Raw genomic sequence first — 113070 nt, 5'->3', positions numbered from 1 at the left:
CCCGCGCGGCGAGGGCTGCTGTTCGCCGCCCGCCGGTCCGCCATTCGTCTCGAGACGCGCCATTCTGTTCAGTCTCCCGAGCGCCGAAACTTCTCGAAGTTGAGCGAAATCATTTTAACAATTCTTTAAAGATTTCGCCCCGCGCTCTTTTTTCGGGGGACGCGCCGGCGATTCGCCGACGCGCATTGTCGCCGAACCTCAGCGGCTCAGCGTTTCGACCAAAGTCTTGCCGAGCCGAGCCGGCGACGGCGAGACGACGATCCCGGCCGATTCCATCGCCGCGATCTTGCTCTCGGCGTCGCCTTTGCCGCCGGAGACGATCGCGCCGGCGTGACCCATGCGGCGACCGGGAGGGGCAGTGCGGCCCGCGATGAAGCCGACCATCGGCTTCTTGCGGCCCCGCTTGGCCTCGTCGATCAAGAATTGGGCCGAGTCCTCTTCCGCGGAGCCGCCGATCTCGCCGATCATGATGATGGATTTGGTGGCGTCGTCGGCCAGAAACAACTCCAAGATCTCGATGAAGTCGGTTCCCTTGACCGGATCGCCGCCGATGCCGACGGCGCTGGTCTGGCCCAATCCCTCGCGAGTCGTCTGGAACACGGCCTCATAGGTCAGCGTGCCGGAGCGCGAGACGACGCCGACGGAGCCCTGGCTGAAAATATTGCCGGGCATGATGCCGATCTTGCTCTGGCCCGCGGTGACGACGCCCGGGCAATTGGGGCCGATGAGGCGGGACTTGGAGCCCGACAGCGCGCGCTTGACGCGAATCATGTCATGGACCGGAACGCCCTCGGTGATGGCGACGATGAGCGGAATCTCGGCGTCGATCGCCTCGCAAATGGCGTCGGCCGCGCCCGGCGGCGGCACATAGATGACCGAAGCCTCGGCGCCGGTCTTCTCCCGCGCTTGCGCCACAGTGTCGAAGACGGGAAGATCGAGATGCGTCGAGCCGCCCTTGCCGGGCGAAACGCCGCCGACCATGAGCGTGCCGTAACGCACCGCCTGCTCGGAGTGGAAAGTGCCGGTCTTGCCGGTAAAGCCTTGACAGATGACCTTGGTGTTCTTGTCGATGAGGACGGACATTCGAGCCCCTGGGGCGTCGGGGCGCAATAGCGCCGCCAGTCATATTCGGGAAGCGCGCCCGCTCGAAACACGGGCGGCGCGACGATCTGCTCGCTCGGAACGCGCTATTTGCCGTTTCGAAGAGCGGTAAACGCAAATTATTGAGAAATGGCGCGCGCATCAAGGCTGACTGGCGCGGAAGCGGGCTCGGCTCCTGCGCGAAATAGCGGCAGAATGCGCAACTGCCGCGAAGGTCGGAGAATTTCTAGGCGCCGCCCGGGCGGGGGAAGACATTCCGGCGCCGCGGCGCCTATATCCGCGAAAGGCCGGCCGCGCCGGCGAGAGGCCGAAACAGAGGACGCGGATGGCGGAGCAGAGCGTGCGGCGCGAAAGCCGATATCTCACTGCGGGCGACGGGCTGCGGCTCCACTATGTCGATTACCTTCCGGCGGGCGGCGGCGCGGCCATTCCAGTCGTCTGCCTCGCCGGACTGACGCGCACGGCGTTGGATTTCGACGCGCTGGCGCGAGCGCTGGCGAAGCGCGGACGCCGCGTGCTGGCGCTCGACTATCGCGGTCGCGGCCTCTCGGACTGGGACGCGGACTGGACGCATTACAGCCTCGATGTCGAGGAGGCCGATATTCTGGCCACGCTCGCGGCGGCCGGCGTCGAAAAGGCGGTTTTCGTCGGCACCTCGCGCGGCGGCATTCATGTCATGCGCTTTTCGGCGCGAAGGCCCGAGATTTTGCAGGCCGCGGTCGTCAACGACATCGGCCCGGTGATCGACGCCGGCGGGTTGCGCCGCATAAAAGGCTATGTCGGCCGCCAGCCGGGCTCGGCGACGATGGCCATCGCTCTCGCCGCGCTGAAGCTCATCGCCGGACCGCAATTCACCAGCCTCGGCCAGGCGGAATGGGAGGAATGGGCGCGCACGACCTTCGTCGAGACCGACGGACATCTGCAGCTGCGCTATGATCCCGCGCTCTCGCATACGCTCGACGAGGTGGGGCCGGAAAGCGGGCCGATTCTTCTCCACGACGAATGGAAGGCCATGGCCGCCATTCCGACGCTGGTGATCCGCGGCGGCAATTCCGATCTGCTCTCGGAGGAGACCTTCGCGGCCATGGCCGACGGCCATCCGCTGCTCGAGCGCCTCACCGTGCCGGGCCAAGGCCATGCGCCGCTGCTGCTGGATGAGGGGACGATCCGGGCGATAGGGGATTTCGTGGAGAGAGTGGGGTGAGCGAATAGCGAGTAGCGAATAGTCGCCCACAGGCGACCGCCCCTACTCGCTACTCGCTACTCGCTATTCGCCATGTTCAACGGATGCAGGTCGCGCACCATGGCGCGGATGCGCTCGTCCAGCACATGCGTGTAGATCTGCGTCGTCGAAATATCGGCATGGCCGAGCAATTCCTGCACGACGCGCAAATCCGCGCCATTTTGCAGAAGATGGCTGGCGAAGGCGTGGCGCAGCCCATGCGGGCTGATGTCGCGCGACGGAAGCCCCGCGGCGGCGGCGGCGCTTTTGAGATCGCGCGCGAAGGCCTGGCGCGTGAGATGCCCTTCCGCTGCATCGGACGGAAACAGAAAAGGCGAGGCCGCGAGCCCCGGCGAATGCTTGGCGAGCAACGCGCGATAGGCGTGAAGCGCCGCGCGCGCCTGCTCGGAGAGCGGCACGAGACGCTCTTTCGCGCCCTTGCCGCGCACGGTGACGAAAGGCTCGCGCGCGCGCGCCGCGCTCGCCGGCAGAGAAACCAGCTCCGACACGCGCAGGCCGCTGGCGTAGAGAGTCTCGAGCGCGGCGTGGAGGCGCGCGGCGCGCATGCGCTCGCCGAGAGGACGCGACTCGTCGTCTATCCCCTCCCGCGCGGTGTCCAGAAGGCGCGTCACCTCGTCCACCGAGAGAATATCCGGCGCGCTGCGATGGCGACGCGGCCCCTCGAGCGCCGCCGCCGGATCATCGGCGCGATAGCGGTCGACATAAAGGAATTTATGAAACTGCTTCAGCGCCGAGAGCCGCCGCGCGGCCGTCGCGCCGGTCATGCCGCGCGCCTCCAGCGCCGCGAGATAGGCGCGCAGGCCGTCCGTGTCGGCGCGCAGCGGATCGGCGCCGGATGTCTTCAAAAATTCGAAATAATCTTTAAGGTCGCGGCGATAGGCGTCGAGCGTGTTGCGCGCGGCGCCGCGCTCGGCGGCCAGCATGTCGAGAAAGGCGGCGATCAGCGGATGGCGCTTGCCGTCGCCCATTCTGAAGGTCTCACTTGTTGAGGCGCTGCGGCGCGATCGTCTGCGTCATCTCGCGCGGCTGCGGCGAGACATAGGCCACGATCGCCAGCATCCCCGCATAGGCGAGGGCGACGAGCACGCCGACAATGACCAAAAAGCGGATGAGGCTGGGCAAGAATCGGCCCCTTTCGAAGAAAACGAATGGCAGCTATCGCCCGAAGCCGGCTGTTTTGCAACCGTCTGCGCGCCTCGTGAGATAGGCGCGCGACGGCTGTTCCGCCATGGGCAATCGCTCGCCAGAGTCAACGAACCACAACCTTGGTTCCGACATGGACGCGATCATAGAGATCGGCCACGTCGTCGTTCATCATGCGGATGCAGCCGGAGGAGACGTTCTGGCCGATCGTGTAGGGCTCGTTGGTGCCGTGGATGCGGTAGAGCGAGGAGCCGAGATACATTGCGCGCGCGCCGAGCGGATTGGCCGGCCCGCCGTCCATATGGCGCGGCAGATCGGGGCGACGGGCCAGCATCTCGCCGGGGGGCGTCCAATCCGGCCACTCCGCCTTGCGGGAGATGGTCTTGACGCCGGCCCAGGTGAAGCCCGGGCGGCCGACGCCTATGCCATAGCGCAGCGCGCGCCCGCCTCCCTGCACGAGATAGAGAAACTTGTTCTCTGAATCGATCACGATCGTGCCGGGACGCTCGGCGCCGGCGTAATCGACCTCGGTGCGGAGGAAGACCGGATCGATCTGGCGCTGGACAATGGCCTCGCCCGCGCCGAGGGCCGCGACGCGACGACCCGCTTGCGGCTGCGGCGTCTGGCCGGTGACGAGCAGCTCGATGAAGCCGCCGCCATAGGCGCCGGGAGCCGCGGGCGGCTCGGCGCGCGCCATCGCCACGCGCGGCTGCGGCGCGACATAGGCGGGAGCCGGCGGCGCGATCGGAGCGACCGGCTGCGGCGCGACATAGGCCGGCTCGGGCGCCGGCTCCTCGACCGGAAAGAGCCGGCCGGCCTCGCGCTCGCCGATTCCGGTGATGACGCGCGGAGCCGCGGCGGCTGCGCCGACCGAAGACGAAAGAAGAATGGCGAGGAGACAGGAGACTCTTTTGGACATGAAACGCACCGCCCGTCGCGCCGCCCGAGGGCCGGCGCGCTCATCTTGCTCTAGCTGAACCGGGCGAAGAATAAACCCTGAATTTTAATCGTAAATCTGAAGCATTTTTTATGGTTGACGAATAGAAAACGCCCGCGTTCACGCTGGGCGGGGGCGAGGCGGCGCCCATTCGCCGTCCGGCGCGCTTCTTTTCGCCGGCCGGCGCGGTTCTTGCCGGGGAATTCCGACGCGACAGTCTGTAGCAAGCTCGAGACAGCGCTCGGACGCCGAAAAAGAAAAAGAGAGAGCCCCGCCCATGCCGCAAGCGATGGCGCAGCGCGCCTATTCCCTCGCCGCCGATCCCCTGCCTCTCGTCGAGGCGCTCCGCCGCTTGCGTGAGCAGGGCTGGAGCCCGCAACTCCAGCTCGCCGTCCTCGCGGCCGGCGATCCAGAATTCGCCTATCGGCTCGCCCATGAGGCGCCGGAAGCCGAGCTGGAAAGCCTGGAGGCGATCATATTGCGCTCGGACGATCTGCGGATCGTCTTCGATTTCGCCGTGGTCAAAGGGGAGCGCGGCGGCGATGTCTCACGGCTCGAGGATGCGATCGTCGAAAGCGGCGACGGCGGCCTGATGGTGCTGTTCGCGGCCGATGTCGAAGGCGCCGACATAGATCGCATCGAAGCGGCGCTGCGCGCGCTGCCGGATGCGAAATTCCTGCGCCATCTCGAATTGGAGCTGCATCAGCGCGAGTGGAACAGATAGGCTGTCGGGCTGCGAAGGGGCGAGCCTGAAGGCTCGCTTCCCGAGAGCAGACCACTAGACGTCGATCTCGGCGAAGATCGCCGCATGATCCGAGGCCGCCTCCGAGGCTTTGGTGATCTCGGGGTAATGCGGAAAGAGCGTCCCGTTCTTGCCGCCCCACACGCCCTTGCGGAAAATGCCGCCGCCCTTCGTCGCGGCGAATAGCGCGGGCGAGAGAAGAATATAGTCGATCTTGTTGGACGCCGCGCCGGCGGCGAAAGTGCCGGGCCGTCCGCCGTCGTCGAAACGCGCGTGCTCGCTGATATCCTTCAAATCGGTCTGGAGCAGCAGCGGCGCCAGCGGCGCGCTGTCCGGCGTGTCGTTGAAATCGCCGATGACGGCGACATGCTCCGCGCTCTTGCGCAGCGCGTCGTAAATCTCCTTCACCCGCGCCGCCTGCCGCTCGCGCTTGGCGTTGGAGGTCGTCTGCGAGCCGAAGCCCTTGCTCTTGAAATGATTGATAAGGAGATGCAGCAAATTGCCCTTGGGCGTGCGGATTTCATAATGCGCGCAATCGCGGCTGAAGATGCGGCCGGTGTTGTCGGCGTCGTCGACATGGCTGTGAATGGCGACGATCTCATAGCCCGCGCGCGCATAGAGGCCGACATCTATGCCGCGATCGTCATTGCCGTCGATCAGCATGGCGTGGGCGTAGGGCTTGCCGCCCTCCCCTTTGACGATATTGTCGTTGAAGCGCACCAGCGCCGGCCGGCTCTCCGCCTCGATGACGCCGAGCACATCGGCGTCGACATCGATGATGACGCGCGCCGTATTGCGCGTCGCCTCCTCATTCACTTCCTCGCGTTTCAGCTCGACCCAGCCGATCCAATCATTGCGGCCGCCGGCGACGACCTCGATTCCGGTCTTGGCGCGCTTGACGAGATGGCCGCGATTTTGGCGCAGGATCGCGAAAGGCCCGCCATCGTCGGATTTCTCGAGCTTCAGCTCGCCGAGCAGCTTGATGATCTTCTTCTTATCGGCGGCCGTATAGACCGGCTTGCCGAGAATGGCGGAGAGCTCGGCCTGCGCCTCCAGCGCCTTCTTGCCCTCGGACCAGCTTTCGCCGTTCAGCGCATGCGCGCGCAGGAAGAGATTTTCGAGATTATAGGATGCGAGCTTCATGGGTGCGCCCGGAAGAAGGCGAAAAAGCCGTTTCACGCAATGGCCGGCGGCGCCGGCGTCGTGAAGTATAATCACTGCACGACGTTTGTTTCAATGATGCGACAGCGCTTCGCGCGGACGAATGGGGGGCTTCCTATGCCGCCGAACCGAATTCTGATCGTCGGAACCATTCGCATCCCGCCGGGCTCGCTCGAGCGGGCGCGCCCGGCGATGGCGACGATGATCCATGCGAGCCGCGCGGAGCCCGGCTGCCTCGCCTATTCCTATGCAGAAGACGTGCTGGAGCCCGGGCTCGTCCGCGTGACGGAGATATGGGAGAACCGCACGGCGCTCGCGGCGCATTTCGCGTCCGACCATTTGCGCCGATGGCGCGACGGCTGGGAGGCGCTCGGCGTCGGCGATCGCCGGCTCGTCTCCTATGAGATCGGCGCCGAGGAGCCGATATGACCCGACGCCCTCAATGGGACGCGTCGATGATGAGAATATCGAGGTCGCGCATCGGCTTGAAATCGGTCTTATGGACATCGAAACGCGTCGGGCCGGTCTTCGTCACGCCGGTCTCGCAAAAGCTGACCAGAGCGGCGGGGTCGCCCTTGTCGATGGCGAGGTGAAAATCGCCGATCGGCCCGGCCCAATTGGCGCCCGTCTTCAGCACATAGGCGATGCGTTGCTCCGGCGGCGGCGCGCCATTCTTCTTGGTCATGGCGACGACGGCGGCGATGAAGGATTTGTCGGGGCAATAGCGCGTCCGATAAGCCTCGATTTCGGCGGGCGTGCGGGATTTGTCCGCGACGCCCGTCTGCACCGAGCCGCCGACGCTCGGCGCGTAAGCGTGCTCGACGATGATCTCGCGGCCGGCCGGAAAGGTCTGCTCCCAATAAAAGCTGGTCCGCAGGCTCCATTCCGGCGCGACATGATGCTCCATGCCCTTGCCCTGGTCGTAGTCGTCCTCGCGGACGAGCTTTTCCTTCAGCAGCTTTTGCCGAATCTCCTTCGGCAGCGCGTCCAGCGTCGCCAGCGTCTTCTTGGCGCGCGGCTGCAGCGGAACGCCGAGCGCCCTCAGCCGCTCGCCCACCTCGCCCCCGTCGAGAAAAGCCTTCTGCTCCATATGCGCGACGATTTCTCGCCCGTCGACGAGGGTGCGAAACTTGAGGAAATTGTCCGAATCCTCGTCCGGCACGGAGACATTGACCGACTCTCGAAATTCGATCTCCGGCATTGGAAAGGCCACCGTCACCGTGCGATCGACGGCGGAATGGTTGAAGAAGCGGTAGCGGACCGCGATCCGCTCGCGCGAGATCGACAAATCTTCCGAGCGCATCTCTATGTCGGCGTCGGCGCGCAGGACGAGACCGCCGGTCGTCAGCGCCGCCGTCGAATCATTGGCCCGCGCCGCTGCGGCGCCGAGACAGAGCGTGACGAGAAAAACTCCGGTCGTTCCGCGCATCGCATCCTCCGCCGGGCTCAGCGGGCGACAGGCTGCGCCAGCGAGAGCTGATAGCCGCTGTCGTCCAGCAGGCCGAACTCGCGCACGCCATAATCCATGGTCGCGATCGGATAGACGATGCGCGCGCGATCCTTCAGCCGTTCCCATAATTCGTCGATATTGTCGACGCCGAGATAGACGGCGCCGGTGAGCTGCGGCCCTCGCCATTCGCGATGCGCATTGGGGGAGACGAGCATTATGTCCGCCGCGCCCGAGCGCACGCGCGCGAATTCCTCCAATTTGAGCAGGCAGACGAAGCCGAGCTCCTCGACATAGAATTTGACGGAACGGGAAATGTCTTCGGTGACGAGAGAAATGGAAATGGTGCGAATGGTCATGGGAATGTCTCGGCTGGAACGGAGCCGCAATCTGCGAGAGATCGCCCGCAAAGTCGAGAGCGGCGCCGCGGGCTCAGCCGCAGGCGGGCGCATCGCATTTGCGGCTGGCGGCGATCATCCGCGCGATCGACTTGGCGCCGGGATAGCCGAGAACGCCCACAGAGCTGATGACGAAGGACGGCGAGGCCGCGAAGCCGAGATCGGCGGCGAGCTGGACATGGCGCTTCACCACGCCGCCGATCATGTCCGAATTCGCCGATTCCTCGATCTTGGCGGCGTCGAGCCCCATGGCTTTGGCGACCGAGAGAGCGGAGATCCCGTCAATGGCGCCGCGATGCGCGAATAATTGCTTGTGGAGCTGATAGGCCTTCTCCGGCCCGTAGAGGCGCAGAACCGCCTGCTTCACCCGCGCCGCCAGAAAGGAGCCGAGGCCGAGGACGGCGTTGTCGGCGAGGCCGAGCCGGACATTCTTGTCCTTGCCGAGGAGCGCATCGAGATCGCCTGCGGCCTTGCGGCAATAGGGGCAATTATAGTCGAAGAACTCGAACACGACCACATCGGCGGTGGCCGGCCCATGCCAGAGCAGGCCGGGAAGATCGGCCGGCGAGAGTTCCGACGGCAGGCGGTAATTGGCGATCGGCTGACCGTCGTCGGCCATGATCGGAAAGAGATTATTCTCCTGCGCCCGAGCCGGGCGGAAGGCGGCGGCCCCCGCCATTGCGGCGAGCGAGCCGAGCAGGACACGGCGGCTGAGCGACGAAAGCAATTCATATTCGGCCATGAGAATGCGCTCCTCATCGAGATCGCATCCCGGCTAGCACAGAAAGAAGCGATTTTGGGGTGCGCTTTCAGCCGCACCAGCCGCCGCCGCAGATCACCGAATGAACGGCGCCGGCCGGCGCAGAGGCGATGGCGGCCTCGGCGTTGAAGAGCGAGAAAACGGCGCCGATGACGATCGCGGCCAGAAGAGCGGCGAAGAGCTGGACGAACTCGGTCATGGCGGGCTTCCTTCTCGTCGGAAAAGCCGCATCGGCGGCGAACGCCATGAGAATTAGCGCCGCCGTCCGCGGGCGCCTGTGCGAGACCGCACAAGGCGCGCCGGACGAGAAAGAGCCGGAAATCAGCAGGCCGAGATTACGTCAGAAATGGCTGTCCGGCTCCTCGACCGCCTCTTCCTTCAGCTCATGGCGCATCATCAGCGGGATTTGCGACAGAGCGTAGAGCAGCGTCAGCGGCAAAATGCCGAAGACCTTGAAATTCACCCAGACGTCGGTCGGAAAGCCGCGGCGCACGAATTCGTTGAGCGCGGCGAGGAAGAAGAAGAAGAGCGCCCAGCGCCAGGTGAGCTTGCGCCAGCCGGCGTCGTCCAGCCGAAAGGCGGATTCGAACACCGCCGGCAGCAGCAGCTTGTCGAACCACAGCGCGCCGAGCAGCGCCGAGCCGAAGAGAGCGTAGAGGATCGTGACCTTCAGCTTGATGAAATTCTCATCCTGCAGAAAAAAGGTCAGCGAGCCGAAGACGAGCACGAAGATCGCCGTGACCATCGGCATGGTCGGCAGATGGCGCGTGATGGAATAAGAGACGGCGAGCGTCGCCACCACGGCGACCATCAGCGCCGCCGTCGCCTGGAAGATGCCGAACTTCTGATTGACGATGAAGAACAGGACCAGCGGCCCCATCTCCAGCGCGAATTTCAGTCCCGGGTGAAGGCGCCTCTTGGCGGGCGCTGCGGTCTCTTGTGTCATGATTGCTGCTCGCCCGCCTCGGCGTCGGAGTCGAGCCCGGCGATGGCGCGGGCGAAATCGCGTGCGGTGAAGGGCTCGAGATCCTCCGAGCCTTCGCCGACGCCGATGAAGTGAATGGGCAGGCCGTATTTCTCGGCGATGGCCACGAGAATGCCGCCGCGCGCCGTGCCGTCGAGCTTGGTCATCACCAGGCCGGTGACGCCGGCGGTCCGCTCGAAGGCGTCGACCTGGGCGATGGCGTTCTGGCCGACGGTCGCGTCCAGCACCAGAAGAACGGCGTGCGGCGCCTCGGGCTCGGCCTTTTTCATCACGCGGACGATCTTGGCCAGCTCCGCCATCAGCTCGGCGCGGTTCTGCAGCCGGCCGGCCGTGTCCATCAGCAGAATGTCGGAATCGCGCTCGCGCGCGGATTTGATGGCGTCGAAGGCGAGGCCCGCGGCGTCGGCGCCCTCCGGCGCGTAACAGACGGGCGAGTTGAGCCTTTCGCCCCAGATGCGGAGCTGCTCCACGGCCGCGGCGCGGAAAGTGTCGCCGGCGGCGAGCATCACCTTCTTGCCCTCGCCGGTCCATTTGGCGGCGAGCTTGGCGATGGTCGTCGTCTTGCCGGAGCCGTTGACGCCGACGACGAGCACGATGAACGGCTTCTTCGTCTGGTCCATCTCGAAGGGGAGCGCGACGGGCTCGAGCACGCGCTCGACCTCCTCCGCCAGAATGGCGCGCACCTCGTCCGGGCCTATGTCCTTCTCATAGCGCGCGGCGCCGACCTTGCCGGCGATGCGCTGCGCGGCGGCGACGCCCAAATCGGCGCGGATCAGCACATCCTCGAGCTCCTCGAGGGTGAGCGCGTCGAGCTTGCGCTTGCTGAAAAGATCGGAAATGCCCTGGACGATGGCCTGCGAGGAGCGCGACAGCCCCCCGGTCAGCCGCTCCCACCAGGAACGCTTTTTCGGACGATCTGCGCCGGCTTCTTCGGCGGGCGTTCCTCCACGGCCGAACAGCCGCGCGAAGAGTCCCTTTTTTTCTTCGGCTTCGCTCATGGTACCTCGCGGTCGCGGCCGATTGCTACACCAGGGCGCGACGAAGGGCCAGCGGCGCGTTTCGCCGCCGCGGGGTTGAAGCGGCCGAATGGCGGCTCGATATGACACGCGGGGGGCTGGCCTCGAACGACCCGGGGTCGTCGCAGTGACAGCCGGCGCAGCCTGGATCGACGTCTCGGAGAGGCGATCCGGCCGATTTTTCTTCGGAGACGGCGAAACCGCAGCGGCCATCGCCGCCGCCAATTGGGCGCGGTCGCCGCTCGGCCTGCCGCAGACTTGGCCGAAGCGCCTGCGGGTCGCGCTGGAGATTTGCCTCAACAGCGCCTTTCCCATCGCCATCTTCTGGGGCGCCGATCTCTGCCTCCTCTATAACGACGCCTATCACGGCCTGCTCGCCGACAAGCATCCGCGCGCGCTCGGCCGGCCGGCCCGCGAGGTGTGGCCGGAGATTTGGGACGTCATCGGCCCCATGCTGGAGGGCGCGCTCACCAATGGCGCGCCGACGCGCTCGGAAGATCTGCAGCTGCACATGATCCGCAACGGCCGCCGGGACGAGGGCTATTTCACCTTCTCCTACAGCCCGATTCCCGATGACGATGGCGGGATAGGCGGCGTCTTCTGTCCGGTGGTGGAGACGACGGACCGCGTCATCGGCGAGCGGCGGCTGCGCACATTGCGCGACCTCGCCGCGCTGAGCCGCGCCGAGGACGAGGGCGAAGCCTGCCGACTCGCCGCCAGCGTGCTCGCCGTCAATGGCTACGACCTGCCCTTCTCCGCCATCTATCGCTTCGATCACGAGCGCGGCGAGGCCGAGCTGATGGCCGCGACCGGCGCGCGGCCGGGCGGCCGCGTCGCGCCGCTGCGCATCCCGCTCGGCGATCCCGATCCCGTCCGCGGCGACATATGGGGCCTCGCCGAGGTCGCGCGGCTGACGCCGGGCCGCGTCGCGATACGCGCGATCGACGCGCGTTTCGGCGAGCCGCCCTGCGGCCCCTGGGCGGCCGCGCCGGACGAGGCCGTGCTCTTTCCCATCGTGCTGCTCGGCCAGGACCGCGCGGCCGCGGCGCTGATCGCCGCCATAAATCCGTTCAAGCGGCTCGACGCCGCCTACGCCTATTTCCTCGATCGCGTCGCCGCCAAGATCGCCTCCTCCATGACCGACGCCCGCGCCTATGCGGCCGAGCGCGAGCGCGCGGAGGAAATCCGCGTGCGCGAGCTGGCGCTGCAGCGAACCGAGGCGGAGCTGCGCGAGGCGCAGAGGCTCGGCCGCATCGGCAGCTGGCGCTGGAGCGGCCGCCATGACGATCGCGGCGGCGCCTCGCCCTATATCGCGCATATTTTCGGCCTCGATCCCGATACGCCGCCGCCGAGCTTCGCCGAGCAGAAGGGCCTGCTCTACGCGCCCGCCGATTGGGATCGGCTCGACGCCGCGACCCGCGAGACCTTGCGCACCGGCGAAGGCTTCGAGCTCGATCTGCCCGCGCATCGCGCCGATGGCGTCGCCATTCATGTCACCATTCGCGGCGAGGCGGTGCGCGACGAGCGCGGCGCCATCGTCGGATTGCGCAGCACGATTCAGGACATCACCGAGCGCAAGCATGCGCAGGAGCGCGTCGAGCTGCTGCTGCGCGAGGTGACGCATCGCGCCAAGAATCTCCTCACGGTCGTGCGCGCGGTGGCGCGGCAGACGGCGCGGCGCGACTCTCCGCTCGCTTTCTCGCAACGCTTCGACCAGCGCATAGCGGCGCTCGGCGCGAGCCATGATCTCTTGGTGCAGAACGAATGGCGCGGCGTCGAGCTGCATGCGCTGACGCGCTCGCAGCTCGCCCATTTCCGCGATCTCTTCGGCTCGCGCATCTGCATCGAGGGGCCGACGACGGTGGTGAGGCCGGCGGCGAGCCAGGCCATCGGCATGGCGCTGCACGAGCTCGCCACCAACGCCGGCAAATATGGCGCGCTCTCCAATGACACGGGCGTGGTGCGCATCGCCTTCGGCGTCGTCGGCGACGGCGATGCGCCGCATTTCGAGATGGAATGGCGCGAGAGCGGCGGCCCGCCCGTCGTCGCGCCCAAGCGCCACGGCTTCGGCCACATGGTGATTCTGCAAATGGCCAAACACGCGCTCGGCGGACAGGTGACGCTCGATTATGCGCCGAGCGGCGTCGTCTGGAAGGTGAGCGCGCCGCTCGACAATGTCATCGAGCCCGCGCAAGGAGAGGATTAGATGAAGGGTAACGAGCCCATCCGCATTCTCGTCGTCGAGGACGAGCCGGCCATCGCCGCCGATCTCTGCTTCGTCGTCGAGGAGGTCGGATATGAGATCGGAGGGACGGCGAGCTCGGTGGACGAAGCCTTGAAGCTGCTCGAGGACGCGGACATAGACGGCGTGATCCTCGACGCCAATCTACGCGGCGCCAGCAGCGCCGCCATCGCCGACGCACTGAATGCGCGCAATCTGCCCTTCTTCGTGCTGTCGGGCTATCTGCAGCGGCAATTGCCGGAGCCGCTCTGCGGCGCGCCCTTCCTCGCCAAGCCCTATGATCAGGACGAGCTGACCTCGCGCATACGCGCCCTCGGGCAGTAGAGCGAAGATGAGCCCGGGCGCGGCCGAGGCGCCCGAAACCGAGCGCCTCGCGCCATGATCGTCAATGATGATGATGGTGGTGGTGGTGGTGATGATGGTGGTGGTGACGGGGACCCGGATGGGCCGAGGCGGCGAGCGGAGCCATGGCCACGGCGAAACCCAGTGCCAGCACGGCGATCAGCTTCTTCGTCATAATCGATCTCCTCTATGAGGGGCGTCCACGGCGCGGGACGGCCCCATGACAATGCCGCGGCCAAGATGAATAAATGCCGAACGAACCGCCGCGGCGCCCAACATACCGGCGCCGAGCCCGAAACCAAAGCTTGTCGCAGCGCCGGCCGCCGTCCCAAAATACGCAGGCCGATCCCCTATCGCGCACAATCGGGAGCTTCTATGACGAGCGGAGCTCCAATGCCGCGCCCCAAGGATTTATCGATGCCGATCTGGAAGCCCGACCTCGATCGCCAGAAAAACGCCATTCTCACCCGCTTCGCGCAATCCATCGAGGCGACGCGGCCCTTCGCCGAGAGCTTCGACTATGACGGGCTCTATCGCTGGAGCCTCGCCCATTCGCCCGAATTCTGGTCTGCGATCTGGGACTTCTGCGGCGTCGTCGGCGAGAAGGGCGAGCGCGTGCTCATCGACGCCGACAAAATGCCCGGCGCGCGCTGGTTCCCCGACGCGCGGCTGAATTTCGCGGAAAATCTGCTGCGCCCGCGCCCGGCGGAGACAGAGGCCATCGTCTTCTGGGGCGAGGACAAGGTCGAGCGGCGTCTCGCCTTCGGCGAGATCGTCGCAAAGGCGGGCGCGCTCGCCGCCTTCTTCCGCGCTCAGGGGGTCGAGCCCGGCGACCGCATCGCCGCCTATATTCACAATGGGCCGCAGGCGATCATCGGCATGCTGGCCGCCGCCTCGCTCGGCGCGGTGTGGTCCTCCTGCGCGCCGGAATTCGGCGTGCAGAGCGTGCTCGACCGCTTCGGCCAGATCGCGCCGCGCATTCTCATCGCGGTGGACGGCTATTTCTACAAGGGCAAGACACTCGATCGCGCCGATAATATTCGCGAGATCGCCAGCAAGCTGCCGACCGTGCAGAAAATCCTCGTCGTTCCCTATACGAGCGAGTCGCCCTCGCTCGACGGCCTCGCCGATGCGCTGCTGCTGCCGCAGGCGATCGCCGCGCATGAAGGCGCGGCGCTGCGCTATGAGCGCCTGCCCTTCGACCATCCGCTCTACATCATGTTCTCCTCCGGCACGACGGGCGCGCCCAAATGCATCGTGCACGGCGCCGGCGGCACGTTGCTGCAGCATTTGAAGGAGCATCGGCTGCAGAGCGACATAAAGCCCGGCGATCGTTTCTTCTACGCCACCTCCACCGGCTGGATGATGTGGAACTGGCTGGCGAGCGGCCTCGCCAGCGAGGCGACGCTGCTGCTCTATGACGGCTTCTTCAACGCCGGCAAGGATGGCGCGATATTGCTCGACTTCGCCGCCAAGGAGAAGGCGACCTTCTTCGGCACCTCGGCCGGCTATTTGAAGCAGATCGAGAAGCAAGGGCTGAAGCCGCGCGAGAGCCACGATCTCTCCGCCGTGCGCAGCATCGCCTCCACCGGCTCGCCGCTGCTGCCGGACAGCTTCGATTATGTCTATCGCGACTTCAAAACGGATGTGCAGCTCGCCTCGATCAGCGGCGGCACCGACATCGTCTCCTGCTTCGTCGGCGGCAATCCATGGAGCCCGGTCTATCGCGGCGAGATTCAATGCGCCGGCCTCGGCATGGCGGTGCAAGTGTGGGACGATGAGGGCAAGCGCGTCGCCAACCATGAGGGCGAGCTCGTCTGCACGCAGCCCTTTCCTTCGATGCCGATCTATTTCTGGAACGACGCCGACGGCGAGAAATATCGCAAGGCTTACTTTTCGGAACATCCGGGCATTTGGCGCCATGGCGATTTCGCCACCGAGACCGAGCACAAGGGATTCCTCATCCATGGCCGTTCGGACGCGACGCTCAATCCGCAGGGCGTTCGCATCGGCACGGCGGATATCTACAATATCGTCGAGCGCCTGCCGGAGATTCTCGAATCTCTCGCCATCGATCAGGAATGGGAAGGCACGACGCGCATCGTGCTGTTCGTGAAGACGCGCGAGGGCGCGGAGCTGGACGACGCGCTCGCCGCGCGCATCAAGCGCGAATTGTTCGAGAAGGCCTCGCCGCGCCATGTGCCTTCGGTCATCATCGAGGCGCCCGATCTGCCGCATACGCGCTCCGGCAAGCTCGTCGAGCTCGCGGTGAAGGAGATCGTGCATGGGCGGCCAGTGAAGAATGTCGGCGCGCTCTCCAATCCCGAAGCGCTCGAATTTTTCGCGAATTTGCCGCAGCTCGCGGACAAGGGCCGATAGGACCGTGATGCAGACATTGGGACGCATCGTCATTCTGGTGAACGACTATGACGAGGCCGCGAATTTCTATCGGGACAAGCTCGGCCTCGACACGCTCTTCGATGCAGGCGAAGGCGCCCAGCGCTTCCTGCATCTTGGTTTCGGTCAGGGCGGCGTCTGGCTGCTGCTCGCCGATAGCGCCGAAGCGCGCGCGAGAGTCGGAAACCAGACTGGCGGTCAGCCCGTCGGAGTGGTCTACACCGACGACATTCATGGCGATTTCGCACGTCTTGCCGACAAGGGCGTGAAGATCGCGGAAACGGTCCAGAGCGACGAAGGATCGTTCCATTTTCGTTTCCACGACCTCTACGGCAATCAATGGGTGCTCGTGCAATTGGACGCCTCGGCGCGTTGATCGACGGCGCGCGAGCGTCGGATCGTCACGAAAGCGCGCTATCTACGCCTCATTGCCTCGAATACGATGGCCTCGAATCTGATGGACAGGAGCCGCGAAGATGAAGATCGACGAAGTGCTCGAGACCGCCTATGCGATGCCGCTGACCAATCCCGCCTATCCGCGCGGACCCTATCGTTTCTATAATCGCGAATTCATCGTCATCGCCTATCGCACCGACATCGACGCGCTGCGCGCGGTGGTGCCGGAGCCGCTCGAGGTGGACGAGCCCATCGTCAAATATGAGTTCATCCGCATGCCGGATTCGACCGGCTTCGGCGACTATACCGAGAGCGGCCAGGTGATACCGGTGCGCTTCAACGGTCAGAAGGGCGCCTATGTCCACGCCATGTATCTCGACGATGACGCGCCCATCGCCGGCGGCCGCGAGCTATGGGGCTTTCCCAAAAAGCTCGCCTCGCCCAAGATCGAGCATGACGGCGACGTCATTCTCTGCACGCTGAAATACGGCCCCGCCCTCTGCGTCGAGGCTTCGGTCGGCTACAAGCATCGCATATTGGAGACGGCGCCCATCGCCGAGGCGATCCAGCAGCCGAATTTTCTTTTGAAGATCATTCCCCATGTCGACGGCTCGCCGCGCGTGCTGGAGCTGGTGCGCTATCACATGACCGATGTGGTGGTGAAAGGCGCCTGGGCCTCGCCGGCGGCGCTCGCGCTGCATCCGCATGTCGCCTGCGACGTCGCCCGCCTGCCGGTGCGCGAGATTATTTCGGCGACGCATTTCACCGCCGATCTCACGCTCGCGCTGGGCGAGGTCGTGTTCGATTATCTCGATCAGAAATAGCCGCGCTCAGGCGTCTTTGCGCTCGGACGCGCGCGCCAGCAGAATTTTGTAGGCGATATCGAAATAATCGGGGAGCGGGCAGCGCGCGACGCTCTCCCCGCGCAGGAGGATCGCCGGAATCCAGGCGGCGCCGAGGCCGGCCTCGACCTGCGCCAGCAGCGCTTCCGCCGAAGCGCTCTCGCAGATCGGCGGATCGCGCAATCCTATTCCATGCGCGGCGAGCATTGCGGCGATGCGCGCGCCATAATGCGTGCCCGGCGCATAGACCATGAGCCGCCCAATAAGCGAGTCGCCCTCCAGCGCTACGAAGCTCTCGCCGCCGCGGCGCTGCGCGAGGATCAGGCGATCCTCGCCGATCGCCTCGAGCGCGAGCCCGGCAAGATGATCGGCGTCGCCGAAATCGGGAACCATCGCGAGATCGCCATGGCCGCGCTTGACCGCCTCTATGCAGCCGGAGACGGAGGCGACGACGACGGAGTAATTGCGCAGTTCATGTTTTATCAACCAAGGCGACAGAAAGGTCGCCGCCAACGTGTTGGTCGCGTAGATGCGCAGCGCCTTCTCCAAATGGCTGGACACGGAGAGCACGGCGCGGCGCGCATCATAGATTTCGTCGCGCAGACGATGCGCGCGCGCCAAAAACTCCTCGCCCGCCGGCGTCAGCGTCACCGGGCGACGCTCGCGATCGAACAGCGGCGCGCCGAGCCAATCCTCCAGCCGCTGCATGCGACGGCTATAGGCGGATTGCGTCGTGCCGCGCGCCTGCGCCGCGCGGGTGAAATTGCGCGTCTGGCAGAGCGCCAGGAAATCGTCGATCCACTGCAGCTCCATGATGCGAGAAATGCATCATCGGATCGAAATTGACAATTGGACCGTCCCACAGCTCCGCGCCATATGCTCGGCATGGCGAAGCAGGGGCGGAACATGGAAGCGCTGCTGACGATATTGGAGAAGGACGATGGCGCGGGCTTCGCGCTGCTGCCGCGCAGCGTGCGCCTGCTGGCCGCGCCACAGGAAGCGCGCGCCTTCTGCGAGTTCGAGGTGGTGAGCGGAAACGCGGCCTATCGTGAGGGCGAGCGCTTCTATCTCACGCAAGCGAAAGCGCGGCGCGCCTATCCTTCGGCTCCGCTGCTGGAGCAAGGCCGTGATGCCGCTCCCGCGACAATTGAGCGCTCGCGATAGCGCCCGGCGCAACTGGACATGCGCGGATCAAATTACAATTATCTCTGTCGATGAGACAAGTTCACCGCCTCGGGCGCGCTCAATGACGAGCTTTCGCTTCACGCTGCAAGCCCAATTGACGCTGTTCATCGGCGCGTTTCTGGCGATCGTTCTGGGACTGGCGCTGCTGTCGGTGCTGAGCCTGCGCGCAGTCGACGCCAAGACGGACGCGCTCGCCTCGAAATGGGTCGACGGAACGCGCATTCTCGGCGAATTGTCGGATCGCGTGTCGGAGTTCAGGATCGCCGAAGCCTATCGCGCGCTGGCGGAAACGGAAGAGGACCGCGTCGCCGCAGAGCGACGCGGCGCCGAGCATCGCCGCGTCATCGACGCGCTTCGGCGCGAGTATCTCGATCTGTTCGGCGCGGAGCCGCGTCCCGACCTCGCCAAATTCGAGGCTGCGCTTTCCGCCTATCTCATCGCCCATGACGCCTGGATGGCGCGCGCGCCGGACGCCGCCTCGATCCGCGACGCGAGCGACGTCATGGCTCTGCACGAGCTCTACAGGACGACGGACGAAGCCGCCGACGCCACGATCGACGAGCTTCGATGGTCTGCGCATGCGGAGGCGGAGACCGCGGCGCGCGTGACCGAAGGCGCGCTGAAGGTCACGATGCTCGCCTCTGCGCTCGCCTTCGCTCTGGCGATCTGGCTGCTGTTTCGCATCAAGGAGCGGATCACGCGCCCGCTCGCCGCGATCACCGCCGCGCTCACCGAGCTGGCGGAGGGGAAGCGCTATGTCGAGGTTCCCGAGATCGGCCGCGACGACGAGATCGGCGTGATGGCGAAATCGCTCGACGTGTTCCGCGCCAATGCGCAGGCGCTGGAGCGCGCGCATGAGGCGACGCGCGCCGCGCAGGAGCATGCGCAAATTCTCGCGCGGCAGGATTCGCTCACCGGCCTGCCCAATCGACGCATGCTGGTCGCCGATCTTCACGCCGCCATAGAGCGCGTCGAGGACGGCGCCACCTCTTGCGCTCTGCTCTTCGTCGATCTCGATCGCTTCAAGCCGATCAATGATCTCGAGGGCCATCGCTTCGGCGACGCCGTGCTCTGCGAGGTGGCGCGACGCCTGCGCCAGGCCTCACGCAAGAACGACGTCGTCGCGCGTCTGGGTGGCGACGAATTCGCGATTTTGATGGAGATGACTCCGGCGACTCATGTCGATCAGGCGATGCGCGTCGCCGGCCGCGCGCTCGCCGCCATAGCGGAGCCGATCGAGATCGGCGAGCGGCGCGTGGAGCTGAGCGCCAGCGTCGGCGTCTCGCTCTGCCCGGAGAACGGCCTCGACGTCAGCACTCTGCTGCGCGCCGCGGATATTGCGATGTATCACGCCAAGCGCGACGGACACGGCCTGTTCCGCTTCTTCGAGCAGAGCATGGACGAGGATCTGCGCCGGCGCGCAGAGCTCGAATCCGCCTTGAAGAAAGCCGTGGCCGCCGGCGACATCCGCCCCTTCTATCAGCCGCTCGTCGATCTGCGTGACAATCGCGTCTATGGCTTCGAGGTGCTGGCGCGCTGGACGCACGACAAGCTCGGCGCCATCCCGCCGGACGTCTTCATTCCGCTGGCCGAGCAGATCGGCGTCATCGCCGATCTCACCTGGTCGGTGGTGCGGCGCGCCTGCCGCGAGGCGCTGCAATGGGGCGAGGCCGTGCGGCTATCCGTCAATGTCTCGCCCATGCAGCTGAAAGATCCGCTGCTCGCCTCGCGCCTGCTGTCGACGCTGGAGGAGGAGATGTTTCCGCCGTCGCGTCTCGACGTCGAGATCACCGAGAGCGCGCTCGTCGACGATGTCGACACGGCGCGCGCGACGCTCGCGGCGCTGCAGGCGGAAGGCGTCCGCATCTCGCTCGACGATTTCGGCTCGGGCTATTCGAGCCTCTATCATCTGCGCGCCTTCCATTTCGACAAGGTGAAGATCGATCGCTCCTTCGTGCTGGCCATGCAGCACGACGAGGAGGCCGGACGAATCGTCGACGCGATTTTGAGCCTGCTGAAGCATCTCGGCGTGACGACGGTGGCCGAAGGCGTCGAGACGGCGGATGTGCTGCGGCGCCTCGCCGAGAATGGCTGCGAGATCGGCCAGGGATTTTATTTCGGCAAGGCGATGCCGATCGGCGACGCCAGCAAGCTGCTGCGCCGCCGACGCTCCGACCGCCGCGTGGCCTGACGCCCTTCCTTTTTTTTAGTCTCGCGGAATGACGCCGGTCGCCATGCGGCCGAGATCGCCGACCGCGCCCGTGACCGTATCGACCGCGCGCTCCATGAAGCCGGGCTGCTCTCTCGGAGGGGCGGGCGGCGGCGGAGCGGCGGCCGGCGCTTCCGCCACGGGAGCGGGCGCGACGATGGGAGCGGCGGCGGCGGGAGCAACGCTGGGCTTGGTCTCGGGCTTGGCCTTGGCGGGCTTCGCCTGAGCAACCGGCTTGACGGGCCCCGCGGCGGGCGGCTTGGCCTGAGCGGCGGGCTTGGCCGGCGGCGGCGCAGGCTGCGCGGTATGGGACGGCTTGGGCTGCGGCGCCGGCTTGGCGGCATGGGCCTTGGCCGCCGGCGGCGGCGCGGCGACGACAGGCTCGGGAGCCGGCGGCTCGGCGACCGGCGGTTCGGCGACCACAGGCTCGACGGCGACGGGCGCGGCCGGCGGCGGCGCCTTGGGCGTCGGAATGACGCGAATCGGCGCAGCATTCGGAGCGGCGAGCGGAACGGCGTTGGCGGCCGGCGGGCTCAACGCCCCCTCCGGCAGAGCCGATGGCGCACGCGCCGGGGCGGGCGCGGCGGCGGCCGGCTCCTCGGCGGCGGCGGGCGCCTCTGTCTCCGGCGCGGCTTCCGCGGCGGCGGGGGCCGGCTCGGCGGTCATGGCGCCCTCGGCCTTGTCCGTGGCGGCGGGCTCGGCGGGATCGATGGAGTCGCGCTGGGTCGCCGAAACGAGAGGTTCGTCCTCTACATCGCCGGGCATGAAGACCATGGCGATGGCGCCCAAGCCGACCACGAGAATGACGACGGCGACGGCGATCAGCCAACCGCGCCCACTTCGGCGAACCTCGCCGCGCGCGCTCTGCGAATCCTCCGCCTTCGGCCGGCGCCGCGCGCGCATCTGCCGATCGACCTCGCTCGGCGCCCTCACGGCCTCCGGCTGGGCGGCGGCGGCCGGCGGCGGGTCGGCGGGATGATCCAGCCGAAGATGAGCCGGCGGCTCCTCCTCCGGCTGCGGGCCGGTGTGACGCAACAGCTCCTTGAACTCCTCGAACTCGGCGATGAGCTTCTCGTCGGCGGGCGCGTTCATCTTCCAGTCCTCCGATTGCATCGGCGCGTCGGTCCAAAGCCCGCGACGCTCGACGCCATCATTCGCGATTTTCGTCGATCGCGGCCTTCACGAATATTCGCGAAACACCCCTCTCGGCATGAAATTTCCATTGCGGCCTTCGCCGCGCTCCACCAGGAATAGAGAAAAATGTGGCCGATCTTTGCCACGAGCCGTCGATCGCCGCGGCGCCCGCGGGCGGCACGGAGCAATTTCCTGCGAAAAACAGCGCGGGGGCCGGTCCGCTCAGACGAGCTGCTCCTTCAATTGCGCCGTTCCCGTGACGCCGATCGCATCATAATGCTCGTCGAGAAACGCCTTGCCGGCCTCGCGGCCGATATCGAACAGCGAGCGCAGGAAGTCATAATCGGCGTCGAGCTTGGTGTCCGCGCCGAAGCGCTTCATCGCCGCGCCGCCCTCGACCAGATGCAGCAGCACCTTCTTATAATGCGTGCCCTTCAGCCGTCCGGCGTCGATGAGGCGGGCCACGAAGTCGATGGCGCGAAACTCGTGCAGGAGCGAGGCGTTGAAGGTGATCTCGTTCAGCCGGTCCATGATCTCCTGCGAGGTGCGCGGAATCTCGTCGCGCTCGACCGGATTGATCTGCACCAGAATAATGTCGCAGCAATCGGTCTCCGTGTAGAGCGGAAACAGCGCCGGATTGCCCATATAGCCGCCGTCCCAATAGGCCTCGCCCTCCACCTCCACTGCCTGGAACAGAGTGGGCAGGCAGGCGGAGGCCATCAGCATGTCTATGGTGAGCTCCGGCCGGCGGAAGATGCGCACCTTGCCGGTGCGCACATTGGTGGCCGAGATGAACAGCTTCAGATTGTCGGTGGCGCGCAGCGCCGGAAAATCGACGAGCCCCTCGATGAGATCGCGCAGCGGGTTTATGTCGAGCGGATTGAACTCATAGGGCGAGAAATAATTGGCGGCGTTGTGGGCGATCGTCTTGCGCAGCTTCAACGGATCCCAGAAGCCGAACACCATGTCGCAGAGATCGCGCTGCGCCTTGCTGAGATCGCCGCCGACGCTGACCGTCCGCCAGAACTCCTGGAGCTGCGCGCGGGCGCGCTCCGGCCCGCCCTCGCGCAAACCATCCGCATAGACGACCGCGTTCATCGCGCCGGCGCTGGCGCCGCTGATGCCGACGACGTCCAGCCGCCCATCCTCGAGAAAGGCGTCGAGCGCGCCCCAGGTGAAGGCGCCATGGGCGCCCCCGCCCTGCAAGGCCAGAGTGACCTTCTTCTTCTCCGTCATCCCGCGGTCCAGCCGCCGTCTATGGAGATATTGGAGCCGGTGATCTGCGCCGCGGCGTCCGAGCACAGGAACAGGACCAGCGCCGCGATCTGATCGACGGTCACGAATTCCTTGGTCGGCTGCGCCTGCAGCAGCACATCATTGATGACCTGCTCGCGGGTGAGGTTGCGGGCCTTCATCGTGTCGGGAATCTGCTTCTCGACCAAAGGCGTCCACACATAGCCGGGCGAGATGCAATTGGCGGTGACGCCATAAGTGGCGAGCTCCAGAGCGACCACCTTGTTGAGCCCGGCTATGCCGTGCTTGGCGGCGACATAGGCCGCCTTGAAGGGCGAGGCGACCAGCGAATGCGCCGAGGCGGTGTTGATGATGCGGCCCCAGCGACGCTTCTTCATGCCCGGCGTCGCCGCGCGAATGGTATGGAAGGCCGAGGAGAGATCGATCGCGATGATCTGATTCCATTTCTCGATCGGAAAATCCTCGATCGGCGAGACAAATTGTATCCCGGCGTTGTTGACGAGAATATCCACCGAGCCGAGCTTCGCCTCGGCGTTCTGGATCATAGCCTCGATTTCCTCGGGCTTGGTCATGTCGGCGCCGTCGTAAATGGCGGTGACGCCGAACTCCGTCTCTATGGCGGCGCGCTCCTTCTCGATCTCGGCGGCGTCGCCGAAGCCGTTGAGGACGACATTGGCCCCCTCCTTGGCGAGGGCGCGGACGACGGCGAGGCCGATGCCGCTGGTGGAGCCGGTGACGACGGCGTTGCGTTTGGCGAGAGACATTCGCGCTCCTTGGTGAAAACGCGCCGACCAATGGCGCCGGAACTCATGCGTCGGGACGCAATCTAGCGTCTCGACGTCGATGGAACATGACGCCGCGCGCCGCTCACTGGCTCGCCCATAATATGCGGGCGATCCAGCTCACCTCCTCCTTGGGCAGCACGCGGTCCGGGTAGGCGGGGTTGAAGGATTTCAGCTCCACCGTGCGGGCGGTCTGGCGCTTCAGCTCCTTGGCGAGCACTTCGCCGGCAGTGGTCTTCACCACCACGCGGTCGCCGCGGCGCACCGGCGCGGCCGGCGAGACGATGACAATGTCGCCGTCGCGATAGAGCGGGGCCATGGAGTCGCCGGAAATCTCGAGCGCGTAGGAATGCTCGTCGGCGTCGGCGAAGACGTCGATCTCCTCCCAGCCCGTGCCGGTGGCGAAGCCGGCGTCGTCGAAATAGCCGCCGACCCCGGCCTGAGCGAGGCCGATGAGCGGGCGGGCGCTGCGCGTCGGCCGCTGCCCCTTGGCCATGACCAGAGACATGAACTCGTCCAGGCTCGCGCCGGTCGCCTGCAGAACCTTGGCGATCGATTCGGTCGAGGGCCAGCGCAGCCGCCCATCGGCGGTCTGCCGCTTGGAGCGGTTGAAAGTGGTCGGGTCCAGCCCGGCCTTGCGGGCGAGGCCGGAGGCGGTGAGGCCGTAGCGCTCGCCGAGCGCGTCCAGCGCCGCCCAGATTTGCGCATGCGTCAGGATCTCAGCCATTGGCGGACCTCATTCCTAGAACTAGGAATAGAACAGTCGCCCGCGCTCCGCAATTCGAGATTTGCCCGGGAGCCAAATCTCCCTCGCTGCGCGCTGCGGACTTTTTTTCGCCGGAAACTCTCGCATTTTCAGCAAATTCCATGAGCCGCCCAGCGAGGCTCCATTGACCATGTCGCGAGGCCCGCCTATCTTGGAGCGATCGTGACCCAGCAGAGCGACAAAACACGGCAGTATGGACAGACGGCGGCCACGCTGCTCGTCGCCTATCTGCTCGTTCTGCAGGGACTGGCCGCGGGCCTCGTCGTCGGCGCCCGCGCCGGACAGAGCGCCCTCGGCAGCGCGATCTGCGTCACCGCCAAGGTGGATGAGCGCTCGCAAGGACCGCGCGCGCCCGCGCATGGAATGGACGCCTGCTGCGTCCAGCATTGCACGGGGCTCGACGGCGGCGTCATCGGCGGCTTCGCCGAGCTAGAGCCGCCGCGCTCGCCCGAGGTGGGAATTCTCCTGCCTCTGCGCGAGTCCGGCGGTCATAAACGTCTCGCCCAACTTCCTGTCGGAGCGCGCGCTCCGCCCGTCCTCGCCGTCTGATCGCAGCCGAGAGGCTGCGCCGCTGGCGCGCACTCTCGCTCCCGTCCCCTGGGCGGAGCGAAGGCGCATCCCCCAGAAGACAATAGCGAATTCGGATCGATTCCACATGCGCCGCGATGCGCGGGGATCGGCTCGAAAATCGCTCGAGAGGCCGAGTCGAGACAATGGATTACGATATTGCCCCCCGTGAGGGACGACGCGCCGCGCGAGCCGCGCCCACGCCCGTCCAGGACCAGCCCAATACGCCGGCGCGCCGCCGGATCGAGGTGCTGGAGACTTATTTCGGCGCCGATGGCCGCCCGGTGAAGCGCAAGAGCATTGGCGCGGCGCGCGTCGCCCGCCGCTATGACGAGCGCGGCAATAAGGTCGAGGAGGCCTATTTCAACGCCGACGGCAAGCCGACCCTGCGCAAGGGCCTCGGCGTCGCCAAGATCGCCTGGCGCTATGACGAGAGAGGCCGCCAGATCGACGCCTCCTTCTTCGACGCGGCCGGCGAGCCGGTCCAAAAGGGCGCCGCGGCGCGCGACCGCGCGCTCGCCGACGCCTGAGAACCGATCCCAAAACTAGGGTGGACCCGAGACGCAGGGCGGCCGAAAGGCCGCCCTCGGCGTTTTATTTCAGCGCTTTGGCGCGGGCGCGCAAAGCGCGGGGCGCGATGATGGGCGCGCAGTCGAGTATCGCCAGAAGATCGGGCTTGCGGATTTTTCCGGCGATATCTTCCGAATAAAAGGCCTCGCCCTGCGGTAGATTCGACGCGAAGCGCGCGCCGACGCCGATCGAGGCGGCGAAATCGTCCCATTTGAACGGAACATCGATATAGCCGCTGTCGAAATAGCCGAAAGGAAGATCATAGGCGCAGCGCAGGATAGCGGCGTGCAGAGCGCCGCAGAGAACGAAGCGCGCGCTCGCGATCTGGTCGATCGCCCGCCGAATGGAGTCGAAGCTCGCGGCGATATTCGGCCGAACGACGAGATCGACGCCGGTTTCCTCGATCAGCCGCCGATCGCTTTTCGGCTCGAGAAAATGCGGCACGCAGATCGCCTTGTCGGCGAGGCCCGGATCGATGCGCGGCGCATAGAGCAAGGGTAGCAGCAATGCGGGATCGCCGAGCGGCGTCTCCGCCGGCAGGCCCAAGGCGTCGCGCGTGAGCGGTCCGCGCGCGCCCAGAAAGACGCAATGCCGCTGCAGCTCCTCGCTCAGCGGATGCGGATCGCGCTTGCCGCAGCACCAAAAGGCGATCTTCGGCGCACGATCGGCGCGAGAATGAGTGAGATCGATCTCGATCTGATGGTCGGAAATGACGCTGCCGATCAAGCGAACGACGTCGAAGTCGCGTTTGTAGCGTCCGGCGCGGCGGTCGCGCATGCTGCGCTTGGTCAGCTCTCGATACAGCAGCTCGGACAGCGCATCGCCGAAATTCAGCTCGCGCATCCCCTTCCGCCAATAGCCGACCCTCTGGTCGCTGTAGAGGCGCGCCGCCTGCATCCGTCGGGAACGCCGCGTCAGCCGTTCACGATCGCGATGGCGAAGCCGTCCCAGCCCTTGGAGCCGACCGTCTGAATGGCGGTCGCCGTGACGCGAGGCTCGGCGGCGATCGCCTCGAACAAAGCGCGCGCGCCGGCGGCGTTGGCGTCCGTCCCGGCGAGCACAGAGCCCTCCCGCACGACATTGTCGACGATGATGAGGCTCCCCGGCCGCGCGAGCGTCAGCGCCCAGGCGAAGTAATTGGCGTTATTGGGCTTGTCGGCGTCGATGAAGGCGAGGTCGAAGGGATCGGCCGCCTCGGCCGCGAGCTTGGGCAGCGTGTCCAGCGCCGCGCCGACGCGAATCTCGACGCGGCTCGCGAGACCGGCCTTCGCCAGATTGGCGGCGGCGACATCGGCGTGTTTTTGCTCGAGCTCCAGCGTCACCAGCCGGCCGCCCTCGGGAAGAGCGCGCGCCAGCCATATGGTGCTGTAGCCGCCGAGCGCGCCCACCTCGAGAATGCGCTTCGCCCCGATGGAGCGCGCCAGCAGATTCAGCAGCTTGCCCTGCGGCGGCGAGACGTCGATCGCCGGCAGGCCGGCGGCGGCGTTGGCGGAAAGGGCCGCATCGAGAGCGGCGTCGGCGCCGATCAGCCGATCGGCGATATAGGCGTCGACCTCACCCCAGGCTTGCGATGACATTCGCCCCTCCTCCGCGCGCGACCAAAGGACGAGGCTCGGGCGTCAGACGCCGAGCTTCTTCTGCAGATTGGTCGAGGACGTCGTGTATTGGAACAGCAGCTTCTTGTCCGGGAAGATGTAGCGATGCGCCTTCTGCGCCGCCAGCGCCGCCTCGTGGAAGCCGCACAGAATGAGCTTCAGCTTGCCCGGATAGGTGTTGATGTCGCCGATGGCGAAAATGCCGGGGTGATTGGTCTCGAATTTCTCCGTGTCCACGGGAACGAGATTCTCGTGGAGGTTGAGACCCCAATCCGCCACCGGGCCGAGCTTCATCGTCAGGCCGAAGAAGGGCATCAGGCGATGCGCGGACACCACCGTGTCGACATTGTCATTGCCGCGGATCGTCACCGAGGAGAGCTCGCCGTCGGCGCCTTCGATCGCCGTGACCTGGCCGAGACGGAAGTCGACCCGCTTGGCGGCGATATGCTCCTGCAGCGCATTGACGGAATGCGGCGCGGCGCGGAACTGGTCGCGGCGATGGACGAGCGTCAGGCTCTTGGCGATGGGCTGCAGATTGAGCGTCCAATCCAGCGCCGAATCGCCGCCGCCGACGATGACGACGTCGCGGTCGCGGAAATCCTCCATGCGGCGCACCGCATAGAAGACGGATTTGTTCTCATAAGCGTCGATGCCGGCGATCGGCGGCTTTTTCGGCTGGAAGGAGCCGCCGCCCGCCGCGACGAAGACCACTTTGGCCTTGAACTTCGTTCCCGCGTCGGTCGTCACCTCGAAAGAGGGCTGCTCGGGCGTGCCGGTGGGCGTCAGCGTCTCGACCATCTCATTGAAATGGAAGGTTGGATTGAAGGGCTTGATCTGCTCCAGCAGATTGTCGGTGAGGCCCTGGCCGGTGACGAGCGGATGGCCCGGAATGTCGTAGATCGGCTTCTCGGGATAGAGCTCGGAGCATTGGCCGCCAGCGCGCGGCAGAATATCGATGACATGGGCTCGAATATCGAGAAGGCCCAATTCGAAAACCGCGAACAGACCGGCCGGGCCGGCCCCGACGATCAGCGCGTCGGTCTCGATTGTCTCAGTCATTGTCCATCCTTCGCCGCGTTCGAAACGAAATTTCGCGAGGGCGGGGCGACTCTCGTCGGATCGAAACGCGCCGAGCGCGCTTCGATCGACCATGGCCGCCGCCATCGAAACGGGCCGTCCGGCAGCCTGCCCCGTTCGAAGCCCGATCCCTTCACGGCCATGGTCTATAGCATCCGCGCCGTCATGCAAATGTCTTCGGGAGATCGAAACCGACGCAAAAAAACGCCGCGGCGAGGCGGCGCTTTCATTCGTCGAATATCAGCGCCCCCGCGGAGCCCTCAGCCCTGCTGCGAGGGCGTCGTCACCACGAGGCCGTCGAGCTCCGGCCGTACGGTGATCTGGCAGCTGAGGCGCGAATTGGGCTTCACGTCGAAGGCGAAGTCCAGCATGTCCTCTTCCATCTGCGAAGGCTTGCCGGCCTTCTCGACCCAGGCCTCGTCCACATAGACATGGCAGGTGGCGCAGGCGCAGGCGCCGCCGCATTCGGCCGGAATCTCGGGGATATCGTTGCGGCGCGCCGTCTCCATGACGGTGGAGCCCGTCTCGCCCTCGACCGTGCGGGCCTGACCATGCGAATCGACGAAAGTGATCTTCGCCTTGGTCGGAGCGCCGCCGCCGGGCTCGGCGCCATAGCGGGTCGCTTGGTCGTAGAGGCTGGTCTTCACCATGGTGCTCTGTCTCTTCCGTTGACGTGTCGGCGCGCCTGCCGCTGGCGCAAGTTTCGGCGGGCCGCCGAAGTCCCTCGCCCGAAGCTTCGGCCCGACGCTCGTCCTGTCGCGCGATCAGTTATCATCGGCAGAGCGGGCGCGCTAGTGTTTCCTCGAGCCTGCGACCGGGTGATGTCAAACCTGCGCCGCGGCCCAGCGCACGATCTGCCCGACGGTCGCGGTCAGCGCCTCGTCCAGCGCCTGCGTCGCCGCCGCGCCAGTGGAATGGGGCGCCGGCGCGCGGCTCGAGAAGACGCGGCCCTGGCCTACCGGCGCGCCGCGCGAATCGAGCATTCTGGCGGCGATCTCGACCACCGCCTCGGAGGTCGTCACATCGATCTCGAAGCGGCGAATCTCGGTCGAGAGCACATGGTCCGCGATCATTCCGGCGCGCACGACAGAGCCGGCGCGACGGCCGATGTCGAAGCCGGCGATGAGCCGCGCCTGCACGAGCCGCGGCAACCGATCCACCCATTGCGCCTCGGCGAGATTGGCGACCTCGTTCGGCCCGGTGCGCACGACGATGCGATCGGAGTCGATGGGCTGCACCGCCTGCGGCTCTGCGACGGCGAGCGTGCCGCGCAAGGGCCGCGCCAGCGCGCGCGCCACATCGCCGGGACCGCCGAGATCGAAGCTCTCGCGCTGCGGCGCGCCGCCGCAAGCCGCGAGCGCCAGAGCGGCGAGCAGAATGAGGGAGAGCGACGCTCTCGACGGCGTCATGGACCGATCCTTCCCGCTGATCGCGCGCGACGCCGCGGCGTTCTCGCAGTGATTCTGAAGATTACTCGAACGTCGCCACCCATCAAAGAGCAACGCCTCTTATTGCCGCGCAATGCGTGACCGCGAAAGGAGCGCGCTCACCCTCCCCTTCAGGGGGAGGGTCGGCCGGCGATAGCCGGACGGGGTGGGGTTCAACTGCGAAGACTCGGGGCGTCACCCCCTCCCGAGCGCCTGCGGCGCTCGACCTCCCCCCTCGAGGGGGAGGTGGAAAACGCCTTTTCTGGCTCGTCCTCTCGTTCACCTGATCGCGCATTCTCACCCGAGCGCTCGCTCACTTGCCGCGATATTCCGGCAGAGCTGGGCTCGCGCCGAAAATCACCTGCTGCGGATTTTTCTCCAGCGAGCGGACGGCGCGCTCCACCGTCTCCAGCGTCTTGCGGGCGTCGACGGCGAGCTGCTCATATTGCTTCAGGCCGACGCCGGAGAAGTTCTTCAGATTGGCCGAAGCGCCAGCGATGTCGGTCGCTATGCTGTTGAGCTTCTTGGGGTCGATCGCCACGAGAAGCTTGTCGATGCGCGCCGGCAGCGGCTTCATCGAGGCGCTGATCTCCGACATATCGTGAATGAAGGAGTCGATTCCGCCGGAATTATCGGCGAGCGCCTTGGTGAATTTCTCGGTGTTCCTCAGCGTGTCCGAAATGGTCTGCGAATTGGCGTCGAGCAGCTTGCCCACCCTCTCGAGAACTTCCGTGGCGGTGGACGAGAGCTTCTGCACATTCTCGAGAATATTCTGAAACTCGGAGCGCTCGCCCTCTATGACGGGATAGGTCTCCCCCGTCCTCGCGCGCAGCTCCTCCGCGCCCGGCGTGCCGCCGGTGAGCGACACATAGGAGACGCCGGTGAAGCCGGCCTGCTCGAGACGCGCGCGCGTGTTGGTTTTGACCGGCGTCTTGCGGTCTACGCTGACGAGCACGTCGACGCGGCTCGGATCCTGTTCGGAAATGGCGAGCTGCGTCACCTCGCCCACCTTCAGCCCGTTGAAGCGCACGTCGCCGCCGCGCAGCAGGCCGCTGACCGAGCCGTTGAAATGCACCTCATAGGTCTTGTATTGCGCCGTCTGGCTCGCTCCCGAGAACCAGAAGACGAAGCCGAAGGCCGCGAACACCACGGCGAGGGCGAAAGCGCCGATGAGGGCGAAATTGGCGCGGGTTTCCATGGGGCCTACTCTCGTCCTCGCAGTTCTTTCGTCTTGCGCTCCTCGAGCGCGCCGGAGAGGCGCGATCCGCGCACGCCGTGGAAATAAGCCTTCAGCCAGGGATGCTCGCAGGCGAGCATCTCCTCCATCGGCCCCGCGGCGATCACCTTTCCCTCGGCGAGCGCGGCGATGCGGTCGCAGATGGAATAAAGGCTGTCGAGATCATGCGTCACCATGAAGACGGTCAATCCGAGCGTATGTTGCAGAGTGGCGATCAGCTCGTCGAATTCCGCCGCGCCTATGGGATCGAGACCGGAGGTCGGCTCGTCGAGAAAGACCAGCTCCGGGTCGAGCGCGAGCGCGCGGGCGAGCGCCGCGCGCTTGATCATGCCGCCCGATAATTCGGCCGGAAATTTGTCCGCGGCGCTCGCGGGCAGGCCGACCAGCTCGAGCTTCAGCATCGCCAGCTCGTCCATCAGCCGCGCCGAAATATGCCCGGTCTCGCGCATGGGCATTTGGATATTCTGCCGCACGGTGAGGCTGGAGAACAGCGCGCCATTCTGAAACAGCACGCCCCAGCGCCGCTCGACGCGACGGCGCTCGGCGGCGGAGAGCTTGTCGCGATCCTGCCCGAACAGCTCTATGAGACCGGAGCGCTTGTCGACGAGGCCGAGAATGGTGCGCATCAGCACCGATTTGCCCTGTCCCGAGCCGCCGACGAAGCCCAGCACCTCGCCGCGATAGACATCGAGATCGAGGCCGCGCATCACCAAAGTCTGCCCGAAGGCGACGAAGAGATCGCGCACGCGAATCACCGTCTCGCGCGTCGCGGCGGGCTTTTCGATCGTCGGCGAGGCGAGGTCGGTCATCGGGCTAATATTTGATCGAGGCGAAGAAGATGGCGAAGAAGCCGTCGAGCACGATGACCATGAAGATCGCCTTCACCACAGAAGCCGTGACGTGGCGGCCGAGCGATTCGGCCGAGCCTCTGGTCGCCATGCCCTCCATGGCGGCCACCATGCCGATGACCAGCGCCATGAATGGCGCCTTTATGAGGCCGACGATGAAAGTGTTGCGGCCGATCGCCGCCTGCAGCAGCGAGAGATAGGCCGCCGGGCTGATGCCCTCATAGACCCAGCACACCAGAAGGCCGCCGAACAGCGCCGACATATCGGCGATGAAGGTGAGCAGCGGCAGCGACAGAACCAGCGCCAAGACGCGCGGCGTCACCAGCACCTCCACCGGCGAGAGGCCCATGACGCGCAGCGCATCGACCTCCTCGCGCATTTTCATCGAGCCGAGCTCGGCGGTGATGGCGGAGCCGGAGCGGCCGGCGATCATGATGGAGGTGAGCAGCACGCCGAGCTCGCGCAGCACCAATATGCCGATGAGATCGACCGCATAGGCGCCCGCGCCGAAGCGTCGCAGCTGGAATATGCCCTGCTGCGCGACAATGGCGCCGACGAGCAGATTGATGAGCGCGATGATGGGCAGGCTGCGAAAGCCGAAGCTCTCCATATGATAGACGAGCGAGGTGAAGCGGAAGCGTCCCGCCGCCATGAGCGAGACGCCCGAGGCGACGACGAACTCGCCGAGAAAGCCCACGCCGCTATAGGCGTCCTGCGCCGCCGCGACGACGGAACGGCCGAGATCGGCGAGAATATCGACGACGAGCAGGCGACGGCAGCGCGACGGCGCCTCGAAGGGACGAAACTTCGTCTCCTGCAGCAAGATGACATGCTCCGGCCGCGCGCCCTCCAGCGAGACGGCGACCCCGGCATGGGCGAGCTCGTCCATGGCGCGGCCGATGATCCAGGCGCCGGCGGTGTCGAGCCGGACGATTTGCGCGAGATCGACGATAGCGCGAGCGGCGCCGCGGGCGGCGGCGGCCATGCCGGCGGCGTCCTTCTCCAGGGCGGCGGAATCGGCGAGCACCCATTCGCCGCCCAGCGCGAAGCGCGCGGTCTCGCCCTCGCGTCGCGACGAGAGGCGGGCCGTATGGTCGAGGTCCGTGGACATGCCTATTTTCGGCCCTATGGGCCGGCGGCTCCCTTTCTCCGCGCCCCGCAGCGTCTTAACTTCCGCCGCAGCCAGAGTCGAGCGTGAGCCTGGCTGCGGCGCGCCTAGTCTCTCTGTTTCAACTGGAAAAATCGCTATGGGCGTCCAACTGACCATTTCCGTCGAACGTTTCCCCATCGCCGGGCGATTCGTCATCTCCCGCGGCGCCAAGACCGAGGCCGTCGTCGTCGTGGCGCGACTCGCCGACGGCGAGGCCCTGGGCCAGGGCGAATGCGTGCCCTACGCCCGCTATGGCGAGAGCGTGGAGAGCGTCGTCGATCAGCTGGAGAGCGTGCGCGATCTCCTCGAGGCCGGCGCCGACCGCGCGGCCCTCGCCGCTCTGCTGCCGCCGGGCGCCGCCCGCAACGCCGCCGATTGCGCGCTCTGGGATTTGGAGGCCAAGCGCACCGGCGTCGCCGCCTATCGGCTCGCCGGGCTCGAGCGAATGGAGCCGCTCGTCACCGCCTACACGATCTCGGTCGGAACGCCGGAGGAAATGCGCGAGGCCGCGGCCAAGGCCGCGCACCGCCCGCTGCTGAAGGTGAAGCTCGCCGGAGATGGCGACGCCGAGCGCATTGCGGCCGTGCGCGCAGGAGCGAGCGATTCGGCGCTGATCGTCGACGCCAACGAGGCGTGGCGCGAAGAAAATTTCGTCGCCAATAGCGAAGCCTGCGCAAAAGCCGGCGTGAGGCTGATCGAGCAGCCCCTGCCGGCGGGCGAGGACGAAGCGCTCACGCGCCTCCCCCGCCTCGTGCCGATCTGCGCCGACGAGAGCGTGCACGACCGCATCGGCCTTTCCGCTCTGGTCGGGCGCTATGACGCCGTGAACATCAAGCTGGACAAGACCGGCGGCCTCACCGAGGCGCTCGCGCTCGCCGCCGAGGCGCGGCGGCTCGGCTTCTCGATCATGGCCGGCTGCATGGTCGGCACCTCGCTGGCCATGGCCCCGGCCCTGATCGTGGCGCAAGGGGCGGAGTTCGTCGATCTCGACGGACCGCTGCTGCTGGCGAAGGACCGCGAGCCGGGGCTGCGGTACGAGGGGTCGCTGGTGTATCCGCCGGAGAGGGAGCTGTGGGGGTGAGCGAGACGAATGGCTTGAATTTCGGCCAGACTAAGCTCCGAATCCAATGGTCAAGGCAGATCGCTTCTTCCTCTTTTTCGCCGCAGAGCTACGCCGCCGAGCGAGACCAGAAGCATCGAGAACGCGCCAAAGAGCACGATCAGCGAATAGAGCGCTCTATGCTCGGACACACTCTTGCTCACCTCGGCCCAAATCGACGCCCCAATGGCGTTCCAAAACGCCGAGAGCAAAACCAAAAAAAATATGAATATGAATGCTCCGATCCCTTCAGGCCAGAGTTCTTTCAAAGTCGAGAAGAGCAGTTCGACCACTGCCGTCACGCACCTCGTCGCGCCGCGACCGATAGCCTGGACGACGACGTTCGCCAGCGGCCGATCGCGATCGGCTCCCGCGAAAACCCACCCATTGTCGCCTCTGATCCGGTCGCGAAAGCCTAGCGCAAAGGCATAAAGAGCGAAGCCGGCACCGCCCGCGGCGATACATCCCGTGAATATGGACGGCGCTGCGTCGAGGATGCGACCCATGAGCGGCGATGAGTTGCCGATTACATTTATCAGCACGCTGACGAAGACCATACCGCCGACGAGGCCGCCCGACATTCCGCCCAGGATCAATGCGAGCGCTTGCAACGGCGGCACATTGGTCCATCGCGTGAGCTCGCGTGCGTAGACCAGCCAACTGCGCAAAGGGCCATAGGACCAAAACAGCGCCGCGGCCGCCACGCACGCGATCGCGGTCATCGCCAGAGCTCCGATCTGCGGCATGAAGCCGACGATCACGCATAGGAGTCCGAGCTCGAGCAGATGAACAAGTTCCGTGATGCCGGTCTGATCTAGCCTGCCGCTCGGCAACCAGTTCGAGGCCCCGTACATCACTATTGCGGGACCGGCGACGAGCGTCGCCCAATTCGACAACGTTCGAAAGAGGAGCTTCGGCTCGGATAGAACGCGCGCAATGACAGTAAGGACCGCGATCGACCCGAGTATAGCCGCCCAGCGCATTTCCGACAAAGGCAGGCCGGAGGTCTCGACGAGCCATGGCGTGATCGTCGGATAGCACCGCAGAGCGAGCCAGCCCAGGCCGAAGGCCCCGACACTATGGACGATTGCGAAAACATAGAGACAAAAGACGCCGAGCGACAGACGAGCGCGCAATCTATTCCGCTGGAGGAAGTTCGATGTCCGCCGCAGATCGAGGAATAGCCTCCCCCGCAGGAACTGGCTTGTGAGCATAGCCGCGCCTGCATGAACGCGCTCGCGCCCTCTCCGAGCTGCGCGAGCGGCTCCATTCGGGGCGACTCCTGACCCCGACGACAAATCCAATCGCGGATCGTCGATTTTCATAACCATTGCAACCGATGTATTTTCAGGGCGAGCGCATCCATCTGCTCGGCCATGGATGCGAGGCGCTCGTCCGGGACTCGAAGAATATCGTCACGATTTATCTGTATTCGAATCAATTCGATTTGCGACATCATCTCCAAGAGCTTGCTATATTCGGTCCATGCGGCGATCCGAACGCCGCTGGGGGACCGCTCGAGCTGATTGGCGAGAAGGCTCGTGGCGCCTCCGAGCATGCTCGCAAGCGGCGCGACGACGCCGATCCATTGGCTGGCGACGCCGAGCGCCGCCAGCAGCGCGCCCAATCCCCCGGATAAAGTCGCTACCAAAGCGCCGAAAAACGTCACTTTCGAAACCAATTTCATTCTCTCATAAATTTCGCGAGCGAGCCGCTCCGCGTTAGTATTCACATTCTCAGAAGTCGTGAGAATAATGTCGACCAGCGCAGCGCGATCCACTATGGTCTTCGCCTCCGCTCCTCCGAGGGCTCGGGAGCTGGACAACAAAGCGCCAGCGTCGGGATGCCGTTTTCGTAGCGCGGCTAGCGCATCCGGATCCGAGAGTTCGAGAAGCCCAATAAGATTTTCGTAAGCCATGGAAATCTACTCGCTGATGCCGGAGTCGACGCGCGCTATACGGCTGCTTTTGGTCCAAGCTCCGATATAGAATAATGCGATGAGCGCAGTGGCGATCACGGCCCCGCCGAGCCAATCGACGGCAAACAAATAGACCGCCGAGACCAACATGATCGCCATGCCGACCCACGCGCATCCTAGAGCCGTTGTTTTTATGAGCTTGGCCCATTCAGTGCGCAATTTCGTGACGAAGAACCATTTGCGCGACGGGATCTCATCAAAGTATCCGCCGACGGTCAGGATGGCGAAGCCGGCGAACGCGATCCAACCCCACGGCAGATCATGCATGAGGTACTGCGCGGCTCGATTTTCGATCGCTTGTTGGAACTCTTCGAATGTTTGAAACTGCGACGGACCTGATGAAGCGCTGCTGGACGAGAAAGTCGAGAGGGGAATCTCGGCGCGCACCCCGGGCTCCCGATTGCCTGGCCCAGTGAGCACAAGCTCGAGCATGTCGCCGACGGCCGCCAAATCGATCCGCAACGGCGCTATCGTTTGTAGGGCGAACAGCAAATCGCCAAAGGTCGCATTCGATTCGGGAAGAGTTCTCAGGAAACTTGCGACCTGGTCTGTTTGAATATTATCCACGAAGCCGATCGGCGCGCCGACATCGCCGGTCCTGCAGCCGATGGAAACGAGAAGAACATCATGCGCGCGCGCCTTCTCGACGAGGTCCGAAACCTCATACGACCCTCTTGAGTTTTCGTCGGCCCCCTGCTTGACGAAGGCAGTCCCTTCCACATGTCCAACGAGTAGAAGCGTTTTCCCACGATAGCTTTCCAGAAAACCCTCTAAAAGCGTTTTGTCTGACGGCACTTCGGCATAGCGCGGCCGTCCGCCCCAGGCGTCGATGATCTTGATGCGCAGCGCACCGAACTCGCCCGGATCGAGAAAAATCGCGAGTTCGGGAGTGGGCAGAAGGTTGCCGAACATGTTCAGGAAGCGAAATAATTCTTTCGTCTCTACCGGCTTTCCGCCCCAAACCCATTTGGATATTTCGAGGCGTGACCATTGAGGCGCATCCGCGAGAATATCCAGCAGACCACGATACTGGCTCTCCGTGAGACCGCTACGCAGCGAATAGGCGCTCGTCTTTCCGCCGACCTCGCCCCCGTCAACGCGTGTCTCTTTGTCGGAGTGCGACTCATTGCGTCCCGGGGCCTCCATAGGGCGCGGTTCCACTCGAGGAGCCGAAAATCGCATCGGAGGAGCGTAAGCAAAATTCGTCGCGCCGATGAGAATCGCCATCGCCGCGAAAAACCGAAATAGATTGGGTCCGCCCAACCGTGACATCGCCGTCACCCTGGTTCGCCAAGAAAGCTCAAACTCAAATTATGCGCCACCGCATCATTGATCATTCGACGCACCGAGGCAACGCCCATGAAAGACAGGTCCATGTGAAAGACTAATTACGGCGCCTGCCTACGCTGGACCACGACCCGACCGTCGCGAACGACAGTTCTGGTCCTGGAGCGGACCTGGGCGATGGCGCGTTCGCGCCTCACTGCGAATCCGGTGACGAGGCGGCAACTTCATGATATGAATGCCGCTTCGTCGAAGCGACGCGCTCTCGCCATCCCCTTCTGAAATTCCCGAGGCCCACCCATGCCCACCAAGGCCTATGCGGTCCAATCCGCCACGGCGCCTTTCGCGCCCTTCTCCATCGAGCGCCGCGCGCCGGGACCGCGGGATGTCGCGATCGACATTCTCTTTTGCGGCGTCTGCCATTCCGATCTGCATACGGCGCGCAGCGAATGGCCGGGCACGCGTTACCCTTGCGTGCCGGGCCATGAGATCGTCGGCCGCGTGACCGCCGTCGGCGCTGAGGCGACACGGTTCAAAGTGGGAGACATCGCCGCCGTCGGCTGCATGGTCGACAGCTGCCGCCGCTGCGTCTCCTGCGACGATGGGCTCGAGCAATATTGCGAGCATGGCTTTGTCGCCACTTACAATGGCGCGCTCGACGGCTCCGGCGAGAACACTTACGGCGGCTATTCGACGGCCATCGTCGTCGATGAGCATTTCGTGCTCGCCATTCGTCACGAGGAGGCGCAGCTCGCCGCCGTGGCGCCGCTGCTCTGCGCCGGCATCACCACATGGTCGCCGCTCAAGCATTGGGGCGCCGGGCCGGGCAAGAAGGTCGGCGTCGTCGGCATTGGCGGGCTCGGCCATATGGGCGTGAAGCTCGCCCATGCGCTGGGCGCGCATGTCGTCGCCTTCACCACCTCGCCGGGCAAGCGGGAGGCCGCTCTCGCGCTCGGCGCCGATGAGGTCGTCGTCTCTCGGGACGCGGACGCCATGGCGGCGCGCGTCGGCAGCCTCGATTTCATCCTCGACACGGTCGCCGTCTCTCACGATCTCGACGCCTATGTGGCTCTGCTGAAACGCGACGGCGTGCTGACTCTCGTGGGCGTGCCGGAGACGCCGCATCCCTCGCCCTCGGCGGGCGGGCTGATCTTCAAGCGGCGGCAGATCGCCGGCTCGCTGATCGGCGGCATCAAGGAGACGCAGGAGATGCTCGATTTCTGCGCCGAGAAGGGCATTGTCGCCGATATAGAAACGATCGCCATGCAGGAGATCGAGACGGCTTACGCCCGCATGGTGAAGAGCGATGTGAAATATCGCTTCGTCATCGATATGGCGACGCTGAAAGCGGCGTGAGCCTCACGAGGGCTCGCTCGCTCTTTGTTGCGACGCGTTTCCAACGCCGAACCGGCGTCCGCTTCGGCTGGAAACGCTAATGAAAATCGAGCAGCGAGCCCTTGTCGATCTTGAACAGATTGGCGTCCGGCGCGCTGCTGCGGTCGATGTTGAACAGCGACACCAAGGTCTCATAGCCCTGCGGGTCGGAGACCTGCCATTGCTTGAGCAGGAAGGTCTTGGAATCGAAGATCAGCTTGATCTTCGATGTGCCGCCGAAGGTCGCCTTGTCTTCTATCGAGATGGAGGCGCCGGCGTCGTCGATCACGACATCGACGAGCTTCACGTCCTTTTGCAGATCGACTTTCTCGTTGAGCAGGAATTTCAGCGGCGTCTGATTGATGAAATAGAGGTCCTGCGTGTTGAGCTTGCGGTCGCGCACGGCGACCTGCACGCCGTCGGAGACGACCTCCATCGTGGCCGGCTGCGCATATTCGAAGCGCATGCGCCCGACCTTATGCACATAGAGCTTGCCCTCCGCCCTGCGGCCGTCGCCGCCGATCTGCACGAAATCGGCCGTCATGACGGGCGAGGAGTTCAGCGAGGCCTCGGCGCGCTTGATCGCCTCGTCACGAGTGAGCGGCGCCTGCGGCTGCGCCGCCACTGCGACAGCGGCCGCGGCTCCGCCCACGGCGGCGGCGCCCACTGCCGCTTTGGCGGCGTCGGCGGCGGGCGCGGACGGCTTGGGCGCGGCGGGGGGAATCGTTTTGGCGTCGCCAGGCTTGGCCTGAGCCGCTTTGGTATCGGCCGCCGGCTTCGCCTTGGCGTCGGCCGCGCCCAGCTTGCCCTTGGCGGCCGCCGCAGGCTTGCCCGCCTGAGCCTTGGCGGCCGGCGCCGGTTGCGGCTTTTTCTTCGGCTCCACGGCCTGGGCGCCGGAGGCGGCGAGAAGGGAGAGGACCAGCGCGGCGGCGAGAGGCGATTTCACGGGAATTTGTGCTCCGGGACGATTTCGGCGCGGCTGATCGGAAGCCGTCCGCCATCCTCACTAGGACGGCGATATGGCTAATGTTGGATCATATTCGCCGAGCACGATTGCGTCGCCCTGACGTTCGGCAACGGGCCGCCGTCCATGCGCGAGCGTGCGCTGGCGCACAGTCGGCGACGCATCGACGCGAGACAATGCCGCCAAAACGAGAATGCTCCTATTGCCGCCGGAGAATTTCATGGATTACGAAGCCATTGCCAGTCGCAGCCTGCTCGACGCGACCTTATGGGCCCGGCAGGAATGGGTGACCGTGGGCGACAACGCCCATGGCGGCCGGTCCCGCGTGCCTTTTCAAAATTCCGTCCAGGGCTTTCAGCTGCTTCCATCGCAACTGCGGCCTTTGGACCTCTATCGTTCGCCGAGCACGAAATTCGAGGATTTCGCGACGAGGTGGGAGAAGCGCTACAGCCTCCTCTTCGCCAACCGCAGCACGACGATGTCGCTCGCGCCGGTCGTCGATCGATCGCCCTTCTATGCTTACGACTATCCGATCGTCGGCAAATTCGCCGCCTATCCGGTGATCGGGCATTACGGGATCGTGCCGGTCGAGAACATCATCGTTCGACGAAATTTCGCCACGCAGAACGACCGCGAGGAGCGCGTGCGTGAGCTCCAGGCGATATTGGATCACGATATCGCCTATGTGGAGGAGGACTATCCGAATGCGGGCGATTGGGGCCCGTTCGCCCGCTACAACAATCTGGGGCCGAATTATTTCGAGCTGCTGATCGACCCAGAGGGCCAAATACTGGCGATCCGAGGCTATGGCGGCAGCGAGCCCGGCCTCGTTTCGGAAGACCCGCTGAGCTATGTCATAGCGGGCTACGGACTGGTCAAGCTCGCGACCGGCGGCGGCCGAGTTCTCCTCAAGCTCCTGGCGAAGCGGGCCGCCCGCAAGGCGGCGGAGAAAATCGCGTCGCATCCGGCAGTCGTTCGCCTCGCGAAGACGGCGGTCGATCTTCAGGGCAAAAATCCGGTCAGAACAGTGGAATTGCTGACTTCGCCGAAAATCTTCCGACATTCCATCACTTCGGAGCTGAAGGGCGTCAGCTATGCGCGCATCGAGATGGAAGGCGCGCTACGGCTCTCGAAGGGAGCGGCGGCGCATTATGGCGAGGGCGTCTACGCCTGGCACGCGGGAGCGACAGGCGTCGGAACCTATATCGACATAGAGGTCGCCGCCGGAGCGGCCGTCGAGACGCTGAAAGTCGGCGCGCAGAGCTGGGTTCGGATCGTGCCCGCGCAAGGCGCCGTGCTGAGCGTGCGAATCGTCGCGACGAACCTTCCCGCAGAAATGATCGCTATGGGCCGACAGCTCGTACGATGAGCGTCTCGAAGCGCGAGGGGAGTTCCAGACGGCGCAAGTGAAGGCTTCCTCGTGCTTCGAGACGCCCGCTTCGCGGGTTCCTCGAGATGAGGAAAGCTTCACCCCCACGTTCGCCGAAATCCCTCAAGCAGCGTCTATGTCGAACGCCCCGCGATCTATCCCGCCGCCGACGAGAATCTCGCGCTTGCCGGCGTGATTGGCTTGGCCCACCACGCCTTCGCGCTCCATCTGCTCGACCAGCGAGGCGGCCTTGTTGTAGCCGATCGACAAGCGCCGCTGAATGTAGCTCGTCGAGCATTTGCGGTCGCGCAGCACGATCGCCACGGCGCGGTCGTAGAGATCGGCGCCCTCCTCCGCATCCATGGAGCCCGGCGCGGCGCTCTCCGCGGCCTCCTCGGAGAGCTCGTCCTCCGTGGTGATGGCGTCGAGATATTGCGGCTGCCCTTGCGTCTTCAAATGCGCGACGATCTTCTCCACCTCGACATCCGAGACGAAAGGCCCGTGCACGCGCGAGATGCGGCCGCCGCCAGCCATATAGAGCATGTCGCCCTGCCCCAAGAGCTGCTCGGCGCCCTGCTCCCCCAAAATGGTGCGGCTGTCGATTTTCGACGTCACCTGGAAGGAGATGCGCGTCGGGAAATTCGCCTTGATCGTGCCGGTGATGACATCGACCGAGGGACGCTGCGTCGCCATGATGAGATGAATGCCGGCCGCGCGCGCCATTTGCGCGAGGCGCTGGATCGCGCCTTCGATATCCTTGCCGGCGACCAGCATCAGATCCGCCATCTCGTCGACGATGACGACGATGAAGGGCAGCGGATGCAGCTCCATCTCCTCGCGCTCGAAAATCGCCTCGCCGGTCTCGCGATCGAAGCCGGTCTGCACCGTGCGGGTGATGACCTCGCCCTTGGCCTGCGCCTCGACGACGCGCTGGTTGAAGCCTTCGATATTGCGCACGCCGAGCTTGGACATTTTCTTGTAGCGGTCCTCCATCTCGCGCACCGCCCATTTGAGGGCCACCACCGCTTTTTTGGGGTCGGTGACGACGGGCGTCAGCAGATGGGGGATGTTGTCATAGACCGAAAGCTCGAGCATTTTCGGATCGACCATGATGAGGCGGCACTCTTCCGGCTTCATCCGGTAGAGCAGCGACAGAATCATCGTGTTGATGGCGACCGATTTGCCGGAGCCGGTCGTGCCGGCGACGAGAAGATGCGGCATGCGCGCGAGATCGACGATGACCGGCTCGCCGCCGATCGTCTTGCCGAGCGCAATGGCGAGGCGATGCTTGGTCTTCTCGAAATCCTCGCAGGCGAGAAGCTCGCGCAGGAAGACCGTCTCGCGGCGATGGTTGGGCAGCTCTATGCCGATGGCGTTGCGGCCGGAGACGACGGCGACGCGCGCCGAGACCGCCGACATGGAGCGGGCGATATCGTCGGCGAGGCCGATGACGCGCGAGGATTTGATGCCGGGCGCGGGCTCCAGCTCATAGAGCGTGACCACCGGGCCGGGACGCACATTGATGATCTCGCCCTTGACGCCGAAATCCTCGAGCACGCCCTCCAGCAGGCGGGCGTTCTGCTCCAGCGCATCCTGCGAGATTTTGGCGGCCGCGGCCTGCTTCTTCGGCTCGCTCAGCAGCAGCAGCGGCGGCAGCTCATAGCGCAGAGATTCGTTGCGGCTCTCGAACAAGGTCGGCTGACGCTCGCGCATCACGCGCTTGCCCTGCTTCAGCGGGCCGGCGGGCTCCATCACGCGGGCGGAGGCCGGCGGCGGCTCGTCGTAATCCTCCTCGCGCGGCGCGGCGGCGGCCGCGGCGGCGCGCGCGGGCGCCGGCGGCGGGACGAAGGAGAAAGCGTCGAAGACCGGCTCGCGGCGGGCGGAGAGCAAAGGCGGGCCGGAGGGCTCCTCGATCTCGACCGGCTTACTACGGCGCGCCAGCAGCGCGGCGAAACGACGCGTCACCAGCGTCTTTATGGTGAGGCCGGCGTGAATGAGCGCGCCGAGCGAGACGATGGCGACGCCGGGCTCGTCATCCTCTTCCTCCTCATCGATTCGGCGCCCCGCGGGCTCGTCCTCGCCATGGGCGGATGCGGCGGCCTCGAAGCCGAAGCCGGCGGCGCCGGTGAGGGCGAGAATGGCGGTTCCGGCGCCGACCAGCGCCACCAGCGCCATGGCCGCCGCCGAATCGCCGAAGAAGCGGCGCGGCAGCGCCAGCACGGCGTCGCCGAGCACGCCGCCGAGCCCGGTGGGCAGCGGCCAACGGTCGGTGACGGGCAGGAGCGAGACGACCGCCGCCGCCGCGAGCGCGCCGATGATCCACAAGCCGAAGCGCAGCAGCGGCCGATGCAGCGCGCGCTGGGTGACGAGCCGCAGGCCCTGCGCGGCGATCGGCAATATCGCCGCGATCGCCGCGAGGCCGAACAGCTGCATCAATATATCGGCGGCGACCGCGCCGCCGGAGCCGAGCAGATTGCGCACCCGCCCGGTGGTCGCGTGATTGAAGGAGGGGTCGCGCGCCGACCAGGAGACCAGCGCCAGAGCCGCCGCGACCGAGGCCGCTATCAGCGCCGCGCCGGCGAGCTCCGCGGCTCGGCGCGCCGTGAACTCGCGCACCGGCTCGGAAACGTGACGGAATGCGTTGCTGCGCATCATGACGAATGAGCCTACTCGTGCGGCGATTTAGAAATGCAGCGAAGCGCGCCGAAAAAGGGCGCGCTCGGCTGACGTGACGGCCGAGGGTAGGCAGGCGGGGTTAAGGGGCAATTAACCCTGACGCCCGCCCTGCCGCGCCGCGGGTTCCGGTCGCCGCGCTCAGATCACGCCCGACTCGGGCGGGCCATAGCCCATCTCCGGCAGAGCGTAGACCTGATAGCTATAGACATTTTTCAGCGCTTCCTCCGGCGTCATGCGCCGGTAGTCGTGCTTTCCCGCTTCGCGCGCCGCGCCATTGGGCTTGGGATGCGGCGTGCTGACGTGGTCGATCTCGCGCCCGGATTTGAAACGGCCGCCGCAATAGTGGCCCAGCTCGTGAATGATGACCGGGAGGCTGCCGAACCGCTCGTTGGCGACATAGATATAGGCGCCCTGCTCGCCGGTTTCGATTTCTGCGATGCTGAAGGAATATCCGCCGACATGCGCATAAGCGAGAGCGTCCTCGCGATAGTGGTCCGACAATTGGAAGAGCGGGAAGCTGCCGGCGATGAATTTACTCAAGGCGGCGTTCATTCGCTGGTAGATCGTCGACACCGCGTCGATATCGTCCAATGGATAGGCCGATTTGTGGAATTTGAAATGCCAATCCGCTTCGCGTTTCAGCTGCGCATTGGAGAATAGCGGGCTCGGCAATGCGTAGGAGGACCGCACGACCGAAAGACGGTGGAGCGCGTTCATCACCCGCGCTCGCGCGAGCGGAGCCTGTTTCCGCGCGATCTCCAGCAAATCGGTTCGGCTCCCCCAATTGGCGATGACATTCATCTTGTCGATCGTCCATTTTCCTGGATCGACGCGCCCATCCGGGCGCCAGCCGTCATGGAATTGCGGATTTGCCGGGAACTGCTTCTTCTGGAAGTCGAGAATGGCGCCACGCGTCAGCGGCCCGCATATTCCGTCTGTCGCCAATAGCGGCGCGGGACCGCCGTTGATCTTCGGAATCTTGTCGAGAAGCTGCTGAATCTTCAGCACGTCCGAATAGGAATTGACGCCGCCGAGGCCGACGGATTCGGAAATTCGAACCTCGTCCGGCTTGCGCGCCGGCGGAGCGTCCGCGGAACGATAGTCGATAATGCCGTGCGATTTGCAAATACACCAACGCATTCGCGGCCCCCGCCCCCGATTGAAAAAACGATCACTCCAATACCGCTTCGATCGCCCCGCAAATCGAAGGAGGACGATCCGAGCGTCTCGGGCCTCTCGCAAATCGACGTCGATCGCCGAGCGGCCTTCTCGCCCGCCATAATGGAAAATAATGTGCGCCCGCGCACGGAAGGACGCAAGGACGCCGCCCCGGAGGCCGATCTCGCCGCGCGACAGCCTCGCGTAAGGCGCGAGGCTAGACTGCGTGGATGGCGCGTCCCGATTCGCCGAGGAGCGCCCTCGCATTCTCGAGGAGACCGCGCGTGAAGGCCGTAATATTCGCAGGCGGTCTCGGCACGCGCCTCAGCGAGGAGACCGACAATCGCCCCAAGCCCATGATCGAGATCGGCGGCAAGCCGATCCTGTGGCATATAATGAAGATCTACTCGCAGCACGGGGTAAACGAGTTCGTCGTCTGCCTCGGCTACAAAGGCTATTTCATCAAGGACTATTTCACCAACTATTTCCTGCATATGAGCGACGTCACCTTCGACCTCGCCGAAAACAAGACCATCGTCCACAACAAGATGGCCGAGCCCTGGCGCATCACGCTGGTCGACACAGGCATAGAGACAATGACGGGCGGGCGCCTGAAGCGCATCGCCGATTATCTGCCCGACAACGAGCCTTTCTGCCTCACCTATGGCGACGGCGTCGCCGATATCGATATAGCGGGCGAGATCGACTATCACCGCGCCCATGGCCGCCTCGCGACCATGACCGTTGTGCGTCCGCCGGGCCGCTTCGGCGCTGTCACAATGGATGGCGACGACATTCTCTCTTTCGATGAAAAGCCGCGCGGCGACGGCGGCTGGATCAATGGCGGCTTCTTCGTGATGTGGAAGAAGGCGCTCGACTATATCGACGGCGACTCCACCGCGCTCGAGCAGCAGCCACTGACCCGCATCGCCGCTGACGGACAGCTGCGCGCCTATCGCCACGACGGCTTCTGGCAATGCATGGACACGCTGCGCGACAAGCGTTTCCTCGAGCAATTGTGGAGCGGCGGCGAGGCGCCCTGGAAGGTCTGGGCGTGAGCAGAGTTCGCGGCGATCGAGGCGAGCCTGAAGGCTCGCGGTCCAGGGCGCCGCTTGGACCGCGAGCCTTCAGGCTCGCTCTTCCACAATCGGCGAACGCCCGATGACGCCGCAATTTTGGGCCGGCAAGCGCGTCCTCGTCACCGGACACACCGGCTTCAAGGGCGGCTGGCTCTCCTTATGGCTCATGCGGCTCGGCGCGAATGTCGCGGGCTATGCGCTCGCGCCGCCGACCGAGCCCAGCCTTTTCGCGCTCGCGCGCCTCGACCAGAAGATGGAAAGCGTCATCGGCGATATTCGCGACGCCGAGCGGCTGACGCGCGCCGTGCGGGAGCTCGAGCCGCAGATCGTCTTCCATCTCGCGGCGCAGCCGCTCGTCCGCTACTCCTACGCCAATCCGATCGAGACCTTCGCGGTCAATGCGCTCGGCACGGCGCATCTGCTGGAGGCGCTGCGCGGCGCGCCCTCGGCGCGCGCCATCGTCATCGTCACCAGCGACAAATGCTATGAGAATCGCGAATGGCCCTGGGCCTATCGCGAGAATGAGGCGATGGGCGGCTTCGACCCCTATAGCGCCAGCAAAGGCTGCGCGGAGCTCGTCGCCGCCTCCTTCCGCAATTCCTATTTCGCGACGACCGAGCATCCCTCGCGCGGAGCGGCGCTGGCCACGGCCCGCGCCGGAAATGTCATCGGCGGCGGCGATTGGGCGGCGGATCGGCTCGTGCCGGATATTTTGCGCGCGCTGGAGCGCGGCGAGACGGCGCAAATACGCTTTCCGCGCGCGGTGCGTCCCTGGCAGCATGTGCTCGAGCCGCTCGCCGGCTATCTGACGCTCGCCGAGCGTCTGTGGAGCGATGGCGCGCCCTTCGCGGAGGCCTGGAATTTCGGTCCCGATCCCGCCGGCGAACGCACGGTGGGAGAGATCGCCGATGCGCTCTGCCGCGCCTATGGCGAGGGCGCCGGCTGGACGAAGAGCGGCGGCGACGAGCCGCATGAGGCGCATTTGCTGAAGCTCGATTCCGCCAAGGCGCGCAGCCGGCTCGGCTGGCGCCCGCAATGGTCGATTTTCGAGGCGCTGGAGGCGATCGTCGATTGGGAATCGCGCCGCCGCCAGGGCGAGGATGTGGCGACCACATCGCTCGCCCAGATCGACGCCTATGAGAGACGCATGGACGCCGCCGAGCGCGGCGCGCGCACGCCCGGAGCAATGAGATGACCCCGCCCGCAGCCGCCGCCCTGCAAGCCCCCGCCGAGACGGCGGATGAGAAAGAAGCGCTGCGCGCGCAGATTTTGGCGCTCGTCGGCCGCTACGCCGAGATCGCCCATGCGACGCCGGAGTTTCGCCCCGGCGCCTCCGCCGTTCCGGTGTCCGGCAAGGTCTATGGCGCGCGCGAGATGCAGACGCTCGTCGATTCGGCGCTCGACTTCTGGCTCACCACCGGGCGCTTCAACGATGCTTTCGAGAAGGCTCTGGAGACGTTCATCGGCGTCCGCCATGCGCTGACCGCCAATTCCGGCTCCTCGGCCAATCTTCTGGCGCTCACCGCGCTGACCTCGCCGCTGCTGAAGGAGCGCGCGCTTCAGCCCGGCGACGAGGTCATCACCGTCGCCGCCGGCTTTCCGACGACGCTCAATCCCATTTTGCAGAATGGGATGACGCCGGTTTTCGTCGATGTCGACATACCGACCTACAATATCCGCGCCGATCTCATAGAGGCGGCGATCTCGCCGCGCACGCGCGCCATAATGATCGCCCATACGCTCGGCAATCCTTTCGATCTCGCCGAGGTGACGCGCATCGCCGAAAAATATGGCCTGTGGCTGGTCGAGGATTGCTGCGACGCGCTCGGCTCGCTCTATGACGGGCGCCAGGTCGGCACATTCGGCGACATCGGCACGCTGAGCTTCTACCCGGCGCATCACATCACAATGGGCGAAGGCGGCGCCGTCTTCACCTCGCGCTCGGTTCTGCGCCGCAGCGTCGAATCCTTCCGCGACTGGGGCCGCGATTGCTGGTGCGCGCCGGGCAAGGACGACACTTGCAAGAAGCGCTATGAGTGGCAGTCGGGCGATCTGCCCTTCGGCTATGATCACAAATATGTCTATCAGCATCTCGGCTATAATCTGAAGATCACCGATATGCAGGCCGCCGTCGCTCTGGCGCAGATGGAGCGCCTGCCGGCCTTCATCGCGGCGCGCAAGCGCAATTTCGCGCTGCTGAAGGAAGCGCTGCGTCCCTATGAGGATATCTTCCTGCTGCCCGAGGCGACGCCGCGCAGCGATCCCTCCTGGTTCGGCTTCGCGCTGACGCTGCGCGAAAATGCGCCTTTTGGACGCGAGGCGCTGCTGCAGCATCTCGCCGAGAAGCGCATCGGCTCGCGGCTGCTGTTCGGCGGCAATCTCTTGCGCCAGCCTTATATGAAGGACCGCCCGCATCGCATCGCCGGCGCGCTCTCCGCCACCGACGCCATCATGCGCCGCACTTTCTGGGTCGGCGTCTATCCCGGCCTCGGCGAAGCGCATATCGCCTATATCGCCGAGTCGATCGGCGCCTTCCTCGCGGATGCAGGACATTGGCGCGCCGCCTGATACGACTTCCGATCGATCCATTCGGATGAAACATCCGTCCCTCGCCCTGCGGAGCCCGCAAAATGCGTCGGGCTCCGACGACACGAGATTGTAATAATTCTGAATACACGTATTAGTTGTATTTCCGCGGCGTCGATGCTAGTTTCGTCGATATGCAGCGTATCTTCGGCCGATTGTTCCTGTCTCGCCGCGCTTCGCGAAATATCGCGATGCTGCTCTGCATTCTCGTCTTTCAATCGCTGTTCGCGCTCGTCCCCGCGCCGCGGCCGGAGCATGACGCTCTGGCTTCGACCTGCGCGTCGAGCGCGACGGAAAAGAGCGACGCGCCTCTAGATCGTCATTGCCGAACGCTCGATTGCTGCATGTTCGGCTGCGCATCGCATGACGCGTCTTGGCTCGAAACGGCGTTCGCCTCAGCGTATCTCGTCCCCTGGTCGAAGCCGACGCCGACGCGCCGTCCGGGCGATGCGCGGTCGCGCCTGCTGATCGCGCATCTTCTCTTCGTCGCGCGCGGGCCGCCCGCCGCGATCTGATCTCCATCTACCGTTCATTCTCGATTCCCTTCGCGCATCGCCGCTCGCCGAGGCCCGACATGTCGCGCCGCGAGCCGAACGCGCGGTCAGAGATTTGTCGCGCGCGACGCTCGTCGCACGCAGCGCCCGACTTCGCTTTTTTTCCAAGACATCGGCGGCTCGACGGAGCCTCGCCCTCGATGAAGGGATTTTCCAATGCCGAGACTGAAATCCACGCGCGGCCGCACCGCGAGACTTTCTGACATCGGGACGCAGGAGGGCGTGCGATGACCGCCCCGGACAAAGCCCTCGGCGCGCTCTATCAGGATTATGCGCCGGCGCTGCGCCGCTTCGCGCGTCGCCGCGTCGGCATGCAAGAGTCGGAAGATATTGTGCAGGACATTTATCTCCACGCGCTGCAGCGCGTCGATGTCGCCAAGCTCGAGAGCCCGCGCGCCTATCTCTTCCGCATCGCCGCCAATCTCTCGGTCGACGCCATGCGCCGGAATCGCATCCGTTCGCGCTACGCCGAGGACGCCGCGCGCGACGCCGATCAGGCGGAGATGTCGAATTCCGGCGACGCGATCGCCACGCTCATGGAATTTCAAAAGCTGCGCGCCGCGCTGGAGCGGCTGCCGCCGCTCTATCGGGAGATACTTCTGCTGAAACGCCTCGAGCATCTGACCAGCGCCGAGATCGCGGCGCGCGTCGGCGTGTCCCTGCGCACTGTCGAGCGTCATCTCGCCCGAGCCAATGACGAGATCCGGCGCGATCTCGGCGCGTGAAGCAAAATCCAAGACGGAGCGCCGGGAAACGGCTCGGCGCTCCGCTACGAAAGTGATGCTCAGACGCTCGACATGCCGCCATCCACGAGGAGATCGGCGCCGGCGACATAACCATTGGTCGCGAGGAACAGCACAGCCTGCGCGACCTCCTCCGGCCTGCCGATGCGCCCCAAGGGGGTACGCGTCGTCAGATATGCACGCAGCTCGGCGACTTGATCCTCCGTCAGACCTAGCTTGCCGTAGATCGGCGTCTCCGTCGCGCCTGGACTGACGACATTGACGCGAATTCGGCGATGCGCGAGTTCCTTCGTCCAACTGCGCGCGAAGGAACGGACGGCGGCCTTGCCCGCCGAATAGACGCCGAAGGCCGGAGTTCCCTCGACACTGGCGTTCGAGGAATCTAGAATGATCGCGCCGCCCTCGACCAGCAGCGGCAGCGCCTTTTGCACGGTGAACAGCAGGCCCTTCACATTTATGTCGAACAGCCGGTCGAAATGCTCCTCGGAAACCGCGCCGATCGGCGCGAATTCCGCGATCGCCGCATTGGCGAACAAAATATCGATGCGACCGAATTTTCGAGCGACCTCTGCATAGAGCGCATCGAGATCGGCGAGCTTCGAGACGTCGCCGCAGACGCCATGCGCTTTCGCACCGAGTCGCGCGACGGCCTCCTCCAGCTCGCGTGCACGACGCCCCGTCACGATGACCTCCGCGCCGCGCTCGATGAAGAGCGCGGCGGTCGCGAGCCCTATGCCGCTCGCGCCGCCGGTGACAACGGCGATTTTTCCGTCGAGCTCCGACATCGCCTCGTCCTCCGCTCGTCGATCAGACCGCCACCATCCCGCCATCGACATAGAGATCGACGCCGGCGACATAGCTGCTCGCATCGGAGGCGAGGAACAGTACAGCCTCCGCCACTTCCTCCGCCTTGCCGAAGCGTCCGAGCGGAACGCTGGTCGCCAATTGCCCCGCCAATTCGTCGTGCTGCTGCTCGGAGAGGCCCATCGTGTCGAAGATCGGCGTCTCGATCGGGCCGGGGCTCACCACATTGACGCGAATCTTGCGGGCTTTCAGCTCGGCCGTCCAGGTGCGGGCGAAAGAGCGCACCGCCGCTTTGGTCGCCGAATAGACGCCGAAGCCGGGCGTGCCGACCGTATTGGCGATCGATGAGTTGAGCACGATCGCGCCGCCGTCCGAAAACAGCGGCAGCGCCTTCTGCACGGTGAACAGCAGGCCTTTGACGTTGATGTCGAACATATGATCGAAGAAGGCCTCGTCCACCTGCTCGATCGGCGCGAGACGGACGACGCCGGCGTTGGCGAAGAGAATGTCGATGCGACCGAAGCGCTGCTTCACCTCGGCAAAGAGCCGATCGAGATCGGCGAGCGACGAAACATCCCCCTGCACGCCGACGACGCCGGAGCCGATGCGCGCGACCGCGGCGTCGAGCTCCGCCTTCCGCCGGCCGGTGACGACGACCTGCGCGCCCTCCTTGGCGAAAAGCTCCGCCGTGGCGAGGCCTATGCCGCTATTGCCGCCGGTGACGACCGCGATTTTTCCTGAAAGACGACCCATTCTCGCGCTCCTTTCGCGCTAAATTCATTAGTTCAGGAATACGGAACTACTGAATGAATGTCAATCGTGCTAGTGTGACGCATGAGGAAGCTCCACCATCCGCGGTCGGAAGAGATCACAGTCGAAGGGATTCTCTACGCCCTGGCCGACCCTGTGCGGATGCAGATATTCACCCGGCTGGCGGCGTCGGAATGCGCGCAGAACTGCTCGCAATTTTTAAATGTCCTCGACCAGGCGCCGCTCGCCAAATCGACGCTTTCCCAGCATTTTCGCATTTTGCGGGAGGCCGGGCTCATCCGCAGCGAGCGCCGCGGCGTGGAGCTCATCAATTCCACGCGCTGCGCCGAGCTGGCCGAGCGCTTCGGCCCCATGGTGCAGTCGATCATCTCCGCCTATGAGCGGCAGAAGATCGAGGCGGCGGCCGAATCGGCGCCCCGAACGGCGATTGACAAAGACGCCGCGCCCGTCTAGGGCTTTCCCGCTTCGTCGCGGCGGTTTCGCCGCGATTTTCTTTTTGCGTCGACGCTTCGGCGCGAGGAGCGGAGCGAAAACCGGTCTACTGCAAAAAAGCCGGCCGGCGCATCGTCGCCAGAGCCGGGACGAACACAGGAAAAAGAGATGTTCGCAGTCATCAAGACCGGCGGGAAGCAATATAGCGTCACCGCCGGAGACACGATAACCGTCATGGCCCTTGAGGGCGTGGCGGGCGACAAGATCACCTTCGACGAGGTGCTGTTCGTCGGCGCCGAGGGCTCCGCCAAGATCGGCGCGCCGCTGGTCGCGGGTGCGAGCGTCACCGGCGAGATCGCCGAGCAGGCCCGCAGCCCCAAGACGCTGGCCTTCAAGAAGCGCCGCCGCCAGAACTCCAAGCGCAAGCGCGGCCATCGTCAGGATCTGACGATCGTGCGCATCACCGGCATCGAGGCCGGCGCCTGAGAATTGGCGTGACGCCGCCCGGCGGCGTATAGAAGAAGCCAAGCGCGCCGCGCGTCCGGCGCGCGCACCAATTCAGCGGCCGCCCTGCGCGGCCCCCCGAGCGGCGAGCGCCGGCTCGGCGTGAAATTCGAGGAGCAGGAACAATGGCTCACAAGAAAGCGGGCGGCTCGTCGCGCAACGGTCGCGACTCCGACGGTCGCCGTCTCGGCGTGAAGAAGTTCGGCGGCGAGGCCGTGATCAGCGGCAACATCATCGTGCGCCAGCGCGGCACGAAATGGCATCCCGGCCGCAATGTCGGCATCGGCAAGGATCACACGCTGTTCGCTCTCGTCGACGGCGTGGTCCTGTTCAAATCCAGCGGCGGCCGCGCTTCGGTATCGGTCGTCGAGCCGGCGGCCGCAGCCGCCGAATAGGCGGAGGATCTGCGAGGACCTTCCGCCGGCGTTTCGATCCCCGGCGGATTTGGTCCTCGAGCGACCGCCATTAAGGCGACGCTCCAGGCGCAAAATCCGAAAAAAGGCCTCAAAGGGTCGATAGGGGAAGCGGAACGCCCGCTTCCCCTTCGTCTTTTTTTCGGCCCTTTTTCGCATCGGCCGCCATGGAGCCTCGGATGTTTCCCGAAATTGCCCGCGACGATATTTTCAGATTGGAGACCTCGCGGCTGTGGCTGCGCTGGCCGCGCGCCGCCGACCAGGGCTCGATCTGCCGTCTGGCCGGCGATCCCGAGGTCGCCCTGAAGACGGCGCGGATTCCGCACCCATATGAGGCCTATCACGCGGAAGGCTTCATTCTCGCCGCGCGCGCCGAGAACGCCAGCGGCGCCGGCCTCACCCTCGCCTTGACGCAGAAGCGCCAGGCGGACGAGGCGATCGGCGTGATCGGCGTGCATGGGGCGAATGCGCGCGGGGCGGGCATGATCGGCTTCTGGCTGGGACGGCCCTATTGGGGGCGCGGATTGATGAGCGAAGCGGCGGGCGCCTTCATCGACATGGTGTTCGGCATGACGGGGCTGGAGCGAATCGTCTCCAGCGCGCTGCCGAGCAACGCCGCCTCGCTGCGGGTGCATGAGAAGCTGGGCTTCACCCGCGCGGGCCAGGGCAAATTCCCGGCGCCGGCGCGCGGCGGCGAGGTCGATGTGGAGCTTTTCGACCTGCGGCGCGGCGCCATTCCGACGAGCTTCGGCGCCAAGCGTCCGAAGCTGCAAGCGACATGAGTTCGAAACAGCCATGAAATTCCTGGATCAGGCGAAAATCTACGTGCGCTCGGGCGATGGCGGAGCCGGCTGCGTCTCCTTCCGTCGCGAGAAATTCATCGAGTTCGGCGGGCCGGACGGCGGCGACGGCGGCCGCGGCGGCGATGTGGTGGCGGTCTGCGTCGACGGGCTCAACACGCTCATCGACTATCGCTACCAGCAGCATTTCAAGGCCAAGACCGGCGTCCATGGCATGGGCAAGAACCGTCATGGCGCCAAGGGCGCCGACGCCGTGCTGAAAGTGCCCGCCGGCACGCAGATCCTCGAGGAGGATGGCGAGACGCTGATCGCCGATCTGACCGAAGTCGGGCAGACCGCCATCATCGCGCGCGGCGGCAATGGCGGCTTCGGAAATCTGCATTTCACCACCTCGACCAATCGCGCCCCGCGCCGCGCCAATCCCGGCCTGGAGGGGGTAGAGCGCACGCTGATTCTGCGGCTGAAGCTGATCGCCGACGCCGGGCTGATCGGCCTGCCCAACGCCGGCAAATCGACCTTTCTGGCGACGGTCAGCGCCGCCAAGCCCAAGATCGCCGATTATCCCTTCACCACTTTGCATCCGGGCCTCGGCGTGGTGCGAGTGGACGATCGCGAATTCGTGCTCGCCGACATTCCCGGCCTCATAGAGGGCGCGCACGACGGCCACGGGCTCGGCGACCGTTTCCTCGGCCATGTCGAGCGCTGCCGCGCGCTGCTGCATCTCGTGGACGCCACCGGCGAGCACGCCGGCAAGGATTACAAGATCGTCCGCCGCGAGCTCGCGGCCTATGGCGCCGAGCTCGACGAGAAACGTGAGATCGTCGCGCTGTCGAAAATCGACGCCGCCGAGCCCGAGCATTTGAAGAAGCAGAAAGAGCGGCTCAAACGCGCAATGGCCTCCGCCGGCCCTACGGGGGCCACAGAGCGCCCTCCCCTGCTGCTGCTGTCCTCCGCCACCAAGGAAGGCGTGACGGCGGCCCTGCGCGCGCTGGCGGCCGCCAAGGAGACAGCGGCGCATGAGGAGGCGACGGCTGCCGAGCCCGCGCCGGAATGGCGGCCGTGAGGCGAAGAGAGATCGAAACAGAAATGTGACGATTTTTTCTTTTCAGAGCTGGACATGAGCGGCGTCATTGGGTATTTGCCACCTCGTTCCGCTCATTCAGCGCAAGCCGAAGCGACGGACGGGCGCATAGCTCAGTTGGTAGAGCAGCTGACTCTTAATCAGCGGGTCCAAGGTTCGAGCCCTTGTGCGCCCACCATCTTATCCCACTTAGGCGAATGCTTCGCCGGGACGAACCTGCCGGGGACACCGGCGGGGAAACCTCCATCCCGGCTTAGGGCGCGCGTGCATCGCGAGAACGGCTTCTGGGCTCCATCCGCGCGTAGGCGCGGGGCGCCTCTAGTCTAGTTGGGCTCGGACCGCCGAGATAGGCCTAGCCTCCGGCGCCGAGCGTATTCTCAATAGTATATTTGCTGCCGACGACAGTTGGACACGCCGGTTCGGCCTCCGCGATCCCCGCTCATCGACCTTCCGGCAATGGATCAAGATCAGCGCGGCGCCTCGGGAATTTCGACAATCTCGTCACCGTAGCTATGCCTCGATGACCAGCCTCCCACAAAGGTTCAGCTCGCCACAGCGCAGGGAAACAAGAGGCAGTTCTTCGCCAGCGGGCCCCGCGTCCTCATTACGGCATCTGGCCTCCAGCGCGCGTCGACATGGACGAGCTACCTTTGAAAGGCCACTGAAAATGTCGCTCCGCCGCCCAGCGTCTCATCGACGGAGATCTTGCCGCCCTGAAATTCCACAATTTCCTTGACGATGGCGAGCCCCAAGCCGGTTCCGGGCGTCGCCTCGCTTTTTCGCCAGAAGGGTTCGAAAATCATGCTCCGATCCGATTCCGCGACGCCTTCGCCGTGATCGATCACCTCCAGAGTCGCTTCAGAAGTCAGGCGCACCTGCACGGTTCCGCCTTTCGGTTCGGCCCGCAATGCATTGTCGATCAGATTGGCGACGACGCTCTCCAAAGCGCGACGATCGCCCCGGACCATGACGCCGGTCGAAGGTCCCTCGAAGGCGATCGCGCGTTCGTTTTCCATTATGAGGGGCGTATAGTCCGCGACCTTCGCCAGAACGAGCGCTGCGAAATCGAGCGGCGCCTCGCTCTTCGGCGTCCTTCCAGAAAGACGCGCCGATATGAGCAATTGCTCGACGATATTTTGCAAATGGTCGAGATGACGTCGCAGCTCGCGGGAGCTCGCGTCGTCGCGCATCGTCTCCACACACGCCACCAATATGGCGATCGGCGTCCGCAATTCATGCGCGGCATTGGCGTTGAAGCGGCGCTGCCGCGCGACTCCGGCGTCGACTCGCGCCAGCGCGTCATTTATCGCGACCACGAAAGGGGCGACCTCGTTCGGCATGTCGCTTTCCGGGAGCCGCTGATTGAGCGACTCGGCGTCGATTCCTCGCGCCTGATCCGCGGCCTTGCGCAAGGGCTGCAATCCGCGCCGCAGCGTGATCCAGCCGACGGCGACCGTAACGCAAAACATCGGAATCATTTGCTTGAAGACTCTCACGATGTCTCGATACAGGTCGAGAACCACCTGCTTCCACGCAAAACGATATCCTTAAGCGGCGATAGAGTATTTTCCGAATGGCGTCGCAACCAATTGTTCGACGCCGCGCAGATCGTCCTCGACCTCTCCAGAGATGCGGAACTGATAGAACAGCGTCGTCGTGCGATCCCGGCCTCCGAGCGCGACCACGAGATCATGCGACGATCCCGGCAAGGCGGCGTTGGTCTTTGGATCGAAAGCCGCAAATTTCAGCGTAGGGGTTCGAAGCTCGAGGTCGCGCAACTCGACTGTCGGCTCGATATGCGCGGCGCCATCCGCCCCGATCGCCAATGACTTTTCGATCAGCTGAAGCGCCTCCTCCTGGCCGAAATCGTTCCACGATTCCTCTGGAGCAGACAAGGCTCCAGACATGACGAGCGCCAAATGGCCCGTGAGCGTCAGCGCGTAAGAAATGAACTGGCCAGCCACCAAGAACGCCGCCAAACGGAGCGCGAGAGAGCGCGTCGCGATCATGCGCTGGACTTTGCGATGAAATAGCCGATGCCGCGGGCGGCGTGAATTTCGACTCCGGCCCCACACTCCTTCAGTCGTCGCCTCAGATGCGAGACAACGACATTCAAATTATTCACATGCAACTCGTCCTTGTCGCCGTAGAAATCTTCGAGGAGCCGATCGCGCAGCGCCACCCGCCCCGGCTTTCGCATCAGCGTCTCGAGAAGATCGAGCTCCCGCCTCTGCAAAACGATCGCCTCGCCGCGCACCGCGACCTCCCGACTGTCCGGCGCAAACGATAGCTCCCCTAATCGGATCGATGGGCTACGATCGCCATCCAGACGACGCAGATTGGCTCGAATGCGCGCCGTCAGCTCTTTTGGATTATATGGCTTGGTCAGATAGTCGTCGGCGCCGGCGTCGAGCCCGGCGACCATCTCTTCCTCATCGTCGAGCGCCGTCAGCATCAAAACGCGCATCCGCGGCCGCAATCGTCGAATCTCCGGCACGAGGCCGATGCCGTCGCCATCGGGCAGCCTTCGATCCAGCACGACGAGCGCGAAATCGCGAGAGTCGATGATTTCGCGCGCTTCTCTTATCGAACCGGCGCGATCGACATCGAACCCGCAACTCGTCACCTGCTCGGCCAGCTTGGTCGCCAGGTCGACATTGTCTTCCACGATCAGAATATGCATCGAGCGTCCTTCATCTCCGGTCCGTCGCAGCCGGGCAAGGATCGAGGGTCGGCGAGCGCGCCCTGTGGCGCTTATGTCACAGGTCGAACCAAATCTTGGCCTTTTTCGAGATTTTTTTCAAATTGCCCGCCGCAACTTAGTTTCAACACAGGCAGTTAATTTACGTAAGGCTCGAGGAGCGGCCACTCGCGGGTCGCCTCGGCGCCATTCGACGGGTTCGCGGCGTCGCGGGCGTTCGCGTCGCGGATGAATCCTCTCGAACGGAGAGCGCAAGAATGAGGGTGGCGGGTCTTCAATCGCGTTCCGCGCATCGGCTGCTCGGAAGCATTGTCGCGCTGCTGATGCTCTTTCAGAGCGTCGGCGCACTCGCCGCGGCGCATCGGCACTTCGCCCACGCCGACCCCGCTCCGGGCGTCGCCACGACGCCTTCATTCGATGTATCCTGCCTCGGCGGCGGAGAGACGCCTTCCCAAGATCGACACGATTGCTCGGATCGCTGCGTTCTCTGCTGCGTCCGCGATTGTCACGCGCTGTCTTTTCATAGCGTCGCGGACATTATCGACGCCTATTTCGAGACGTTCGGCTCCCCCGATCCCGCTGCTCGGGCCCGGCTCGCCGATGACGACGGCGACCCGCTCGGTTGGACGAGCTCGTGGTCGTCCAGAGCGCCTCCTTCTCTCTCCTGACTGACTGCCGCTCTCGAGCGGCATTTGTTCGATCCAGTCTCGACGGCCGACGCGCCGTATCAGGAGAAGTCTCATGTTTCGCTCGGCCTTGCTGCGCGGCGCCTCCGCCTGCGCGCTCACTTTCGCATTTGCTCCCGACATGACATGCGCCCAAGAAGCGCTGCCGACAATCGATATCGGAGCGTCGCGGGGCGCACAGCCGGAAAAGCCGGAGTCGCCCGGAGCCGCCGACAAATTCGGCAATCTCCCAAAAGAAACCTATGTCACCCCGAACGCCTCCACGGCGACGAAGATGGACGTTCCGCTGCGCGATGTGCCGCAATCGGTGAAAGTCATAACGCCGCAATTGATCGAAGATCAGGGCCCGCAGCTACAGGTATATGACCTCGCCAACCAGGTCAGCGGCGTCATCGGCGACCCGCAAGGCGGCGGCTCCGGCACACACAACACTCCTCTCTTTACAGTCCGCGGATTTCCGACCGGGGGACCGATTTTACTAGATGGAATGCCGCGAAACTACGGCTATGTCGGCACAGATCTCAGCGACATCGATCATGTCGAATTCGCGAAAGGACCGAGTTCGACGCTTTATGGAGCCGTGTTCGGATTTGGCGGCATCGTCAACTTCATCACTAAAAAGCCGACAGATAGATTCTTCGCGATTATCAGCGAGGGCATAGGCAGTTTCGGCTTTCATCGCACGACGATCGACCTCAATACGCCCTTGCGCGAGGACAAGAGCGTTCTTTTTCGGCTCAATGCCGCATTCGAGGAACGTGGGTTCGTCAACCATTATGATTACCATGACGGCATCTCGATTGCGCCGGCTCTAACCTGGATTTTCGACAATGGCGACAAACTCAGCTTTCATGGAAAATATGGAGTCAATCACGATCGCGCTAGCGGCGGCTTGCCGCTCTATCCAGTATTTCAATACCTGCCCCGCGAGCGATATTTCGGAGATCTAAGGGCCAATCAAAATAATACGCTCGCCAATGCGACAATTAAATATGAGCATGCATTCGACGAGAACTGGAATATCACCGCGATAGCCGACTATGGGCGCACCGGCACTCTCGGGCCGGGCTTCGCCCCCTTTTTTGACGGCGTCTCTACGATATATGAAAACCTCGGAGTCAATTCCTCGGACACCACCGATGGCCTCGTTGGCCAGGTCGATCTCAGAGGAAAGTTTAATACCGGCCCCGTCAAGCACAATATATTGTTCGGACTGTACAGGCAAAATAGCTGGGACAAATATTACAGTACGATGAATTTTTCTTCGACTCCCGAGTCGATCAATATTTTCTATCCCATCTATCCGGCAGATCAATGTTTCGTTCCGACATCTGGCTGTTCCGCGACTTGGCTCGGCCAGACAACGACCACGTGGCTCAGCGCTGTCTATGGCCAGGATCTCGTAGAGGTAACGGATCAGTTTAAATTGCTAATTGGCGGTCGCTACGATCACGAAAAGCAATGGACAATTTCGCGTGATCCGGCAAACCTGTTTGGAAACGGGGATAATTATTTGACTACTCCCCAAAAATATAGCCATTTCTCTCCGCACATCGGAGGCGTATTTCAGCCATTCGAGGAGACCTCGATCTTCGCCGCATGGGGCCAGACATTCAATCCCAACAACGGCAACCTCACCCCAGGCCATCCGGCGCCGCCGCAATTCGCCGACCAATATGACGTCGGCGTGAAGCAGGAGCTCTTCGGCGGCAAGGTCCAGGTCGGAGCGACAGCTTTCGACATCACCAAGAAAAATCTTTTGACTAGCGATCCGACCGACCCTTCGGGTCAACGCAGCATCTTGATCGGTAAATATCGTAGCCATGGACTCGAGTTCGATGTGGGCGGCGAAATCTTTTCCAATCTGCGTGTGAATGTAGCGGCGACCTTCATGCACGGACTCGCGGGGAAGGATCTCAACAATTTGAAGGGACTCCCTACGTTCGAGGGCAGCGAATTGTCGCAGTCGCCGCGTCGCTTTTACAATTTTTCGGGCGTCTATGCCTTCAAGGACGGCGCTCTGAAGGGATTGGAAGTCGGCGCCAGCTTCTATTATGCGAGCAAGACCCCTGCGCTATATCCAAACAGTCCAGAGGCCAACGCCTATGCGGTGGCGACGGGCGCTTTGTTCGGCCCCAATCAATATCCGTTCATGATCGCCCCGATTTATAATGTTGGGCTGCTGGCGTCCTATCAGGTCAACGACCGGCTGAAGATACAAGTCAACGCCAATAACCTTCTCGATCGCGCCAATTGGAAATCGAGCGGTGGGCAGCAGCAGCGTGGCGAACCTCGTTCGATCTTCGCGAACATCACCTACAAATTCGAGTAACGGCGGACGCAGATCGCTCCCCTCATCCCGCATGCGGTCGAGGGGAGCCGCTCGCTTCTCAAAATGGCGGACAATCGATGATAACCCGCTCCTTCTGGGTATTGCTGCATCGCTGGTCGGGACTGGCGATGGGTGGATTTCTCGTCATCGTCGGTCTCACCGGCAGCGTCATCGCCTTCAGGGAGGAGCTGGATGTGTGGCTCAATCCCGAATTGATGACAGTTCCGATCCGCGACATGAGCTTGCTGGACCCCCTGCAATTGCGGGAGAAGGCCGAAGCTCTCGAGCCGCGGATTCGTGTCGACGGCGTATCGCTCGCTCGAGCGCCCGGCCGCGCGATGTCGATTTCTTTTGCGCCACGCATCGATCCGCAGACCGGCAAGCCTTTCGAGCTTCCGTTCAATGAAATATTTCTCGATCCTTATACGGGCGAAAAGCTCGGCGAGCGGGAGACATGCGCGGTCTCGCTCGCGAAGGAAAATCTCATTTGCTTTATCTATCGAATTCATACGAGCCTGGCGCTGCCGGCGAGCGCTGGAGCGGTCGGCGGATGGCTTCTCGGCGGGACGGCACTCATCTGGACGATCGATTGTTTCGTTTCTTTCTATCTCACCTTTCCGCTGCGACGACGCGACCGCGCCTCCACTTTCTCCAAATCCTGGTGGGGCCGGTGGAAGCCAGCGTGGGTCATCAAGCTCGGCGCCGGCGCCTATCGCATCAATTTCGATATTCACCGGGCGTTCGGCTTGTGGACCTTCGTCATGCTGTTCGTCTTCGCGTGGTCGAGCGTGTTCTTCAATCTCAATTTCGTCTACACGCCGGTCATGAGGCTCGCGTTCGATATGACGTTGCCGGCGGCTTTGCCCGATCTCGAGACGCCGCTGGAAAGCCCCGCTTTGGGCTGGAGCGAGGCGCTTGCGCGGGGACGCGAACTGGTTAAGGACGCGGGCGCGCAATATGGCTTCACGACGTTGAGCGAGCAATCGCTCAGTCTCGAGCGCGCCAAGGGCGTCTATGCCTATATGATCCGAAGCTCGCGGGATTTCGGCAGACGCGGCGACACGATTGTCGCCTTCGATGCGAACAGCGGCGCCTTCAAATCCCTGACGGCGGCGAGCACCGTTGCGACCGGCTGGGTCGTGACGCAGTGGCTCGTATCCCTCCACATGGCGCAAATTTTCGGACGTCCGATGCAGATCTTCGTCTGCGCGATGGGCCTTGTGATCACTGCGCTGTCGGCGACGGGCCTCGTCATTTGGTGGAAGAAGCGCGCAGCGCGCAAATTTCGCGCGCGGCAAGATGCGGCGGCGGCGCGATGAGCGCTGTTCAGCTCGGAGCGCTTCCTTCAGAGGCTCATCGCCTGCGCGAGACCGGGCATCCCTCAGAAGCGCTGGCGCGCCGTCTGCGAGGCTTCTTGCCACTGTCCGCTCATTGTCGTTCGCCATTGCTCAGAATGCTTAGAGGATACGCGCCGAACGTCGCGGCGTCGTCCCATGTGCTCGTAACGTACATCTACGACATGGGCGGGAGCGTCGGCCTGATGTGCAGGATCGACCTCGGAGGCGAAATAGCGACTTCGGCCGTATTGGTCGTTCCGATCACGCATCTCGCTTTCGATCGACGGCATCCGATTTCGCGCGATTTGGCGCATTATCGACGCCTCCACGCCGGCCGCCTCGAAGCGAACGGCTCACCGGAATGACGCCGCGTTTCACGACGAAAGGAGGCGCGCGTCTCATATTTGTCGCCGTCGGCGTGACTGTCGTCGGCGGTCTTGCGTTGCGCTTTTTCTCCCCCTCGTCGCCGCCACAATATTCGACCGTCAAAGCCTTGCGCGCAGATATAGAAAATAGCGTGCTGGCGACGGGGACGTTGCAGGCCATCCGTCAAGTGGATGTCGGCACAAGAGTGACGGGACAGTTGAAGTCGCTCGCCGTGAAGCTCGGCGATCACGTCCGGGCCGGCGATCTCGTAGCGGAAATCGACCCGCTCCTGCCGGAAAACGAGCTGAAGGGGGCGCAGGCCAATCTCGCCAATCTCGAAGCGCAGAAGCAGTCTGCGGTGGCGAAGCTGTGGCGATCGAAGCTCGAGTTCGAACGACAGCAGGGAATGATCAAGGGCGCAGCGACGTCGCGACGCGACCTGGAGAGCGCTGTCGCGCAGTCGCGCGCGGATGAAGCGAGCCTCGCTGCGCTGGACGCGCAGATCGCTCAGGCCAAGAGCCAGATCGACATCGCCAACGCCAATCTCTCCTATACGAAAATCATCGCGCCGATCGAAGGAGAGGTCGTGGGCGTCCTGACGCAAGAAGGGCAGACAGTGGTCGCCGCGCAAATCGTGCCGGTGATCCTGAAGCTCGCCAAGCTCGACGCGATGACGATCAAGACGCAGGTGTCCGAGGCCGACGTCATCAATGTGAAAATCGGCCAGCCGGTGTCCTTCACCATCATGGGCGACCCGGACAAGCGCTACTCTGGAGTTCTGAGAGCGGTGGAGCTGGCGCCGCAAAATTATTCCGATCCGGCCATGGGGCAAAGCGGGCAATCCGCAGCGTCGATGAGCGGAACAGCGGCCGCCGTATTCTACAATGCGCTTTTCGACGTGCCGAACCCGGATCACGTCTTGCGCATCGGCATGACGGCTCAGGTGTCGATCGGGCTGGGCGTGTCCAAGGGAGCGCTGGCCATTCCATCCGCTGCATTGAAGGAGCAGGCGATCGACGGGCGCTACGCCGTGCGCGTTCTCGGCGCTAAAGGCGTGGCCGAAGCGAGGCAAATCCGAATCGGCGTCAACAATCACATTCTGGCGGAAGTCTTGGAGGGCATCGAAGAGGGAGAGAGCGTCGTCGTCGGAGACGAGGCGCCGTCTTCGTCGCCGCCATCCCATGGAACGCGGTAATGGGAGCAACGATCCGCGCATCCTTGCTCGAGCTCCGCGGAGCAAAGCGCCGATACGCGGCCGGCGCACAGGAGATCTACGCCTTGCGCGGAATCGATCTCGATATCCGCGAGGGCGAGATGGTCGCTCTCGTGGGCGCCTCCGGCTCGGGAAAGTCCACGCTGATGAATATTCTGGGCTGCCTCGATCGATTGAGCGACGGAAGCTATCGAGTCGCGGGGCGAGACACGTCGACGCTCGTCCCGGATCAGCTCGCCGAGCTTCGACGCGCCCATTTCGGATTTGTGTTCCAGCGCTACAATCTGCTGCCTCAACTCTCCGCCAGAGCCAATGTCGAGATCCCCGCGATCTATGTGGGAATGGAGGCGAAGCAGCGCCATCAGCGCGCGCGGGTCCTGCTGGAACGCCTAGGCCTCGAGGAGCGCCTGGACCATCGCCCCAATCAACTCTCGGGCGGACAACAACAGCGTGTGTCCATCGCGCGCGCCCTGATGAATGGCGGCCAAGTGATCCTCGCCGATGAGCCGACCGGCGCGCTCGACAGCGCGACCGGCGCCGAGGTGATGAAGCTGCTACTGGATTTGAATCGGCTGGGCCATACATTAATCTTGGCGACGCACGACCCTGTGGTCGCCGCGCATGCGCAGCGAATCATCACGGTGGCTGACGGCCGTATCGTGTCAGACGTGATGAAGGATGCGGCGGAAGGCGTAGTAAGTCGGCCCGCGACGGCCGGCGTCGAGACGTCTCGGGAAGCCGCAGCCGGCCCTGGCGTCGCTGCGCCGGCCGAACAGACCGACGAACGGCCGCGATCGGCTACGCCTTCGAGGGAGGGCGTTTGGCCGCGCTTCCTCGATGCGGGTCACATGGCGGTCGTCGCGCTCCTCGGCCATCGCCTGCGCACGGCCCTCACTTTGCTCGGCGTCGTCATCGGAATCGTATCTGTCGTCACTATGGTGGCGCTCGGCGAAGCCGCTCAACGCTTCATCGCCGACGATCTCAAGGGCGTCAGGACGAACACGCTCGAGATCTATCCGGGCAAGGACTGGGGCGACCCTGACGCCACACGCATTCAGACTCTGACCAGCGCGGATGTCGAAGCGCTACGTCGACAGGACTACGTCGAGGACGCCAGTCCGCAAATGGCGCAATCTGCGTTGTTGCGCCATCGCGCGTCCAGCGGTTCGGCCAGCGTCACCGGCGTCGGAGTGAATTATTTCGAGATGACCGGCTTGCCGATCGCGCAGGGAGCCGGCTTCAACCGCGACGATATTTCGAGACAGGCGCAGGTCGTGGTGATCGACGCCAATGTGAGGCTGCGATTCTTTGGAAGCGCCAACCCGATCGGCCAGACGCTCTACGTCGGCAAGCTGCCTTGCGTCATCGTCGGCGTCACCGGCAGGAACTACCAGCAGGAGAGCCGGGGCGGCTCCAAGCTCAATGTGTGGGTTCCCCACACCACCGCCGGGGCGCGACTGATCGGACGCAGCTATCTCGACAGCATCGTCGTGGCTCTGCGCGACGGCGAGCCGCCGGCCGTCGCCGAGGAAAAGATGACGCCATTTCTCACCCGTCGGCACAGGGTCAAGGATTTCGTGGTGTTCAATTTGGCCGAGCGCATCAGGTCCGGCCTCGCCTTCTTCAATTCCATGTCGCTGCTTCTCGCCGCGATCGGCGTCATCTCGCTCACGGTCGGCGGCATCGGCGTCATGAACATCATGCTGGTGTCTGTGTCCGAGCGCGCGCGCGAAATCGGCGTGCGCATCGCCGTGGGCGCGCGGCAAGGAGACATCCGACGCCAATTCCTCATCGAGGCCGTTGTGGTCTGTCTCGTCGGCGCCGCGATCGGCGTCGCGCTTTCCTATCTGGCTTGTTGGGGCGTCGGATATTTCCTTCCGCCGAAATGGGAGTTGCGCCTATCTCTTTCGGCGATACTCTCTGCGGTCGTCTGCGCCACGGCGACTGGCATTATTTTCGGCTATTTTCCGGCGCGCAGCGCGGCGCGGCTCGACCCTGTGGAGGCGCTCGCCCGTGATTGAGCGCGCCCGTTCCTCCATGTCGATCTTTGCCCGTCCCGGAGGAAAGCGCGTAATACGGCGGCGCAGCGCCAACGGCGCGCTTCCGCGAATGTTTCTCGCCTTCTTGTTTCCGGCGTCGCTCGCGGGTTGCGCAATCGGCCCCGATTTCGAGGCGCCCATCGCGCCTGCGGTCGAGCGCTTCACGCCGGAAAAGACAACCTCGCCCGGCAACGGCCAACAATTCCGTGAAGGCGCGGAAGTTCCAGGTCGGTGGTGGATGGCTTTCCGTTCCAAGCCTCTGAATGACCTCGTCGAAGAGGCGATTTCCCACAGTCCGACATTAGAGGCCGCCGAGGCGGCGATCCGCGTCGCTCGATACGATGCCGACGCGGCGAAGGGCTCGCTCCTGCCGCAGGCGAGTCTGAATTCGAACTCGAATTATACACTCGCCTCGGGCGACTCCACCAGCACGAGCGTGACGCAGCAGGCCTATTCCTTTTTCACCAAGCAGGTGCAGATCAGCTACGCGCCCGACTTTTGGGGAGCCAATCGACGCGCCGTCGAGTCGTTGGAGGCCCAGCGAGAGATCCAGAGCTGGCAAAAGCAGGCGGCCTATCTGACGCTGGCGGCCAATGTCGCCGAGGCGGCGATCGAGGAGGCGTCGCTGCGCGGCCAGATCGCGGCCACGCGGCGGATCGTCGTTCTCGAAGAGGAGCGCTCGGCCCTGCTCGAACGGCAATTCGCCTATGGCGCCGTCGCTGGAACAGATATTCTTTCGCAGCAGTCCGCCGTGGCGCGGGCGCGTCAGACTCTGCCGCCTTTGGAAAGCCGTCTCGCGCAGCAGCGCAATCTGCTCGCGGCGCTCACCGGTCGCTACCCGTCACAGGCGATCGCCGAAACCTTCGAGCTTTCGGAGCTGACGCTTCCGCGCGATCTTCCGGTCAGCCTGCCTTCGCGACTCGTCGCGCAACGTCCAGACATCAAGGCGGCGGAAGCGAGCGTCCACTCCGCGAGCGCGCAGATCGGCGTCGCCGTCGCCGCGCGACTGCCCAATGTCGTGCTGACCGCCAATGGCGGCGCCAGCGCCTTTACGCTTGCGCAGCTCTTCACGCCGGGCGCGGGTTTCTATACGCTCGCAGGCACTGTCGCGCAGCCTGTCTTCGACGGCATGACGCTTCTGAACAAGCAACGCGCCGCCGAGGCCGAACTCGCCCAGGCCGACGCGCGATATCGCTCGGCAGTCGTCAATGCATTCCAGAATGTCGCGGATTGCTTGCGCGCCTTACAGGGCGACGCGCGCGCTGTTCGCGAGGCTCGCATCGCCGAAGCCGCGTCGAGAAAGTTTCTGGACAAAATTCGTTCGCAGCAGCGATACGGCGACGTGTCGCGCCTCGCCGTCGTCGATGCGCAACGCGCCTATCTCGACGCCTCGATCTCTCGCATTCGGACCGACGCCCAGCGACTCGTCGACACTGTCGCTCTCTACATGGCGCTCGGCAGCGGAGAAAAAAGCTCATTTTAGTGAATTCGCACCGAAGTCTGGTGGCGATTTCGAAAGCGGGGATCGGAAAGAGCTGTGAAAATGTGCTTTTTTTCAAAATCCCGGCGACGTCGATGAAGCTCTGCAAGGCGACAGCGCAGTCGGCGCGAATGAGAAAGGCTGTCTCCGGCGACACGCCCGCGAGCCGGCCCGCCAGCTCATCCTTCGTCGTCGCGCGACCGTCGAGATAGACGCTCCCGTCGGCGACGATCTCTATCGTCTTGTCCTTCTGCTTCTCGACCTTCGCCTGTGTCGCCTGCGGCGGCGAAGCGGGAACACGCCCCGTCGCGTTGAAATTCGCTGTCGTCAGCACCATTGTGAGCGACGCCGGCGTCACATCGACGAGCAGAATGACATTGAACGTCTCGAAGGGCTTCTCATCCACAGGCGCATGCGAACGCCGCGCAGACGACCGTCTATTTATTTTTCGGCCTTGGCCGACGCCGCCTCAGGATTTTGCTGACGCATTTTGGATGAGAACATCGTTACGACACTGGTGCGCGTGTCGCGGCCGATGACCATCCGCTGCGGCCGGATCTCCACCACAGTCCAACTTTCGACCTGTTCGCCTTGCCGCAGAATACGGATTTTGGCTGTAGGACTCGTGCGGACGAAAGCGCGCGGACCTTGATCATCCGCCAAGACGCCGACCAGCGCCAAAGGAGGCGGGTCCGGCGGAGGCGCCGGCGGCGGCTCCCGATGCACGACGGCAGGGGGTGATGGAGGCGGACGCCGCGTCGCCGAGAAAAGCGGCCGCCGTAGCGTCTCGGCGAAATTCTTCAGTTCGAGACGCGCGAGCGGATTGAGCTTGGCGCGCGCGTCGATCTGCTCGGAGTTGGCGACGCTCCCCACCGAGACGAGAAGGATTATGGATAAACGCCACGCTTTCATGTGCGAGTTCTGCGCCATAGGGCTTTCAGATCCAAGGTGACGCGCAAAAGCGGCTGCTCCGCCGCGCCTCGAGCGCCGCGTTGCGGCGAAACGACGAATGAGTCGACGAACACATAGGGAGCCCCTGTCTCCAGCTCGTACAGCATCGCCTGCAAAGCCGAAAGCTCCATGTCGAACATCACCCTGAGTCGTATGACGTCGGGGACGTCATCGCGCGTCGCCGGCTGCGTCGTGGAAGACGCGACGCTGGCGCGCCTCGCGGTGACGAGCCGGGTGACATGCGCCTGCAACAGGGCGCTCGCCTGCCCTTCGGTCGGCGCCGCTAGAAAGGCCGCCTCCGGCGCGATCGCGGCGTGCGTTGCGCCCGGCCCGCTTCGGCGCTGCGCCGCCTCCACCTGCGCAAGGATGGCGCGTCGCTGGGCGGCCTCTTCGGCGGCGTCGTTCCCGGCATGAATCGAGACGGCCGCCGCCACACTGCAAAGGAGAAAGAGCAGCGCGAGCCCGCCGAGCGCGAGGCTCTGTTCGCGATCGAGCTCGAAATCGAAGTCGATGGACACGATCATTTTCCCTTCTTCGTCGCGCCCGCAGCGAGATTGGCCTCTATGCCGAAACGGAACAGCCTGCCGTCGGAGGCGCGCGTCGTCGGGGCGGAGAAATGCGCATCGAAGAAGCGGCCGGTTTTCTCGAGGGCGTCGATGAGCGGCGGCGCGTCGTCGGCGAGTCCTGAAATGCGCAGCTTGCCCGCCTCCACAGACAGGCTTTCCAGATAGGCGTCGTCGGGAATGGCGTGCGACAATGCGTCGACGAGCGCGACGACGGGCGTCGACGCCTCTTTCCAAATCCAAGCGCGCTCGGTGGGAGGCAGCGCCTGGATCGCGCTCGGATTTTTGGCGGCGTCGGCGCGTTTTTGGAGTGCGCGCGTGCGAGCCGTGAGCGATTCCGTCTCCTCCTGAAGCGCGTTCGTGACGATCGAGCCCGCCACGACGATCAGCATGCAAACCGCGACATAGGCGGCGACGCCGGCGCCGATAAAAAGGCGCAAGCGCCGACGCGACGCCGCGTCGGCTTGCGACGCGCTACTCGACCAGAAGGCGACAGGCTTATCCCCGGCGTACGGAGCGCTCTCGACTCGATCGACCTTCAGGCCCATTTCGGCGAGCTCGGCCCGCACGGCGTCGACATCGGCCTTCCTCACGATCAGCACCCGCACGGCCAGTCGGCTCGCATCCGCCAAGGGCGTCGCCGCATGGCCGTAGAGAATCTGATTGAGCGGCCATGGCGAGAGACGATCGAGCTGGTTGGCGATGACGCCGGCAAGAAAATCTCGTGCTTGCGCCGGCAGCCCCAGGGTACGCGTGATGGTCTTGTCGCGCGGCCATTCGAGCACGAGGAAGCCGTCTTTCGCGCGTCGCAGAACCTCGTCCGGCGGCCTGTGGCCGACCGTCACGGCGGCGACGAGCGACGCCTCGGGACCAGCGCCCGCGCGAACCGAAACCTGTCCCTCGGAGCGCGCAACACGCAACATATTGCGATTGCGCCGCATTTCACCGACGCGCAGGACGAGGCCACATAGGACATCCAGCCAGCGGACGAGAAGACCGAAGCGCGGCATTCATTCTCTCCGGGAATAGGCCTCGGCATAGGCCGTGGGCCGAGGCGATTGCCGAAAAGCAAGAACACGAAATGGCTCGCTGTCTTTCGGCAGAGCGACGATGATCGCCTCGGCCACGGAGGAAAAGCCGTCGGCGAGCGCGACGGCGATTTCCAGCCGAGCGACGTTGTGGCCTGCGGATTTGGCATAGCGCGCCGCGGGGCCGAGAATTTGCTCGATCTCCGCCGCGTCGAGCCGTGCGGTCGCACGCGCCTCCAGCAGCCGCTCGACGCGAGCCTCTGTCATTTGCGGCAACAAGCGCAACACTTCTGCCGAGGCGGTCGCCGCGTTCACCGTCTCCTCGCCGAAGACGGTGACGAAAGGCGCGACGAGGGCCGCATATTCGGCGGGAACAGCGGGAATCTGCGCCAACTGATCGACATTGGAAAATGTCTGCTCGAAACAGCGCGTTTCGGCAGTTTCGGGCTTTTGCGCCGGCTTCGGCGCCGGGGACGCATCGGTCGGGTCCCGCCAGCGCACGATGGCGCGCGCCACCGTCCCGGCGTCCTCCACGCCGAGACCGGCGAACAGAGACGTGAGCGTTTCGACGGGCGCCTTGTTGATGTCGATCCGGCCGAGCTCATCGCTCATTCGGACGCGCCCCTCCCCGCTTCGCAACGAAAAACGCGTCTCCACCGGGAGCAGAGGCCGGCGGTTATATTTGAGCAGCAGATCGCCTCCGACCTCGACGCCTGCGCCGATCAGCGCCTCGGCCTGAACGCGGTCGCGGTCGATCGCCAGCAGTCCCGCGAAGCTGCGCAAGCTCGTCGAGGCCGCCATGGCGAGCGCCGAGAGCAGCGCGATCATCCACAAAACGGCGACGAGGACGACGCCCCTGCGCGATCGAAGACAGCGAGCGTTCTTCACGTCGGCGTTCGCCGCGGCGGCGCCTCCGGCTCTCTTCCCCTGGCGGGAAGACATTTCGAATCCGCACTCGCGCAGGCGGCCGGCGCGTCGGCGCGCAGAACGAACTCGGCTCCCGGAAAGAGCCGTTCTCCCGTGTCCTTGTCCCGCAGATCGAGGCGAACGAGGCGCGGCAGCTCGGTCTCGCCGCGCCAGTCGGCGCTCCAGCTCGTAGCCCCTTGCTCGACGCGCCCATAGGCGAAGGATATGTCGAAACGCCCCTCGAGCAGAACGACGAGGTCTCGCGCCGGCCCGTCGTCGACGCCCACGCGCGGCCCGAGCCACGGCGTGCGCCGGCGGACGAGACGCGCGCCGTCTTCGCCCATGGTCTCGACCGAAAGCGTGACGATCTCTTCCCGCGCCGCCCGCGCGCCGACCGCGCTCGACGTCACGAAGACGAGCCTTTCGGCGGCGCCATCGAATGCGACCAGAGCCAGCGGCTCCTCCGGCGTCTTGCCCGGCGCGGCGCCGGGCGCAGGGGCGATGCGCGTCGCCGCGCCGGTCGGCGTCGACGTCGCATAGCTCGCTGCGCCGAAATCGCGGGCGAGACGCTCCATGGCGAGGGCGAAACGTTCGGCGTCATCGACGCCGCGCACGCCATGGTCGAAATGAAAGACGACATGGTGGATCAGCGTTGCTGCGCCGACGATGATCGACGTGGTCACCGCGAGCGCGGCCAGAGTCTCGACGAGAGTGAAACCTCCGCGCCGTCCTTTGTCCGCACGAGCTTCCAAGGCCTTCCTCCCGAATACGCCTAATGAACGAGCGCGAGACGGATCGTCTCCGCCGCGACCGACTGACCGCCCCAAGCGACGCGCGCCTCGACGCGATAGGCCGACCATTTGCGTGCGTCGGCTCCGTCTTTGTCCTTCGCCGCCGACGCTTCTTCAAGCACGGGCGCCTCGAGAGAGATGGGCTCGACGATGACGCGCCAGCGAAAGCCGCCGGTTTCGCCTTCCCGCGCATCGAGCGACCCGGCGCGATCGAAAGGCCCCTCGATGAGCGAGCGCAGCAGCGCATCGGCGGCGACGCGCCCTTTGCCTTTGACGAGCGCGCCGCGCGCGTGGAAAAGCTGCGGGCCGAGCGCGGCGGCGAAGGCCGTCAGAATGGCGAGCGCCACCAGCGCCTCGATGAGCGTGAATCCCGCCCGGCGTGAGATTCGGTCACGGCGCATCGACCGAGACCTTTCCGCTGAACCAGTCGACGCGCACGTCATAGCGCGCGCCCTCCCGCACGAAAGCGAGAATGGCGCCGGTGGAGGCGCCGTCAGGCTCGAAGCGCGTCACCGCCCGCAAGGCGCCATTCTCCCCATCCGCGGCAAGAAGGTCGAGCGTGACATCCTGCGGCGCCACGACCTTACCCCCGCTCTCGCCGACCAGCAGGCGCGCCGAGACGTCGAGGGCGACGTGGCGAGGATGGCCGCTCAACATGGCTCCGAGCCGCTCGCGCCTGAGCAGAGCCGCGGCTTCGAGCGCGACCGCCTTCAATTTCGAGCGGCCGGAGCCGAAGGTCCATGCGAGGGCGAGACCAGAGACGAGAGCGACGATCATCATCACGGCCATCGTTTCCACGAGAGTGAAGCCCGCCCGATCGATGAGAGGCCGCGGCCTCTCGGCGCTTTCCCGCCCGCTTCGAAACAGCGGCTTCGCGCGCTTCTCGGCGTGAACGCGAGACTTCCGGCCTTCCCCGCGATAATCCTGGCGATCAGCGCTCGACATTGGAAATATCCGCCGCCGCGCCGACGCCGCCCTCTTGTCCATCCGAACCGAGCGAGCTGATTTCGTAAGGCGGCGCATGATCGACGGGGAAGCGGTAGATATAGGGCTTTCCCCATGGATCATTGGGCAGCCGCCCGCCTTTCACATAGGGCCCGTTCCAGATGTCCACGCCGCTCGGGCGTTCCACCAGCGCGGCGAGCCCTTCGGAGGAGGAGGGATAGCGGCCCGCGTCTATGAAGAAGAGGTCGAGGGCCGAGGCGAAGCTCTCGATTTGCAGATGCGCCGTCTTTACGCGCGATTCGCCCAGATAGTTCAGCACACGCGGGCCGACGAGGCCGATGATCAGGCTGATGATGGTCAGGACGACCAACATCTCCACCAGAGTGTAACCGGCCCTCCCGCCGCGTGAGGGACGACGGCGGCCGAGGCTCGGCGGGAGGGCGTTTGTCATTTGGCGAGGTCCGTTATGCTGAGGAGGGCGCTCATGATCGAGACGACGAGGGCCCCGACGAGGATGCTGACGACGATGATAGCTGCCGGACCGATCGCCCCCATGAGCCGATCGAGGCCGGCGCCGAGCCGTTGCTCGTAGAATTGGGTCGCATGCGCGGCGATCGCGGGCAGGTCCCCGGTTTCCTCCCCGATGCGCAGCATGCGCACGGCGAGCGGCGGCAGCAGCGCCGTCTCGGCGAGAGCCTCGGCGAAGCGGCGCCCGCTGCGCACCTGCTCATGAATCCTGTCGATCGCCGCGACGGCCTGCGGCTCGACGACGATATCGCGCAGGATCTTCAGCGTCGTCGGCAAGGGCACGCCATTGCCGAGAAGGAGTCCCAGAGCGCCGACGACGCGCGTCGTGCGCCAATCCTGCATGGGGCCTGCGACGCCCGGAATGCGCGCGATAGCGGAGACGAGCGCGGCGCGCGCCTCCGGTCTCGAGAAGACGTAAAAGAGAAAGAGCGAGATCGCCGCGCACGCGGCGAGAAAGGGATAAAGGTTGGCGTGCAGCCAGGCGGACACATCCAGAACGAAGGCGATTCCACCATTGAGGCGATCGCCGAGGTCGTGAAACACGGGCTCGAATTGTGGCACGACATACAGAAGAAAGAAGAACAGAACCAGCAGCGCCGCCCCTATGAGAAACAAAGGGTAGCGGATGGCCGAGCCGACCCGTTCCGAGAGCGCTTCACGCCGCACGCGATCCTCGACGATGGCCCCGAGCACGGCTTGCAGCTTGCCGGAGGCTTCGCCCGCGCGGGCCATGGCGACATAGGCCGGATCGACGATGTGGGGATGCCGCTCCAGCGCTTCGGCGAAACTGTCGCCCGAGGATATCATCGATCGCAGCCCTATCGCAAAGCGCTGAATCGGCTTGGTCGCATCCTCCGCGAGAGTCTGCAACGCCGCGTCCAGCGTGAGGCCGGCGCCGACGAGCAGCGCCAATTGCCTGAGAAAAATGGTGACGTCGCGCGCGGGTGGGCGCGTGCCGCCGGCTCCCCCGCCGATGACCTTTTTCGAAGCGATCTCTGCGTCTATCGGCAGATGGCCGAGATATTCGATGCGGCGCAGCACCTCTTCGCGCGTCGCCGCTTCGACCTCGCCGGAGACCATTTCTCCTGCCTGCGTCACTGCGCGATAGCGAAACTGGGGCATGATTTCACAAGCTCATGGTGACGCGGAAAATCTCGTCGATCGTCGTGAGGCCAGAGCGGCATTTGGCGACTCCGTCGTCCGTCATCGACGTCATGCCTTCGCGCTTCGCGACCTTTTCTAATTCATGCGCGTCCACCTTCGGCCCGATGGCCTCGCGAAGCGCGGCGGACGCTTCGATGACCTCGAAGACGCCTTTGCGTCCGCGAAAGCCGGTGAAATTGCACCATTCGCACCCCTTGGGGCGATACAAAGTCTCGCCTTCCACGAAGCCGAGCGAGGCGTAGCGCGCGTCCGCCGCGAGATCGTCGCAAGTCAGCTCGTGGGATTGTTTGCAATCCTGGCACAAAATGCGAACGAGGCGCTGGCCGACGACGGCCCGAACACAGGAAGCGAGCAGAAAGCTCTCGACGCCCATATCGATAAGGCGCGTGATCGCGCCCGCGGCCGTATTCGTGTGCAAAGTCGTCAGCACGAGATGACCGGTGAGCGCCGCATGGACGCCTATATGAGCGGTTTCCGCATCACGCATCTCGCCGACCATGATCACGTCCGGGTCCTGGCGCAGAAAAGAGCGCAGCGCCGCCGCGAAAGTGAGGCCGATGCCCGGATGGACCTGCATCTGGTTGACGCCGGGAATTTGATATTCGACCGGATCCTCGACGGTCAGGATCTTTCGTGTCGGCTCATTGATCTCGGAGAGCGAAGCGGCGAGCGTCGTCGTCTTTCCAGAGCCGGTCGGCCCGGTGACGATGATCATGCCGAAAGGCGCTTGCAGCGTTCGCCGTAAAATTCCGCCGTCGCGCTCCGATAGGCCGAGCTCGTCGAGGGCGACCACCCCTGCCCCTTTGCGCAGCAGACGCACCACCGCTCCCTCGCCGTAGAGATTGGGAGAGGTCGCGACGCGCAGATCGATTTCCGCGCCGCCGATGTTGATGCGCGCCCGCCCGTCCTGGGGAAGCCGGCGCTCGGTGATGTTCAGCCCGGCCATGATCTTGAGGCGTGAGAGCAGGCCCTTGGCCATGCTGGCCGGCGGCGCAGGCGCCGGCTTCAATAGTCCGTCCACTCGAATCCGCACCTGCAAGGCGCTCGCGAAAGGCTCGATGTGAAGGTCGGTCGCGCGCTGCTCGACCGCGAGACGAAGCAGATCGTCGAGCGCCCGCACGACAGGCGCTCCGCGCGCGAGATCGCGAAGATCATCGAGATCGTCGGAAGCTGCTTCGGCATGCGCCGCCTGCGTGGGCTCCGACGTCGCGTGATCCTGTATCGAGCCGAGCGCCGCGTCGATCTCCTCCGCCATCGCGACGACGATGCGCGCGCTGCGTCCGAGCGCGATCTCCACAGCGGAGCGTATTTCCTCGTCGAGCGGCGCGGCGACGGCGAGCATCAGCTCATCGTCGCCCATAAAAGGAAACAGGCGCGCGTCCTTGAGAAAGCGCGGCGACAGCGGCGCGCCGCCAAAAGTCAGACCGGCAAGTCCGCCACGCGCGACGCGCTTGCAGGAATAGAATTCAGCGAGCGCGTCGGCGAAGGCGGACGCGGATAGTTTTGTCGCGCTCGCCCAGTCGAATTCGCCGCCGGCGTCGCCGCCATTGGCGCGCCACGCGGCGTCCAGCGCGTTGGCTTCACTCAGCCCGCCTTTGCTGACGAGATATTCGAAAAACGCCTCGCGAGACATCGGGCACACATCATCGAGGAACGCGACATTCTTGCTTTCGTGCGTGTTTTTATTTATACAGCGCTATAGCCGATATGCAAGTGAATTGGAGGCGCGAATCTTGCAAATGTCGGCTTTTGACCCACAAATATCGCGGCTTCGTTTTGATATGTAAACGGTCTATATAATTGTATCGGAGTGCGTGGAGTGGCCTGTAAGTTTTGGCATCGGACGTATCGGCGCCCATCGGGCTCGCCGATCAAATGGACGCTCCTGGTCTTGGCGTTCGCAACGACCTTGCAGGGATGCTCGTCATCCGAGCAATTGCTAGGGATCGGCCCCGGAGACAGCGTCGACGCTGCACGAACCAAAGACTTCTCCGCCTATTTCCCGACGACGAACACGGGGCGCTCGAGCCTCGACAAGCGAGCCGGGCAGCCTCTTCTCTTTCCCGGCGCGTCGGACGCTTCGCCGAAGCGCTCTCCCGGCGAAGCGGCGCCGGCCCCGCCCGGCATAACGTCGCGCGGTGAAGACATCGAGATCAATTTCGATCAGATCGAGATTCAGGCGGTCGCCAAAGCCTTGCTCGGCGACACGCTCGGTCTGGACTTCAGCGTCGACCCTCGCGTCCATGGCGCGATCACCATCGTCTCCGCAGGCCCTATTGCCCGCAAGGATGTTTTGCCGACATTCGAAAACGTGATTCGTATGTCGAACGCCGCAATCCTTCATGATGGCCGGCTCCTCCGCATCGTTCCTTTGGCGGAGGCGAATGGCGCGGGCTCGGTGACGCTCGGGGCTGGCCAGCCGGGATTTGGCGTCACCATCATCCCGCTCCGCTACACATCCGCCGCGATGCTCGCCAAAACGGCGGAGAATTTTCTCGCGCGCGGCGGCGCAATCCGCGCGGACACGGCCCGCAATTTCATTATGGTCCAGGGGACTTCGAGCGAGCGTCGAGCCGTTGTCGATATGGTCTCCAGTTTCGACGTCGAGTGGCTGCGCAACCGATCCGTTGGCATCTATCCGCTGAAGTCCGTCTCTCCCGACAATATCGTTCGCGAGCTCGAACGCATATTCGACACGGGCGAAAGTGGACAAGGAGCCGGCACGATCTCGTTTCAGCCCATGGCGAGGATGAACGCCGTCCTCATCGTGACCCGCAGTCCGAAGCTGCTCGAGCGGGCGACGCTCTGGCTGCATCGCCTCGATCGCTCCGATATGAGTGGATCGACTGTGCGCGTCTACCAGCTCGCCAATGGCAATGCGACACGGGTCGCGAAGATATTGAACGAGATTTTCGTCGGCAAAGGCGCTGGTTCGGCGACGGATTCGGCGGCAACCCAACTTGCGCCGGGAACCAGCGCCGCGCAATCCAAGCTCGATCAGCTTTCGACTGGCAGCAGTTTCGGGGGAGGCGGCGGCGCATCGGCGAACGGAACGCAAGGCGGAGCGAACGGTCAACAGAACGGCTCCGCCGCCGGGGCGAACAATGGCAATCAGATCGCCTCGGCTTTCGGCAGTTTCGCCGAACAAAAGAACGCTGATGTCGAGGCGAAGGGCGATGGCGTCGGCTCCTCCGGCGCGCTTCCGAAAGGAGTGTTCCAGAATGTGCGCATAACCGCCGACAGCGCCAACAACTCGATCATCGTCTTCTCGAACCAGGACGATTATCTCGTGATCGAACGATCCTTGCGGGCGCTCGACAAGCCGCAGATGCAGGTCTCGATCGAGGCGACCGTCGCCGAAGTCACACTGAACGACGATCTTCAATATGGCGTGCAATATTATCTTGGAAACGCTTCGAGAGCCAACGGCTCCTTGACCAACGGAACGACCGCCGCGGCGGCTACGTCATCGAGCTCCTCCTCTTCGAACTCCACGGTCGACGCCGTATCGAACCTCGTCCTCCAGAGGGTGCTGCCCGGCTTCAATCTTCTGCTGGGGCCGGAAGCGCAGCCACATGTGGTGCTGAATGCGCTGACGACGTTGACCAGCGTCAAAGTGCTGTCCTCGCCATCTCTCGTCGTCTCGGACAATCAGCCGGCGCTGCTGCAAGTCGGCCAGGAGGTGCCGATTTCCACAGGATCGGCGACGGTGCTGTCGACCTCGAACACAGTTGTCAACACGATTCAGATGCGCGATACCGGCGTCATTCTGAAAGTGTGGCCGCATGTGCACGCCAATGGCGTCGTGCAGCTCGAGGTCGAGCAGGAGATTTCCAATCCGGTAAACACGAGCCTCACTCCGACGATCTCCCAGCGGCGCGTGCATTCGACGGTCTCGGTCGCAAGCGGGCAGACCGTGCTGCTCGGCGGCCTCATCAGCGAGCAAGAGAACAACACCAAGGACGGCATTCCGGGCCTTCGGCATCTCGCCTATCTCGGCGATCTGTTCGGCAGCACGACCCGGAACAAAGACCGCTCTGAGATCATCATCTTCATCAAGCCGCGTATCATCCGCGATTCGCTGGACGCACAGGGCGTCGCGGAAGAATTCCGATCCCGCCTCGACATGATACGCAGCGCGCCTATGGTTGTGACGGGGGCCGACACGACGAAGATCCGGAAGTGAACCTGCGCCGTGTGCCGAACGAACGGATCTGGCGTTTCGAATTGCGGTTTCCGTATCGAGCGCCGATTGAACAAATATCGGCTAACCTCGACGGCGTTTTTTTAACGGCGTCCGCTCGGCTCGGCACTGGAATCGAAAAAGGTTTTTCATGGCCGAGAATTTTGCCGACAGCCAGGCGAGAACGCACCTCTGTATTTCCTCCCGAGCCGGCTCATGCTCGGAATTTTGGTGCGGGAGCGCGCGCGAATCCACGCCGTATGGATAAGCCGTATGCGCCGCCGCGACCGATATCGGTCGCGGCGGCGCAAATATAGCTAATTTCCACGAATTAGGTCACACCGCTGAGATCGAGAGGTCGGCGATCTATCGTGACGAATTCGTCAAATTCATCATCGCCGCCATAGCGCCTTCACGGCGTCGGGATCGTGTAGCAGTAGGAAAGGATGATGTTCTGCGCATCCGTGCTGCTCAAGAAGCTCACAAAATCATCCAAAAGATTCGATTCCGCGGTCGTGCGGGTCGTTCGATTGATCTTGACAGCTTTCTGAATGATGTCGCTGTAGCCCGAGTTATAAGGGTAAGCTCCGTTGGAGCCGCCGTTGGTATAGGTTTTCGTGCTGGTGTTCGGGTCGTAGGTGCAGACCTGCGACGCCGCCACGAATCCATAGGCATAAGTCCCATTTTGGACCGCAGTGAATGTCGTCCCAATCGTGCTCGCCGTATGGACATAGCCTCCCGGGATCGTGGAGCTGTAGTACCAGGGAGACCCACTCATCAACTGTTGGGCCGCAGTGCCGTAGGGCGCCGTGGTCGGATCGGCGATCACGAAATTGGCGTTGAACGGATTTGGTAGCCCGCCGCTGACGTTCGTGCCGTTATTCGACCACAAGACCAGATAGCCTTGCGCATATCTCCAAGAATATTGGAGCGGCGAGCTCGTGTAGGGCACAACCAACGTGTGATTGGGAGAGTTGTAGTTCTCCACGGCTTCCGCATGCGATGCGTCCGCCGAAAAGAAAAGATCCGCCTGCCCGGTGCCGGTGTTCCCGAGACTGATGATATTGCTTTCCAAGGTCGCCGTCGCGCCCGAGGTCACTGTAAACGCCGCGGTGGCGTCGATCGTCGCCTGATATTTGGAGATCAATGCGCTCAGAGTGCCATTGAAGTTCGCAGCCGTGTAGATCGCTATCGTCGTCGCGTTGGCGGACGAATACGACGTCAGAACCGCCGCGAACACCGCAGATGTCAGCTTAGTAAACTTGGTTATCGACATGATCCAGTCCTTCTCTAGGCAAAACACCAGCCACGCCAAACAGGACGCCTCCTGGTTCGCGAGGTAAAATATAGAAGTTGTTATCTTGACATTCGTGGAGGCGCCCCCTAGCCGAGGCCCGTCAATAAATAGAATTCACATGCCTTCGGCTGTCAAGACAATAAATATGTAACTCGACAATATAACGATACGGCGACGCGCCGTCGACGCGCGGGGCTGTTGTGCCCGCGCAAATTCAGCTTCCTCGATCGTCGGCAAGAACTCGGGGACGACCGGCCGCGCAACTGGCGCGCCATGGGCGATAGGCGCCGAGCTGGGGATCGCGCGATCTTTCCGCGCCTCGCAGTCTAGACGCGCCGCTCGAGCAGCAAATCGACGCGTTCGAGCCCTCGCCGCCGCCGAGAATTCGAGGAATTTCTGTCGTCCAAATTTCCGCAACGTGCTCCGGCCCCACTGTTTGTTGCCGGCGCGCATGAGCTGGTTCGGCGAACTCAGCGAGGCGGCAGCTCGAGATCCGCGGATGGCGCTGGATCGAAAATATGGCCGGCGCCATGCCCGCTTCGGCGGGTCGTCGAAATGGGCATGGTCCGGGCCGCCGCCGCGATGATCTCGCCGGTATTCGGAGAGACGTGGAAATCCGTGATTAGGCGAGCGGCACGACGCCGAGCCGACTCCCGAAGTTATAATATGGAGGGTGTTGTTTCCGATCTATTTCAGGGCTGATTTGCGATAAAAATAGGCTGATCTTCACATTTTTTGGCATTGCAAAATCAGCGGACCGTAATGTAAATGCAATTAAGGTTACGCCCAAGCCGGTTGAAGATTCCTGAAAGCGCCACGAAGCGTCGGGACCGATGCTCGGAGACTGCTTGCATTCAATTCGGCTCGCATTGGGAACGAGGGGGATTTTATGCGCTTGAGCCGCGACTTGAGACCGAATATCGAAGCCCGCCTGCGCAATTCGGTCTCGCGACCCTCCCGACGTCCTCTCCTGCGGGCCGTTTTCTCCGCCACGACGGCGATCGCCGCAGTCCTCGCCCTGCCCAGCTTCGCGCTCGCCAATCCGACCGGCGGCGTCGTCGTCGACGGCGCGGCGACCATCTCCTCCACGACCAACGTCACCAATGTCGTTCAGTCGACCAATCGGGCCATCATCAATTGGCAGAGCTTCTCCATCGGCCTCGGTCAGACGGTCAATTTCCTCCAGCCGTCCTCACTCGCCGTTACGCTCAACCGGGTCATCGGCAATGAGCAGAGCATCATCGCCGGCGCGCTCAACGCCAATGGCAAGGTGTTCATCATCAATTCCAATGGCATTATGTTCACCAAGGACGCCCAGGTGAATGTCGGCGGCCTCGTCGCCTCGACGCTGGATATCTCCAACTCCAATTTCATGGCCGGGAATTACACATTCTCGGGCTCCTCCGCCGCCTCCGTCGTCAATAAGGGAACGATCAACGCCGCCGATGGCGGCTATGTCGCCCTGCTCGGCAAGACGGTTTCCAACGAAGGGACGATCAACGCCAAATTGGGAACGATCGCGCTCGCCTCCGGCGATGCGATCACGCTCAATTTCAGCGGCGATTCCCTGCTCGATGTGACGATCGACAAGGGAACCTATGACGCGCTCGTCGAGAACAAAGGGCTGATCCAGGCCGACGGCGGCAATGTGGTGTTGACCGCCAAGGCCGCCGACGCGGTTCTCTCGGCGCAGGTGAACAATAGCGGCGTCATCCAGGCGCGCACGCTCGCCGATCTGACCGGCGGCTCCTCATCCACGGGAAGCGTGAAGATCGGCAAGATCAAGCTGCTGGCTTCCGGCGGCACGACCAAGGTCTCCGGCACGCTGGACGCCTCCGCGCCCAATGGCGGCAAGGGCGGCACGATCGAGACCTCGGGCGACAAGGTGACGATCGCCGACAGCGCGGTCGTGACGACGGCCTCCTCGACCGGCGACACGGGAACATGGATCATCGATCCAGACGGCTTCACCATCGGGACGAACGGCGATATCACGGGAACGCTGCTCGGCAGCCTGCTGGCGAGCAATAATATCGCCCTGTGGTCGACGAGCGGCAGCGGCGCGGATGGCAACATCAATGTCAACAGCGCGGTGAGCTGGTCCGGCAATACGATCCTGACGCTGAATGCGACGAACAACATCAATATCAACGCCTCGATCACCGCGACGGGCGCGAGCGCTGGCCTCGTGCTGAATTACGGCAACTATGCGTCCGCGGGCAGCGCGACGTCAGGGACGAAATACAGCATTGCGAGCGGCGCCTCGGTGACGCTGAGCGGGGCCAGCGCGAGCCTGAATATCAATGGCAAGTCTTATACGCTCATTCACGACGCTAGCGGTCTCGCGGCCGTCAGCGGCTCTGGTTCTTACGCGCTCGCGCAGGATCTGGACTTGTCCGGCAAGACCTACTCGACAGCAGTCATCAGTTCCCTCACGGGCACTCTGGCCGGACTTGGCCATGTCATTAATAATTTGACGATCAAGGACACCTCCGGCGGCGGATTTGATGGACTGATCGGAGTGCTCGGCTCATCCAGCATCACCACAGCTACTGTTCGCGATCTCGGGCTGACGAATGTCAATATTTCCGGCGCCGGGCCAATAGGCGGCCTGGCCGGCCGGAGTTATGGCTCGATCAGCAATGTCTATGTCACGGGCACTGTGTCAGGCGATAACAATGTCGGCGGCGTGGTCGGGATCAATCAGAGGGGCTCTATCACCAACTCCTATTTTAGCGGCAGCGTTTATGGCACTGGCACGAGTATCGGCGGGCTTGCCGGCAATAATTTTGGCACGACAGCTACGATTTCTAACTCCTACGCGATCGGGACCGTCACCGCGACAGGCGTGAGCCTGAGTTCCATCGGAGGGCTGACGGGCTCCAATGGCGGCGCCATCACAAACTCCTACGCCAATGAAGTCGTGACGGTCACGCCCACCGCCAATGCGATCGGCACAATCACGCCGGCCAACTACATCGGTGGATTGGTTGGCTCCAATACGGGTTCGGTGTCCACTTCTTCCGCTGCAGGCACATTGAATGTCACGAGCGCCAATTACGTCGGTGGATTGATCGGCTGGAACAATGCCGGCACGGTCAAGGACGTCACATCTTCCACGAATGTGAATGTGACGTGGGCCACATCCGACAATGGCTCTGGTTATGGCGGGCTGATAGGATACAACACGGGAACCGTTACCGGCGGCCTGACCAGCGGCAATGTGACCGTGACGCTCGACAATGGCTTCAGCAGCTATGGCGTCTCCAGCGTCGGCGGTGGAATTGGCCTCAATGCCGGCAATGTCACGAGTCTTCAGTCCACCGGCGATGTGACCGCACCGAGTTCCAGTTGGGTCGGCGGACTGATCGGCTTCAACAGATCCGGCACTGTCGCGAATTCCTCAGCGACAGGAAGCGTGGTCCAGCGTTCTGGACCGTCGGATTTGATCGGGAATAATCAGGGCAAAATCGTCAACAGCACATATCGCGACGCAAAGGCGGAGGCGCGCGCCGCCGCGCAGGCCGCTGCGCAACTCGCGCAGACGCGGCAATCGGCGTTCGCCGCGGGCAATGTGACCTCTAGCGCCGCCGTCGAGTCATCCGCGAAGCAGACAAAGCTCGCGGCGTCGACCGCAGCGGGCAAGAATGCCGTCGCCTCTGCCGCCGCGCCCTCTATTAGCGACAGCATGCAAGGCGAAGAGCCGGCGACGACATCTGCGCCTGCCGCTCGGGCGCGTCCACGCCATGTAGCCGCTGCAACGCCGGCGGCCTCGCACAAGCCGGCCGCCCGCGGCGCGGGCTATGGCGCGCGTATTCGCAGCATCGACGTCGACGGCCAGCATTTCGACCTCGGGACAGACGGCAAGAATTCCGCGCCCGCCCCGAAGGCCCAATAAGACGCACAGGACCAGAAAGGTCGATCCTCAAATGTATTTCCGCCGTCTGCTCCTCTCCTGCGCCGCCGCGCAAGTCCTCGCTCTCGCCGCGCCCCAGGCCTTCGCGCAGAGCGCCCCCGCTCCGGTGCTGCCCTACAACGTCGGCGCCGCCGTCCGCGAGGCCGATGACGCCCGCCAGGCGCCGCCGCCACGCGAGAGAGCGGCGCCCGTGCTGCCGCAGCTCGCCGAGCCGCGCTTCACCCTCGCCAGCAAGGAAACGCTCTTCGTCAAACACTTTGTGGTCGAAGGTCCGCTGCTCGTTCCAGAGCCCGAGCTGCGCGAAATTCTCGCACCCTATGAAGGCCGCAAGCTCACGCTCGGCGATATTTATGGCGCCGCCGACAAGGTCACTCTGCTCTATCGCGCCAAGGGCTATCTCGTCGCCAAGGCCTATGTGCCGGCGCAAGACGCCCGCAGCGGCTCCTTGAAGATCAAGCTCGTCGTCGGAAAATATGGCAGCGTGCTCGTCAAGAATTCCTCCGCCGTCGACACGGGCTTTCTGCAAGGCGTCGTCGACACGGCGCTCGAGGACGAAGCGCTGATCCACAAGGACGCGCTCGAACGCGCGCTGCTGCTCGTCTCCGATCTCCCCGGAGCCGGCGTGCCGCGCATCGTGGTCTCGCCCGGCAAGGCGCAAGAGACGTCGGATTTTCAATTCGCCGTGCCGGAAGGAAAGCGCATAGAAGGCTATCTGCTCGGCGATAATTTCGGCTCGCCCTACACGGGCCGCGATCGTCTGAACGGCGGCTTCAACATCAATTCCCCGCTCGGCTTCGGCGATCGACTGTCCGGCTCCGCAATCGTCTCCGAACGCGCCGCGCTCGCCAATGGCCGCGTCGCTTATTCCTTCCCGCTCGGGCCGGATGGTCTGCGCGCCGAGATCGGCGCCTATCGCACGACTTACGCGCTCGGAGGCGCCTATAAGGATCTCGACGCCACCGGCAGCGCCTATGCGCTCACCGCCACGCTGAGCTATGCGCTGATCCGTCAGCGCGAGGAGAGCATCTCGCTCTTTGCGAATTTCACCCACAAATGGCTGAACGACAAAATCGCCGACACATCGACCGCCAATCGCAACATCGCGCTCGGCACGCTCGGCGTGACGCGCGACACGGCGCAGGATTTCTTCGGCCTGCCGCTGGCGACGAGCTCGACGCTCTCCTTCACCTCCGGCTATGTGAATTATCTCGACGTCACGCAGAAGATTCAGAACCGTTCCGGCGCCGATACGGTCGGCAATTTCTATCGCATCAATCTCTCGGTGAATGCGACTATCGCGCTAGATGAGAAATTCTCGCTGTCGACCTATCTTCGCGCGCAAAAGGCGCTCTATGGCAATCTCGACACCAGCGAGCAATTCAGCCTCGGCGGCTTCTGGGGCGTGCGCTCTTTCGACGAAGGCCTCGCCGGCGACAGCGGCTATATCGTGACGCCGGAATTGAAATATGCGCTGCCGCAGATCGAGAATTATCGTCATGCGCTCGGCGTCTTCACCGATATAGGCGGCGTCTGGCTGGAGAACGGCTCCTACACGACGACGCAGCGCAGCTACACGGGCGTTAATGACGTCGGCGTCGGCTATTACGCGACCTATGACATAGGCGGCGGCAGCCTGCTTGTTCTGAAGGCGCAGGCCGCCCACACCTATGGGACCAACAGCGGCGCGACGGCCTATGACCGCCACACCAAGGGCCTGTTGCAGGTCGGATTCACTTTCTGAAGAATCGCGTCAGAGGACGAGACGGACGAGGCAAAGCGGCGACTGCAAAAAGAGACGGAGTGAAGCGTGGCGTATCTCTTCAGTCATCATAGCCCGCAATTCGATCGGAGCTTTTTCGCCGCGAGCGAGCAAAAGCTCACGGACGCGATCCTCTCGGCGCTGCCCGCATCAGTGACGCCGCAGCGCCTGACCAAGGTCGGCGTCATCGGCGCCGTCATCGCCGCGGCGGCGCTCATCGGCTGCCGCTGGTCGCCCGCGTGGCTGCCGGTCTTCGTCGCCGGAATAGCCCTTAATTGGCTCGGAATGGCGCTCGACGGGCCGCTCGCGCGCAGCCGGAACGAGACCAATCGGAAGCTCGAAGTCTTCGGCCAAACGAATGATCTCTTGTCGCACATCCTGCTGATCGTGACGTTCGGCGCCTCACCGTTCCTGTCGCTCCAATCGGCCTTCGTCATTCTGGTCTGCTATCTGCTGTTCTCGGCCTATAATTACGTTCGCACGATCGTGCATCATGCGCGGCCGATGGCCTATATCGGCCTCGGCCCGAGCGAGTTTCGCATCCTCATGGCGGCATGGCCCTTCGTGGCGCGGGTCACGGGCGTCGACGAGATGGCGTACGACGGCCCGTCGCGGCTGGACACCGCGATCCTCATCCTCGCCGCCTTCGCGGTGATCGGCCTCGCCGCGAAGGCTCTCGCGGACGCCCGGGAGCTTGCGGTTCGGGAGTGACGGGCTTCTCTTCCAGATTGCAAATCGATCAGCGCCGAAGTCTCCGGTCCCGGGCGGATCGCATTTCTCCTCGGGAGATCGCGCGCCGCGTGTCGATCGCCGAAGCGAGCCGTCGCCCTGCGGTCGGTGGAGCCGAAGCCGATATCGGCGTGGCGAGAGACCCGTAAGAGCGCGGTCTTGGCATCAGCGACGTTGCAGCCGCCTCGGCCGTGCGTCACCCTGCCCCACGGCAAAACGCGCGCGCGACAATCATAGGATTGCCGCGCTCTTGTCATTGTCCAGTCATAGCGCGGCGCTAGTTGTGACGAAGAGCAAACGACGGCTACACGCCGCCGCGGGCTCTAACGCCGGGCCGGAGGTACGTCCGGCGTTTTTCTTTTCTAGGACAAGTTACGGCTTGACCGCGGTCAGCAACGTGTCCACGCCTTCGCGATATTCGATGCGAACATCGGCGAAGCCTGCCGCCGTCATGCGCTCCAGCGCCGGCGCCAGATACATCACATGCTCGGGCGATTCGTCGCTGAAGAGATGCGCGACCCAATCCTCGAGCAGATCATAGCGGCCGATCGTCCCGAGCTTTTGGAACCAACTGCGCACCTCCGCCTGGGTGGCGGAGAGATGCGCGGCGCGATCGTCCATCGCATAGCGGTCGCCATTGACGAAAATGCCGCCCGGCTTCAGCACGCGGAAAATCTCCGCGAGAAATTCCCGACGATAATCGTCGAGGAAATTATGCACGGCGTAATTGGAGGAGACGACGTCGACGCTCGCTGCGGGCAGGCCGCGAAGATAGGCCAGCGCGTCGGCCTCGACGAATTGCACGCGGCCTGCGACGACGAAATCCGCGAGATGCGAGCGCGCCTGATCCAGCATTTTGGCGGCGCTGTCGATCGCGGTGACGTGCAGATCGTCGCGTCCGGCGAGCAAGGGAAGCGTGCTCACGCCCGTGCCGCAGCCGATCTCCAATACCTCGAGCGCGACGCCCTCATGCCAATGCGCGACGCGCTCCGCCACGCGGCGGGCGAGCAGAGCCGCATTGGGGCAGATGAGCTCGAGCATGCGATATTCGGCGCCGATCGGCCCGGTGAAGAGATTTTCATCGATGCGCTGTGACATGGGCGATCATCCGAAATTCGCGAGACCCGGAAAGGTCTGCAGCAGCCAGAAGGAGAAGCTCTGCATTCCGCCGGTGAGGAAGGCGAGTCCCGTGAGCACCAGCAGCGCGCCGACGACCTTCTCCACCTTGCCGAAATGCTTCTTGAACTTCTGCATGAAGCCCATGAACGGCCCCATCGCCGCCGCGGCGCCGAGGAAAGGAAGGCCGAGACCGGCGGAATAGACGCCGAGCAGAGCGGCGCCTTTGGCGACAGTCTCCTGCGAGCCGGCGACGGCGAGAATGGCGGCCAGTATCGGCCCGATGCAGGGCGTCCAGCCGAAGGCGAAGGCGAGGCCCATGACATAGGCGCCGAGACGCCCGACCGGACGGCCGACCTCTAGGCGCTTCTCGCGATAGAGCAGGCCGATCTTGAACACGCCGAGGAAGTGCAGGCCCATGAGGATGATGGCGACGCCGGCGGCGATCGACAAAATTTCCAGATTGGCGCGCAGCACTTTGCCGAACACGCTCGCCGTCGCGCCGAGCGCAACGAAGACCGTCGAGAAGCCGGCGACGAACAGAAGCGAAGCGATGAGCACGTCGCGCCGCGCGCGCGATTTGCCGGCGTGGGTCAGCTCCTCGAGGCTCGCGCCCGCGATGAAGGTGAGATAGGGCGGCACCAAAGGCAGCACGCAAGGGCTGAGGAAAGAGAGCACGCCCGCCGCCGCAGCGGCTGGATAGGTAACGTCGGCCGCCATGAGGTCTCCTGTTTTCGCGCCGACGCTTTTGCCACAGCCGGCGCGGCTACGTAAAGCGGCGTCGGCGCCGCGCCCTATCTCGCACTGCGAAGGAGAAGCGATATGCGCACCATCATCGAGCCCTTCCGCATCAAGATGACAGAAGCTCTGCCGATAACAAAGCGGCAAGAGCGCGAGGAGCGGCTGAAGGCCGCGCATTACAATGTTTTTCTGCTCGATGCGGAAGACATCACCATCGATCTTCTGACCGACAGCGGCACGGGCGCCATGTCGGATCGGCAATGGGCCGCGCTCATGATGGGCGACGAAAGCTATGCGGGAAGCAGGTCATGGCGCCGCTTCGAGAAGACCATTCGCGACATCACGGGTTTCAAGCATATTTTTCCTACACATCAAGGCCGCGCGGCGGAGCGCATTCTCGCTGCGACGCGGCTGAAGCGCGGCGATATCGTGCCCAACAACAGCCATTTCGACACGACGCGCGCCAATATCGAATATGTCGGCGCGACGGCGCTCGATCTGCCCAGCGCAAAGGCCGCGGATATTCATGCGGAGACGCGTTTCAAAGGCGACATAGACCTCGCGGCGCTGGAGCGTGCGCTGGAGCGTGAGGGAAAGAAAATTCCCTTCTGCATGCTCACCGCGACCAACAACGCCGGCGGCGGGCAGCCCATCTCTCTCGACAATATTCGCGCGGCCAAGGCCCTGCTTACGCGGCGCGGAATACCGCTGGTGCTCGACGCCTGCCGTTTCGCCGAGAACGCCTATTTCATCAAGCTATGGGAACGCGGCTATGCGGATCGCGCGCTCATCGACATTGCGCGGGAGATGTTCTCGCTCTGCGACGCCGCGACGATGAGCGCCAAAAAGGACGGGCTCGCCAATATAGGCGGATTCTTCGCCTGCGATGACGATCGCTGGGCGGAGGATTTTCGCAATCTGCTGATATTGACGGAAGGATTTCCCACTTACGGCGGACTCGCGGGCCGCGATCTCGAGGCGATCGCCGTCGGACTCGAGGAGGCGCTGGAGGAGGAATACCAGCGCTATCGGCATGCGACGGTGGAATATCTCGCGTCCCGCCTCATCGCGCGCGGCGTTCCGATCGTGCGGCCGGCGGGCGGTCACGCCGTGTTCATCGACGCCGCGGGCTTTTGTCCGCATCTTTCGGCGACGGATTTTCCGGGCGTCGGCCTCACCGCGGCGCTCTATCTCGAGGGCGGCGTGCGCGGCGTCGAACTCGGCAGCGTGATGTTCGGCCGTCGCGCGGAAGACGGAACGGAGACGCCGGCGCCGCGCGAATTGGTGCGTCTCGCCTTTCCGCGCCGCGTCTACACGCAGAGCCATTTCGATTATGTGATCGAGGCGATCGAGACTGTGTTCCGCGCGCGCGCCGCGATCCCGCCGTTTCGCATCACTCGGCAGGCGCCCTTCCTGCGCCATTTCACCGCGCATTTCGCGCCGGGGTGAGCGGCTTTGTGGTGCGGCGGGGCTAAGGCTCGCGAATAGGCTTAACGCGAGCGGTGCCCAAGTCCCTGGGCGCGGTCAGCATTACCCTCTGGTACCCTTGCGGGTCTCCTCTGCCCCCCGCCGCATGTTTCCGATACCGCTTCATCGCAATTTGATCAACGCCACGTGGAGTGACTGGCACGTTCGCCGCCCCTCACTTTGCGGAAGACCGGCGGACGCCCTATCTCTTCAAAAACCGCTGGAAAGTGCGATGCAGACCGAACACGACACGGCGCAACCGCGCAAGAACCGCTACGCCGACGCGCCCCGCCGCGCCGATTGGACGATCGAGCAGAACTGGCCGTCCTATAGCGAAGCCGAGCACGACCGCTGGCGCCGGCTCTACGCCCGCCAGGCCGCGCTTTTGCCCGGCCGCGCCTGCGACGAATATCTCGCCTCTATGGACGCGCTCGCGCTCTCGCCCACCGGCGTTCCCGATTTCGAAACGCTGAGCGCGCGCCTTTCCGCGCTCACCGGCTGGCGCGTGGTTCCTGTCGCCGGCCTCGTGCCGGACGACGTCTTTTTCGAGCATCTCGCCAATCGCCGCTTTCCCGCCGGCGCCTTCATCCGCCCGGAGGAAGAGCTCGATTATCTCGAGGAGCCGGACGTCTTTCACGATGTCTTCGGCCATGTGCCGCTGCTGGCGAACCCTGTTTATGCGCGCTTTCTGCAGGCCTATGGCGAGGGCGGACGGCGGGCGCTGGCGCGCGGCCAGCTCGCCAATCTGGCGCGGCTCTATTGGTATACCGTGGAGTTCGGGCTGCTGGCGACGCCTGCGGGGCTCCGCATCTTCGGCGCCGGCATTCTCTCCTCGCCGGCGGAGACGGTCTTCTCGCTCGAGGATACATCGCCCAATCGCATCGGCTTCGATCTCGAGCGGGTGATGCGCACCAATTACATCATCGATGATTTTCAGCAGTGCTATTTCGTCGTCGATGGATTCGAGCGCCCGCTCGAAGCCTGCTATCGCGATTTCGGCCCCATCTACGACCATCTGCGATCGCAAAGCGATCTCGCGCCGCATGAGACCGCGCCCGGCGACGCGCTGATCTCGCGCGGCGATTTCCATTATTTCCGCGGCAAGGCGCACGCGGCCTGAAGGTCAGGCGCCCCTCGCCTCCTGCAGCGCGGCGATGCGGATCGGCGCCGGCGGATGCGAGTAATAGAACAGCGCATAGAGCCGGTCCGGCGTCAGCGTCGAGAGATTGTCGCGCGAGAGCTTGGTGAGCGCGCTCACCATGGGCTCCTCGCCGTAAATGGATTTGGCGAAGCCATCGGCCTCGAACTCCGCCCGGCGCGACAGGAAATTGGTGAGCGGCGACAGAAGATGCAGAATGGGCGCGGCCGCCATCAGCGCGATGACGAAAATGACGCCCGGATCATTCGGCAGGCCGAAGGCGCCGCCGAGCCCGCGCGTAAAGGCGAGATGCAGAGCCGCGAAGCCGATGAAGAGAAAGCCCGCCGCCTGAAAAATCCGCTGCCGTACATGGCCGAATTTATAATGGCCGAGCTCATGGGCGAGAATGGCGAGTATCTCGTCGGCGCTGTGCTTGCGTAGAAGCGTGTCGAAGAAGACGATGCGCTTGGCCTTGCCGAAGCCGGAGAAATAGGCGTTGCCATGGGTGGAGCGCGTCGAGGCGTCCATCACATAGAGCCCGCCCGATTGAAATCCGCAGCGCGCCAGCAGCTCCTCCATGCGCGCCTTCAGCGCGGCGTCCTCGAGCGGCGTGAACTGGTTGAACATCGGCGCGATGACGGAAGGATAGATCACCGTCATGGCGAGCAGCAGCGCCACCGCCGCGACAAAGCCCGCCAGCCACCAATAATCGGGCGAGAAGCGCGCCGCGAAGAACAGCCCATAGAGCAGAGGAATGAAGAAGACGAGCCACAGCGCCGCGCCCTTCGCCTCATCGAGGACGAACATGAGAGGCGTCGTTCTGTTGAAGCCGAAGCGCGCCTCGAGGCCGAAGGTCTCGACCAGCGATAGCGGCAGGCGCAGCAGATGATCGACGATCGCCACAGCGACGACGACGGCGACGCTGAGCGTCAGGCCCGGCGCGATGAATTGCGCGAGCAGCGCATAGAGCGAGCCGAGCAGAAAAGTGAGCCAGACGACGGAGATCGCCGCGTCCAGCAAGGTCTCGCCGCCAGAAAGGCGCATGCGCGCGACCGTGTAGTCGGCGGAGCGGCGATGCTCCTGCGGCGTAATCGTCTCCGCGAATTCGGGCGGAGGCGCGTCGCGATCGGCGCGCGCGGCGCGGCTCTGGCGGGCCTTCAGATAGACGCTCAGCGCCGCGGAGGCGAGTATGGCGAAATAGACGGCCGCAGCGACGAAGCTCATGCGAATCTCCGAGAGCGCCGGCCGACGGGCCCGCGCGGCCTCAATATAAGCGGCCGCGCGGCGGAATGCGACGTCAGACGGCGGGCGGCTGCACGGTTCCGCTCACGGCGTTGCGCGCCACGAAGAGGCTCGCCGCGAGCAGCAGCGCCGCGACGAAATAGCCCGCCCCCGGAAAGTCGCCGGCGCCGATGGAGAGCGAGAGAATCTGCGTGAAGAACAGCGGCCCCACCATGCCGGAGACGCCGCGCAGGCTCGACAGAGCGCCTTGCAGCCGCCCCTGCTCCGAGGCCGAGGCGAAGCGCGTGGCGAGCCCTTGAAAGGCCGGATTGGCCATGGCCCAGAGGGCGATGAGCGGCGGCGCCGCCATGAATATCCCGCCCGTGGGCGCGAATGCGTAGGCCGAAAAGCCGAGCGCGCCCGCCGCCAGAGCGACGACCAGCGTCGCGCGCTCGCCGAAGCGTTTGACCGCCGGCCGCACCAATCCGCCGGACACCACAGTCTGCGACACGCCGACGATGGCGAGCGCCCAGCCCGTCGTCTCCGCGTCCCAATGGTAGCGATATTCCGTGTAGAGCACGAAAAGGCTCGGCAGCGATTCATGCGCCAGATAGGAGAGGAAAATGGCGAGCGCCAGCAGCGCGAGCGAACGGTCGCGGCGCAGGAAATCCAGCGAGCCGAGCACATTGGCGCTGCGCCACAGAATGGCGCTGGTGCGCTTTTCCGGCGGGAGCGACTCCGGCAGGATGAAATAGCCATAGGCGGCGTTGAGCAGGCTCAGCGCCGCCGCCGCCCAGAATGGATAACGCAGGCCATGATTGCCGAGCACGCCGCCGAGCGCCGGGCCGAGAATGAAGCCGACGCCGAACGCCGCGCCGATCATGCCGAAACGGCCGGCGCGCTTCTCCGGCTCGGTGATGTCGGCGATATAGGCCGTCGCCGTCGAGACGCTGGCCGCCGTCACGCCCGATATCAGCCGGCCGATGAAAAGGAAGGACAAGGATGGCGCGAGCGCCATGAACACATAATCGAGCCCCATGCCGAGATTGGACAGCAGCACGACCGGCCGGCGTCCGAAACGATCGGACAGCGCGCCGAGCATGGGCTGAAACAAAAACTGCATGAAGGCCCAGGCGAAACCGAAGACGCCCGTCGCTATAGAAGCGCTTTTCAGATCGCCGCCCTCGAACTCCACGATGAGCTTGGGAAGCACCGGGATCATCACGCCGAGCGCCAGCATGTCGAGCGCGACAGTGATGAGGATGAAGACGAAGGCCGCCTTGCCGGGACGCTGAAACATCGACTACTCTTCTGTACGGCCGGCGATCCGTCGCGGCCCGATCTATCGCGGGATAGCGCGAAACCGACATGCTGCGCAAGCAGTCTGGAACGAGTCCAAATTCTCGCGGCCGACGCCAGCGCGCCGGAAAACGCCGCACAAAAAACATAATTCCCCGCCGCGCGGCGCCGGAGTTGACAGCCGGCGCCGTGATCTTTCAATTGGCGTGAATAGAAGAGAAAAATCTTGCGGCGGCGGCGACGAGGCGAATCCTCGAGACCAGGAACAAGGTGCTTTTCGCAGATGCGTCTTCCCTCTCGCTTCCTCCGAGAAACAGCGGCGACGGCCGCCCGGATCGGGCGATAGATGCGCATTCTTGTCACCGGCGGGGCCGGCTTCATCGGCTCGGCGGTTTCGCGCCGCATCATCGAGACGACGCCGCATGAGCTGCTCGTCTATGACAAGCTCACCTATGCCGGCAATCTCGACTCGCTCGCGCCCATCGCTGGCGATCCGCGCTACGCCTTTCGTTGCGCCGATATTTGCGACCGCGACGCCGTCGCCGCCGCCTTCGCGGAGTTCCAGCCCGACGTCGTGATGCATCTCGCCGCCGAGAGCCATGTCGATCGCTCCATCGACGGGCCGGGCGCCTTCATCGAGACCAATGTCGTCGGCACTTTCACTCTGCTCGCAGCGGCGCTCGATTATTGGCGTGGGCTCGATGGGCAGACCGCCGCCGGCTTTCGCTTTCTGCATATTTCCACCGACGAGGTGTTCGGCGCGCTCGGGGCGGAGGGACTGTTTCGCGAGGACACGCCCTATGCGCCCAACTCGCCCTATTCCGCTTCGAAAGCGGGCTCAGATCATCTCGCGCGCGCTTGGCGCGAGACCTATGGCCTGCCGACCATCATCACCAATTGCTCCAATAATTACGGCCCCTATCATTTCCCGGAAAAGCTCATTCCGCTCACCATTCTCAATGCGCTCGAGGAGAAGCCGCTGCCCGTCTATGGACGCGGCGAGAATGTGCGCGACTGGCTCTTTGTCGAGGATCACGCCGAGGCGCTGCTCACCGTCGCGCGCGCCGGCGTCGTCGGGCAATCCTATAATGTCGGCGGCCGCTCGGAGATGCGCAACATAGAAGTGGTGCAGGCGATTTGCGACAGTCTCGACGAGCTGCGGCCCCGCGCGCACGGCTCTTATCGCGAGCTGATCGCATTCGTGCAGGATCGGCCGGGCCATGATCTGCGCTATGCGATCGACTGTTCCAAGATCGAGCGCGAGCTCGGCTGGCGCGCAAAGGAGAGCTTCGCGAGCGGTCTCGCCAAGACGGTGCGCTGGTATCTCGACAATGAAGAGTGGTGGAAAGCCATACGCTCCGGCAAATATCGCGGCGAGCGGCTCGGCTGCGTCGCCTGACGCGCGCGTGAGGACAGAATGAAGATCGAGGATACGGCGCTCAATGGCGTCAAGATCGTCACGCCCGATCGCTTCGGCGACGCGCGCGGCTTTTTCTCCGAGAGCTATAATGAAAAGCGTTGGCAGGAGCGCGGCCTGCCGCCTTTGCGCTTCGTGCAGGACAATCATTCGCTCTCGCGCGAGACCGGCGTCATTCGCGGGCTGCATTTCCAGACCGCGCCTTTCGCGCAGGACAAGCTGGTGCGCGTCACGCGCGGCCGCATATTGGATGTCGCGGTCGACATTCGCCGCGCGTCGCCCACATTCGGCCGTCATGTCGCGGTGGAGCTCTCCGCGGAGAATTGGCGGCAATTGCTCGTCCCCATCGGCTTCGCGCATGGCTTCTGCACACTCGAGCCGGATACGGAGGTCGTCTATAAGGTGACGAATTTCTATTCGGCGCCCAATGATCGCGGCCTCGCCTTCGACGATCCCGATCTCGACATCGCTTGGCCGATCGCGCCGGCGCGCGCCATTCTGTCGGAGAAGGATCGCCGCTGGCCGCGTCTGCGCGATCTTTCCGACGCCTTCGAGTAAGGGGTGACGATGCGCATCGCCGTCACCGGAACGCAGGGCCAGATCGTCACCGCTCTGCGCGAGCGCGCCGATGAGGAAACGCAAATCATCGCGCTCGGCAGGCCGCAGCTCGATCTTGTCGATCGCGACAGCGTTCGCGCGGCGCTGAACGAGGCCCGCTGCGATGCGATCGTCAACGCGGCCGCTTACACCGCCGTCGACAAAGCGGAGCAGGAAGAAGCGCTCGCCCTGCGCATCAATGGCGAGGGCGCCGGCCATGTCGCCGAGGCGGCGGATGCGCTCGGCGTTCCGCTCATTCATTTTTCGACCGACTATGTGTTCGACGGCTCCTCTGCGCGCCCCTATCGCGAGGATGATCCGACCGCGCCGCTCGGCGCCTATGGCCGCTCCAAGCTCGAGGGCGAGCGGCGCGTCGCGGCGCTCTGCCCAAACGCCGCCATGCTGCGCACAGCCTGGGTCTACAGCCCTTTCGGCGCGAATTTCGTGCGCACCATGTTGCGGCTCGGCGAGACGCGCGCGGAGGTCGGCGTCGTCGCCGATCAGCTCGGCAATCCGACGAGCGCGCTCGACATAGCCGAGGCGACATTGCGCATAGCGCGGCGCCTTTGCAGCGACAGCGCGCCGCAGCTGCGCGGCGTCTTTCACATGACCGGCGCGGGCGAAGCCTGCTGGGCCGATGTCGCCGAAGCGATCTTCACGCGCGCTGCGGAGCATGGTCGCAGGCCGGTGCGCGTTCGCCGCATCACGACGGCGGATTATCCGACGCCGGCGCGGCGCCCGGCCAATTCGCGTCTCGACAATACGAAACTTTCGCAAATCTACGGCGTCGCTCTGCCCGACTGGCGCCCATCGCTCGCGGCCTGCGTCGACAGGCTGCTCGCCGGCCCCACAGATGGAGGAGCATGACATGCGCGGAATCATTCTCGCGGGCGGCAGCGGCACGCGGCTTCATCCGGCGACGCTCGCCGTCTCCAAGCAATTGCTGCCGGTCTATGACAAGCCGATGATCTATTATCCGCTGAGCGCGCTGATGCTCGCCGGCGTGCGCGAGATACTCGTCATCACGACGCCGGATGACGAAGCGGCGTTCGAGCGCCTGCTCGGCTCCGGCGCGCAATGGGGCGTCTCCTTCACTTACGCCGTGCAGCCGCGGCCGGACGGGCTCGCGCAGGCCTATGTCATCGGCGCGAGCTTCGTCGAGGGGCGAAGCTCCGTGCTGGTGCTGGGCGACAATATTTTCTACGGCCACGGCCTCACGGAATCGCTGACCAAGGCGAAGCAATCGCGCCGCGGCGCCACCGTCTTCGCCTATCACGTCGCCGACCCCGAGCGTTACGGCGTCGTCGATTTCGACGCGCAGGGCCGCGCACTATCGCTCGAGGAAAAGCCGAAAGCGCCCAAATCCAATTGGGCGGTCACGGGGCTTTATTTCTACGACGAGCGCGCGCCGCAATATGCGGCGGAGCTGCGGCCCTCGCCGCGCGGCGAATTGGAGATCACCGATCTCAACAACATCTATCTGCAGCGCGGCGAGCTGAATGTCGAGCGCTTGGGCCGCGGCTTCGCCTGGCTCGACACGGGCACGCCGGCCTCGCTGCTGGAGGCGGCGGAATATGTCCGCGCGATCGAGCTGCGGCAGGGCCAGCGCATCGCCTGCCTCGAGGAGATCGCCTTCCGCCAAGGCTGGATCGACGCCGAGGCGCTAAGCGCCGCCGCGCAGAAATTCGCCAAAAGCCAGTATGGCGCCTATCTGACGCAAGTGGCGCGCGAGCGCTGAGGCGCGCTCACGCCATATGGTTGCGCACGAAGGCGATGAGTCCGACGACCACGCCATAAAGGGTGAGCGAAATGGCGAGCAGCAGGCCCGTATAGAGCCAACGCCGCGGATAGCGCGCGTCCTCCGGCAGAGCGGGCGATTCGATCTGATGGAGATAGAGCAGCTTGCGGTCGCTGAACAGGCGCGCGCCGTCGAGCGAGGCGGTCGCGATCTCATAGCTCGTCTCGGCGATCTTATGCTCGAGGTCGAGATTGGCGAAGGTCGTCATCTTGCCGGAGAGCGTCTTGCGCGCCAGCGCGTCGAGCCCCTGCGCTTCCCGCGTGGTGATCTCCGCCTCGAGGTTGGCGACCTGCTTCTCGAGCGATTCGATGCGCCGCTTCATCACGCGCATCTGCGGCGCGCTCTCGTCGACGTAGCGCGACTGGGTGAGATATTCCTGCTGATATTTCAGCAGCTCGATCTGGACGGCAGAGAGCACCTCGCTCTGCGATTTGCTGGTCTGGCGAACGTCGATCAGCCCTTCCGTATTGCGCGCGCGCTCCAAATTCACGCGCGCGACCTTCAGCCGCTCGGCGGCGCGCTCGACATCCTGCTCGGAGGCCCGCACAGTGTCCTGCCGCATGCGCTCATTGAGATCATTGACCAGAGTCTCGCAGTCGGCGATCACCTTGTCGGCGATGGTCTTGGCGTCGGCGGGCGAGAAGGCGCGGACCGTCAGCGTGACGATTCCCGAGGGAAAGGTGATCGTCGCCGTGGCCATCTTCTTCCAGTATTCGGTGAATTTCTCGATCGGTTTCGACTTTTTGAAGCGCGCCCACCAATCGATATGATCCGAGCCATAGAGCTCGCGTAGATTGACCTGGCGCTCGAGCTGCTCGACCAGAGTCCGGCTCTCGATATATTCGATGATGATCATCGAATCTTGAAAGATCATCATCTGCGGCAGGCCGGTCACCGAGCCGAGCCCGTCGAGCTTGGGAATGGCCGCGCTGCTCACGGTGAATTTCGCCTCGGCGACATATTGGTCCGAGGCGAGCAGCCCGTAATAGAGCCCGCCGACGACATTGGGGATCGCCACCATGACGATGGCGAGGACGAGAAAGGCGATGCGCATCGCCTTTGCGCCGCGCCGCTCGGCGAAGCTGGATTTCTGATAGGCGCCGCGCGCCCGCGCCGAGAAGCGCGCTCGCCGCGCGGCTTCGGCCAGAAAACGCTGAACGGCCTCGGCGCGCTCCAGCGCATTGACCGTGCGAAAATCGGGAGACTTCGGAGGTTCGTCCATCCTCGCCTCTATCGGTTCATTCGATTGTACATCTCGATCGCCTTGGCGACCGTGTCGAACATGAAGAGGCGGCCGTCGACGAGCACGCCGCCGCGGTCGCAATAATCGGCCACGGCCTGCATCGAATGCGAGACGAAGATGACGCTCGAATTCTTGCGCCGCTGGTCGAAAGCCTCCTGGCATCGCTTCTGAAATCGCATGTCGCCGACGCCGGTGATCTCGTCGATGAGATAGACGTCGAAGTCGATGGACATGGACATGCCGAAGGCCAGACGCGCGCCCATGCCCGACGAATAGGTCTTCACCGGCGCGTCGAAATAATCGCCGAGCTCGGAGAACTCCTCGACGAACATCGCCGCCTTGCGCGGATCGGCGCCGTAGATTCGCGCCACGAAATGCACATTCTCGCGGCCGGTCATCGCCGGATGAAAGCCGCCGCCGAAGCCGAGCGGCCAGGAGACACGCACCGTGCGCCGCACCCTGCCGGAATTCGGCAGCTCGGTGCCCGCTATGACCTTGAGCGTGGTCGTCTTGCCGGCGCCGTTGACGCCGAGCAGACCATAGGAATAGCTCGTGTCGAAAACCATCGACACATGATCCAATATGACCTTCGAGTGTCGCTCGGTCTTATAGAATTTGAAGACGTCTAAGAGTTGGATCATCTTCTCTTCGAGCAGGCTTCGCCAGGGAACCGCCATTGACGCGAACCGCGCCCTTATAGCCCAGCGCGAGCGCCGCGTCCACGCGGGCGCGACGGCCTAATTTCGCCACTTTTCCGCCACGGCCGCATCACGCGCGACAGGCGCCGAGCTATGGCCAAGGCGCCGCGGCTCGACTATATCACGCGAGCGCGGAGCCTCAGGTCCGCGACTCATATTCGGGAAAGCTAAGGTCTTGTTGCTGAGAATTCCTTCTGTGCGTCGATCCGGCCTTCGCCGGCTCGGCTGGGAGAGCTGGCAGGCCACGGATGCGGACCCGCTCTTCGTCTTCGTCACGGGCTTTTTGCGCGCCGCCTATATCATTCTCGAGGTCGCCGACGCCGATCAGACGCTCGACCCGCGCATCTATATCGATTTCGGCAAGGGCTTCGAGCCGGATGACGAGATCGAGCTCAAGCACACGCGCGACGGCCTCTATGTGATCGCGCTGCGGAGCTTCGGCCGCGTGCATCATGTCCGTTTCGATCCCTCCTCCTACCCTTCGAGGTTTCGTTTTCGCGCCTTCATCGCCTATGACGAGAAATCCGTGCGCGCCTTCGTCGGCGGCAGGCTGCGCGCGGCGGCGCGCGGCGAGCGCGCGGCGCCGCTGTGCGAGACCATAGCGCGGCCCGGCGCGCCGGAGCTTTCCGGCGTCGGCGCGCGCGTCGCCAAGGTGCGCGGCGCGACTCCGCATTTCGAGCAGGTGATCGCCATGGCCAACGCCCGCTACGCCGGCGCGCCGGCCTGGACGGGCGAGCGGCCGGCGTTCTCCTTTGTAACGCCGGTCTATGACGCGCCGGCGCTCTATCTCGACCAATTGCTCGATTCCTTTCGGATACAAAGGGCCGGCGCCTATGAGCTGATCCTCTCCGACGACGGCTCGACGTCGCGCGAGACGATCGACTGGCTCGAGCGTCATCGCGACACGCCGCATGTGACGATTCTGCGCGCGGCGCAGAATGGCGGGATCGCCGTCGCCACCAATAGCGGCCTCGCCGCGGCGCGCGGCGATTGGGTCGGCTTCATCGATCACGACGACGCGCTCGCGCCTTACGCCGTCGATGCGCTGCTGGAGACGATCGAGCGCACGCCCGGCGCGCAATTCGTCTTCACCGACGAGATCGTCGCCGACGCCAAGCTGCAGCCCAAGCATTACTCGCTGAAGCCGGCCTTCGACCCCGTGCTGCTCTCCGGCGTCAATTACGTCAATCACCTCTCGCTCTATCGTCGCGAGCGGCTGCAGGCGCTGGGCGGCCTGCGCCGCGGCTACGAAGGCTCGCAGGATTATGATCTGCTGCTGCGCTACACGCGCAGCCTCGCGACGGAGGAGATCGTCCATCTCCCCTACCCCGCCTATCTCTGGCGCCGCGACGGCAAGAGCTATTCGGTGAGCTTTCTCGATCGCGCCACGACGAGCGCGCGCCGCTCGCTGGCGGAAAGCTACGCCGTCGACGGCGCGCCGGCGACAGTGGAGCCCGCGCGCAACGCCGATCTGCATCGCGTGCGCTTTTCGCCGAAGGACGACGCCTGGCCGCTCGTCTCCATCATCGTGCCGAGCCGCGATTCCTTCGCGCTCGTCTCCCGCCTCTTCGACGATCTCACCTTGCGGACCGATTATCCGCGCATGGAGATTCTCGTTGTCGACAATGGCACGAAGGACGCGCGCGTTCTCGATCTCTATGAGCAGAAGAAGGCGGCCTATCCTTTCGTCTCCGTCGATATCGTCGAGGAGACATTCAACTTCTCGCGGCAGGTCAATCGCGGCCTCAGGGCGGCCCGCGGCGATTGCATGCTGCTGCTCAACAACGACATAGAGGTCATGGACGCCGGCTGGCTGAAAGAGATGGTCTCCTGCCTCGCCTATCCGTCGACGGGAATTGTCGGCGCGCGTCTGCTCTATCCCAATGGAACATTGCAGCATGCGGGCGTCGTCATGGGCCTCGGCTCGGTGGCGGGACATTGGTTCTGCGGCATGCCCGGCGATTATCCAGGCCCCATGGGTCGGCTCGACGTCCGCCAATCCATGGCGGCGGTGACGGGCGCCTGCATGCTCGTCACGCGCGCCTGCCTCGAGGCCGTCGGCGGGCTGGACGACGAGAATTTCGCCATTGCCTATAACGACACGGATTATTGCATGCGCGCCGGCCGCGCCGGCTTTCGCGTCGTATGGACGCCTTTCGCAACGCTCACTCATCATGAATCGTCGAGCCGCGGCAGCGACGAGACCAACGCCAATATCGCGCGCTTTCGCCGCGAGCAGGACGCGCTGCGCAAAAAATACGATCTCGTGAATTACGTCGATCCCGCATTCAACCCCTGGTACAGTCGCGACAATGCGGCGCCGCGATTGCAGCTGCTGAGCAGCCTGCCGCCGGGCCGTCATTTCCGCGTGTAGCGCCGCCGATTGCCAAAAGCGTCGCGACAGCGTAATCCGTCGCGCCGCGTCGCGGGCGCCCACGGGCGCGCTCGGCGCAAATGGAATTGTCGAAAAATTCAGTCGTGTTTTCGATGGGGATTCGAAAGCATTTCTGCTCGTCGCCGAGGGATGATCATATCGATGCTGAGGAAGCTGCGAGACATGCTGCCGAAACGAGGGCCCTCGCGTCCTCCGGCGGAGGTTTTCGACTCCTATGTGTCGAGCGTTCCCCGCCTGCAGAACGCCATCGATGTGATCGGCGGATGGAGCTGCGCTTTTCCGCCCGCATGCGGCGTCTCCGCCGGTCGGACCGAAGCCTTCGACGATGCGCGCATTCGGTGGGCGATCGATTGCTTCGGCTCGCTCGAGGGCCGCAATGTGCTCGAGCTTTCGCCGGGCGAGGCGGGCCACAGCTTCCTTCTCGAATCCGCCGGCGCGCGCGTCGAGGCGATCGAGCCGAGCCGAGCCGCCTTCATCCGCTGCCTCGTCGCCAAAGAGGTGATGCGCCTCTCGCGAACGCGCTTCTGGCTCGGCGATATGGAGGCGTTTCTACGCGAGACGGACAAAAGCTATGATCTCGTCGTCGCCTATGATGCGCTGAGCCGGTTCGCCGATCCGCTCGCGGCCGTCGCGCTTCTCGCGCGCCGCGCCGACGCGCTGTATATTCACACCCAAGTCGCGCAGCGTGGAGCGGCGTCTTCGCTCCGCCGCGATGATCTGATCGCCGCATTGCATGAAGCCGGTTTTACGAACATTCGAGAGGCGGAGAGCGGCCACTCCTCCGAGCTTTCGATTTTTGCGCGCAAGTGACACGCAGCGCTCGCGCGCGCCATTAGGAGCACGGCCGATGTTCTTCTCGCGCAAGCGTCAAAGAGAATTCTCCGGCTATGTCGATCTCGCGAGCGGCGGCCGCGTGTCCGGCTGGGTCTATGACCGATTGCGGCCGCGCGATCGATTCGATGTCGAGATCTGCTCCGCCGGCGCCGTGATCGGCGTCGCGCGCGCCGATCGGCCGCGCGAGGATTTGGCGCGCGCCGGCTTCGGCGACGGAGGCTATGGCTTCGATTTCGATCTGCCGGCGGGCGATTATCCCGAAGAGACGCTAGCCGCCCGCGTGCGCGGCGAGGAGTTCTGGCTGCTGGAGAACGCCAGCCGGCGCAGCCTTTCGGCCGATCTGCTCAATTCCACGCGGCGCGGCCTGCCGCGGCTGGAGCCGACCTTGTCGCTGCGGCCGGTCGACGAGCGCGACATAGAGATCGCCGCCGAGCTGCAGAGCGCCTGGGCGCGGCGCGCCGGCGGCCGCGGCGCGCGGCACCTGGGCGGCGGCGGCGCCATGTGGACCGATATCGTCTCTCATCGCCATCAGCCGCTGCTCGCGCTTCTCGACGGCGGCAATCCGCGTGCGCTGGCGCAATGTCTCGTCGATGTGCAGAAATCCTCCGCCGCCACCGGGCTCGAGCAGGGCGTGCAGGCCTATCGGGATTTTCTCGCCGCCTCGCCGGAGGGCCGCCGAGCCGCGGTCGCGCCTTTTCACGATATGCTGGCCTCGCTGGCGCAATATATCGGCGTCGCGCGGGTGGAATGCGCCGAGCAGGATTATGTCGGCGAGACGCTGGTCGCCTCCTCGCGCGCGCTGGTCGCCGAGATCGAGGCGGCGCTCGGCTTTCCCATCGCGCCGCCCGCCGTCTTCGACGGGCTCTATGGCCTCGCCTTGGACGGAAATGTGCTGCACGGGCGCGATATCCAGGCGCTCTATCTCGCTTTGCGCACAATAGAGGCGAGCGGCCTCGCGCGCCCGCGCATTTGCGAGATCGGCGGCGGCTTCGGCAAGGCGGCGCGCTATGCGCTGCTGGCCGGCGCGCGCCATTACACCATCGTCGATCTGCCGACCGTCGCCGCCATGCAATTTTTCGCGCTGCGGCGCGGCCTGCCGGAGGCGAGCGTGCAGTTCCGCCATCCTCACGAGCCGTCCCGCGGCGAGGGCGTCGATCTCGTCCTCGCGCCGGAGATCGACGACAACGCCCGCATCGAGAGCGACATAATCGTCAATTGCGATTCCTTTCCCGAGATGGGCGACGCCGTCTGCCGCAGCTATTTCGCGCGCATCGGCCGCTGGGCGCCGCTGCTGCTGAGCGTCAATCAGGAGGCCAATCGCGTGGTCGGCTCCTCCGGCCGGCAATCAGTGGTGGGCGCGCTGCTGCCCGATTACGGCTTTGCCCGCCGCTATCGCTTCCGCAGCTGGATCCGGCGCGGCTATGCGGAGGAGCTGTGGGCGGCGCCGGAGCGCCGCGCCGAAGGGTGACGCGACGCCGCAGGCGCCCCTGTCTCGTTGGTCAAATGCAAAAATCATCCGTATTGTCAAAAACATAGATATTTCTGAAACCTTTCCAGGCCTAGGCTCGTCGCTGGTTCGACCGACCCGAGGCATGAGGCCCGCCGGAAACTCCGAGCGCGTCGGCGACCGTCCCCATTCTCACCGCGGAGCGAATGCGCCTGCCGGGCGACGGCGCGCATCTCGATCTCCGCCTCGAAGGACCCGTGCGCGATGCGATTCGACGATTTCAAGCTCACCACCAAAAACTTGCTGCCGCTCGCGCTGACCGGCCTGCTGTTTCTCGGCGTGACGGCGCTCGGCGTCTACCGCATCCAGGACCTCGGCCACCGTTACCAATATTTGACGGATCATTCGGACGCCGCCCTGGTGCGGCTGCTGCGGACCAATCGCACCGCGGTCGAGGTGGGCTACGCCGTTCATTCGATGATCGCTTATGAATCCGACACGGAATTGTTCAAGCTCGCCGAGAAGAATTTCGGAACCGCCAAGGAGCGCGTCGACGCGCTTCTCGACGCGGCGGCGCAGCTCGATCCGACCCGCGCCCCGGCGATCAAGGGATTCCACGCGCGGATCGACAAGATCATCGAGGACGCCGAGCCCGCCATTCGCATCGCGCGGGATGTTCCGGGCGTCGAGATCGGCTCGCGCCTGCAGCCGCGCGAGCTCGACGCGCTCGCCAAATGCCTGGCGATTCTGCGCAATGTCGATATGCAGCTGGAAAAGCTCACCGAGGATATGAAGAAATTCAACGAGGCGGTGCTCGAGGACAATCAGCATGTCGGCGACGAGCTGCGCCGCCAGACCGAGCAGACGATCTGGACCATGGTCATCGTCGGCGCTCTCGCGCTGCTCGCCGGCGGCGGCGCCACTTTCTATGTCTCCAGCCGCAAGATCGGCGCGCCCATCGCGCGGCTCACCGGGCAGATGAGCGCCATCGCCGGCGGCAATCTCGACATTGTCGTGGAAGGCGTCACGCGGCGAGACGAGGTGGGCGCGATGGCGCAGGCGCTCGACACGTTCAAGCGCAACGCCCATGAGCTGCAGGCCGCGGAGGCCCGCACGGCCGAGGAGAAGCGGCGCAGCGAGCGAGCCGACGCCGAGCGCCGCGCCGAGGCGGCCATCGCCGAGAAGGAGCGCGAGGCGGCGCTGAAGGCGATCGGCAGAGGCCTCGAGAAGCTCGCCGCCAAGGATCTCGTCTATCGCCTCTCGGAGGATATGCCCGCCGCCTATCGCGGCCTGCAGAGCGATTTCAACGCGGCGATCGGCCAGCTGGAGGCGGCGCTGGGCGTGGTGGCGGGCGGCGCGGAGGCGATCGGCTCCGGCGTCGATCAGATCGCCGTCGCCGCCGACGATCTCGCCCGCCGCACCGAGCAGCAGGCCGCCAGCCTCGAGGAGACCGCCGCCGCGCTGGAGGAGATCACCACCACGGTGAAGAAGAGCGCCGAGGGCGCGGTCAGCGCGAGCGACATCGTCGGCTCCACCAAGACCGAGGCGGAGAAGAGCGGCGCGATCGTCCGCCGCGCGGTCGACGCCATGGGGCGGATCGAGAAATCCTCTCAGGAGATCGGCCAGATCATCGGCGTCATCGACGAGATCGCCTTCCAGACCAATCTTCTGGCGCTCAACGCCGGCGTCGAGGCGGCGCGCGCGGGCGAAGCCGGCAAGGGCTTCGCCGTGGTGGCCTCGGAAGTGCGCGCTCTGGCGCAGCGCTCCGCCGAGGCCGCGCGCGAGATCAAGAGCCTCATCTCCACCTCGACGGTCGAGGTGGAGCAAGGCGTCGAGCTGGTCGGCGCGACCGGCCGCGCGCTGGAGAAGATCGTCACCCAGGTGGCGGAGATCGATCGCGTCGTGGCCGACATCGCCGCCGGCGCGCGCGAGCAGGCCACCGGCCTCGCCGAGGTCAACGCCGCCGTAACCCAGATGGATCAGAACACGCAGAAGAACGCCGCAATGGTGGAGGAGACCACGGCCGCCAGCCACAGCCTGCGCAAGGAGACCGAAGGGCTCACGCGCTCGGTGGCGAGCTTCCGGCTCGGCGAACGGCCGCAAGCGCGGCGCCCGGTGCCGAGAGCGGTCTTCGCCGGCGGCGGCGGCGCCCTCCGCAAGCCGGCGCCTGTCCCGGCGCAGGAGGATTGGACGGAATTCTGAGCGCTGCGGCGCCCGTCTCCAAAAGGCCGCCGGAGCTCCCGGCGGCCTTTTCCATTTTCGAGCGCCCGCGCCGCGCCTGAAGTCGCAAAGACATAGATATTTCAGAAAGCTTTTGATGCTTTAGCTCGACAGTATTCTCACGGGCCTCCGACTTGGAAAGCGCCCCATGCGTCGTCGATTACGAGGAAGCTTCTCGATGCGGTTCGACAATTTGAAGCTCACCACCAAAAGCCTTCTGCCACTCGCCCTGACCTGCCTGCTCTTCATCGGCGCGACGGCGCTGGGGGTTCACCGCATGAGCGAGCTGGGGCGACGCTACGAAGATCTGACCGAGCATTCCTACGCCGCCGTGGTGAAGATGCTGCGCTCCAATCGCGCCATCACCGAATTCGGCCTCTCCGTCCATCAGATGCTCGCCTATGACGCCGACACGCCGATCTCGCGCGCCGCCGCGCAGGAGGCCGCCTCCGTCGGCGCCCGCGTCGAAACGCTGCTCACCGAGGCGATGCGGCTCGATCCGGCCCATGCGGCGCAGATCGACGGCTATCGCGATCGCTTCGCCAAGGTCTTCGAGCAGGCCAAGCCTGCGATCGCGATCGCTGAGCGGCTGCCGGCGCTCGAGCTCGGCGCGCGGCTGAAGCCGCAGGAGCTGGAGCAGCTCGCCAAATGCGTGTCGCTGCTGCGCGGCGCCGATGAGGAAATTCGCGCCATCGTCAATGATATGCGTTCCATCTATGTGGCCGCCGAGGCGGAGGACAAGCGCGTCGGGGAGGAGCTGCGTCGTCAGACGGAGCAGACGATCTGGACGATGATCGGCGTCGGCGCCCTCGCGGTTCTCATCGGCTGCGCGGCGACGCTCTATATTTCCAGCCGCAAGATCGGCGCGCCGATCACGCGCCTCACCGGCCAGATGGGCGATATCGCCAAGGGCGATCTCGGCGCCGTGGTGGAGGGCGTCGAGCGCGGCGACGAGGTCGGCGCCATGGCGCGGGCGCTCGACACGTTCAAGCGCAATGCGCAGGAGCTGCGCGCCGCCGAGAGCCGCGCCGCCGAGGAGCGTCGTCGCGGCGAGGAGGCCGAGGCGCGGCGCAAGGCCGAGCAGGCCGTGATCGAAAGAGAGCGCGAGGCGGCGCTGCAAGCGATCGGCGAGGGTCTCGAGAAGCTCGCCTCCAAAAATCTCGTCTATCGGCTCTCGGACTCCATGCCCGAGGCCTATCGCCGGCTGCAGAATGATTTCAACGCGGCCATGAGCCAGCTGCAGGCCGCGCTCGCCCTCGTCGCCGGCGGCGCGAAAGCCATTGACGCCGGCTCCGGCCAGATCGCCGTCGCCGCCGACGATCTCGCCCGCCGCACCGAGCAGCAGGCCGCCAGCCTCGAAGAGACCGCCGCCGCGCTGGAGGAGATCACCACCACGGTGAAGAAGAGCGCCGAGGGCGCGGTTCACGCCAGCACTATCGTCGGCGCCACCAAGATGGAGGCCGAGAAGAGCGGCGCGATCGTCCGCCGCGCGGTGGACGCCATGGGCCGCATCGAGCGCTCCTCGCAGCAGATCGGCCAGATCATCGGCGTCATCGACGAGATCGCCTTCCAGACCAATCTGCTGGCGCTCAACGCCGGCGTCGAGGCGGCGCGCGCCGGCGAGGCCGGCAAGGGCTTCGCTGTGGTGGCGTCGGAAGTGCGCGCCCTGGCGCAACGCTCCGCCGAGGCGGCCAAGGAGATCAAGGGCCTCATCTCCACCTCCACGGTGGAGGTGGACCAGGGCGTCGAGCTGGTCGGCGCGACCGGCAAGGCGCTCGACACCATCGTCTCCCAGGTAGCGGAGATCGACAAGGTGGTCGCCGATATCGCCGCCGGCGCGCGCGAGCAGGCGACGGGCCTCGGCGAGATCAACACAGCCGTCAATCAGATGGACCAGAACACGCAGAAGAACGCCGCAATGGTGGAGGAGACCACCGCCGCCAGCCACAGCCTGCGCAAGGAGACGGAGGCGCTGACGCGCTCTGTCGCGAGCTTCGCGCTCGGCGACGAGCACGGCTCCCACGGCCACGCGCCGCGGGCTGGGCTGAAGACCGTCTCCGCCGGACGCGGCGGCGGCGCGGCGCGCAAGCCGCTGCCGGCTCAGGACGATTGGGAGGAGTTCTGATCGCTCGCGACGAGCGGTCCGATCTCGTCGAGGCAGGCGGTGAGCAGGCGCTGGATCATCGGCCCGCTGTCGTCAGCGGCGAGCAGCGGCTCGACCCGCAGCACCTCCCGCATGATGGAGAAGCCGATGAGGCAGGAGACGAACAGCGCCGCGCGCTGCTGCGCCGCCCGCCCATCGAGCTTGTCCGCCAGCGGACCGATGAAGTCCCGATAACAGCAGGCGCGAATGAGATCGCGCGCCAGCGGGCTCGTCAGCGAGCGAATGAAGATTTGCAGCCCTTCATGCTGCTGCGATTCGAGCGCGAAGCTCGCGAAGACCGCGCCGAGCCGGCTGCGATCTGTCGATAGGAGAGCCGCCGGGCAGGCCTCGACGACGGCGGCGGCGAAGAGCTGCTCCTTGGAGCCGAAGGAGCGATGCACCAGAGCGACGTCGACGCCGACATCTGCGGCTATGTCGCGAAGCCTCACCTCCTCGAAGGAAGCGCGCGCGAAACGGGTGATCGCCGCGGCGAGAATGCGCCGCCGCGTCGCCTCCCCCGAACGCTTTTCCGATTTTTCCGGCCGCATCGAGAATCCTTCTCCCGATATGTATTCATAGTCGATCCCACGCGACGCGCCGTCAATCGGCATTCCGGCGGCCGGCCGATTTCGTGTCAAAATTTCGCGGCATTTTACCTATTAGGGAAATGTGAACCTTTCCCAGGCCAAGGTCACGGTAGTCCTCCGCATGGCGAAGCCTCCGGCGGGGCTCGGCCGGACCAGAAATCCGACGCGCTCGACCGGGATCTCGCCGCACAAATCAACTGCGGTTGACAAATCGGGCCGACTCGACGAATTTCGGCCCATGGTCACGTTCTAGCCGAGGCGGCGGCTGGGCGTCCTTTTTTCGTGCTCTTCGGAGGTTCACATGCATATCAAAACCAGCCTTTCGGCTCTCGCGGTCGCCGCCGCTCTCTCCGTCGGCGCCGCTCACGCCGCCGACCTGCCCTATCGCAAGGACGCGCCGGCCTTCGCGCCGCCGCCGCCGGTCTTCTCCTGGACGGGCGCCTATGTCGGCCTCAATGTCGGCGGCGGCTTCAAGGCGGACAACAGCTTCGGACGCGCCGGCGACGTCAGCGGCGTCGTGGGCGGCGGCCAGATCGGCTACAACTACCAGATCTCGCCGCTCTTCGTGGTCGGCCTCGAGACCGACTTCCAGGGCACGAGCCTGCGCTCCAACGTCGGCAGCACCAGCCTGCCGTGGTTCGGCACCGTGCGCGGCCGCGCCGGCTTCGCCCTGCTCGACTCGAAGCTCTTCGTCTATGGCACGGGCGGCTTCGCCTATGGCGAGCTGAACACGCGCTTCGGCAGCGACACCCGCACGGGTTGGACCGCCGGCGGCGGCGTGGAATACGCCTTCCTGCCGAACTGGTCGGCCAAGGTCGAGTATCTCTACACCGACCTCACCAACAATGGCGGCTTCGCCTTCGGCCCGCAGCGCGCGAAGTTCCACACGGTCCGCGCCGGCGTCAACTACCACTTCAACCTGTTCTAGTCGGAACGCCGCATGGCCCCTCCCGGGGCCATGCGGACGTTGGACCAGCAGGCGCAAAAACAAAAAAGGCGAAGCGACCATCGGTCCGCTTCGCCTTTTTCTTTTGGAAAGATCGGTTGCGCCGGAGACCGGCTCCCGGCCGCCGCAGCGGCCGGGGAATTCGATCAGCCCTTGGCGGCCGCCGCCACTTCCGCGGCGAAATCGCTGGTCTCTTTCTCGATGCCCTCGCCGAGCGCATAGCGAGCGAAGCCCTTGATCGTGATGGGCGCGCCGGCCTTGCCCTCATGCTCCTTGAGCGTCTGGGTGATGGTCTTGCCGCCGTGATCCGGGTGGTTCGAGACCTGATCGAGCAGCAAGACCTCCTTGTAATAGGTCTTGAGGCCCGAATCGATGATCTTCTCCAGCACATTGGCCGGCTTGCCGGCGTTCTTCTCGGCGAGCAGCGCCTTCTCGCGCTCCACCGTCGCCGGATCGAGGCCGGAGGCGTCGAGCGCCAACGGATTGGCCGAGGCGACATGCATGGCGATCTGGCGCGCGAGAGTCGACAGGACTTCCTTGTCGCCCTTGGACTCGAGCGCCACGATCACCGCGATCTTGCCGAGGCCGTCGGCGATCTGCGTGTGGACGTAGCGATTGACCGCGCCCTCCACCTTCAGCGGCGCGACGCGGCGCAGCGTCAGATTCTCGCCGATGGTGGCGATGCCGGTGGTGATCGCCTCCGAGACGACGCCGCCGCCCGGATAGGGCTTGCCGGCGAGCTCCTCGGCGCTGGTCGCGCCAGTCTCCAGAGCGACGCGGGCGATATTGTTGACGAGCTTCTGGAAGTCGTCGTTGCGGGCGACGAAGTCGGTCTCGGAATTCACCTCGACGACGACGCCGACGCCATCCTCGACGATCGCGGCGACGAGACCCTCGGCGGCCACGCGGCCGGACTTTTTGGCGGCCTTGGAGAGGCCCTTCTTGCGCAGCCAGTCGACGGCCGCCTCGATATCGCCATTGGTCTCGTTGAGGGCGGCCTTGCAATCCATCATGCCGGCGCCCGTGCTCTCGCGCAGTTCCTTGACGAGAGCGGCGGTGATCTGGGCCATGGGGTTAGACACCTCTAGCTAGAGCTAACGCCGGCCCCTTTGGGAGCCGGCGCGATAATCTTTCGTGAATGTGACGCTAGCGCGAAATCAGGCCGAAGCCAGCGAGCGCGCCTGATCGACCCAGCCGTCGCGGGCGATGCGGCCGTTGAGCTTGAGGTCCTGATCGAGCTTCTCGAGATCCGCGGGCGTCAGCGCCGCGATCTGCCAATAATGGAAGATGCCGCCGTCATTGAGCTTCTTGACCAGCTGCGGGCCGACGCCATGCAGCTTGGCGAGATCGTCCGGCGCTCCGCGCGGAGCGGAGAGCAGCTCGAAGGGCTCGAGCGCGATCTCGACCTCGGCGGCCGCCGCATCGGCGACGACCTCATCGGCCGAGCGCAGATCGGCGTGAACGCGGCCGAGCGCCGGCTCCGCCGTCGGCTGCTCCAAGGCGCCGACATCGAGGCCCGAGAGGCCCTGGCTGCGCGAGATGCCGTCGATCGCGGCGCGGGCGATGAGATCGCAATAGAGCGCGATGGCGCGGCCGGCGTCGTCGTTGCCCGGGATCGGGAAGGTGATGCCGTCCGGGTCGCAATTGGTGTCGAGGATCGCCACCACCGGAATCTTCAGGCGGTTGGCCTCCTTGATCGCCAGCTGCTCCTTATTGGTGTCGATCACGAAGATGAGATCGGGCGTGCCGCCCATGTCCTTGATGCCGCCCAGCGCCTTCTCGAGCTTGTCGCGCTCGCGGGTGAGCAGCAGACGCTCTTTCTTGGTGACGCCCGCGGCGCCGGCGCCGAGCTGCTCGTCGAGCTTGCGCAGGCGCTGGATGGAGCCGGAGATGGTCTTCCAATTGGTGAGCGTGCCGCCCAGCCAACGGGAGTTGATGAAATATTGCGCGCTGCGCTTGGCGGCGTCGGCGATCTGATCCTGCGCCTGACGCTTGGTGCCGACGAAGAGCACACGGCCGCCGCGCGCCACAGTGTCGGAGACGACCTTCAGCGCCTGATGCAGCAGCGGCACCGTCTGGGCGAGGTCGATGATGTGGATATTGTTGCGGGCGCCGAAGATATAGGGAGCCATCTTCGGGTTCCAGCGATGCGACTGGTGGCCGAAATGAGCGCCGGACTCGAGCAGGCCGCGCATGGTGAAATCAGGAATCGCCATTGTCATCTTCTCCGGTTCTAGCCTCGGCGAAAGCAGGATGAGCCGGAGAGCCGGCCACCGGAACGGCGCCTTGAAGCAGGAGCCGTGAGACTTTCGCCTGTGGGATGGCGCGGCTTATAGGCGAGAACGACGGTGGGGGCAAGCGGGGTGGGAGGCGGGAAAGCTTTCTCAACACACTCCGGCCCTTCACTTGAATGCAGCTCTCGCCTGCTCAAGCAGCCTCCGCAAGTGGTCAATCTGTCCTAGATCGAGAGAGTGCCCAAAGAACCGCTCAAACCACGCTGACTGAGCTTCCATAAACTGAAGCTTCGTCTCGTAGTCACTTAAATTACGCATATCGAAAAACGTCATGAAGATTCCGGCCGCACCAACCGACACTTTTGCCATCTCCGAGATAGTCGCATCAATCGCGCGATCAGCAAAGTAAGGCCCGCATTGCGCGTCTCCACCGGCGTTTGGCCGCAGCAATTCGAACCCCTGGAACGAGGCGTGCGCGCCCAGGTTGCACAAAAGCTGATAATGCTCCATACGCTTTCTTGTGGTGAATCCATCGCGGTCATCGAGCGTTGTGCGAACTTTAAAAGCACTAAATCGCTTGTTTCTTTCACTCTCGGAGCAGCTCCGCCATTCAGATATCAACGCCTTTTCTAACCGAAAATAATCGAGAAGAAATGTTATTTCTAAAATGTCACGTAATTGCATAACTGCGTTTTGATAGTATCCAGACATCGAATTTTGAACGGCGCCGGCACAACTATTAAAGAGACGAATTCCCAGGAGCTTGATGGTAAGCTGATCATTGTCCGTGCGCGGACATGCATGCACAAAATAATGAATGAGATTCATCGAATCTGCTACCATATTGAAGTGGTGAAGAAGCAGCTCAGATGCTTGAATGGCCGCTTTGCTCCTAGACCGGATAAACTCCTCGCCGCCGTGCAAGTAATCGATGTTTTCTGGGAACTTCATAAGCCACTCTTACATTTCGAACAAACTGTAGCATGACACCCGGAATATGGGGTGTCCCAACAGCCCTCATCCGACCCTCGCTAACGCGAGGGCCACCTTCTCCCGCAAGCGGGAGAAGGAGTCACGCCCCGAGATTCGGCTGAATGCCGGATGGGCTTTCCACCCCGCTCTACGCTCTCTGCGTCCAATTCTATCGACCTCACCCCCGCATTCTGCTAATCACCGCCCCGCCGTCGCTTTCCCTTTTCACGAGGCCGCTTTGCCGCTCTTCGCCGCCCTCTGCCTGGACAAGCCCGATCATGTCGCACTCCGGCTCGCCACCCGCGAGGCGCATCTCGCCTTTCTCGCCGCCCATGCCGCGCAGGTGAAGCTCGGCGGGCCGTTTCTCGATGCGGACGAGAAGCCCGTCGGCTCGCTGCTGATCGTCGAGGCGGCCGATGCGGCGGCGGCGCAGGCGCTGCTCGCGGAGGACCCTTACGCGAAGGCGGGGCTGTTCGCGAGTGTCGAGGTCAAGCCTTGGAAGCGCGTGGTGGGGGCCGAGCTCTGATGGCGCATTGGCTGTTCAAGAGCGAGCCCAAGACCTGGTCCTGGGACCAGCAGGTCGCCGCCGGGGCGAAAGGCACCTTCTGGAACGGCGTGCGCAACCATCTCGCCAAGAAGCAGCTGATGGCGATGCAGATCGGCGAGCGCGGCTTCTTCTACCATTCCAACGAGGACAAGGCCGTCGTCGGCGTGGTGGAGGTCATCAAGACCTATTATCCCGACCATACGGACGAGAGCGGCAAATTCGGCATGGTCGATATAAAGGCCGTGGCGCCATTCGCGCGGCCGGTGACGCTCGCCGAGATCAAGTCCGATCCGCGCCTCGCCGAAATGGTGCTGGTCAATAATTCGCGGCTGTCGGTGCAGCCCGTCTCCGAGGAGGAGTGGAAGATCATTCTCTCGCTCGGCGGCGTGGACGCGCTCTAGGCCGAGCGGGCCGGCGTCGGAAGGGAGCGGGTTCGGAACAGCCTATTTCCACAGCCGCGCGGCGCAGGCGCGC

Annotated in this window: 108 protein-coding genes, 1 tRNA gene and 1 pseudogene (1 of these 110 only partly in view); 50 read left to right on the top strand and 60 right to left on the bottom strand. The window is 64.5% G+C overall.

Features of this window, described 5'->3' with window-relative positions; all coding sequences use genetic code 11:
- On the bottom strand, positions 1 to 63 hold the start of the coding sequence (locus METLW4_RS0101940; protein WP_018264519.1) for a 2-oxoglutarate dehydrogenase E1 component. 2958 nt of this gene lie to the left of the window's left edge; the window shows 63 of its 3021 coding nt (coding positions 1-63); its start codon is at positions 61 to 63; its stop codon lies off the left edge, out of view.
- Positions 64 to 198: 135 nt separating this feature from the next.
- The gene (sucD, locus tag METLW4_RS0101935) at positions 199 to 1083 is read right to left on the bottom strand and encodes a succinate--CoA ligase subunit alpha (protein WP_018264518.1); all 885 of its coding nucleotides are present in this window, start codon (positions 1081 to 1083) and stop codon (positions 199 to 201) included.
- Positions 1084 to 1426: 343 nt separating this feature from the next.
- On the opposite strand from sucD, the gene METLW4_RS0101930 reads away from it, so the two are divergent.
- Positions 1427 to 2305 carry an alpha/beta fold hydrolase gene (locus METLW4_RS0101930; protein ID WP_018264517.1) on the top strand — a complete coding sequence of 293 codons (879 nt, stop codon included), beginning with the start codon at positions 1427 to 1429 and terminating at the stop codon, positions 2303 to 2305.
- Positions 2306 to 2361: 56 nt separating this feature from the next.
- Here the strand turns inward: METLW4_RS0101930 and METLW4_RS0101925 are convergent, their stop codons facing one another.
- The 3 genes from METLW4_RS0101925 to METLW4_RS0101915 all read right to left on the bottom strand — a co-directional run bounded on the left by METLW4_RS0101925 (position 2362) and on the right by METLW4_RS0101915 (position 4406).
- On the bottom strand, positions 2362 to 3312 hold the full coding sequence (locus tag METLW4_RS0101925; RefSeq protein WP_018264516.1) for a site-specific tyrosine recombinase XerD: 951 nt from the start codon (positions 3310 to 3312) through the stop codon (positions 2362 to 2364).
- Positions 3313 to 3322: 10 nt separating this feature from the next.
- A complete protein-coding gene (locus tag METLW4_RS0101920; RefSeq protein WP_018264515.1) occupies positions 3323 to 3466 on the bottom strand; it encodes a hypothetical protein in 144 nt (47 codons plus the stop codon).
- A 127-nt stretch (positions 3467 to 3593) separates the two neighbouring features.
- On the bottom strand, positions 3594 to 4406 hold the full coding sequence (locus METLW4_RS0101915) for a L,D-transpeptidase (RefSeq protein ID WP_018264514.1): 813 nt from the start codon (positions 4404 to 4406) through the stop codon (positions 3594 to 3596).
- Positions 4407 to 4701: 295 nt separating this feature from the next.
- Between METLW4_RS0101915 and METLW4_RS0101910 the strand changes: the two genes are divergently transcribed.
- On the top strand, positions 4702 to 5148 hold the full coding sequence (locus METLW4_RS0101910; protein ID WP_018264513.1) for a hypothetical protein: 447 nt from the start codon (positions 4702 to 4704) through the stop codon (positions 5146 to 5148).
- A gap of 54 nt (positions 5149 to 5202) precedes the next feature.
- Here the strand turns inward: METLW4_RS0101910 and METLW4_RS0101905 are convergent, their stop codons facing one another.
- Entirely contained in the window at positions 5203 to 6309 is a 1107-nt protein-coding gene (locus tag METLW4_RS0101905; protein WP_018264512.1) for an endonuclease/exonuclease/phosphatase family protein, read from the bottom strand.
- A 135-nt stretch (positions 6310 to 6444) separates the two neighbouring features.
- Here METLW4_RS0101905 and METLW4_RS0101900 point away from each other — a divergent pair, with 135 nt between their 5' ends.
- A complete protein-coding gene (locus tag METLW4_RS0101900; protein ID WP_018264511.1) occupies positions 6445 to 6756 on the top strand; it encodes a putative quinol monooxygenase in 312 nt (103 codons plus the stop codon).
- A gap of 10 nt (positions 6757 to 6766) precedes the next feature.
- Here the strand turns inward: METLW4_RS0101900 and METLW4_RS0101895 are convergent, their stop codons facing one another.
- From METLW4_RS0101895 to ftsY, 6 genes are all read right to left on the bottom strand, one after another.
- Positions 6767 to 7756: a DUF4424 domain-containing protein gene (locus METLW4_RS0101895; protein WP_018264510.1), complete on the bottom strand. Its 990-nt coding sequence runs from the start codon at positions 7754 to 7756 to the stop codon at positions 6767 to 6769.
- A gap of 17 nt (positions 7757 to 7773) precedes the next feature.
- Complete coding sequence (locus tag METLW4_RS0101890; protein ID WP_026191175.1) at positions 7774 to 8133, bottom strand: VOC family protein; 360 nt, start codon at positions 8131 to 8133, stop codon at positions 7774 to 7776.
- Positions 8134 to 8206: 73 nt separating this feature from the next.
- Entirely contained in the window at positions 8207 to 8914 is a 708-nt protein-coding gene (locus tag METLW4_RS0101885) for a DsbA family protein (RefSeq protein ID WP_018264508.1), read from the bottom strand.
- Positions 8915 to 8981: 67 nt separating this feature from the next.
- Positions 8982 to 9131: a hypothetical protein gene (locus METLW4_RS0101880; protein WP_157234784.1), complete on the bottom strand. Its 150-nt coding sequence runs from the start codon at positions 9129 to 9131 to the stop codon at positions 8982 to 8984.
- A 141-nt stretch (positions 9132 to 9272) separates the two neighbouring features.
- Positions 9273 to 9878 (bottom strand): septation protein A, encoded by a 606-nt coding sequence (locus METLW4_RS0101875; RefSeq protein ID WP_018264506.1) that lies wholly within the window; start codon positions 9876 to 9878, stop codon positions 9273 to 9275.
- The gene (ftsY, locus tag METLW4_RS0101870) at positions 9875 to 11158 is read right to left on the bottom strand and encodes a signal recognition particle-docking protein FtsY (RefSeq protein ID WP_444849020.1); all 1284 of its coding nucleotides are present in this window, start codon (positions 11156 to 11158) and stop codon (positions 9875 to 9877) included. The genes METLW4_RS0101875 and ftsY overlap by 4 nt, the downstream gene beginning before the upstream one ends.
- Here ftsY and METLW4_RS0101865 point away from each other — a divergent pair.
- Together METLW4_RS0101865 and METLW4_RS0101860 are read left to right on the top strand one after the other, a co-directional pair.
- Positions 11061 to 13139 carry a sensor histidine kinase gene (locus METLW4_RS0101865; protein WP_018264504.1) on the top strand — a complete coding sequence of 693 codons (2079 nt, stop codon included), beginning with the start codon at positions 11061 to 11063 and terminating at the stop codon, positions 13137 to 13139. The genes ftsY and METLW4_RS0101865 overlap by 98 nt on opposite strands.
- On the top strand, positions 13140 to 13499 hold the full coding sequence (locus METLW4_RS0101860; protein WP_018264503.1) for a response regulator: 360 nt from the start codon (positions 13140 to 13142) through the stop codon (positions 13497 to 13499).
- 61 nt (positions 13500 to 13560) lie between these two features.
- Here the strand turns inward: METLW4_RS0101860 and METLW4_RS28740 are convergent, their stop codons facing one another.
- A complete protein-coding gene (locus METLW4_RS28740) occupies positions 13561 to 13692 on the bottom strand; it encodes a hypothetical protein (protein ID WP_256377838.1) in 132 nt (43 codons plus the stop codon).
- Between the two features lie 242 nt (positions 13693 to 13934).
- Between METLW4_RS28740 and METLW4_RS0101850 the strand changes: the two genes are divergently transcribed.
- From METLW4_RS0101850 to METLW4_RS0101840, 3 genes are all read left to right on the top strand, one after another.
- Positions 13935 to 15896, top strand: coding sequence for an acetoacetate--CoA ligase (locus tag METLW4_RS0101850; RefSeq protein WP_157234780.1), 1962 nt, complete (start codon positions 13935 to 13937; stop codon positions 15894 to 15896).
- 7 nt (positions 15897 to 15903) lie between these two features.
- Complete coding sequence (locus METLW4_RS0101845; protein ID WP_018264500.1) at positions 15904 to 16290, top strand: VOC family protein; 387 nt, start codon at positions 15904 to 15906, stop codon at positions 16288 to 16290.
- A gap of 100 nt (positions 16291 to 16390) precedes the next feature.
- Positions 16391 to 17134 (top strand): acetoacetate decarboxylase, encoded by a 744-nt coding sequence (locus METLW4_RS0101840; protein ID WP_018264499.1) that lies wholly within the window; start codon positions 16391 to 16393, stop codon positions 17132 to 17134.
- 6 nt (positions 17135 to 17140) lie between these two features.
- Here METLW4_RS0101840 and METLW4_RS0101835 read toward each other — a convergent pair whose 3' ends face one another.
- Positions 17141 to 17965: a LysR family transcriptional regulator gene (locus METLW4_RS0101835; protein WP_018264498.1), complete on the bottom strand. Its 825-nt coding sequence runs from the start codon at positions 17963 to 17965 to the stop codon at positions 17141 to 17143.
- Between the two features lie 36 nt (positions 17966 to 18001).
- Between METLW4_RS0101835 and METLW4_RS0101830 the strand changes: the two genes are divergently transcribed.
- Positions 18002 to 18316 carry a hypothetical protein gene (locus tag METLW4_RS0101830; RefSeq protein ID WP_157234778.1) on the top strand — a complete coding sequence of 105 codons (315 nt, stop codon included), beginning with the start codon at positions 18002 to 18004 and terminating at the stop codon, positions 18314 to 18316.
- 82 nt (positions 18317 to 18398) lie between these two features.
- Positions 18399 to 20528 (top strand): putative bifunctional diguanylate cyclase/phosphodiesterase, encoded by a 2130-nt coding sequence (locus METLW4_RS0101825; RefSeq protein WP_018264496.1) that lies wholly within the window; start codon positions 18399 to 18401, stop codon positions 20526 to 20528.
- Between the two features lie 15 nt (positions 20529 to 20543).
- Here METLW4_RS0101825 and METLW4_RS26190 read toward each other — a convergent pair whose 3' ends face one another.
- The 4 genes from METLW4_RS26190 to METLW4_RS0101805 all read right to left on the bottom strand — a co-directional run bounded on the left by METLW4_RS26190 (position 20544) and on the right by METLW4_RS0101805 (position 24443).
- A complete protein-coding gene (locus tag METLW4_RS26190; protein ID WP_157234776.1) occupies positions 20544 to 21638 on the bottom strand; it encodes a hypothetical protein in 1095 nt (364 codons plus the stop codon).
- A gap of 264 nt (positions 21639 to 21902) precedes the next feature.
- The gene (locus METLW4_RS0101815; RefSeq protein ID WP_018264494.1) at positions 21903 to 22916 is read right to left on the bottom strand and encodes a patatin-like phospholipase family protein; all 1014 of its coding nucleotides are present in this window, start codon (positions 22914 to 22916) and stop codon (positions 21903 to 21905) included.
- Entirely contained in the window at positions 22913 to 23698 is a 786-nt protein-coding gene (locus tag METLW4_RS0101810) for a 3-hydroxybutyrate dehydrogenase (protein WP_018264493.1), read from the bottom strand. Before METLW4_RS0101810 ends, METLW4_RS0101815 begins: the two co-directional genes overlap by 4 nt.
- Before the next feature lie 103 nt (positions 23699 to 23801).
- Complete coding sequence (locus tag METLW4_RS0101805; RefSeq protein WP_018264492.1) at positions 23802 to 24443, bottom strand: S24 family peptidase; 642 nt, start codon at positions 24441 to 24443, stop codon at positions 23802 to 23804.
- A gap of 201 nt (positions 24444 to 24644) precedes the next feature.
- Here METLW4_RS0101805 and METLW4_RS0101795 point away from each other — a divergent pair, with 201 nt between their 5' ends.
- Positions 24645 to 25031 carry a DUF2946 family protein gene (locus METLW4_RS0101795; RefSeq protein ID WP_018264490.1) on the top strand — a complete coding sequence of 129 codons (387 nt, stop codon included), beginning with the start codon at positions 24645 to 24647 and terminating at the stop codon, positions 25029 to 25031.
- A 164-nt stretch (positions 25032 to 25195) separates the two neighbouring features.
- Entirely contained in the window at positions 25196 to 25579 is a 384-nt protein-coding gene (locus tag METLW4_RS0101790; RefSeq protein WP_018264489.1) for a hypothetical protein, read from the top strand.
- Positions 25580 to 25643: 64 nt separating this feature from the next.
- Here the strand turns inward: METLW4_RS0101790 and METLW4_RS0101785 are convergent, their stop codons facing one another.
- From METLW4_RS0101785 to METLW4_RS0101750, 8 genes are all read right to left on the bottom strand, one after another.
- Positions 25644 to 26516: a hypothetical protein gene (locus tag METLW4_RS0101785; protein ID WP_018264488.1), complete on the bottom strand. Its 873-nt coding sequence runs from the start codon at positions 26514 to 26516 to the stop codon at positions 25644 to 25646.
- Positions 26517 to 26533: 17 nt separating this feature from the next.
- The gene (locus METLW4_RS0101780) at positions 26534 to 27196 is read right to left on the bottom strand and encodes an O-methyltransferase (protein ID WP_018264487.1); all 663 of its coding nucleotides are present in this window, start codon (positions 27194 to 27196) and stop codon (positions 26534 to 26536) included.
- A gap of 42 nt (positions 27197 to 27238) precedes the next feature.
- Entirely contained in the window at positions 27239 to 28273 is a 1035-nt protein-coding gene (locus tag METLW4_RS0101775) for an NAD(P)/FAD-dependent oxidoreductase (RefSeq protein ID WP_026191173.1), read from the bottom strand.
- Between the two features lie 278 nt (positions 28274 to 28551).
- A complete protein-coding gene (locus METLW4_RS0101770; protein ID WP_018264485.1) occupies positions 28552 to 28941 on the bottom strand; it encodes a 2Fe-2S iron-sulfur cluster-binding protein in 390 nt (129 codons plus the stop codon).
- A 174-nt stretch (positions 28942 to 29115) separates the two neighbouring features.
- Positions 29116 to 29700: an ABC-type transport auxiliary lipoprotein family protein gene (locus tag METLW4_RS0101765; protein WP_018264484.1), complete on the bottom strand. Its 585-nt coding sequence runs from the start codon at positions 29698 to 29700 to the stop codon at positions 29116 to 29118.
- Positions 29701 to 30031: 331 nt separating this feature from the next.
- Positions 30032 to 30916 carry an MlaD family protein gene (locus tag METLW4_RS0101760; RefSeq protein ID WP_018264483.1) on the bottom strand — a complete coding sequence of 295 codons (885 nt, stop codon included), beginning with the start codon at positions 30914 to 30916 and terminating at the stop codon, positions 30032 to 30034.
- Positions 30917 to 30921: 5 nt separating this feature from the next.
- The gene (locus tag METLW4_RS0101755) at positions 30922 to 31764 is read right to left on the bottom strand and encodes an ABC transporter ATP-binding protein (RefSeq protein WP_018264482.1); all 843 of its coding nucleotides are present in this window, start codon (positions 31762 to 31764) and stop codon (positions 30922 to 30924) included.
- Positions 31765 to 31768: 4 nt separating this feature from the next.
- Complete coding sequence (locus METLW4_RS0101750; protein WP_018264481.1) at positions 31769 to 32914, bottom strand: MlaE family ABC transporter permease; 1146 nt, start codon at positions 32912 to 32914, stop codon at positions 31769 to 31771.
- A 136-nt stretch (positions 32915 to 33050) separates the two neighbouring features.
- Here METLW4_RS0101750 and dgcA point away from each other — a divergent pair, with 136 nt between their 5' ends.
- Positions 33051 to 34034 (top strand): N-acetyl-D-Glu racemase DgcA, encoded by a 984-nt coding sequence (dgcA, locus tag METLW4_RS0101745; RefSeq protein WP_018264480.1) that lies wholly within the window; start codon positions 33051 to 33053, stop codon positions 34032 to 34034.
- 50 nt (positions 34035 to 34084) lie between these two features.
- Here the strand turns inward: dgcA and METLW4_RS0101740 are convergent, their stop codons facing one another.
- The 3 genes from METLW4_RS0101740 to METLW4_RS0101730 form a co-directional block, all read right to left on the bottom strand.
- Positions 34085 to 35266: a hypothetical protein gene (locus tag METLW4_RS0101740; RefSeq protein WP_157234774.1), complete on the bottom strand. Its 1182-nt coding sequence runs from the start codon at positions 35264 to 35266 to the stop codon at positions 34085 to 34087.
- A 107-nt stretch (positions 35267 to 35373) separates the two neighbouring features.
- On the bottom strand, positions 35374 to 35970 hold the full coding sequence (locus METLW4_RS0101735; RefSeq protein ID WP_157234772.1) for a hypothetical protein: 597 nt from the start codon (positions 35968 to 35970) through the stop codon (positions 35374 to 35376).
- Between the two features lie 6 nt (positions 35971 to 35976).
- Positions 35977 to 37257 carry a hypothetical protein gene (locus METLW4_RS0101730; RefSeq protein ID WP_157234770.1) on the bottom strand — a complete coding sequence of 427 codons (1281 nt, stop codon included), beginning with the start codon at positions 37255 to 37257 and terminating at the stop codon, positions 35977 to 35979.
- Positions 37258 to 37614: 357 nt separating this feature from the next.
- Between METLW4_RS0101730 and METLW4_RS0101725 the strand changes: the two genes are divergently transcribed.
- Complete coding sequence (locus tag METLW4_RS0101725; protein WP_018264476.1) at positions 37615 to 38670, top strand: NAD(P)-dependent alcohol dehydrogenase; 1056 nt, start codon at positions 37615 to 37617, stop codon at positions 38668 to 38670.
- 76 nt (positions 38671 to 38746) lie between these two features.
- On the opposite strand, the gene METLW4_RS0101720 is transcribed toward METLW4_RS0101725, so the two are convergent.
- Positions 38747 to 39634, bottom strand: a complete 888-nt coding sequence (locus tag METLW4_RS0101720; RefSeq protein WP_018264475.1) for a LolA family protein — start codon at positions 39632 to 39634, stop codon at positions 38747 to 38749.
- A gap of 60 nt (positions 39635 to 39694) precedes the next feature.
- The gene (locus METLW4_RS0101715; RefSeq protein ID WP_018264474.1) at positions 39695 to 39874 is read right to left on the bottom strand and encodes a hypothetical protein; all 180 of its coding nucleotides are present in this window, start codon (positions 39872 to 39874) and stop codon (positions 39695 to 39697) included.
- Here METLW4_RS0101715 and METLW4_RS0101710 point away from each other — a divergent pair.
- Complete coding sequence (locus tag METLW4_RS0101710) at positions 39873 to 41021, top strand: hypothetical protein (protein WP_157234768.1); 1149 nt, start codon at positions 39873 to 39875, stop codon at positions 41019 to 41021. The genes METLW4_RS0101715 and METLW4_RS0101710 overlap by 2 nt on opposite strands.
- A 123-nt stretch (positions 41022 to 41144) precedes the next feature.
- On the opposite strand, the gene METLW4_RS0101705 is transcribed toward METLW4_RS0101710, so the two are convergent.
- Together METLW4_RS0101705 and METLW4_RS0101700 are read right to left on the bottom strand one after the other, a co-directional pair.
- The gene (locus tag METLW4_RS0101705) at positions 41145 to 43676 is read right to left on the bottom strand and encodes an FtsK/SpoIIIE family DNA translocase (protein ID WP_018264472.1); all 2532 of its coding nucleotides are present in this window, start codon (positions 43674 to 43676) and stop codon (positions 41145 to 41147) included.
- Positions 43677 to 43835: 159 nt separating this feature from the next.
- Positions 43836 to 44837, bottom strand: coding sequence for a peptidoglycan-binding domain-containing protein (locus METLW4_RS0101700; RefSeq protein WP_018264471.1), 1002 nt, complete (start codon positions 44835 to 44837; stop codon positions 43836 to 43838).
- Between the two features lie 302 nt (positions 44838 to 45139).
- Between METLW4_RS0101700 and rfbF the strand changes: the two genes are divergently transcribed.
- From rfbF to METLW4_RS23635, 5 genes are all read left to right on the top strand, one after another.
- Positions 45140 to 45913 carry a glucose-1-phosphate cytidylyltransferase gene (gene rfbF / locus METLW4_RS0101695; RefSeq protein WP_026191170.1) on the top strand — a complete coding sequence of 258 codons (774 nt, stop codon included), beginning with the start codon at positions 45140 to 45142 and terminating at the stop codon, positions 45911 to 45913.
- Between the two features lie 103 nt (positions 45914 to 46016).
- The gene (gene rfbG, locus METLW4_RS0101690; protein ID WP_018264469.1) at positions 46017 to 47129 is read left to right on the top strand and encodes a CDP-glucose 4,6-dehydratase; all 1113 of its coding nucleotides are present in this window, start codon (positions 46017 to 46019) and stop codon (positions 47127 to 47129) included.
- Positions 47126 to 48502 carry a lipopolysaccharide biosynthesis protein RfbH gene (gene rfbH, locus METLW4_RS0101685; protein ID WP_018264468.1) on the top strand — a complete coding sequence of 459 codons (1377 nt, stop codon included), beginning with the start codon at positions 47126 to 47128 and terminating at the stop codon, positions 48500 to 48502. The genes rfbG and rfbH overlap by 4 nt, the downstream gene beginning before the upstream one ends.
- A gap of 209 nt (positions 48503 to 48711) precedes the next feature.
- Positions 48712 to 49035, top strand: a complete 324-nt coding sequence (locus METLW4_RS0101680; protein WP_157234766.1) for a hypothetical protein — start codon at positions 48712 to 48714, stop codon at positions 49033 to 49035.
- A gap of 266 nt (positions 49036 to 49301) precedes the next feature.
- A complete protein-coding gene (locus METLW4_RS23635) occupies positions 49302 to 49799 on the top strand; it encodes an RNA polymerase sigma factor (RefSeq protein ID WP_018264465.1) in 498 nt (165 codons plus the stop codon).
- A gap of 59 nt (positions 49800 to 49858) precedes the next feature.
- Here METLW4_RS23635 and METLW4_RS0101665 read toward each other — a convergent pair whose 3' ends face one another.
- Entirely contained in the window at positions 49859 to 50602 is a 744-nt protein-coding gene (locus METLW4_RS0101665; RefSeq protein ID WP_018264464.1) for a glucose 1-dehydrogenase, read from the bottom strand.
- A 22-nt stretch (positions 50603 to 50624) separates the two neighbouring features.
- Positions 50625 to 51374 (bottom strand): glucose 1-dehydrogenase, encoded by a 750-nt coding sequence (locus tag METLW4_RS0101660; RefSeq protein ID WP_018264463.1) that lies wholly within the window; start codon positions 51372 to 51374, stop codon positions 50625 to 50627.
- A gap of 81 nt (positions 51375 to 51455) precedes the next feature.
- On the opposite strand from METLW4_RS0101660, the gene METLW4_RS0101655 reads away from it, so the two are divergent.
- The 6 genes from METLW4_RS0101655 (at position 51456) to METLW4_RS0101630 (ending at position 54800) form a co-directional block, all read left to right on the top strand.
- A complete protein-coding gene (locus METLW4_RS0101655) occupies positions 51456 to 51845 on the top strand; it encodes an ArsR/SmtB family transcription factor (protein WP_026191168.1) in 390 nt (129 codons plus the stop codon).
- Between the two features lie 147 nt (positions 51846 to 51992).
- The gene (rplU, locus tag METLW4_RS0101650; RefSeq protein WP_018264461.1) at positions 51993 to 52310 is read left to right on the top strand and encodes a 50S ribosomal protein L21; all 318 of its coding nucleotides are present in this window, start codon (positions 51993 to 51995) and stop codon (positions 52308 to 52310) included.
- 143 nt (positions 52311 to 52453) lie between these two features.
- Positions 52454 to 52723, top strand: a complete 270-nt coding sequence (gene rpmA / locus METLW4_RS0101645) for a 50S ribosomal protein L27 (RefSeq protein WP_018264460.1) — start codon at positions 52454 to 52456, stop codon at positions 52721 to 52723.
- Positions 52724 to 52920: 197 nt separating this feature from the next.
- The gene (locus tag METLW4_RS0101640; protein WP_018264459.1) at positions 52921 to 53523 is read left to right on the top strand and encodes a GNAT family N-acetyltransferase; all 603 of its coding nucleotides are present in this window, start codon (positions 52921 to 52923) and stop codon (positions 53521 to 53523) included.
- A gap of 13 nt (positions 53524 to 53536) precedes the next feature.
- Entirely contained in the window at positions 53537 to 54604 is a 1068-nt protein-coding gene (gene obgE / locus METLW4_RS0101635; protein ID WP_018264458.1) for a GTPase ObgE, read from the top strand.
- Between the two features lie 120 nt (positions 54605 to 54724).
- A tRNA-Lys gene (locus tag METLW4_RS0101630) sits at positions 54725 to 54800 on the top strand.
- A gap of 466 nt (positions 54801 to 55266) precedes the next feature.
- On the opposite strand, the gene METLW4_RS26185 is transcribed toward METLW4_RS0101630, so the two are convergent.
- From METLW4_RS26185 to METLW4_RS0101620, 3 genes are all read right to left on the bottom strand, one after another.
- Entirely contained in the window at positions 55267 to 56100 is an 834-nt protein-coding gene (locus METLW4_RS26185; protein ID WP_018264457.1) for a sensor histidine kinase, read from the bottom strand.
- Positions 56101 to 56169: 69 nt separating this feature from the next.
- Complete coding sequence (locus METLW4_RS26180) at positions 56170 to 56586, bottom strand: hypothetical protein (protein WP_198290159.1); 417 nt, start codon at positions 56584 to 56586, stop codon at positions 56170 to 56172.
- A gap of 41 nt (positions 56587 to 56627) precedes the next feature.
- Positions 56628 to 57305 carry a response regulator transcription factor gene (locus tag METLW4_RS0101620; RefSeq protein ID WP_018264455.1) on the bottom strand — a complete coding sequence of 226 codons (678 nt, stop codon included), beginning with the start codon at positions 57303 to 57305 and terminating at the stop codon, positions 56628 to 56630.
- A 759-nt stretch (positions 57306 to 58064) separates the two neighbouring features.
- Here METLW4_RS0101620 and METLW4_RS0101610 point away from each other — a divergent pair.
- The 6 genes from METLW4_RS0101610 (at position 58065) to METLW4_RS0101585 (ending at position 66779) form a co-directional block, all read left to right on the top strand.
- Complete coding sequence (locus tag METLW4_RS0101610; RefSeq protein ID WP_018264453.1) at positions 58065 to 60341, top strand: TonB-dependent siderophore receptor; 2277 nt, start codon at positions 58065 to 58067, stop codon at positions 60339 to 60341.
- Positions 60342 to 60418: 77 nt separating this feature from the next.
- Positions 60419 to 61660 (top strand): PepSY-associated TM helix domain-containing protein, encoded by a 1242-nt coding sequence (locus tag METLW4_RS0101605; RefSeq protein WP_026191167.1) that lies wholly within the window; start codon positions 60419 to 60421, stop codon positions 61658 to 61660.
- On the top strand, positions 61657 to 62043 hold the full coding sequence (locus METLW4_RS28210; RefSeq protein ID WP_198290158.1) for a hypothetical protein: 387 nt from the start codon (positions 61657 to 61659) through the stop codon (positions 62041 to 62043). Before METLW4_RS0101605 ends, METLW4_RS28210 begins: the two co-directional genes overlap by 4 nt.
- Positions 62040 to 63239: an efflux RND transporter periplasmic adaptor subunit gene (locus METLW4_RS0101595; protein WP_018264450.1), complete on the top strand. Its 1200-nt coding sequence runs from the start codon at positions 62040 to 62042 to the stop codon at positions 63237 to 63239. The genes METLW4_RS28210 and METLW4_RS0101595 overlap by 4 nt, the downstream gene beginning before the upstream one ends.
- The gene (locus METLW4_RS0101590; protein ID WP_018264449.1) at positions 63239 to 65278 is read left to right on the top strand and encodes a MacB family efflux pump subunit; all 2040 of its coding nucleotides are present in this window, start codon (positions 63239 to 63241) and stop codon (positions 65276 to 65278) included. The genes METLW4_RS0101595 and METLW4_RS0101590 overlap by 1 nt, the downstream gene beginning before the upstream one ends.
- Before the next feature lie 88 nt (positions 65279 to 65366).
- Positions 65367 to 66779 (top strand): efflux transporter outer membrane subunit, encoded by a 1413-nt coding sequence (locus METLW4_RS0101585; protein ID WP_018264448.1) that lies wholly within the window; start codon positions 65367 to 65369, stop codon positions 66777 to 66779.
- Between the two features lie 64 nt (positions 66780 to 66843).
- Here METLW4_RS0101585 and METLW4_RS28470 read toward each other — a convergent pair.
- The 11 genes and pseudogenes from METLW4_RS28470 to METLW4_RS0101530 all read right to left on the bottom strand — a co-directional run.
- Positions 66844 to 67182: pseudogene (locus tag METLW4_RS28470) on the bottom strand (ExbD/TolR family protein); the annotation flags it as partial.
- A 35-nt stretch (positions 67183 to 67217) separates the two neighbouring features.
- Entirely contained in the window at positions 67218 to 67706 is a 489-nt protein-coding gene (locus METLW4_RS26175) for a hypothetical protein (protein ID WP_157234758.1), read from the bottom strand.
- On the bottom strand, positions 67685 to 68251 hold the full coding sequence (gspM, locus tag METLW4_RS26170) for a type II secretion system protein GspM (RefSeq protein ID WP_018264445.1): 567 nt from the start codon (positions 68249 to 68251) through the stop codon (positions 67685 to 67687). Before gspM ends, METLW4_RS26175 begins: the two co-directional genes overlap by 22 nt.
- Positions 68248 to 69300 carry a PilN domain-containing protein gene (locus METLW4_RS0101565; RefSeq protein ID WP_018264444.1) on the bottom strand — a complete coding sequence of 351 codons (1053 nt, stop codon included), beginning with the start codon at positions 69298 to 69300 and terminating at the stop codon, positions 68248 to 68250. Before METLW4_RS0101565 ends, gspM begins: the two co-directional genes overlap by 4 nt.
- On the bottom strand, positions 69301 to 70206 hold the full coding sequence (locus METLW4_RS0101560; RefSeq protein ID WP_157234756.1) for a type II secretion system protein GspK: 906 nt from the start codon (positions 70204 to 70206) through the stop codon (positions 69301 to 69303).
- Positions 70203 to 70976 (bottom strand): hypothetical protein, encoded by a 774-nt coding sequence (locus tag METLW4_RS0101555; protein WP_018264442.1) that lies wholly within the window; start codon positions 70974 to 70976, stop codon positions 70203 to 70205. The genes METLW4_RS0101560 and METLW4_RS0101555 overlap by 4 nt, the downstream gene beginning before the upstream one ends.
- Positions 70977 to 70996: 20 nt before the next feature.
- A complete protein-coding gene (locus tag METLW4_RS0101550) occupies positions 70997 to 71416 on the bottom strand; it encodes a type II secretion system protein (protein WP_018264441.1) in 420 nt (139 codons plus the stop codon).
- The gene (locus tag METLW4_RS23615) at positions 71406 to 71837 is read right to left on the bottom strand and encodes a type II secretion system protein (RefSeq protein WP_043332019.1); all 432 of its coding nucleotides are present in this window, start codon (positions 71835 to 71837) and stop codon (positions 71406 to 71408) included. The genes METLW4_RS0101550 and METLW4_RS23615 overlap by 11 nt, the downstream gene beginning before the upstream one ends.
- A 109-nt stretch (positions 71838 to 71946) precedes the next feature.
- Complete coding sequence (gene gspG, locus METLW4_RS0101540) at positions 71947 to 72411, bottom strand: type II secretion system major pseudopilin GspG (protein ID WP_026191165.1); 465 nt, start codon at positions 72409 to 72411, stop codon at positions 71947 to 71949.
- The gene (locus METLW4_RS0101535) at positions 72408 to 73610 is read right to left on the bottom strand and encodes a type II secretion system F family protein (RefSeq protein WP_026191164.1); all 1203 of its coding nucleotides are present in this window, start codon (positions 73608 to 73610) and stop codon (positions 72408 to 72410) included. Before METLW4_RS0101535 ends, gspG begins: the two co-directional genes overlap by 4 nt.
- A 4-nt stretch (positions 73611 to 73614) precedes the next feature.
- Positions 73615 to 75285 carry a GspE/PulE family protein gene (locus tag METLW4_RS0101530; protein WP_018264437.1) on the bottom strand — a complete coding sequence of 557 codons (1671 nt, stop codon included), beginning with the start codon at positions 75283 to 75285 and terminating at the stop codon, positions 73615 to 73617.
- A 258-nt stretch (positions 75286 to 75543) separates the two neighbouring features.
- Between METLW4_RS0101530 and gspD the strand changes: the two genes are divergently transcribed.
- Entirely contained in the window at positions 75544 to 77838 is a 2295-nt protein-coding gene (gspD, locus tag METLW4_RS0101525; RefSeq protein WP_245258391.1) for a type II secretion system secretin GspD, read from the top strand.
- A gap of 409 nt (positions 77839 to 78247) precedes the next feature.
- On the opposite strand, the gene METLW4_RS0101520 is transcribed toward gspD, so the two are convergent.
- A complete protein-coding gene (locus METLW4_RS0101520) occupies positions 78248 to 79111 on the bottom strand; it encodes a substrate-binding domain-containing protein (RefSeq protein ID WP_157234754.1) in 864 nt (287 codons plus the stop codon).
- A 928-nt stretch (positions 79112 to 80039) separates the two neighbouring features.
- Between METLW4_RS0101520 and METLW4_RS0101510 the strand changes: the two genes are divergently transcribed.
- From METLW4_RS0101510 to METLW4_RS0101500, 3 genes are all read left to right on the top strand, one after another.
- Positions 80040 to 83030 carry a beta strand repeat-containing protein gene (locus METLW4_RS0101510; RefSeq protein ID WP_245258390.1) on the top strand — a complete coding sequence of 997 codons (2991 nt, stop codon included), beginning with the start codon at positions 80040 to 80042 and terminating at the stop codon, positions 83028 to 83030.
- 31 nt (positions 83031 to 83061) lie between these two features.
- Positions 83062 to 84789 (top strand): ShlB/FhaC/HecB family hemolysin secretion/activation protein, encoded by a 1728-nt coding sequence (locus METLW4_RS0101505; protein WP_018264432.1) that lies wholly within the window; start codon positions 83062 to 83064, stop codon positions 84787 to 84789.
- 66 nt (positions 84790 to 84855) lie between these two features.
- On the top strand, positions 84856 to 85518 hold the full coding sequence (locus METLW4_RS0101500) for a CDP-alcohol phosphatidyltransferase family protein (protein ID WP_018264431.1): 663 nt from the start codon (positions 84856 to 84858) through the stop codon (positions 85516 to 85518).
- Between the two features lie 390 nt (positions 85519 to 85908).
- On the opposite strand, the gene METLW4_RS0101495 is transcribed toward METLW4_RS0101500, so the two are convergent.
- Positions 85909 to 86634, bottom strand: a complete 726-nt coding sequence (locus METLW4_RS0101495) for a class I SAM-dependent methyltransferase (protein WP_018264430.1) — start codon at positions 86632 to 86634, stop codon at positions 85909 to 85911.
- Between the two features lie 6 nt (positions 86635 to 86640).
- Positions 86641 to 87372, bottom strand: a complete 732-nt coding sequence (locus METLW4_RS0101490; RefSeq protein WP_018264429.1) for a cytochrome c biogenesis CcdA family protein — start codon at positions 87370 to 87372, stop codon at positions 86641 to 86643.
- Between the two features lie 102 nt (positions 87373 to 87474).
- On the opposite strand from METLW4_RS0101490, the gene METLW4_RS0101485 reads away from it, so the two are divergent.
- Complete coding sequence (locus tag METLW4_RS0101485; protein ID WP_018264428.1) at positions 87475 to 88842, top strand: tryptophanase; 1368 nt, start codon at positions 87475 to 87477, stop codon at positions 88840 to 88842.
- Positions 88843 to 89092: 250 nt separating this feature from the next.
- Positions 89093 to 89980, top strand: a complete 888-nt coding sequence (gene phhA, locus METLW4_RS0101480; protein ID WP_018264427.1) for a phenylalanine 4-monooxygenase — start codon at positions 89093 to 89095, stop codon at positions 89978 to 89980.
- Positions 89981 to 89983: 3 nt separating this feature from the next.
- Here phhA and METLW4_RS0101475 read toward each other — a convergent pair whose 3' ends face one another.
- Both METLW4_RS0101475 and METLW4_RS0101470 read right to left on the bottom strand, forming a co-directional pair.
- Positions 89984 to 91222: a M48 family metallopeptidase gene (locus METLW4_RS0101475; RefSeq protein WP_018264426.1), complete on the bottom strand. Its 1239-nt coding sequence runs from the start codon at positions 91220 to 91222 to the stop codon at positions 89984 to 89986.
- A gap of 73 nt (positions 91223 to 91295) precedes the next feature.
- Positions 91296 to 92519 carry a TCR/Tet family MFS transporter gene (locus tag METLW4_RS0101470; protein WP_018264425.1) on the bottom strand — a complete coding sequence of 408 codons (1224 nt, stop codon included), beginning with the start codon at positions 92517 to 92519 and terminating at the stop codon, positions 91296 to 91298.
- 345 nt (positions 92520 to 92864) lie between these two features.
- Between METLW4_RS0101470 and rfbB the strand changes: the two genes are divergently transcribed.
- The 4 genes from rfbB to rfbA are packed head-to-tail and all read left to right on the top strand — an operon-like array spanning position 92865 to position 96270.
- The gene (gene rfbB / locus METLW4_RS0101465) at positions 92865 to 93917 is read left to right on the top strand and encodes a dTDP-glucose 4,6-dehydratase (RefSeq protein WP_018264424.1); all 1053 of its coding nucleotides are present in this window, start codon (positions 92865 to 92867) and stop codon (positions 93915 to 93917) included.
- Positions 93918 to 93935: 18 nt separating this feature from the next.
- On the top strand, positions 93936 to 94493 hold the full coding sequence (gene rfbC / locus METLW4_RS0101460) for a dTDP-4-dehydrorhamnose 3,5-epimerase (protein ID WP_018264423.1): 558 nt from the start codon (positions 93936 to 93938) through the stop codon (positions 94491 to 94493).
- A 9-nt stretch (positions 94494 to 94502) separates the two neighbouring features.
- Positions 94503 to 95399 (top strand): dTDP-4-dehydrorhamnose reductase, encoded by an 897-nt coding sequence (gene rfbD / locus METLW4_RS0101455; RefSeq protein ID WP_018264422.1) that lies wholly within the window; start codon positions 94503 to 94505, stop codon positions 95397 to 95399.
- A 1-nt stretch (position 95400) separates the two neighbouring features.
- A complete protein-coding gene (gene rfbA, locus METLW4_RS0101450) occupies positions 95401 to 96270 on the top strand; it encodes a glucose-1-phosphate thymidylyltransferase RfbA (RefSeq protein WP_026191163.1) in 870 nt (289 codons plus the stop codon).
- 7 nt (positions 96271 to 96277) lie between these two features.
- Here the strand turns inward: rfbA and METLW4_RS0101445 are convergent, their stop codons facing one another.
- Together METLW4_RS0101445 and METLW4_RS0101440 are read right to left on the bottom strand one after the other, a co-directional pair.
- On the bottom strand, positions 96278 to 97552 hold the full coding sequence (locus tag METLW4_RS0101445) for a hypothetical protein (protein ID WP_018264420.1): 1275 nt from the start codon (positions 97550 to 97552) through the stop codon (positions 96278 to 96280).
- Between the two features lie 8 nt (positions 97553 to 97560).
- A complete protein-coding gene (locus tag METLW4_RS0101440) occupies positions 97561 to 98214 on the bottom strand; it encodes an ABC transporter ATP-binding protein (protein ID WP_026191162.1) in 654 nt (217 codons plus the stop codon).
- Between the two features lie 253 nt (positions 98215 to 98467).
- On the opposite strand from METLW4_RS0101440, the gene METLW4_RS0101435 reads away from it, so the two are divergent.
- The 5 genes from METLW4_RS0101435 to METLW4_RS0101415 all read left to right on the top strand — a co-directional run bounded on the left by METLW4_RS0101435 (position 98468) and on the right by METLW4_RS0101415 (position 107292).
- Positions 98468 to 100645 (top strand): glycosyltransferase family 2 protein, encoded by a 2178-nt coding sequence (locus METLW4_RS0101435; RefSeq protein WP_245258389.1) that lies wholly within the window; start codon positions 98468 to 98470, stop codon positions 100643 to 100645.
- A 183-nt stretch (positions 100646 to 100828) separates the two neighbouring features.
- Positions 100829 to 101476, top strand: a complete 648-nt coding sequence (locus tag METLW4_RS23610; RefSeq protein WP_157234752.1) for a class I SAM-dependent methyltransferase — start codon at positions 100829 to 100831, stop codon at positions 101474 to 101476.
- A 37-nt stretch (positions 101477 to 101513) separates the two neighbouring features.
- Positions 101514 to 102968, top strand: a complete 1455-nt coding sequence (locus METLW4_RS0101425; protein WP_026191161.1) for a hypothetical protein — start codon at positions 101514 to 101516, stop codon at positions 102966 to 102968.
- A 243-nt stretch (positions 102969 to 103211) separates the two neighbouring features.
- On the top strand, positions 103212 to 105149 hold the full coding sequence (locus METLW4_RS0101420; protein ID WP_018264416.1) for a methyl-accepting chemotaxis protein: 1938 nt from the start codon (positions 103212 to 103214) through the stop codon (positions 105147 to 105149).
- Between the two features lie 196 nt (positions 105150 to 105345).
- Complete coding sequence (locus METLW4_RS0101415; protein ID WP_018264415.1) at positions 105346 to 107292, top strand: methyl-accepting chemotaxis protein; 1947 nt, start codon at positions 105346 to 105348, stop codon at positions 107290 to 107292.
- Here the strand turns inward: METLW4_RS0101415 and METLW4_RS0101410 are convergent.
- A complete protein-coding gene (locus tag METLW4_RS0101410) occupies positions 107268 to 107858 on the bottom strand; it encodes a TetR/AcrR family transcriptional regulator (protein WP_043332013.1) in 591 nt (196 codons plus the stop codon). The genes METLW4_RS0101415 and METLW4_RS0101410 overlap by 25 nt on opposite strands.
- A gap of 340 nt (positions 107859 to 108198) precedes the next feature.
- Between METLW4_RS0101410 and METLW4_RS0101405 the strand changes: the two genes are divergently transcribed.
- Positions 108199 to 108825 (top strand): outer membrane protein, encoded by a 627-nt coding sequence (locus tag METLW4_RS0101405; RefSeq protein WP_018264413.1) that lies wholly within the window; start codon positions 108199 to 108201, stop codon positions 108823 to 108825.
- A gap of 164 nt (positions 108826 to 108989) precedes the next feature.
- On the opposite strand, the gene tsf is transcribed toward METLW4_RS0101405, so the two are convergent.
- The 3 genes from tsf to METLW4_RS0101390 form a co-directional block, all read right to left on the bottom strand.
- Positions 108990 to 109913, bottom strand: coding sequence for a translation elongation factor Ts (tsf, locus tag METLW4_RS0101400; RefSeq protein ID WP_018264412.1), 924 nt, complete (start codon positions 109911 to 109913; stop codon positions 108990 to 108992).
- Between the two features lie 87 nt (positions 109914 to 110000).
- The gene (locus tag METLW4_RS0101395; protein ID WP_018264411.1) at positions 110001 to 111059 is read right to left on the bottom strand and encodes a 30S ribosomal protein S2; all 1059 of its coding nucleotides are present in this window, start codon (positions 111057 to 111059) and stop codon (positions 110001 to 110003) included.
- Positions 111060 to 111245: 186 nt separating this feature from the next.
- A complete protein-coding gene (locus METLW4_RS0101390) occupies positions 111246 to 112028 on the bottom strand; it encodes a hypothetical protein (protein ID WP_018264410.1) in 783 nt (260 codons plus the stop codon).
- 259 nt (positions 112029 to 112287) lie between these two features.
- Between METLW4_RS0101390 and METLW4_RS0101385 the strand changes: the two genes are divergently transcribed.
- Both METLW4_RS0101385 and METLW4_RS0101380 read left to right on the top strand, forming a co-directional pair.
- On the top strand, positions 112288 to 112575 hold the full coding sequence (locus METLW4_RS0101385; RefSeq protein ID WP_018264409.1) for a YciI family protein: 288 nt from the start codon (positions 112288 to 112290) through the stop codon (positions 112573 to 112575).
- Positions 112575 to 112997 (top strand): EVE domain-containing protein, encoded by a 423-nt coding sequence (locus METLW4_RS0101380; RefSeq protein ID WP_018264408.1) that lies wholly within the window; start codon positions 112575 to 112577, stop codon positions 112995 to 112997. Before METLW4_RS0101385 ends, METLW4_RS0101380 begins: the two co-directional genes overlap by 1 nt.
- Positions 112998 to 113070: the final 73 nt, after the last annotated feature.

Origin of the sequence: Methylosinus sp. LW4 (assembly GCF_000379125.1) — a bacterium.
Taxonomy (GTDB): Bacteria; Pseudomonadota; Alphaproteobacteria; order Rhizobiales; family Beijerinckiaceae; genus Methylosinus.
This window is presented reverse-complemented; position numbering and strand designations above follow the sequence as displayed.

Bases quoted from the DNA above. Each gene is read 5' to 3' on its own strand.
- METLW4_RS26190 (WP_157234776.1), bottom strand. From the start codon at position 21,638: ATGAACGCGCCCGCCGACGAGAAGCTCATCGCCGAGTTCGAGGAGTTC.
- METLW4_RS0101505 (WP_018264432.1), top strand. From the start codon at position 83,062: ATGTATTTCCGCCGTCTGCTCCTCTCCTGCGCCGCCGCGCAAGTCCTC.
- METLW4_RS0101805 (WP_018264492.1), bottom strand. From the start codon at position 24,443: ATGGCTGAGATCCTGACGCATGCGCAAATCTGGGCGGCGCTGGACGCG.
- METLW4_RS0101445 (WP_018264420.1), bottom strand. From the start codon at position 97,552: ATGGACGAACCTCCGAAGTCTCCCGATTTTCGCACGGTCAATGCGCTG.
- METLW4_RS0101895 (WP_018264510.1), bottom strand. From the start codon at position 7,756: ATGCGCGGAACGACCGGAGTTTTTCTCGTCACGCTCTGTCTCGGCGCC.
- METLW4_RS28740 (WP_256377838.1), bottom strand. From the start codon at position 13,692: ATGACGAAGAAGCTGATCGCCGTGCTGGCACTGGGTTTCGCCGTGGCC.
- METLW4_RS0101605 (WP_026191167.1), top strand. From the start codon at position 60,419: ATGATAACCCGCTCCTTCTGGGTATTGCTGCATCGCTGGTCGGGACTG.
- METLW4_RS0101765 (WP_018264484.1), bottom strand. From the start codon at position 29,700: ATGACGCCGTCGAGAGCGTCGCTCTCCCTCATTCTGCTCGCCGCTCTG.
- METLW4_RS0101780 (WP_018264487.1), bottom strand. From the start codon at position 27,196: ATGTCATCGCAAGCCTGGGGTGAGGTCGACGCCTATATCGCCGATCGG.
- METLW4_RS0101835 (WP_018264498.1), bottom strand. From the start codon at position 17,965: ATGGAGCTGCAGTGGATCGACGATTTCCTGGCGCTCTGCCAGACGCGC.
- METLW4_RS0101930 (WP_018264517.1), top strand. From the start codon at position 1,427: ATGGCGGAGCAGAGCGTGCGGCGCGAAAGCCGATATCTCACTGCGGGC.
- METLW4_RS0101390 (WP_018264410.1), bottom strand. From the start codon at position 112,028: ATGAAGTTCCCAGAAAACATCGATTACTTGCACGGCGGCGAGGAGTTT.
- rfbA (WP_026191163.1), top strand. From the start codon at position 95,401: ATGCGCGGAATCATTCTCGCGGGCGGCAGCGGCACGCGGCTTCATCCG.
- METLW4_RS0101550 (WP_018264441.1), bottom strand. From the start codon at position 71,416: ATGCGCCGTGACCGAATCTCACGCCGGGCGGGATTCACGCTCATCGAG.
- METLW4_RS0101470 (WP_018264425.1), bottom strand. From the start codon at position 92,519: ATGTTTCAGCGTCCCGGCAAGGCGGCCTTCGTCTTCATCCTCATCACT.
- METLW4_RS0101620 (WP_018264455.1), bottom strand. From the start codon at position 57,305: ATGCATATTCTGATCGTGGAAGACAATGTCGACCTGGCGACCAAGCTG.
- METLW4_RS0101910 (WP_018264513.1), top strand. From the start codon at position 4,702: ATGCCGCAAGCGATGGCGCAGCGCGCCTATTCCCTCGCCGCCGATCCC.
- METLW4_RS0101770 (WP_018264485.1), bottom strand. From the start codon at position 28,941: ATGGTGAAGACCAGCCTCTACGACCAAGCGACCCGCTATGGCGCCGAG.
- METLW4_RS0101915 (WP_018264514.1), bottom strand. From the start codon at position 4,406: ATGTCCAAAAGAGTCTCCTGTCTCCTCGCCATTCTTCTTTCGTCTTCG.
- METLW4_RS0101420 (WP_018264416.1), top strand. From the start codon at position 103,212: ATGCGATTCGACGATTTCAAGCTCACCACCAAAAACTTGCTGCCGCTC.
- METLW4_RS28210 (WP_198290158.1), top strand. From the start codon at position 61,657: ATGAGCGCTGTTCAGCTCGGAGCGCTTCCTTCAGAGGCTCATCGCCTG.
- METLW4_RS0101725 (WP_018264476.1), top strand. From the start codon at position 37,615: ATGCCCACCAAGGCCTATGCGGTCCAATCCGCCACGGCGCCTTTCGCG.
- METLW4_RS0101535 (WP_026191164.1), bottom strand. From the start codon at position 73,610: ATGCCCCAGTTTCGCTATCGCGCAGTGACGCAGGCAGGAGAAATGGTC.
- METLW4_RS0101490 (WP_018264429.1), bottom strand. From the start codon at position 87,372: ATGGCGGCCGACGTTACCTATCCAGCCGCTGCGGCGGCGGGCGTGCTC.
- rfbB (WP_018264424.1), top strand. From the start codon at position 92,865: ATGCGCATTCTTGTCACCGGCGGGGCCGGCTTCATCGGCTCGGCGGTT.
- METLW4_RS26185 (WP_018264457.1), bottom strand. From the start codon at position 56,100: ATGATTCCGATGTTTTGCGTTACGGTCGCCGTCGGCTGGATCACGCTG.
- METLW4_RS0101660 (WP_018264463.1), bottom strand. From the start codon at position 51,374: ATGGGTCGTCTTTCAGGAAAAATCGCGGTCGTCACCGGCGGCAATAGC.
- METLW4_RS0101440 (WP_026191162.1), bottom strand. From the start codon at position 98,214: ATGATCCAACTCTTAGACGTCTTCAAATTCTATAAGACCGAGCGACAC.
- METLW4_RS0101775 (WP_026191173.1), bottom strand. From the start codon at position 28,273: ATGACTGAGACAATCGAGACCGACGCGCTGATCGTCGGGGCCGGCCCG.
- METLW4_RS0101890 (WP_026191175.1), bottom strand. From the start codon at position 8,133: ATGACCATTCGCACCATTTCCATTTCTCTCGTCACCGAAGACATTTCC.
- rfbD (WP_018264422.1), top strand. From the start codon at position 94,503: ATGCGCATCGCCGTCACCGGAACGCAGGGCCAGATCGTCACCGCTCTG.
- gspG (WP_026191165.1), bottom strand. From the start codon at position 72,411: ATGACAAACGCCCTCCCGCCGAGCCTCGGCCGCCGTCGTCCCTCACGC.
- METLW4_RS0101925 (WP_018264516.1), bottom strand. From the start codon at position 3,312: ATGGGCGACGGCAAGCGCCATCCGCTGATCGCCGCCTTTCTCGACATG.
- METLW4_RS0101815 (WP_018264494.1), bottom strand. From the start codon at position 22,916: ATGACGGAGAAGAAGAAGGTCACTCTGGCCTTGCAGGGCGGGGGCGCC.
- METLW4_RS0101755 (WP_018264482.1), bottom strand. From the start codon at position 31,764: ATGACCGACCTCGCCTCGCCGACGATCGAAAAGCCCGCCGCGACGCGC.
- phhA (WP_018264427.1), top strand. From the start codon at position 89,093: ATGCAGACCGAACACGACACGGCGCAACCGCGCAAGAACCGCTACGCC.
- METLW4_RS0101415 (WP_018264415.1), top strand. From the start codon at position 105,346: ATGCGGTTCGACAATTTGAAGCTCACCACCAAAAGCCTTCTGCCACTC.
- METLW4_RS0101410 (WP_043332013.1), bottom strand. From the start codon at position 107,858: ATGCGGCCGGAAAAATCGGAAAAGCGTTCGGGGGAGGCGACGCGGCGG.
- METLW4_RS0101875 (WP_018264506.1), bottom strand. From the start codon at position 9,878: ATGACACAAGAGACCGCAGCGCCCGCCAAGAGGCGCCTTCACCCGGGA.
- METLW4_RS23610 (WP_157234752.1), top strand. From the start codon at position 100,829: ATGCTGCCGAAACGAGGGCCCTCGCGTCCTCCGGCGGAGGTTTTCGAC.
- METLW4_RS0101900 (WP_018264511.1), top strand. From the start codon at position 6,445: ATGCCGCCGAACCGAATTCTGATCGTCGGAACCATTCGCATCCCGCCG.
- sucD (WP_018264518.1), bottom strand. From the start codon at position 1,083: ATGTCCGTCCTCATCGACAAGAACACCAAGGTCATCTGTCAAGGCTTT.
- METLW4_RS0101730 (WP_157234770.1), bottom strand. From the start codon at position 37,257: ATGGCGATTCTCATCGGCGCGACGAATTTTGCTTACGCTCCTCCGATG.
- METLW4_RS0101705 (WP_018264472.1), bottom strand. From the start codon at position 43,676: ATGATGCGCAGCAACGCATTCCGTCACGTTTCCGAGCCGGTGCGCGAG.
- METLW4_RS0101585 (WP_018264448.1), top strand. From the start codon at position 65,367: ATGTTTCTCGCCTTCTTGTTTCCGGCGTCGCTCGCGGGTTGCGCAATC.
- obgE (WP_018264458.1), top strand. From the start codon at position 53,537: ATGAAATTCCTGGATCAGGCGAAAATCTACGTGCGCTCGGGCGATGGC.
- METLW4_RS0101860 (WP_018264503.1), top strand. From the start codon at position 13,140: ATGAAGGGTAACGAGCCCATCCGCATTCTCGTCGTCGAGGACGAGCCG.
- gspM (WP_018264445.1), bottom strand. From the start codon at position 68,251: ATGATCGTGTCCATCGACTTCGATTTCGAGCTCGATCGCGAACAGAGC.
- METLW4_RS0101810 (WP_018264493.1), bottom strand. From the start codon at position 23,698: ATGTCTCTCGCCAAACGCAACGCCGTCGTCACCGGCTCCACCAGCGGC.
- METLW4_RS0101680 (WP_157234766.1), top strand. From the start codon at position 48,712: ATGCTGCTCTGCATTCTCGTCTTTCAATCGCTGTTCGCGCTCGTCCCC.
- METLW4_RS0101825 (WP_018264496.1), top strand. From the start codon at position 18,399: ATGACGAGCTTTCGCTTCACGCTGCAAGCCCAATTGACGCTGTTCATC.
- METLW4_RS0101740 (WP_157234774.1), bottom strand. From the start codon at position 35,266: ATGCTCACAAGCCAGTTCCTGCGGGGGAGGCTATTCCTCGATCTGCGG.
- METLW4_RS0101790 (WP_018264489.1), top strand. From the start codon at position 25,196: ATGGATTACGATATTGCCCCCCGTGAGGGACGACGCGCCGCGCGAGCC.
- tsf (WP_018264412.1), bottom strand. From the start codon at position 109,913: ATGGCCCAGATCACCGCCGCTCTCGTCAAGGAACTGCGCGAGAGCACG.
- rpmA (WP_018264460.1), top strand. From the start codon at position 52,454: ATGGCTCACAAGAAAGCGGGCGGCTCGTCGCGCAACGGTCGCGACTCC.
- METLW4_RS0101880 (WP_157234784.1), bottom strand. From the start codon at position 9,131: ATGACCGAGTTCGTCCAGCTCTTCGCCGCTCTTCTGGCCGCGATCGTC.
- METLW4_RS23635 (WP_018264465.1), top strand. From the start codon at position 49,302: ATGACCGCCCCGGACAAAGCCCTCGGCGCGCTCTATCAGGATTATGCG.
- rfbC (WP_018264423.1), top strand. From the start codon at position 93,936: ATGAAGATCGAGGATACGGCGCTCAATGGCGTCAAGATCGTCACGCCC.
- METLW4_RS0101495 (WP_018264430.1), bottom strand. From the start codon at position 86,634: ATGTCACAGCGCATCGATGAAAATCTCTTCACCGGGCCGATCGGCGCC.
- METLW4_RS0101425 (WP_026191161.1), top strand. From the start codon at position 101,514: ATGTTCTTCTCGCGCAAGCGTCAAAGAGAATTCTCCGGCTATGTCGAT.
- METLW4_RS0101700 (WP_018264471.1), bottom strand. From the start codon at position 44,837: ATGCGTTGGTGTATTTGCAAATCGCACGGCATTATCGACTATCGTTCC.
- METLW4_RS0101710 (WP_157234768.1), top strand. From the start codon at position 39,873: ATGGATTACGAAGCCATTGCCAGTCGCAGCCTGCTCGACGCGACCTTA.
- METLW4_RS0101845 (WP_018264500.1), top strand. From the start codon at position 15,904: ATGCAGACATTGGGACGCATCGTCATTCTGGTGAACGACTATGACGAG.
- METLW4_RS0101750 (WP_018264481.1), bottom strand. From the start codon at position 32,914: ATGTCCACGGACCTCGACCATACGGCCCGCCTCTCGTCGCGACGCGAG.
- METLW4_RS0101485 (WP_018264428.1), top strand. From the start codon at position 87,475: ATGCGCACCATCATCGAGCCCTTCCGCATCAAGATGACAGAAGCTCTG.
- METLW4_RS0101665 (WP_018264464.1), bottom strand. From the start codon at position 50,602: ATGTCGGAGCTCGACGGAAAAATCGCCGTTGTCACCGGCGGCGCGAGC.
- METLW4_RS0101565 (WP_018264444.1), bottom strand. From the start codon at position 69,300: ATGCCGCGCTTCGGTCTTCTCGTCCGCTGGCTGGATGTCCTATGTGGC.
- METLW4_RS0101905 (WP_018264512.1), bottom strand. From the start codon at position 6,309: ATGAAGCTCGCATCCTATAATCTCGAAAATCTCTTCCTGCGCGCGCAT.
- METLW4_RS0101380 (WP_018264408.1), top strand. From the start codon at position 112,575: ATGGCGCATTGGCTGTTCAAGAGCGAGCCCAAGACCTGGTCCTGGGAC.
- METLW4_RS0101785 (WP_018264488.1), bottom strand. From the start codon at position 26,516: ATGCAGGCGGCGCGCCTCTACAGCGACCAGAGGGTCGGCTATTGGCGG.
- METLW4_RS0101715 (WP_018264474.1), bottom strand. From the start codon at position 39,874: ATGAAATTCTCCGGCGGCAATAGGAGCATTCTCGTTTTGGCGGCATTG.
- METLW4_RS0101595 (WP_018264450.1), top strand. From the start codon at position 62,040: ATGACGCCGCGTTTCACGACGAAAGGAGGCGCGCGTCTCATATTTGTC.
- dgcA (WP_018264480.1), top strand. From the start codon at position 33,051: ATGGGCGTCCAACTGACCATTTCCGTCGAACGTTTCCCCATCGCCGGG.
- METLW4_RS26175 (WP_157234758.1), bottom strand. From the start codon at position 67,706: ATGGCGCAGAACTCGCACATGAAAGCGTGGCGTTTATCCATAATCCTT.
- rfbH (WP_018264468.1), top strand. From the start codon at position 47,126: ATGACCCCGCCCGCAGCCGCCGCCCTGCAAGCCCCCGCCGAGACGGCG.
- METLW4_RS0101735 (WP_157234772.1), bottom strand. From the start codon at position 35,970: ATGGCTTACGAAAATCTTATTGGGCTTCTCGAACTCTCGGATCCGGAT.
- METLW4_RS0101640 (WP_018264459.1), top strand. From the start codon at position 52,921: ATGTTTCCCGAAATTGCCCGCGACGATATTTTCAGATTGGAGACCTCG.
- rfbG (WP_018264469.1), top strand. From the start codon at position 46,017: ATGACGCCGCAATTTTGGGCCGGCAAGCGCGTCCTCGTCACCGGACAC.
- METLW4_RS0101405 (WP_018264413.1), top strand. From the start codon at position 108,199: ATGCATATCAAAACCAGCCTTTCGGCTCTCGCGGTCGCCGCCGCTCTC.
- METLW4_RS0101475 (WP_018264426.1), bottom strand. From the start codon at position 91,222: ATGAGCTTCGTCGCTGCGGCCGTCTATTTCGCCATACTCGCCTCCGCG.
- METLW4_RS0101885 (WP_018264508.1), bottom strand. From the start codon at position 8,914: ATGGCCGAATATGAATTGCTTTCGTCGCTCAGCCGCCGTGTCCTGCTC.
- METLW4_RS0101590 (WP_018264449.1), top strand. From the start codon at position 63,239: ATGGGAGCAACGATCCGCGCATCCTTGCTCGAGCTCCGCGGAGCAAAG.
- METLW4_RS0101530 (WP_018264437.1), bottom strand. From the start codon at position 75,285: ATGTCTCGCGAGGCGTTTTTCGAATATCTCGTCAGCAAAGGCGGGCTG.
- rplU (WP_018264461.1), top strand. From the start codon at position 51,993: ATGTTCGCAGTCATCAAGACCGGCGGGAAGCAATATAGCGTCACCGCC.
- METLW4_RS0101840 (WP_018264499.1), top strand. From the start codon at position 16,391: ATGAAGATCGACGAAGTGCTCGAGACCGCCTATGCGATGCCGCTGACC.
- METLW4_RS0101395 (WP_018264411.1), bottom strand. From the start codon at position 111,059: ATGGCGATTCCTGATTTCACCATGCGCGGCCTGCTCGAGTCCGGCGCT.
- METLW4_RS0101610 (WP_018264453.1), top strand. From the start codon at position 58,065: ATGTTTCGCTCGGCCTTGCTGCGCGGCGCCTCCGCCTGCGCGCTCACT.
- METLW4_RS0101760 (WP_018264483.1), bottom strand. From the start codon at position 30,916: ATGGAAACCCGCGCCAATTTCGCCCTCATCGGCGCTTTCGCCCTCGCC.
- METLW4_RS0101655 (WP_026191168.1), top strand. From the start codon at position 51,456: ATGAGGAAGCTCCACCATCCGCGGTCGGAAGAGATCACAGTCGAAGGG.
- METLW4_RS0101850 (WP_157234780.1), top strand. From the start codon at position 13,935: ATGCCGATCTGGAAGCCCGACCTCGATCGCCAGAAAAACGCCATTCTC.
- METLW4_RS0101520 (WP_157234754.1), bottom strand. From the start codon at position 79,111: ATGTCGATAACCAAGTTTACTAAGCTGACATCTGCGGTGTTCGCGGCG.